We start from the raw sequence: 113,841 nt of genomic DNA, 5'->3' as shown, positions 1-113,841 counted from the left end.
TGTCGCTGTCGCGCCGGTTTCGCGTTCGCCGTCCCCGGACGACGGCAGCCTGCACGGTGGCGCCGGGAAGTCCGGGCAATACGCCCGGCGACCCGGTGGAATTCCAGGGGGATACCCAGTCAAAACAAAGGGATGGAAGGTTGGCACGGCGACTGCGTAGGTGTCAGGGCGCCCAACTGTGGTGCCTAGTGCAAACGTCGTGACAACCATTGAGAAGGAGAAGACCATGTCCAACAACGCGCTGATCCGCATGCCCTCCCTGGCCGCCCTGGTCGCCGCCGGCGCCCTGGTGGTCGCCGCCCCGATGGCGATCGCGAACGATTACGCCGAGCGGGCCGACGACCGCGATTCCAGCCAGCCGGTGACCGACACCTGGATCACCACCAAGGTGAAGTCCACCCTGCTGGCCGACGGCGACGTCGCCGGCACCGACATCAACGTCACCACCGTCGACGGCGTCGTGACCCTGGCCGGTGTGCTGAACAGCCAGGCGGCCGTCGAGAAGGCGATCGACCTGACGCGCGGCATCGAGGGCGTGGTCGCCGTCGATACGCGGGCGCTGACCGTCCGCTGAGCCTGACCCGCTCGATGAACGAATCCCGCGTGCGTCGCTGACGGCCACGCGGGAACACCAGGCGGGCGTTCCCGCCAGAACGAGATACGGAGCAAACCTATGAACGAGGATCGCATCAAGGGCAAGTGGAAGCAGCTCACCGGTACGGTGAAGGAGAAGTGGGGCAAGCTCACCGACGATGACCTGAAGGTGGTCGAGGGCAACTCCGAGTACCTGGCCGGCAAGATCCAGGAGCGCTACGGCGTCGCACGCGACGAAGCCGAGAAGCAGGTCCGCGAGTTCGAACGGAGCCTGTAGTCGCCAACGGACGGCGGCCGCCCGGTCGCCGTCATTGCCCGGGAGCGGGGCGCCAGGCGGCCAGCCTGGCGCCCCGCTTCATTTGGGGCTGGGGCGCTGTGTTATGCTGCCGGGGACCATGGACAAGGCACGCGGACACAGCGCATGAGCGAAGAGCGACAAGGCCGGGGCGGCGGTACGGGCGCCGGCGGCGATGGCGGCAAGATCCTCTACTGCTCGTTCTGCGGCAAGAGCCAGCACGAGGTCCGCAAGCTGATCGCCGGGCCGAGCGTGTTCATCTGCGATGAGTGCGTCGAGCTGTGCAACGACATCATCCGCGAGGAGCTGGAGGAGAAGACCGCCAGCACCCGCAGCAGCCTGCCGCGCCCCAAGGAGATCCTCGAGGTCCTGGACCAGTACGTGATCGGCCAGGCGCAGGCCAAGAAGGTCCTCGCGGTTGCGGTCTACAACCACTACAAGCGGCTGGAATCGCGCGGCCGCGGCGATGACGTCGAGCTCGCGAAATCCAACATCCTGCTGATCGGGCCGACCGGCTCCGGCAAGACCCTGCTCGCCGAGACGCTGGCCCGGCTTCTGAACGTGCCGTTCACGATCGCCGACGCCACGACGCTGACCGAGGCCGGTTACGTCGGCGAGGATGTCGAGAACATCATCCAGAAGCTCTTGCAGAAGTGCGACTACGACGTCGACAAGGCGCAGTCCGGCATCGTCTACATCGACGAGATCGACAAGATCTCCCGGAAGAGCGAGAACCCTTCGATCACCCGCGATGTCAGCGGCGAGGGTGTGCAGCAGGCGCTGCTCAAGCTCATCGAGGGAACGCTGGCCAGCGTGCCGCCGCAGGGCGGCAGGAAGCACCCGCAGCAGGAATTCCTGCAGGTCGACACGCGCAACATCCTGTTCATCTGCGGTGGTGCGTTCGCGGGCCTGGAGAAGGTCATCCAGCAGCGCTCGGACTCCACCGGCATCGGCTTCCAGGCCGAGGTCCGCAGCAAGCAGAAGGTGGCAAGCGTCGGCAAGGTTCTGCGCGACGTGGAACCCGAGGACCTCGTGCGGTTCGGCCTGATCCCCGAATTCGTAGGTCGGCTGCCGGTGGTCGCGACCCTGGAGGAACTCGACGAGGCGGCGCTGGTGCGCATCCTCACCGAGCCCAAGAACGCCGTCGTCAAGCAGTTCCGCAAGCTGTTCGACATGGAAGGCGTGGAGCTGGAGTTCCGCCCAGATGCCCTCTCGGCCATCGCTCGCAGGGCCCTGCAGCGGAAGACCGGCGCGCGCGGCCTGCGCACCATCCTCGAGGGCGTGCTGCTCGACACCATGTTCGAGTTGCCCACCCTGGAGGACGTCAGCAAGGTGGTGGTGGACGAGGCCGTAGTGAACGGCCAGGCTGAGCCCTACCTGATCTTCGAGGGTGGTGCGGCCCAGGCCAAGACCGCCTCCGAGAAGCTAAGCGGCTGATTCAATAGTCGTTTACAGGTCCCAGCCGATCGGCCGGGGCCGCTTGCATTCCATCCCGACGCCCCCAGTTCTTGGCCATCGGACGCCCGCACCGGGCGCACCGGCCCATTCCGCATTGCAGCGACCAGACATGAGCATCGACCTGACCCAGCACGCCGAGCTGCCCGTTCTGCCCCTCCGGGACGTGGTGGTCTATCCGCACATGGTGATTCCGCTGTTCGTCGGCCGGGAGAAGTCGGTGCGCGCGCTCGAGGCGGCCATGGAGGGCGACAAGCAGATCCTCCTGGTCGCCCAGACCAGTCCCGAGATCGACGACCCCGGTCCGGGCGAGTTGTTCGACATCGCGACGGTGGCCACGGTCCTGCAACTGCTCAAGCTGCCCGACGGCACCATCAAGGTGCTGGTCGAGGGTCTCTCGCGCTGCCGTGTCCTCGGCCTGCGCGACGACGAAGGTCAGCTGGTCGCCCATGCCGAGCCGATCGCCGACCTGCTGGTGCGCGAGGAACGCGAGCTGGAGGTGCTGGGACGGACGCTGCTCAACCAGTTCGAGCAGTTCGTGAAGCTCAACCGCAAGATTCCTCCCGAGCTGCTGACCACGCTGGCTGGTATCGACGATCCGAGCCGCCTGGCGGACACCATCGCTGCGCACCTCAACATCCGCCTTGTCGACAAGCAGAAGGTGCTGGAGACGGTCGACGTGGCGGCACGGCTGGAAATGCTGATCGGCCACGTGGACAGCGAGATCGACGTCCAGCAGATCGAGAAGCGCATCCGCGGTCGCGTCAAGTCGCAGATGGAGAAGAGCCAGCGGGAGTACTACCTCAACGAGCAGATGAAGGCGATCCAGAAGGAGCTCGGCGAACTCGACGAGGCGCCGAACGAACTGGAGGAGCTGGCGCGCCGCATCGACAAGGCCGGAATGCCCAAGCCCGTCGAGTCGAAGGCCAGGACCGAGCTCAACAAGCTCAAGCAGATGTCGCCGATGTCGGCCGAGGCGACCGTGGTCCGGAACTACCTGGACTGGCTGCTCGGCGTTCCCTGGGCGCAGCGCTCGCGCGTGCGCAAGGATCTCGACGCGGCCGAGCAGGTCCTCGACCACGACCACCACGGGCTGGAGAAGGTCAAGGAGCGCATCCTCGAATACCTCGCTGTGCAGCAGCGGGTGCGCAAGCTCAAGGGCCCGATCCTGTGCCTGGTCGGCCCGCCGGGCGTCGGCAAGACCTCGCTGGGCCAGTCGATCGCCAAGGCGACCAACCGCAAGTTCGTGCGGATTTCCCTGGGCGGCGTCCGGGACGAGGCCGAGATCCGCGGACACCGGCGCACCTACATCGGGTCGCTGCCCGGCCGCATCATCCAGAACCTCAACAAGGCGGGCAGCCGAAACCCGCTGATCATGCTGGACGAGATCGACAAGATGTCGATGGACTTCCGCGGCGATCCCTCGTCGGCGCTGCTCGAGGTGCTCGACCCCGAGCAGAACCACACCTTCAACGACCACTACCTGGAGGTCGACGTCGACCTGTCCGAGGTGATGTTCATCGCCACGGCGAATTCCCTGAACATTCCCGGGCCGCTGCTCGACCGCATGGAGGTGATCCGGATTCCCGGCTACACCGAGGACGAGAAGCTGGCGATCGCCGAACGCTACCTGGTTCCCAAGCAGCTGAAGGCGAACGGCCTGATTCCCGAGGAGCTGTCGATCTCGACGTCGGCGGTTCGCGACATCGTCCGCTACTACACCCGCGAATCGGGCGTGCGCGGACTGGAACGCGAAATTGCAAAGATCTGCCGGAAGGTGGTCAAGGAACTGATCCTCGCCGGTACCCGTGCCGCCAAGGGCAAGGGCAAGGCGGCGGACCGTGACGCAGGGCAGGCGGCAGCCGTCAGGAAGGCCGGGAAAGGCACTAAGACCAGGCGTGTGCGCGTCGACGCGCGGAATCTCGACGACTACCTGGGCGTCCGGCGCTTCGACTATGGGCGCGCCGAGGCCGAGGACGAGATCGGCGTGGTGACCGGTCTCGCCTGGACCAGCGTCGGCGGCGACCTGCTCTCGATCGAGGCCAGCATCGTGCCCGGCAAGGGCAAGCTGATCCACACCGGTCAGCTCGGAGGCGTCATGCAGGAGTCGATCCAGGCTGCGCTGTCGGTGGTCCGGGCGCGCACCGAGCGGCTCGGCATCGACAGCGACTTCCACCAGAAGCACGACATCCACATCCACGTGCCGGAAGGGGCGACGCCCAAGGACGGCCCGAGCGCGGGTATCGCCATGTGCACGGCGCTGGTCTCCGCGCTGACGCGCGTACCGATCCGGCGCGACGTGGCGATGACCGGCGAGATCACGCTGCGCGGCCGCGTGCTGCCGATCGGCGGCCTCAAGGAGAAGCTGCTGGCCGCCCATCGCGGTGGTCTCAAGACGGTCATCATCCCTGAAGAGAACCGCAAGGACCTGTCCGACATACCGCGCAACATCACCGGCTCCCTGGAGATCCACGCGGTCCGCTGGATCGACGAGGTGCTGGACATCGCGCTGGTCAGGCCGATCGTCCCGCAGGCACCGGCACCCCAGGATCCTGCGGTGGCGGGCGACGAAGCGGTAACGGCTTCGGAGGCCGTCGCAGAAGCCTCCGCGGGTCGCCAGCGGCCGCACTGAGGCCCTGCTCGGCGACCCGCTCCGGCGCTGGCGGAAATGGCTGAAACCCGCATGATTGCTTGTTGCGCGCCCTATGGGCCGCTGGTATAAAAGCGCCACGGCAACGGAGCGTTCACCCCTGTTGCCCTGAGAGCGCCGGAAGGCCGAACCGCCCCGAGGCTCGAATCTTCGCAAGCTCGACTACGATAAGAACGGGAGTCTTGAATGAACAAGCAGGATCTGATCGCGGCAATCGCTGACGCCGCCGAACTCACCAAGGCGGACGCCGGCCGCGCCATCGACGCGATGGTCGAGGTCGTCAAGAAGGCGCTCAAGAAGGGCGACACCGTGTCCCTGGTGGGCTTCGGCACCTTCAGCGTGCGCAAGCGCGCCGCCCGCACCGGTCGCAATCCGCGCACCGGCCAGACCATCAAGATCAAGGCGTCGAAGTCGCCGGCGTTCAAGGCTGGCAAGGCCCTGAAGGATGCCGTAAACTGAGCGACCTGTCGCAGACGGGTGCTTAGCTCAGCGGTAGAGCGTCGCCCTTACAAGGCGAGGGTCGGGGGTTCGAAACCCTCAGCACCCACCACCGCGGCACGGCCCCTTGCTTGACGCGACGATTGGGTTACAATGCGCCCCCCGCCAGCCCAGGCGGACAGTCTCAAGAATTCAGGAGTGGTAGTTCAGTCGGTTAGAATATCGGCCTGTCACGCCGAGGGTCGCGGGTTCGAGTCCCGTCCACTCCGCCAATCCAGGGGGCGCCGAAAGGCGCCCCCTTTTTCTTTGCGGGCCCCGAGCCCGCGCGACGCCGGGACGCCCGGGCGGACGCATCGCGGCGTCGCCGGTGGCGCGCGCTGTGGCTACAATGGCGGTTTACCGAACGGCCGGACTATCCGCATGCTGCAATCGATCCGCAACAGGGCCACCAGCTGGTTCGCCCTGGCCATCCTTTTCCTCGCGCTGTTCTCGCTGACCTTCTTCGGCATCGGTGACTACTTCACCCGGAGCGTGGACACCTACGTGGCCAAGGTCGGCGACGAGGAGATCAGCGCCAACGATTATCGGGAACGCTTCCAGCGCTGGCGCGAGAGCATGCGCCAGCAGTTCGGACAGGGGCTCGACGCGTCGCTGCTCGACAATCCCGCGATGCGCCGCCAGGTGCTCGACAGGATGATCGACGAGGCCGTGCTGCGGCAGGCCTCCGAGCGGATCGGCCTGGTCGTCCCGAACGCGCGCCTGCGGGCTGAGATCGCCGACATCCCGGCGTTCCAGGTGGATGGAAGGTTCGACGAGCCGACCTACCTCGGGCTGCTCGCTGGCCAGCGCATGACCGCCACGACCTTCGAGCGCAACCTGCGCAGGGATATCGAGGCCAGGCAGCTTCCGATGGCGGTGATGGAGAGTGCGCTCGTGACGGACGCGGAGGTCGACGCCCGGCTCCGCCTGAGCGAGCAGACGCGCAGCTTCGCCGCGGTGAGGGTGAACCAGCCCGAGCGGGAGATCGACCAGGAAGTGACCGACGAGGAGCTCTCAAGCTGGTACGACGCGAACACCGCGGAGTTCATGCGCCCGGAGACCGTGACTGTCGAGTACCTGATCGTCGACCGGACCGCGCTGCCGCTGGCCGTCGAGCCCTCCGAGCAGGACCTGCGCGATCGCTACGAGGCTGAGCGGGCGCGGTTCGGTTCGCCCGAGGCTCGCCTGGTCTCCCATGTCCTGGTCCGGGCCGACGGTCCCGACGCGGACGCCCAGCGGGACGCGCTGGCCAGGGCGGAGTCGATCGCCGCGGAGGCGCGTGCCGAAGGCGCGGACTTTGCCGCCCTCGCGCGCCGCGACTCGACCGACCTTGGCTCCCGCGAGCAGGGTGGCGACCTTGGCTGGATCGAGCAGGGACTGACCGATCCCGCGTTCGAGGAGGCCGCCTTCGCGCTCGAGTCCGGCCAGGTGTCCGATCCTGTCCGCACCGAGGACGGCTTCCACGTCATCATGGTGCGCGAGATCAGGGCGGCGACGCAGAGGCCGTTCGAAGAGGTGCGCGAAGAGCTGGCGGCGGAATACCTGGAGAGCGAGCGGGAACGTCTGTACAACGAGCGCAGCGGCGAGCTGATCGACCTCGTGTACCAGGACCCCGGCTCGCTTCAGCCTGCCTCGGAGGCCCTGGGTCTGGCGACCATGACAGCGGGTCCTTTCAGCCGGCAGGCGGGCGAGGGCTTGTTCGCCAATCCGCGGGTCCGGGATGTGGCGTTTTCCGACGAGGTCTTGCTGGAGGGCAATGTCAGCGACCCGTTCGAGGCGTCGCCGGGCCAGATGGTGGCGCTGCGCGTGGTCGAGCACCAGCGCAGCGAGCCCCGGCCGCTGGCGGAGGTTGCCGACCAGGCGCGCGCGCGCATCCTCGAGGCCCGTCGCAGCGACGCGGTCCGCGCCAGGGCCGAGGCGTTGTTCGCCGAGCTCGAAGCCGGGACCCCGCTCGCCGACGTGGCTGAGCGGGCAGGGCTGGACCTGGAACTGGCTGAGGCCGCTGGCCGCAACGCCCTGGTTCCCGAGCCGGCGCTGGTGGCCCAGGTGTTCAGGCTGCCCCGTCCGGAGGAAGGTCGTGTGGTCCAGCGCCTGTTGCCTCTGGGCGATGGCCATGCGCTTGTCGAGCTGACCGGCGTCGTGGACGGCGATCCGGGTTCCGTGGAGGAGAGTCGCCGCACCCAGGCACGGTCGGAACTCGAGCAGTCCCGCGCCAATGCGGAGGCGATGGCGCTGATCGCGGGCCTTCGCGAGCGGACCCGTATCGTGGTGGTCGAAGAGCGGATGCAATGACCGGCGGAAGCTGACCGCAGCGTCCGCTTCGACGGCCTGTCGTCAGGCTGACGAACGGCCTGGCGCGCAGGTCATCCCTACGGAAGACGGCTGTCCGAAACGTCCTGCAGGACAAGCCGGTTCAATCGTCGGTTTCGTGGTGCGGGCGGGCGCGACGACCCGTCAGCGCGCCCGCGTCGCCGGACATGGCGTCCGGCGGCACCGGCGATGCCGAACTATGGCGGGGCGGAGTTTTCCGGCGAGTACGACCTGGCCCGCCGGCTTGCTGGCGGTCGCTGCGGGCTCGCGCCGATCGGCGCGGGACCCGCCTGCGTGGACCGCACGACCGTCCGTGCGGGCGTCGGGATCAGCCGTCGAGGCCGGCCATGGCCACCGTGCTGTACCCGGCGTCGACGTAGGTGATCTCTCCGGTGATGCCGGCCGCCAGGTCCGAACACAGGAAGGCCGCCGCGTTGCCGACGTCTTCGATGGTGACGTTGCGGCGCAGCGGCGTCACCTGCTGGACGTGGTCGAGCATTTTCCGGAAATTGCCGACGCCGGACGCGGCCAGGGTCTTGATCGGGCCTGCCGAAATCGCGTTGACGCGCGTGCCCTCGGGGCCGAGGTTGTATGCCAGGAAGCGTACGCAGGCTTCCAGGCTGGCCTTTGCCAGGCCCATCACGTTGTAGCTGGCCATTGCCCGGACTGCGCCCAGGTAGGTCAGCGTGAGGATCGAGCCGTTGCGCCCGGCCATGAGCGGTCGGGCGGCCTTCGCGAGCGCTGCCAGGCTGTAGCTGGAGATGTCGTGGGCGATTGCGAAGTTCTCGCGCGTCAACCCGTCGAGGAAACCGCCCTGGAGCGCCTCGCGCGGTGCGAAGCCGACCGAGTGGACCAGGCAGTCCAGGCCATCCCAGCGGGCGCCGAGTTCGGCCATGAGACTGTCGATCTGGGCGTCCTCGGCGACATCGCAGGGCAGCACCAGGCTCGAGCCGAACTCCCGCGCGGCGTCTTCGACGCGATCGCGCAGGCGCTCGTTCTGGTAGGTGAAGGCCAGCTCGGCACCCTCGCGGTGCATGGCCTCGGCGATGCCCCAGGCGATCGAACGCTGGCTGGCGATACCCACGACGAGGGCGCGCTTGCCGGAGAGAAAACCCATGGTGTCAGGACTCCTGGAGGGTGGCGATGTCGGTTCCGCGACGTGCGGGGTCGGCAGACCTCAGGGCGGTTGCAGCAGCAGCCGCTGCCCCGGCCGGATGCGTGAATGCTCGAGGCGATTGTATCGAAGCAGGTCGGCGACGGTGAGTCCGTGCCGGCGCGCGATCGACCAGAGGCTGTCGCCGGCGCGCACGACATGTACCGGGTCGTCCGCCACGGCGACGCCGCCGTCGCGATCTGCCGCGGCGGTCGCCAGCCGTTCCGGACCGGGCAGCCACAGGGAGCGGCCCGACGCCTGCGACTTCCCGTCGGCCATGTCGTTCAGCCGGGTGAGGACCTCCCACGGGACGCCGGCCGGCGCGCCGAGCGACTCCAGCCGTTCGCCATCGGCAAGCCGGCGCCGATGCCATTGCATGCGCGCGCGGGCCGGAATGCGTGCCAGCAGGTCCGGGACGGATTCGGCGCGGTCCTGCCTGACCAGCAGGGTGAACGGCTCCGCCGGCGGCGTCCGGCCGCGCAACATCCCTGCATTGACCTGCTCGAAGCGTTCCCGCGGCAGGCCGGAAAGCGCGCGTGCAAGTCCGCTGCCAGCGACGCCATCCAGCTCGACGCCGACAAGCCGGCGCTCAGGTTCGAGGCTGGGCAGGTCAAGATCGAAGCGTTCCGGATCCCGGACCAGGCATGCCAGCGCCAGCAATCGGGCGATATAGTCCATGGAGGCCGAAGGCAGCTCCAGCGGGGCCAGATCCGAGAACGCCGGTCCGGGAGGCGGGCGCCCGGTCAGCGCCCTGCGCACCCTGTACTCCCCGGCGTTGTAGGCGATCAGCGCCAACCGCCAATCGCCCTCGAAGCGCTCCAGGTACCGGTCGAAGAGCACGATGGCGCCAGCCGTGCTTGCGGCCAGGTTGAGGCGTCCATCGAACCATGGATCGATCCGCACGCCGGCGCTCCTGGCCGTGTCGGCGATCATCTGCCAGATTCCCGCCGGCCGCGCCTGGGGCGCAGGGTGCGGCCGGAAGTGGCTCTCGACGATGGGCAGCAGGGCCAGTTCGGTGGGCAGCCCGGAATCGGCGAACCGGCGGGCGGTCCAGTCCAGGGCCGGCAGCATCTGGTCGAGGGTCTGCGCGAACCGTCGCGGATGTCCTGCGTAGCGACGGGTCCAGGTCGCCGTTGCGGGTGCGTAGTCGCATCCGGGCAGGACGAAGCCCGCACGCAGGACCTCCCAGGTCGACGGCGCTGGCGGAGGGTTGGCCGGTCGGGAGGGGCGCGGTCTGCTCCGAGCCTCGGCCGCAGCAGGGACGGGCGCCTCGACGGCGTCCGCCATCGGTGCCGGCCCGGGCCGGGACAAGGCCGGCTCGACGTGCGCAGGCGCCTCGTCGGCGATCGGGGCAGGCCGGGTCGGACCCGGGGACTGGCAGGCCGACACCGCCAATCCCGCGAGCAGTGCCAGCGCCAGTCGGCCGGCGCGCCGGGCCTTTGCAGCCTGCGCGCCGCGCTCAGCCACGGAAGACGTCCTTCCACTGCCGCAAGGCGGCGAACGCCCGGGTTCGGTCGGCGTCGGGCGGTACACCGCGCACGGCTTCCAGGGTCCTCCTCGCGGCGGGCTGGTCGACGCGAAGAAAAGGGTTCACCCGCCGTTCGTCGCCAAGGGCACTGGGCAGGGAAGGGTGCCCGCGCGACCTGAGCGCCGCAACCCGTGCGATACGCTGCCGGATATCGGCGTTGTCCGGCTCGACAGCCTGGGCGAATGCCAGATTGGCGAGCGTGTACTCGTGGGCGCAGCAGACCCGCGTGTCGTCCGGCAAGGAAGACAGACGGTCGAGTGACGCCAGCATCTGCGCCGGCGTGCCTTCGAACAGGCGACCGCAGCCGGCGCTGAACAGGGTATCGCCGCAGAACAGCATGCCCTGGCCCGCATAGGCGACGTGACTCAGGGTATGGCCTGGAACGTGCACGACGCGGAACCTGGCGCCGATCAGGGGCAGCTCAACGACATCGCCATCGGCGACGGCCAGGTCGATGCCGGGGATCCGTGCGTCGACAGGGCCAAGCACGCGGACCTCGGGAAATGCGCGACGCAGGGCTTCGATGCCGCCGATATGGTCGCCATGGTGGTGGGTGACCAGGATATGCGACAGGTTCGCATCGAGTTCCCGGAGCCGGGCGATGACGGGGTCTGCCTCGCCCGGGTCGATCGCCACCGCATTACCACCGGCCACCAGGAGCCAGACGTAGTTGTCGTCCAGGATCGGCACCGCGTGCAACTGCATGGACGAGCCGGCGATCGATGGCATCGTTTCCGTGGGCGTCTCGGATCGGGCTGGCAAGGATAGCCGGGCTTGCGGGAGAATGACCGCCTGATGGCCCTCGACCACGCGCCGATCCCCCGTGACATCCACCGCGCCTGGCGACGCCAGCTACGCGAGGAGGATGCCTGGCTGCTGCGCCAGATCGCCGGACTCAGGCCGGTCCTGTGGCTGAGGCCGCATGCCCTGGGGCCTGCGGCGCGGCAGGGAATCCTTGCCCTCAAGGTCGGCCAGGACGGCATGCTGCGTGGCGCGCTGCGCAGCCAGGCGGGCGCCTGGCCGTGGGCGGACGGAACGGTCCCCGCGATCGTCCTCCAGCACGTGAACGAGGGCGGTGGCCACGGCGCCGCCCTGCTGGCCGAGGCGGCGCGCGTGCTCGCTCCCGAAGGTCGGCTATACGTACTGCGGTTCGACCATTTCAGCCCCTGGTACTGGCGCTACGGACGGCATGTGGGCAAGCGTGCCGGGGCGCCGGCGCTCGGACTGCCCATCGATCTGCGGCCAGCCAGGGCGCGCGGGCTGGCGCTCGAATTCCGGCACCATCTGGGTGCCCGGGGGGTTGGCGTCGCGGCCGGCCGACCGCCGCGACCGGCACGCGCCGAAGAGCGCTGGCCGTTCGCGGGTGTCTTCCGCGCTGCGCGAATCTGGGTGCTGCGCAAGCGCCGGAGCGGCACGGCGTCGCTGCGACCCCTGCGAACCGCACCAGCCCATCGCCCGGGCTATCGGCTGGCGGTGGCCCGGCGTCTGGGCAGCGGCGCAGGTCGGGCATGAACGCGATCGTCGAGGCCTTCACCGACGGCGCCTGCCTGGGCAACCCGGGACCCGGAGGCTGGGGAGCGCTTCTGCGCTGGAACGGACGCGAACGTGAGATTGCGGGAGGCGAACCGGACACCACCAACAACCGCATGGAGCTGCTTGCCGCGATCAGTGCGCTGGAGGCCCTGCAGCGACCGTCCAGCGTCCGCCTGTGCACGGACTCCCGCTACGTCGAGCAGGGCATCCGGGAGTGGCTGCCGCGCTGGCAGGCGAACGGCTGGCGCACAGCGGACCGCAAGCCGGTCAAGAACCAGGACCTCTGGCAGCGGCTGCACGCGGCAGCGGCGCCCCACAAGGTGGACTGGGTATGGGTGCGCGGCCATGCCGGTCACGTCGAGAACGAGCGCGTCGACCAGCTTGCCCGGCAGGCCGCGATGCGCTTCGCCGGCTCGCCGGTTCCGGGGGGCAGGGCGTGAGCAGCCGCCAAGTGGTGCTGGACACTGAAACGACCGGCCTTGAGGTCGCAAAAGGACACCGGATCACCGAGATCGGCTGCATTGAGCTATGCGACCGCAGGGTGACAGGACGCCGGTTCCACCGTTACGTCAATCCCGGTCGCGAACTCGATGCCGGTGCCATCGAGGTGACCGGACTGACCGCCGAGTTTCTTGCCGACAAACCGCCGTTCGCCGCGGTTGCGGAGGAGTTCCTTGCCTTCGTCAGCGGCGCGGAGCTGATCATCCACAATGCGGCCTTCGACGTCGGCTTCCTCGATCAGGAGCTGGCGCTTTGCGGCGCGCCGGTCCGGCGGCTCGCCGACTGCGCGACGATCACCGATACGCTGGCCATGGCGCGTGAGCGCTTTCCCGGCAAGCGAAACTCCCTCGATGCACTGTGCAGTCGCCTGGACATCGACAATCGACATCGGACCTTGCACGGCGCCTTGCTCGATGCCGAGTTGCTGGCCGAGGTCTGGCTGGCGATGACCAGCGGCCAGGCCGACCTCGGCCTGGCGACGGAGCCGCCCGAACGGACCCTGCAGCAACGGTCGCCGTCGTTGCCGCAGGCGGCTGGTCGTCGCAGGCCGCTCGTCCTGCTCGCCAGCGCCGAGGAGCGCGCGGCACATGAGGCGATGCTGGCGCGCCAGGCCCGGATCAGCGGCGGCGTGCTCTGGACCGCGACCGCGGTCGCACCGTCCGATTGAAAGCGGCCGGAGCAGGGGCGATCGACACGACCAACTCTTCGGTCCGCGCGACCTGGCGCGGTGCGATCCGGTCTCAACAGCGCTTGAGCACCACCACCGTGATGTTGTCGGAGCCGCCCGCATGCAGTGCGGCGTGGATGAGATGGTCGGCGGTCTCCTGGGGCCCGTAGCCCCTCGCGAAGATCCGTGCGATGGCGCTGTCGTCCACCTCTTCCGTCAGGCCGTCGCTGCACAGCAACAGCTGTTCGTCGGGACTCCAGGACTGCTCGACCGTGGCGATCTCGAGGGCGTCGGACTCCGTGACGCCCAGCGCCTGGGTGACGACGTTGCGCTGCGGATGTCGCCGGGCCTCGCCGGGCGTCAGGCTGCCCTGCCGGACGAGGTCCTGGACGTAGGAGTGGTCACTGGAAATCTGCCTGAGGTTTCCGCCATCCCAAAGGTAGATGCGGCTGTCACCGACCCAGGCCGCCTCGAAATGCCTGTCGTCGGCCCGGATGGCGGCGATCGTCGTGCCCATGGGCAACTCCTGGCCGACGCCCTGCATGCGCTGGTCGGCGATCCGGGCCGCGGCGATGCGGATCGCGTCGACCAGGCCCTCGCCCGAGCCGATCCTTGCCCGGATCGCATCGCGGGCCAGGGCGCTGGCGACCTCCCCGTTCGCGTGGCCGCCCATGCCGTCCGCCACCAGCCACAGGCCCAGCCCGGCGTCGGCCAGGTAGGTGTCTTCATTGTGCTGGCGTCTGCGCCCGACATGGCTGCCGTGGCCGAACTGGATCATCGTGGCCCTCCGCGTGCAGCGCAGGATGCCCGCGCCGGGCCCGGCACGCAAGCGGCCGCGCTTGTCCGCAGCGCCTCGTGTCGATAGAATGCGCCACCCGTGCAACGGCTGTCGCCCATGCCGTCGCACGCCGGTCCCAGGGTCCGGCGAAGGGTCCCACCGGAGAGGTGGCAGAGTGGTCGAATGTACCTGACTCGAAATCAGGCGTACGTGTAAGCGTACCGTGGGTTCGAATCCCACCCTCTCCGCCAGTTTGCGTTGTTCCAGACGATCCCGGCCCCGCGCCGGGATCGTCGTTTCGCAGGCGTCGCGCCGGTCCGCCGGGTTCCCGGAAGCGCACGCGCCTGGCCCGGTGCGCCGTTCAGCCAGCGCCGCACGCAGCGTCAGGAACGGGCGCCAGCCGGCCCCCGCCTGGCCCCGACCCTGGCCGATCCGGGCTAGCATGGACGCCCGTTCCGTCCAGCAGCCAGAGGGGCCTCAGTGCGCCCGGATCGTCCCGACATTGCCGGCTACCGGATCCTGCGCCGTCTGGGCCACGGCGGCATGTCGGAGATCTGGCTGGCCGAACAGGTGGCCCTGGCCCGCCCTGTCGCGGTAAAAGTCGTCAATCCGGGCGACGAGGGCGAAGAGCGCCTGGCGAGGTTCCGCCAGGAGGCGGCCATCGTGGCGCGCTTCGATCACCCCAACGTCGTCGGCATCCTCGAATTCGGCCAGACGGCCGATGGCCGGCTGTTCTTCTCGATGCCCTATGTGCCGGGCGGCACCCTGGCGCAGGCTGCCCTGTGCGGCGACGGGCCGCGCACGCGGCAGGTGCTGGTGCAGCTTCTCGACGCACTGGAGTACATCCACGCTCACGGCGTGGTGCACCGCGACGTCAAGCCGGAGAACGTGCTCTTCGACAGCGTCGGGCGGGCGCGTCTGGCCGATTTCGGCGTGTCGCGCAGCGTCTCGGCGGCCAGTCGACACACGCGCGCGGGCGAGACGCTCGGATCGATCCACTACATGAGCCCGGAGCAGGCACGGGGGGAACTGCCCGACGGCCGCAGCGACCTCTACAGCCTGGGCGCGATCGCATTCGAACTGCTGACCGGCGCGCCGCCGTTCCAGGGACCGGACGACATCAGCGTGGTGGTTGGCCACCTGCAGTCGCCCTTGCCGGAGTTGCCGGAGCAGCTCGGGCAGTGGCAGCGCTGGCTGGCGCGGGCGCTGGCAAAGCGGCCCGCCGACCGATTCCCCGATGCCGCAGCGATGCGCGATGCCCTCAACCGGGTTCCCGGTACACCCCGTCCGCCCTTGCTGTCGCCCAGGGCGCGCGAAGCGGTCCTGCGCGCCGGTCTCCCGGCACTGGCGGTGCTCGTACTTGGCGTGGCCTCGGGTTGGCTCTGGCTCGGCCGCGGCGAGGAGGGCGCCGCAGAGGGGCAGGCCGCGAGTCCAGAGGCCGCCCTGGTGCAGGCGGCGTCTTCGGTCGCGGCGCCTGGGCCGGCGCAGGCGGATGCGGCCACGCCCGGCGGGTTGGCGGGCGATCCGGGTGCCGGCGGTGACGGGAGGCGCGGGGGCGAGCGGTCGGGCCCGGACGGGGAGCCGGTTGCCGATGTGGCGCCTGGACAGGGGTCAGAACCGGGGAGCGATGCACCTGGACCGGTGCCAACTCCGGAACGGGCCGTCCTCGACGCACCGATGCACGACCCGCAGGGCCCGTCGGCACGTCCGCGGTCCCAGGTTCAGACCGGGCCGTCCCGGATGCCGGGAGCGGACACCGGCAGCGCGCGTCGTGTCGATGCGGACGGATCAGGAGCGCCCGGGGGCAGGGTGGCCGCACCGCCTCCTGCGTTGCCGCAGATCGGCGGTTTCGATCAGGTTCCCCCGATACCCCTGCTCCTGCTGAGCGGCACCCGGGAACAGCAGATCAGCCGACTGGAGGCCTGGCTCGACCATGGACGCCAGGTCATGGACGCCGATCGCAGCGCCGTCGCGCTCGCCCGTCGGGCAAGCGGCGACCGCCAGGAACGCGCCCGCCTGCAGGCCGGCCTTGACCATCGGCGCGCCAACTACGAGGACTGGCGGCGCCAGGTGCTGGCGTTGCGGCGACAGGTGGAGCGGCGCGGCTGAGTCGCCTGGGCGGCGCAGGATCCCCCCCTGCCGTCCGCTCGCGGTCCTTGCGCCTGCCAGCCCTCGCCGCGTACGCGCGCGGGAGAGATTCGCCTGCCGCGGATCCGGGCCGGGACTGAATCAGCGCAGCAACAGCAGCGCGGTCAGCACACCGGCCGCGAACAGCGCGGTGCCGGCCAGCAACCAGGGCAGCAGTCCCCAGCCTCGTGTTGCTTCGCCCTTGCCAGGCGGCGGCGTGGGCTGGTCCATCTGGTCGATGGCCTGCACCAGGAAGCGGATGCTGTCCAGCACGATCTGGTCGCCATGCCGCAAGGCGACGTCGCGAACCCGTGCACCGTTGACGAAGCTGCCGTTCGCCGACCCCATGTCGCGCAGGAACAGGCCATCGGGCATGGTCTCGAGCACGGCATGACGACGCGACAGTCCCGGTTCGTCGAGCACCAGGTCGCAGTCACCGCCGCGTCCGATGACCAGCCGGCCGTAGATCGGGATCAGGCGTCCGAATTGCGAGCCGGTGACGCCACGAAGCACATAGCGCGGGGCCACCCGACGCACCCGGGTGGCACGCTCGTCGGGCTCGTCGGCGCCCCGCGGCGGCTGTCGGTCTCCCTGCACGCCCACCTCCAGCCGGTGCTCGGCGATCGAGATGAGGTCGCCGTCGTGCAGGAATGCAAGCGACTCGACCGACCGGCCGTTGAGCTCGACGGCCGTGCTGTCGCCCTGCAGGCGGAGCATGGCGCCGTCGTCGTCCAGGGTGACCCGGGCATGGACGGGAGCGATGCCGGTGCCTGTGAGGCGAAGGTCGCAGTCCTCGGCGCTGCCGATCCGCACTTCGCCGGCGCTGCGGATGGTCGTGGGTTCGCCCTTCGCGCCGGCCAGGGTCAAGATCACCGAGCGCATCCGTGAACTCCTTTGGCGGCGACGGCCCGGGCGCGATGGCACATGGCCAGGCTGGTCGGGGTCGCCGCTGGCGGTGTCGGACGCTCGGTCAGCATGCTTTGCCTCTTCCTTGGACGGGTCGGATGTTAGCCCGGTGAAAACCACGCGCAGACCCCGTCCCCAGCGCCCGCGCCGCAGATGGGCTCCATTGGGTGGCAGGCGTGCCGGGCACATGGTCGCAGGTCGCCTCGGGGTGGACGAGGGCGCAGGATAGCTTGCCGCAGCGTGAGCGTCAGCGCGACGCGTCGTTCCGGCGGCTCTGGCAGACTGGCGACGGCTGATACCATGACCATCCCAAGCCACCAGGAGGCCGCCATGCACAGGACCCGCAAGCGGAACCGTCGCCTGGTCGCCGGTCTGGCGATCGCCCTCCTCGGTGCCGGAGCGCCGATCATGGCGCGCGAGCCCTCGGTGGCCACGGGCGACTTGGTACCGGCCCGCTTCGAGGCACTGGCGCTGTTGCCGGGCGGGGAGGGCGCGGCGGTGGCGCTTGCGGTCGGTGCGGCCGGCGGCAGGACGCCGGAGCGACTGGTCGCCATCTTCATCGGGCCGGTCGAGGCGGCGGCGATAGGCCGCGCACGCGACGGCAACAGACCCGTGCGGCCGCAGACCCATGAGCTCTTGGTCGACCTGGTCGTGGCGGCGGGCCTGCAGGCCCGGCGACTGGTCATCGATGAGCTGCGCGGCAGCGTCTATCTGGCCACGGTGGAGTTCCAGACCGCGGAGGGCGAGGTGCTGTGGGTCGATGCGCGTCCCAGCGATGGGCTGGTGCTCGCGCTGCGGCTTGGACTGGCGATCCAGCTGGGTCCCTCGGTGCTGGCCTCGGCACCGGACTGGGATGACATCGAACCCGCGGCGGAGCCCCTGCCGCAGACGCCGGTCACGCTGTGAGCCACCCGGGTTCCGGCGTCACCGAAACGCTTGCTCCGGCATCCCGACGCCTGCAACATCCCGGCATGAACGACACTCGCGGTCCCGACCTGCATCCTCTTGCCCTGGTGGATCCGGACGCCCGGATCGCCGACGACGTCCGGGTCGGACCCTGGTCTGTGATCGGTCCTGACGTCGAGATCGGCGCCGGGACCGTGGTCGGCCCCCACGTCGTCATCCAGGGTCCGTGCCGGATCGGCGCAGGCAACGCGATTTTCCAGTTCGCCTCGATCGGCGCCGACTGCCAGGATCGAAAGTACCGCGGCGAGCCGACCCGACTGGAGATCGGGGACGGAAACGTCATTCGCGAGCACGTCACCCTCCATCGCGGCACCGTGCAGGACGAAGGCGTGACCCGCATCGGCAACCGCAATCTGCTGATGGTCGGGGTCCATGTCGCGCACGACTGCGTGATCGGCAACGACAATGTGCTGGCCAATGGCGTCGGACTGGCCGGACATGTGCGCCTGGGCGATGGCGTGGTCCTGGGCGGCATGACCGGTGTCCACCAGTTCTGCAGGATCGGCTCCCAGGCCATGACCGCAGGGATGACCCTGGTGCTGAAGGACGTCGCCGCCTACACGATGGTGGCCGGCAACCCGGCCCGCGCCCGGGGCCTCAACATCGAGGGCATGCGCCGGCGAGGCTGGAGCGCTGAGCGGCTGGCGACGATGCGACGGGCCTACCGCCTGGTGTTCCGGGAGGGGTTGACGCTCCAGGAGTCGATCGCGCGGCTGCAGGCGGGCGAGGTGGGCGAGGCGGGCCCGGAGCTGGACATACTGATCGCTTCCCTGGTGGACTCCGGACGGGGCATCACCCGCTGAACGCACGGGGTGTGCGCGCGGGTCCGGTGCGGCGGCCGCTGGCGGGTCGCGCTCTGGCCGATCAGTCCCCGGACAGCCTCGCAGCGAGGCCGTCGATCCGCCGGTTCAACTCGGCCAGTTCGGCTTCCAGCATCGCCACCCGCTCGGCGAGATCCTCCTCCGCGGCAGGAGCCTGCCTCACCGGCTGCGCCTCGGCGGCATCCTGGGCGGCGGCCGCGCCGCACAGAAGGTGCACGTGGCGTTCCTCGCGCTGGCCGGGCTGGCGGGGCAGCCGCAGGGTCAGCGGCTCCGGGCGGCCGGCCAGCCGGTCGAGCAGGGCCCGCACGCTCTCCAGACTGGCACCAGGGAGCATGCGACCCGCCCGGGTGGCCAGTTCGCCGGCGGTCTGGGGGCCGCGCAGTACCAGCAGGGCGAGCAGGCAGCGCTGTTCGGGGCTGATCGAGTAGACCTCGTCCATGCGATGGTCGTAGCGCTGGCTGCGTGCGCCATGGATCGATCGGACCAGCCAGCGCTGCTCTAGGCCGCGCAGGGCCCGCGCTACCGTGTCGGTGTCGAGCGCCATCAGCGGCTCCCTGGCCGTCTTCTGGTTGCAGGCAGCCTGAACCGCATTGGCGGTCAGCGGATACTGGTCAGGCGTCGTCGCCTCCTTCTCGACCAGGCAGGCCAGGACGCGCGCCTCGATCGGATCGAGCTCTGGAAAAGTGGGTGTACTCATTGATGATTCCGGTCGCCGTGCTGGTCGCGCTGCAGATGCTTGCAGTGTACGTGCGCCTCGCCTAGTGTGGCCACCCGCCCGTCCGCCCGCCACCCCTGATGGCGGAGCGTGGTGCTCTCCGCGACCTCGAGGTTCCCCCATGCAGATCGCCGACCGCTGCGTCGTGAACTTCCACTACATCCTCTCCGACGAGAACGGGGCCGTGCTGGACAGCTCCCGGGAAACCGAGCCGCTGGCCTATCTGCACGGCGCCGGCAACATCATTCCCGGGCTCGAGCAGGCGCTCGCCGGCAAGCGCGAAGGCGACCGCTTCGCGGTGACCGTCGCGCCTGAACAGGGCTACGGGCGCCACGATCTGGCGCTGGTGCAGACGGTGCCGCGTGCGGTCTTCCAGGGCGTCGATCGGATCGAACGCGGGATGCGGTTTCAGGCGCACGGTCCGCAGGGTCGGATGGACGTGGTCGTCACCGCGGTCGAAGGCGACCGGGTGACGGTCGACGGCAACCACCCGCTGGCCGACCGCACGCTGCATTTCGATGTCGAAGTGGTTTCGGTGCGGGCCGCCGAGGTCGAGGAACTCAAGGCGGGCCAGGCGAGCTGAGGGGCGGTTGGCCACGCCTTCCCTGCTATCGTTCCGCCCTACCGAGCGTATCGGCGCAGGAGAGCCCCGACATGGCTGCTGGCGATGTTCCAGACGAGCGTGCCGAGGTGACCCGTCTGCTGTCGGCCTGGCGTGCGGGCGACGAGGTCGCGCGCGACCAGGTGATCGAGGCGGTCTACGCGCAGGTTCGCCTCCTCGCCGCCCGCCACCTGCGGGGGCAGGTGGGAGCCGGTGCGGTCAGCCTGCAACCGACCGAGCTGGCCAACGAGCTGTTCATCCGCCTGCTCGGAAGCGACTGCACCTGGACCGACCGGCGGCACTTCTACAATGCCGCGGCACTGGCGATGCGCCGGATCCTTGTCGACGCCGCACGGGCCCGGAACAGCGCAAAGCGCGGTAGCGGGCGAGTGCACCTCACCCTGTCGGCAGCGGAACAGCAGCCCCTGCCCGCGACGGAGATCGACCAGCTCGATGGCGCCCTTGAAGCGCTCCGCCAGCTCGATCCGCGCAAGGCCGACGTGGTGGAAATGTGCTACCTGCTTGGCCTGGAAAGGGAGGCGATCGCTTCGGCGCTCGCCGTCTCGGTGGCAACGGTGGATCGCGACCTGCGTTTCGCCCGTGCCTGGCTGCAGCAGCGCCTGGGGAAGTGAGGGCCGCGCATGGGTCCGGTCCCCGGACACGTTGGCGTTGCCGACGCTTGCTTGGCTCATTCCGATCCTGAGCTGCGGCTTCCGCCTGCCCGCCGCCGTCCGGCTGAGGCGCCCGATGCCGGCACCCCTGGTGGCGACCATGGATGCTGAGCGTTGGCGGCGCCTGCAGGACCTGTTCGAGGGCGCGCTGGCTGTCGATGCCAGCGCGCGCGACGCCTGGCTGGCGGCGCAGGAAGGGGACCCCGAGCTGCGCGAACAGGTGCTCTCGCTGATCGCAGCCGATGCCGATGCGGACCATGTGCCGCGTGTTCTCCAACGTGCGGCTGCGGACACCACGGACTCGCCCAGGGCCGGCAGCCTGGTGGGGCCGTGGCGTCTCCTGCGGGAGCTCGGCGCCGGCGGCATGGGTACGGTGTTCATGGCCGAGCGCGCCGATGGCGCCTACCAGCGCACCGTGGCCATCAAGTTCCTGCGGGGGATCGCCACGCGTGATGCGGCGGAGCGGATGCGCCGTGAACGCCAGATCCTCGCCGACCTCGACCACCCGGGAATCGCCCGGCTGTTGGACGGCGGCAGCACGCCCGAAGGCCAGCCTTATCTCGTGATGGAGTACGTGGATGGCATCGACCTGGTCGCGGCGGGCCGCGAACTCGGGCTGGAGGCGAGGCTGCGTCTGCTGCAGAGCGTGGCGCACGCGGTGCACTACGCGCACCAGCGTCTGGTCGTCCATCGCGACCTGAAGCCGGCCAACATCCTGGTCCGTGACGACGGCCGCCCGGTCCTGCTGGACTTTGGAATCGCCAGGCTCGCCGATGCCGGGGAGGACGCCGGGCAGGCCCAGACCCGGGCCTGGTACACGCCCGGCTATGCGAGCCCCGAACAGCGCCTGGGCGGCACCGTGGGTACCGCGAGCGATGTCTATGCGTTGGGACAGATCCTGGCCGAACTGCTGTCCGGACGTTTCGTCCCGCCGGCGCCCGACGGCAGCGTGGCGACACCTACCGCGCGCGGCCTGCGGGGGCTGGCGCGCAGGCGCCTTCGCGAACTCGATGCCCTGGTCGAGCAGGCCTGCGCGCCCGTTGCCGACCAGCGCTACCCGTCGGCGGCGGCCCTTGCGGACGACATCGACCGCTGGTTCCAGCACAAACCGCTGCGTGCCGCGCCTGCGCGGCCCTGGTACCGGATCAGCACCCTGCTGCGGCGTCGTCGCCTGGCGGTCGCGGCGTCGGCGCTGGCGCTGCTGGCGCTGCTCGCTTTCACCTATTGGTTGTCCCGGGAACGCGACCGCGCGTTGGCCGCCGAGGCCCTGGCCCGGGAGGAATCGGCGACCGCCGAGGAGGTCGTGCAATTCCTGGTGTCGCTGTTCCGTGCGGCCGCACCGGACCAGGCAGGCAATCGCCCGATCCAGCCGGGCGAACTGGTCGACCGTGGCCTTGCGCAGATCCAAGCGCGCCTGGCCGAACGCCCGGTCCAGCAGGCCCGGCTTCTGGCTGCGCTTGGCGGAATCGACCTGGAACTGGGTCGCACGGAGCAGGCGCTCGCGACCCTGAGGCAGGCCCTGGCGCTGCATCGGGAACTCGGCCAGGCCGACCGGGAAGTCGCACTCCTGCTGGCCATAGGGTCCCTGGAAAACCAGGCGGAACGCGCGCTGCCCGCGAAGGAGGCGTTCGAGGAGGCACTTGGGCTGCTTGCCGAGCGTCCAGGCAGCAAGCCGGAGCAGGTCGACGCCCTCAGCGGTCTGGCCCAGGCGCAGCTCCGCCTCGGCTACGCCACGGCGGCGCGCGATTCGGCGGTGCACGCGGTAGCGCTGGCCGGGGGCACAGGGGTGCGGCGTGCGGACCTGGAGGCCATGGCCCTGCAGGCGTTGGCCGAGGTGGACAGTCGCAGCGGACGCTACGAGGAGGCGATCGTTGCCGCCAGCCGAGCCCTGGAACTGCTTCGGGAGGCATTGCCCGCCGACCACCCGGACTTGGCCACGGCGATCGGCTACCTGGCCAACACCTACGTCCAGGCGGACGACTACGCGCAGGCCGAGCGGCTGTTTGCGGAGATGCTGGAGCTCCGTCTGCGTACTCTGGATCGCGGCAGCGCATGGGTGATCACGGCACGGCACAACCTGGCGCACGCGATCTATGTCCAGGGCCGGCCACTGGAGGCATTGCCGCTGATGGAGGAGAACCTGGCCCTGCTCCGGGAGCAGGGCCAGGACGACACGCCCTCGTACCTGGTGGCCCTGAACAACGTTGCCTCCCTGCACGAAGCGACGGGAAATTTCCGGGCCTCCGTGGCGCTTTTCCGGGAGCTGGTCGGCAAGGCCGAAGCGGCGAAGTCGCAGGGCGATCCGCGCCTGTCCCAATACCGTCAGAACCTCGGGCGCAGCCTGCTGTTGGCCGGACTGCTCGACGAGGCCTGGACCTGGCTCGATCTGCCCATCGAGAGCGGAGCGGAGCCCGTGGCCACCGTGACCGAGCGGGGGCGCAGGCACCTGCATCGTGCCGAGTGGCTGCGTCGGCGGGGCAGGTTGTCGGAGGTCGAAGCGGAGCTCGGACAGGCGGAAGCCGTATTCTCCGGGCAATTCCAGGCCGGTCACCCGCGTCTGGCCGCGGTCGCACGCGTACGCGGCGAACTGGCCCTGGACTCCGGAGACCCGGCCGCCGCCATCGTCCACTTCGAGCGCGCCCTGGGGGACCTGCGCGCAGCGCTGGGGGAACAGGCGCCGGTGGTCATCGAGACCAGGGTCCAGTTGAGCCGCGCCCTGTTCGCGGCCGGACGCATGGAGGAGGCGCGTCGTGCCAGGGCTGCCGCGGACAGGCTCGCCACGGGGGTGTTCGTGCCGGAGGCACCGATCCACCGCGAGCTGGCTCGGCTAAGGGCGCTGCTGGGCGCCGCCCCGACCTGACCGGGTGGCCCATCGACTGCCGGTCAGTCCGGGCGTTTCGCGTCCGCGCCGGTATGCGCGGCGATGCGGGTGAAGATCTCGGCCGCCGCTGGCGTCCACACCGTCCAGGCATGACCGCCGGCGCGTTCGAGCATCTGCTCCGGGGGCAGGAGGGGTGCGATCACAGGCACGGCGCGGCGCAGGCGGTCGCGGTCGCCCCAGGCCAGCCAGACGCTGTCGCCGCGGCCGCTTACCGGCCAGGTCTGCAGGTGTCGCCAGAGCTCCCGCTGGAAGTTGCCGCGATCGACGGCCTGCGGCGACGGACCGGGCTGCCAGGCCGCGATGCCGCCCGCGCTCTCGATCTCGCGCAGCAGGCGCGCATTGCCGAGGAACGGCGCGAGCAGGACCAGGCCATCGGCGACGCCGGGGTAGGCCTGGTCGTAGAGAAGTACGCCCAGCCCCCCCATCGAGGCGCCGACCAGATAGAAGGGGCGGTCCCCGCCCGCCAATGCCGGCAGCACCACCTGCTCGTGGATGCGTCGCGCCAGACCACCATCCAGGTAGTAGTCCAGCGTGGCGCTGGTCAGCACGACCTCTGCCTGTGGCCAGGCTGCCTGGATGGCATCGGCCACGCCGCGGCCGGACAACACGGCGACGTTGTCTCGGCGCCCCGGCAGCACGATGACGAGCGGCGTTCTTGCGCTTGCCGCGACGGCGGGCTTGCTGAGCGTCGGAATCGGTTGCCGGCGATCACCCAGATTGCCGCAGGCGGACAGGGCGGGCAGCACTGCGCAGAGAACAAGGGCTCGGATCACGGAGAGGGCGCTCAACGGCGTTGGGGAACGCAGTTGAGCGCCGTGCTCGTGAAGCCCGGGAGAAGCGGTGCCAGCCGACCGTCGAGGGACGGCCGTCCAGGTCGTCCCTCAGGTGGCCCGTTCGGTGCCTGTCGGGACGAGCCACCGGCAGATCGACCGCCTGCGCGGTCGCTGCGGCCGCTGGGCCCGCAGCCGTCGGGCAGTTCGGGACAGGCTGCTGTCAGAAGGCGCGTTCGCCACGCCGGCCGACCGCCCGGGCGCCCTCCCTGCCGCCGTCATCGTCCTGCTCCTGGCGCTGCCTGGTCGGCGTGGCCGGTGTCTGCTGACGGATCGGCGACGACTCGGGACTGGTCTGCCGGGACGGCGTGGGCGCCTCCTGCCGGGGTGGGGCAGGAACCCGCGAGGCTGGCGGTGCGTCCATTCCCCGCGCCGGGGCGCGGCTCGGCGCGGATGGGCGCGCCTCGCTTTCCATGCCGCGAACGACGGGAGGTTCGACAGGGGGGCGTTGTCCACCGCTGTCCCGCCCCCGCAGCTGTTGCGGGCGCTCCTGAGGGGGCGTCGGTTGCTCCCTGATCCTCGGCGCGGCTACCGGCTCCTGGGGCATCTGCCGGACCGGCGCAGCAGACCGGTCGCGATCCGCAGGCGCGCCGGAGCGCGGCAGCGGGATCCCGCGCTCGGAAGGCACCGCCGGGGCGGAGGGCCGGGCGTCGTCCTGCCTGGGCGCCCTGATTGCCTCGCGCGCCCCGCCACCGCGGTCGCGGTCCGGCGCCGAGATCGGCGGTCGACTGGTCGGCAAATCGCCCCTGGCGTCGCGGCCGTCACGCCCCCTGTCGTCGACGGAGGGCGCGGCTGGCCGGCTCAGCTCGCCCCGTGCAGACTGCCCGCGGTCGGGTGCAACGCCGGGCTCGCCACCGGTCGGTGACTGGCGAGCGCCCTCGACCAGTCGGATGCGGTCGCGGGCGACGGTCTCGCCGCGGCCAAGGCGGTCGACCTGTTCGCGCGCCAGGGGCTCTCCACCATTGCGTGCGATGGCGCGTTCCCGCTGCTCGAACGGCACCATCGGCCGGGCCGGTTCGGTCCGGGCGATCACCTCGCGTTCGCCGATCCGGGCGCTGGGTGCCTGCCGGCTGGGCATCTCGCCACTCAGGCTGGCGCGGGTGGGCGCCGCCGGCGCGCGGCCAAGCAATTCGCCCTGCTCCAGCGCGCCCGGCCGGAGTCTCGCCATCGACTCGGCTGCGTTGCGGGCAGTCACGAAAGTGTCCCGGGGAACCACGGTGACGGCGTTGGCTGCGGTGCGGAAGGTGTAGTCGCGGCTGACCGGCCGGCCCTGCACGTAGTAGTCGTTGTAGATGTTGGTGACGTAGGTGTTGTTGATCACCACGGTGTTGTGGACGTTGATTCGCCCGAAATAGGGCCGGCTGACCCGGTACCAGGGCACGTAGACGTCGCGCGGGCCCAGTGGGAACCAGCCGATCGGCGGCCCACCGGTGCTTACGGCCAGGCTCCAGTTCGAGCCGCCGACGAAGGCGACCATGGCCGGCGCCCAGACCGGACGCACGTGGCGCGGACCCGGGACCCAGCCCCAGCCGTTGCTGACGTAAACCCAGCGTCCGTAGTGGGAGGGCGCGAAGCCCCAGGGCGCGTCGTCGATCCAGGTCCAGCCCCAGGGCTCGATCCAGGACCAGTGTCCGTAACGGTAGGGAGCCCAGCCGGCACGGACGTTGCGGGGGAACCACACGTGCCCGTAGTCGCGATGGCTGCGCCACGTACCCCACTCGTCGAGGTCGGCGTAGCCGATCAGGCCGGGTGCGACATACTGTCGGGACGCCGACCTCAGATAGCGGTCGTCGCGCACCTGGACCCAGCGGTCGAAGCTGTCCGGGCGCGGCATCGCCATCCGCTGGACGTCGCGCAGCCGCGTGTCGTGGAAGCGGGTGCTCGAGCCCGCCCGCAGGCGCAGGCTGCGGCCATCTGCGCCGTAGACCTCGGCACTGCCCTCGAATACGGTGACCTGGGTGGACCGGCCGTCCGGCGCGATGTCCAGCCGGTAGCTTCCCGGGGTGCCGGACACGAAGGCGAGGTTGGGGGTATTGATCTCGTAGCTTTCGTCCACGCCCCACTCGTCGATGCGCAGATTGACCACGCCCTCGGCGAGCTCGACCTGGAGCAGGTAGTCGTCGAGATTGAGCAGCTCGATGCCGGTATCGGCATCCAGGCGCAGCAGGCCGGTGCCCAGCTGGAGCTCGGCGCGGCCGTCGCGGCCGGTCCACAGGCGGTCGCCGGCTACCAGCGGTCGATTGACGCCGGCACGGTACCACTGCGACTCGCCCGCGGGGGCGAAGCTGGCGTCGCCGGACAGCCATGCCAGGCGCGCTACCCGCCCGGGTGGATCGGCCAGGACGGTTCCGGCGGCGACCAGCAGGCTGGCCGCGAGCAGCCAGAGCAGGGATCGCGGGCTTGCGAAGAATCGGCTCATGCTTTCCTCCAGGGCTGGGGCGATGACTGCGCCCCGGCAGGTCCGGGCCGGGCCCGGCGCGCCAATCTAAGCCCATCCGGGCTTAATCGCGTCTTTCTGGCGGCCGGCGGTCCGGCAGGCGTTGACCGGCATTCAGGCAACCGGCCCGCCTGGCTGGCGCGGCCACCGGGTGTCGGTCGACGTCCGGCGCCGTTCAGTTATAGTTGATCCGCTGGTTCTGCAGGGTCGCCAGGGGCGGGCGTCCGACACCGGGGGGGCAGTCCACCAGGTTCGCGTCATTCCGCAGGCGACCCGCCGTTCCGGCTGGCTGGCCGTCGGGCGACGGCCGCGTACCTTTCACCTGCTTCGGAGTGTGCTTCATGTCGGATCGTCAGATCGGAACCGTAAAGTGGTTCAATGACGCCAAGGGATTCGGCTTCATCAGCCGTGACAACGGCCCGGACGTTTTCGTCCATTTTCGTGCCATCCAGGGATCGGGATTCCGCAGCCTTCAGGAAGGACAGAAGGTCAGCTTCAAGTTGGTCCAGGGACAGAAGGGCCTGCAGGCCGACGAGGTGGCGCCCGCCTGAGCGTGGCGGCTGTGCAACTGGCCAAGGAAGGGCCCCGGTGATCCCGGGGCGCTTCCATTGTGCGGAGCGGCTATGGAAACGGGCAGCTTGTGCGGCGCAGTGATGCCTCAGCGTTGCCGGTGGAGAGCGGCTTCCCAGCCGCTGAGCGGTGGCGGCAGTCCTTCCAGCAGACTCTGCGGGTCGATCCCCACCACCTGCCTTCCCGCGGCAACCGCCACCACGGCGAGCTGCTGTTGCGGACATTCGGAGGGAGGCGACGCGCAGCTGGCCATGGATCGCGTGTGTGCGGCGATCAGGCGGTTCGGGTTGTCGGCCAGAGGAAAGGCCGTCACGTAGTACTCGCCGGCCGGCAAGGGCCCGATGCGGTAGTCGAACTGCCCGGTCAACGTCTCGATGCAGATGGGCTCGCCAGGGTTCCGCCTGGGTGCCGCGCAGACGCGCATGGCCGGGAGCGGCTCGACGCCGCGGAACGAAAGGGAGCCGCTGATGCTGCCGCTGGCCTGGCCGGGGACACCCCGAAGGGAGCAGCGCAGCTCGCCGACCCCGTCTTCGCGGTCACCGACCTCGGTTCCCGGCAGCAGACCGGGCTGCGCCGGAGCCCCTGCAACCGCCTGCCGTACACGCTCGGGATTGCTGCGGAACGCGACCGACAGCCACGCACCACCGTCGGCCTGATCGACCCGCTCGAACTCCTTGATCTCCAGCCCCAGCGCGCGGCCGCCGCGCGCGGGGCTGCATTGCAGCGTATTCCCCGCCAACGACTGCATCTCGCGGCAATGCCAGCCCGCTGCCTCGGCGAGCGAACGGGTGGCCTGGGAGGTCCCGACCTGGGCGCTGGCCGAGCAGCCAAGCAGGTCGGTCAGGGGGTCGTCGCCGGCCTGGGCGGCGGACGCCCAGGCCAGCGCGACGCTGCCGGCGATTCCGAGAATGGATGGCTTCATCGCGGATCTCCTATGCGGTCCGGGACGAGGCCGCTCAACGCAGCAGACGCGCGCTGTTGCCGCGCACCTCGACGCGCGAGCCCTGGCGGATGCCGCCAAGATCCCGCTGGCTCACGACGATCCGGCGGCCGTCGTCCATGCGCAGGAACAGGTCGAAGCGGGCACCGGAATTGACCTCGCGCTCGATCTGGTGGCCAGCGACGCCACCGGCAATGGCGCCGGCGGCGGTGGCCGCGCGACGGCCGCTGCCGCCTCCGACCTGGTTGCCCAGTACGCCACCGATGATGGCGCCGGCAACCGCGCCGCCGCCGCTCGCCTCGCGATCGCCGTAGTACTGCTCGATCCGCTCGACGACGCCGCACGACTGGCAGTAGGCGTAGCCGCCACCGCCGTGATAGCCGCGCTGTCCATACTGGGGACTGGACGCACAGGCAGTCAGGCCAAGTGCGAGAACCGAGATTGCAAGGGCACGATTGATCATGACGAACCTCCTTTCGAATACGGTGCAGGCGGCGCCTGCCTCCGAGTCCGATGGTTGCCCCGCCTACATGAACGCAACAGGAAATCAGCGGCGCCAGACTGAACCGTCGATGGACAGGGCCTCGCACGGGTGAAGGCTGCGTGAGAAATGCCGGCGCCAGGACCCGGCGGGCGATCGGCTCAGCGGAAATCGCGATGGCAGTCCTGGCAGGCCTTGCCAAGCGCCGCGAGAGCGGGGCCGACATCCCGGCAGCCCACGCTCGAATCCACCTGGGCGGCCGAGACGGAGGCGAACCGGCGCGCGCGACGCTCGAACCCGTCCTGACGGCTGGCGGCTGAAGCGAACGCAAAGTCGATTTCCCGGGCCATGGCCTGCAACTGGCCCAGGCGCGAAGCAACGACCTGGTCGTCGCAGTCGTCGGCGCCGTTGGCGGCACGCAGGGCGTCCATGTGCCTGGCCATGATCACCATCGTGGCCTTGGGATGCGCGCCGAATGCCGACATCGCGCGTGCCGCGATCAGGGCGACCGCGAAGCCGACGGCAAGGCCGAGGACGAGGGCGACGGCGGTGCGCATGAGCGATCTCCTTGCCGGCGAGGCCGGGCTCGAATATGGCCTGTCCGGCCTGCTTTCCGCCGGCCCCGAGGCACTTCGCCCGAGGCCGGGCGAGGGTCGGGCCGACCTGGACCGCGATCGCCCGTTGGGTGTCGCGAGCAACAGCTCCGAGCGGGCGCGGACGCCGCGTGCAACCGCGGTGCCCGCGCCGCACTGTCGTCCTCAGAGCGCCTCGAAGATACCCGCTGCGCCCATGCCCGTGCCGATGCACATGGTGACCATTCCGTACTTCTGCCGTCGCCTGCGCAGTCCATGGACCAGGGTAGCCGCGCGAACCGCGCCGGTCGCGCCCAGCGGGTGGCCCAGGGCGATTGCCCCGCCCAGGGGGTTCACACGGCCGGGATCCAGCCCGAGGTCGCGCATTACCGCAAGCGCCTGCGCGGCGAAGGCCTCGTTGAGCTCGATCCAATCGAGCTGGTCGCGCTGCAGGCCGGCCTGGCGCAGCGCCTTCGGGATCGCTTCCTTGGGCCCGATGCCCATGATCTCGGCGGGCACGCCGGCGACGCTGAAGGATACGAAGCGGGCCAGGGGCGTCAGGCCGTGGTCCTTGATTGCCTGTTCGCTGGCCAGCAGCACGGCGCCGGCACCGTCGGACATCTGCGATGCGTTGCCCGCGGTCACCGAGCCGCCGGCCCGGAATACCGGACGCAGCCGGGCCAGGCCCTCCATCGAGGTGTCCTTGCGCGGCCCCTCGTCGGTGTCGATCAAGCGGCCATCCGGCACCACCGACCTGGCCTGCAGGTCCGGATAGCGGTCGTCGAGCGCGAAGGGCGCGATCTCGTCGCGGAACTCGCCGGCGGCGATCGCAGCGAGGGCCCGGCGGTGGCTCTCTACGGCGAACGCGTCCTGGTCTTCGCGGGAGACCTTCCAGCGCTCGGCGACCTTCTCGGCGGTGATGCCCATGCCATAGGCGATGCCGATGTTCTCGTCCGAGAACACCGCGGGATTCATGGCCACCTTGTGGCCCATCATCGGCACCATCGACATGCTTTCGGTTCCGCCCGCCAGCATCAGGTCGGCGTCGCCGGTGCGGATGCGGTCGGCGGCCATCGCGATCGCCTGCACGCCGGACGAACAGAAGCGGTTGATGGTGACCGCCGCCACGGTGTCGGGGAGACCCGCGAGAAGCACGCCGATGCGCGCCACGTTCATGCCCTGCTCGGCTTCCGGCATCGCGCAGCCGATCACGGCGTCGTCGATGCGGTTGACGTCGATGCCGGGTGCCTGGGCGATGACCGCCTTGAGGACGTGCGCCAGGAGGTCGTCCGGGCGGGTGTTGCGGAACGCGCCGCGCGGCGCCTTGGCGACCGGCGTGCGGGTGGCTGCGACGATGTAGGCTTCCTGGATCTGCTTGCTCATGGTCTTCGTCCTCGTCGCTCAGTTGCGCAGCGGCTTGCCGGTGGTCAGGGTGTGGGCGATGCGGGCCTGGGTCTTGGGCATCTGCGCCAGTTCGACGAAGTGGCGGCGCTCGAGGTCGAGCAGCCAGCGCTCATCGACCAGGCTGCCGCGCTCGATGTTGCCGCCGCACAGGACCTCCGCGATCCGCGAGGCGATCTCGTAGTCGTGCTCGGATATGAAGCGGCCCTCCAGCATGTTGACCAGCATCATCTTCAGGCTGGCAGTGCCGACGTCGCCACAGGCGACGATGCCGGCGTCCGGCAAGGGTGGGCGCCAGGCGGACTCGGCCAGGCCGTCGGCGACGGTCCGGGCGACGTGCAGCAGTTCGTGGGCATGGCCGACCACCACGTCCGACTCGCGCAGCAGACCCATCGCCTTGGCTTCGAGCGCGCTGCCGGCGACCTTGGCCATCGCCACGGTCTCGAACCAGCCCTTGAGGACGGTGAACGGATCGGCCGAGTTGGCACGGCTGCAGCGCAGCGCGATCTCCTTGAGGCCGCCGCCTGCGGGCAGGAGGCCGACGCCCGCTTCGACCAGGCCGATGTAGCTTTCCAGCGCCGCCACGGTCCGGGCGCTGTGCATCTGGAACTCGCAGCCGCCGCCGAAGGCCATCCCGCGCACGGCCGCAACCACCGGCACCAGGGCATGCTTGACGCGCATCGAGGTGGCCTGGAAGTTGGCGACCATCGCCTCGAACTCCGTGATCCGTCCGGCCTGGATCAGGCCGGCGGCACCCTTGAGGTCGGCACCGGCCGAGAACGGCTCGCCCTGCTGCCAGATCACCAGCGCCTTCAGGCTGTTCTCGGCCCGACCGATCGCCTCCTGAAGCCCGTCCAGCACGGCGTCGTTCACCGTGTTCATCTTGGTCTTGAACGTGGCGATGCCGATGTCGTCGCCCAGCGTCCACAGCCGGATGCCGTCGTTCTCCCACACGGTGCTGCCCCGGTCGAAGCGCTCGCCCAGCACCGGATCCGGGAAGATCTGCCGTTGGTAGACCGGGTGGGAAGAGCGGGGCAGGGCGGCGCCAGCGGCGGGCGCGAAGGAACCCTCCGGGCCGTGCACGCCATCGCGGCCGTCGGAGACCCAGGCAGGCAGCGGTGCGTCGCACATCGCCTTGCCGGCGGCGATATCCTCGGCGATCCAGCCTGCGATCTGGCGCCAGCCGGCGGCCTGCCAGGTCTCGAACGGGCCGAGCTTCCAGCCGTAGCCCCAGCGGATCGCCAGGTCGACATCGCGTGCGGTGCTGGCGATGTCGGCGAGGTGGAAGGCCGCGTAGTGGAACAGGTCCCGGAACAGGGCCCAGAGGAACCGCGCATGGGTGTCGGCGCTGTCACGAAGTTGCCGGAAGCGCTCCGCGGGGTCCTTTACGGCGAGGATGGCGGACACTGCCTCGGAGGGCGCTCCGGCGGCCGTGCGGTAGTCGCCTGCGGCAAGGTCGAGCACCTGGATCTCCTTGCCTTGCTTGCGGAAGAAGCCCGCGCCGGTCTTCTGGCCGAGCGCGCCCTTGTCGATCAGGGCCGCCAGCCAGGATGGCGACTGGAAGTAGCTGTGCCACGGATCGTCGGGGAGGGTGTCGTGCATGGTGCGGATGACGTGCGCCATGGTGTCCAGGCCGACCACGTCGGCGGTCCGGTAGTTGGCGCTCTTCGGCCGGCCGATCGCCGGGCCGGTCAGGGCATCCACCACGTCGAAACCCAGACCAGACTGTTGCGTGTGGTGCATGGTGGCCAGGATGGAGAACACGCCGATCCGGTTGCCGATGAAATTCGGGGTGTCCTTGGCGTGGACGACGCCCTTGCCCAGAGTGGTGGTCAGGAAGGCCTCCAGGCCGTCGAGGACGGCGGGGTCGGTGCCTTCGCAGCCGATCAGCTCGACCAGGTGCATGTAGCGCGGCGGGTTGAAGAAGTGCACGCCGCAGAAGCGCGCGCGCAGATGCGGCGGGACCGCTTCGGCAAGGCCGTTGATGGACAGGCCCGAGGTGTTGCTGGCCAGTACCGCATGGTCCGCGACGTATGGGGCGATGCGCGCGTACAGGTCGCGCTTCCAGTCCATCCGCTCGGCGATCGCTTCGATGACCAGGTCGCACCCGGCCAGCAGGGGCAGATGCTGGTCGTAGTTCGCGGCGGCGATCGCGGAGAGGCGTCCGCGCTCGGCCAGCGGCGCGGGCGACAGCCGAGCCAGGTTCTGCAGGGCCTTTTCGACGACGGCATTGCCGGCGCCGTCCCGGGGGGGCAGGTCGAAAAGCACGACTTCGACGCCGGCATTGGCCAGATGCGCCGCGATCTGGGCGCCCATGACGCCGGCACCCAGGACGGCGGCCCTGCGGACTAGGAGGCGATTGGTGTTCATGGTGTGCATCGTCCTTTCATGTCAAAGGGTTGCGTCAGGAATTTGATGCTAGCTCGATCACTGGAGCCTGGCCCAGGGGGCGGGTCCGTCCGCGCCGGATCCTGGACAAGCCAACCGGCCCAGCAACATACCATGGCGTATGGAGCCGTGCGTTCAGCAGCGGCGCATTGCCGTTCCGGACGGTCGTCACAGTGTCACCCGGATTGCCGACACTGTTGCACCGGGCGAACGTGTCCGGTTTTTCCGGCGCCATCAGCTATCGCCCCTAAGCCTGTGATACCGCTGTGATACGGGCCGAAAACCTGCTACCTTTTCGAGCCCGGGCGCAGACCCGGAGTCCACCCAACAACACGGAGTTTCCATGGCGCTGGAACGCACCCTTTCCATTATCAAGCCCGACGCCGTCGCCAAGAACGTGATCGGCCGGATCTACACGCGGTTCGAGGATGCAGGGCTGCGCATCGTCGCTGCGCGGATGAAGCATCTTTCGCGGGCCGATGCCGAGGCGTTCTACGCGGTGCATCGCGAACGGCCGTTCTTCGCGGCGCTGGTCGAGTTCATGAGCTCCGGCCCGGTGATGATCCAGGTGCTCGAGGGCGAGGACGCGATCGCGCGCAACCGCGAGTTGATGGGCGCCACCAACCCCAAGGACGCTGCGCCAGGGACGATCCGCGCCGATTTCGCGGACTCCATCGACGCCAATGCCGTGCACGGCTCGGACGGCCCGGACACCGCCGCCGCCGAAATCGCGCACTTCTTCTCCGACGCCGAGTTGCACGCGCGCTGAGCGCACCATGATCGAAGCCGGCGACAGCGCTCAGAGCAAGGTCAACCTCCTCGGTCTGGACCGGACCGGGATGGAGGCGTTCTTCGTCGAGCGTCTCGGCGAGAAGCGCTTCCGCGCCCATCAGGTCATGAAGTGGATCTATCACCGGTTCGCGGACGACTTCGAGTCGATGACCGACCTGGGCAAGTCGCTGCGGACCAAGCTCGCCTGCGCCGCCGAGGTCAGGGTGCCGACCGCGCTGGTCGACCAGCAGTCGGCAGATGGCACCCGGAAGTGGCTGCTGTCCCTGGACGGCGGCAACGGCATCGAAACGGTGTACATCCCGGAGCCGACCCGGGGCACGCTGTGCGTGTCCTCGCAGGTCGGCTGCGGACTGAATTGCCGTTTCTGCGCGACCGCCAAGCAGGGCTTCAACCGCAACCTGTCCACTGCCGAGGTGATCGGCCAGGTCTGGCATGCGGCGCGCGAGCTCGGCCACCTGACCCACCAGGTGCGGCGCATCACCAACGTGGTGATGATGGGCATGGGCGAACCCCTGCTGAATTTCGAAAACGTCGTGCCGGCCATGAACCTGATGCGCGACGATTTCGGCTTCGGCCTGGCGAGCAAGCGGGTCACCCTGTCGACAGCCGGCCTGGTGCCGATGATCGACCGCCTCTCGGAGGCGGCCGACGTCAGCCTGGCGGTGTCGCTGCATGCGCCCGACGACGCCCTGCGCGACCATCTGGTGCCGCTCAACCGCAAGTACCCGATCGCCGACCTGATCGCCGCCTGCCAGCGCTACCAGGCCAAGCGGCCGCGCTCCTCGATCACGTTCGAGTACACCCTGATGAAGGGCGTCAACGACAGCGAGGCCCAGGCCAGGGCGCTGGTGAAGCTGCTCCGCAAGGTCCCCTCCAAGCTCAACCTGATTCCCTTCAATCCGTTCCCCGGAACCGAATTCGAGCGCTCCGACGCCGATGTGATCGCACGGTTCCAGCAGATCGTGTTCGATGCCGGCATCATCACGACCCTGCGGCGTACCCGCGGCGACGACATCGATGCCGCCTGCGGGCAGCTTGCCGGCAAGGTCCAGGATCGAACCCGTCGCTCCGCCGACTTCCGTCGCGAAGTCGAAGCGAGGTCCCGCGATGCGGCGTGAGCGGCCAGTTGCCCCGGCTGTGGTCCCGGCGCTGCTGGCGCTCGCCGGCGCCGTGCTGCTGTCCGGCTGCGTGTCCACGGGGCCCGGCCTGACCGGCGATCGGGCGAGCGCATCGGCCGAGCGGCGAACCCAGGTGCAGCGCAGCAATACACGACCGATGCAGGAGGATGCCGCGACGCGCCGGGGCAATTCGGACGTTCTGGTCGAGCTCGGCCAGCGCTACTACGCTCGCGGCGAGTATCAGATCGCACTCGAGAAGCTGCAGAGCGCGTTGAACATCGATCCCCGTTCGGCCAACGCGCACACCGTGATCGCCATCCTCTACGAGACCATCGGCGATGACGGAAAGGCCGCCGACCACTACCGCAGGTCGGCCCAGCTGGCTCCGCGCAATGGCGATGTTCTCAACAACTTCGGCAGCTGGCTTTGCCGGCAGGGGCGGTTCGACGATGCCGACGCGCACTTCCGGCGCGCGCTGGCGGACCCCTTCTACCGGACGCCGGAATCGGCGCTTGCCAATGCCGGGACCTGCGCCCTGGCGGCAGGCCGCCACCAGGCGGGCGGCGACTACCTGCGCCAGGTGCTGGCGCGCCGGCCGGATGACACGCAGGCCCTGGTCGGGCTTGCCGAGGTCGCCTACAGGGAAGGCGATCTGATGCGGGCAAGGGCTTTCCTGCAGCGTGCCGAGGCACAGGTCGAGCTGGGGCGGACGGCGCTGGAACTGGCCGTTCGCGTCGAGGAAGGATTGGGCGACAGCCGCGCGGCTGCAGCCTACCGCTCCCGCCTGGGAGGGTCGGGAGAGTGAAAAGGCCGGCGCCGGGTTGTAGGCGCCGGGGCGACATCAACGAACAAGACCAGGTCACGGGTCGATGAACAGCATTGGACTTTCCGGGGGACAGGACATGGAACTGGCGGACCGGTTGCGTCAGGCGCGCGAGCGCATGGGCTGGTCGGTGGAAGAGGTCGGCGCGCAACTGCGCCTGCCGGCGCGGGTGATCGAGCGGGTCGAGGCCGGCGATTTCGACGGCCTGGGTGCGCCCATCTACCGTCGCGGCTATCTGCGCAGCTTCGCGCGCCTGGTCGGCGTCGCCGAGGACGAGGTCGCAACGGCGCTGGCCCAGGACGCCGGCAGGGAGCCGGAGCTGGTCGCCACCGGCGTGCAGCCCCGCGGGCAGTACATGCTGGACCGCGTCGTCCGCCCGGCCAGCTACATCGCACTCACTGCCCTGATCGCGTTGCCGGTCGTGTGGTGGGCGGCATCCGGCCGGCTCGGCCAGGAGCTCACCGCGGCGCGCAGTTTCGACCTGCAGATCAGCGCAGCCGAGTTGGCCGCCGACGAGCCGACCGAGAAACCCTCGGAGGCGCCGGGAACCGCCGAACTGCCGCAGGGGACCGAAATGATGCGGGCCTCTCTGGTCGCGCTGCCACTCGAGGGGCCGCCGCCTGCGCCCGTGGCAACGTTGCCGCAGCTGGCCGCACCGGCCGACCTGGTCGCCGGCGCGGGGCCGCACGAGGCGGTTCTGGAGTTGGGCGGCGACAGCTGGGTGGAGGTGACCGATGGCCGCGGGCGCCGGGTGCACCAGGCCCTGATGCGCCCCGGGCAGTGGCGCTTCCGCAGCGACGGTCCGCTTGCCTTCACGATCGGCAACAGTCGGACCGCCCGCCTGATCGCCAATGGCGAGGCCCTGGAACTCGCCGAGCACCGCAGCACCAACGATGTGGTGCGTATCGAGGTGTTCAGCAACGATTGAAGCAGGGGCCGGGCGCCCGCCGCAATCCGGCAGGCACCCGAGGATGCGGGGAGACGACGAGGCGGCGACATGGGGAACCTGGCCAGAAGGCCGCTTCGGAGGCCCGCCTGGCACGCTGGCGGCCCGGATGAGAGGCCAGGGCACCTGCGCGGGCGTCGCCGATGCCGGCTCGGGCCCGGCGGCGCGGGACCGGGGCGCGGGATCGCAAGGGCGTCGGGGGGCCGTGCGGGCTTGGGCGATGCCGTCCGCTACTGGTAAGCTGCGGGGCTTGTCGACGGGTCAGGAATGGGCCCGCCGAGCTCCGCACCAGCCAACGGAACCGCAATGGACATTTACGACCAGCACGAGCAGAGCGAGCGCGTCCGCTCGTGGTTGAAGGACAACGCATCGGCCATTCTCGGGGGCATCGTGATCGGCCTGGGCGCGATCGTCGGCTACCACCAGTGGCAGAACCACACGGCCCGCAAGGCGCATACCGCCGCCGCACTGTTCGAGCAGGCGCGCACGGTCGACAACAGCGCCGATGCGCCGGCCCTTGTCCAGCTGCGCAGCGACTTCACCCGAAACGGGTTCGCCGTGCTGGCGGCATTCGAGCAGGCGCAAAGACACCTGGAGGCCGGCAACCAGGCGGCTGCGACGGAGGCGCTCGCCTGGGCGCGCGACAATGCCCGCGACGAGTCGCTCAAGACACTCGCCTTGCTGCGCCTGGCGCGCCTGCAATGGGCGGCTGGCCAGGCCGAGTTGGCGCTGGCAAGTCTGGAGGGCGCCCGGGCGGCAGGATTCACGGCCGAGCGTGAGGAGCTTCGAGGCGACCTGCTGGCGGCCCTGGGCCGTCATGAGGAGGCGCGCGCCGCCTACGTCGCCGCCCGAGAGGCGGGCGCGCTCGACGCTGGCGGCCTGGCCATCAAGCTGGCCGAATACGGCGAAGTCGGAGACGAGGCATGACGTTGCGCCTGCTGGCCACCCTGGCCGTCCTGCTGCTCACCGTCGCCTGCTCGACGTCCAAGCGCGAGAACATCCGCCCGCCCCGCGAACTTGAGAAGTTCGACGCGACGGTTCCGGTCAGCCGGCTGTGGAGTCGGAGCCTGGGCGACGTCGGTGCCAAGCCGGGTCTGCGGCTGGCACCGGTCCTGGTGGACGGACGCATCTACGCCGTCAATACGCGCGGAGACGTGTTCATCCTCGACGCCGCCTCGGGCGCGGAAGTGGCGCGTCACCGTACCGGCCTGCCCATCGCCAGCCCGCCGGGCATCGGCGAGGGCGTGATCGCCGTCGGGACCCTGGACGGCAGGATCGTGGTGCTCGACGCGCAGTCCGGTGCGGAGCGATTCTCCGCCCGCCTGCTTGCCGAGGTGGTGGCTGCCCCGGCGGTGGCCGACGGCCGGGTGTTCGTGCGCAGCCATGATGGCCGCATCCAGGCCTTCGATCTGGTCGACGGACGCCGCGCCTGGCTGCAGGAATTCGAGGTCCCGGCGCTCAGCCTGCGCGGCAATGCCGCGCTGGTCCATGATCGCGGCTACCTGCTGGTCGGCTTCGATGACGGCCGGGTGCTCGCCTTGCGGACCGAGGACGGCGCGACCGTCTGGCAGGTCCAGGTCGGCAATGCCGACGGCCGCAGCGACCTGGAGCGGCTCGCCGATGTCGATGGCCGGCTGCAGGTCGTCGACGGCCTCCTCTACACGGTCGGCTATCGCGGTCAGGTCATGGCGATCGATGTCGCCACCGGGCAGCCGCGTTGGGCCCGCGACCTGTCCTCGGCAGGCGGCGTGGCGCTCGGCGAACACCTGTTCGTCAGCGATGCCGACGGTCGTGTCCAGGCCGTCGACGAGGTCGGTGGCGGGATGATCTGGAGCCAGGATGCCCTGGAGTATCGCTGGCTGAGCAGCCCGGCCGTCGTTGGTGGCAAGGTCGTGGTGGCGGATTTCGATGGCTGGCTGCACTGGCTGGACCCGATGGACGGGCGCCTGGTGGCGCGCGAGCGCATCGCCCGCGCCCCGGTCACCGTGGCGCCAATTGCCTCGGGCGACGTCGTTTGGGTGCTGGCCAGCAACGGAACGCTCGCCGCCTATCGCGTGGGCGGATGAGCCTGTGGCCGCGGCCATCCCGGGTACCTTGCCGGTAGTCGCCCTCGTCGGACGCCCGAACGTCGGAAAATCGACGCTTTTCAACGCACTGACGCGCACTCGTGATGCCATCGTCCATGATCGGCCGGGTGTCACACGCGATCGCCACCACGGGGTCTGCCGGACCTTCGCCCGGCCTTTCCTGCTGGTCGACACCGGTGGCCTGAGCGAGTTCGAGCACGAGTTGCCCCGCCTCGCCGCGCGCCAGGCGGAGGCCGCGATCGTCGAGGCCGACCTGGTGGTCTTCGTGGTCGACGCGCGCGAGGGCTTGGCCGCCTACGACCGGGAGATCGCGGCGGCACTGCGCCGCTCCGGCAAGCGGATGCTGCTGGCGGTCAACAAGACCGACGGTCTCGACGAGGCCATCGCCGGCGCCGAATTCGCGGAACTGGGCCTGGGCGAGCCGCTGCTGCTTTCCGCAGCGCACAACAGGGGCGTTGCGGGTCTGGGCGAAACGATCGTCGGGGCGCTGCCTCGGGCAATGGAGCCTGCCGCCGCAGACGAGGATGCCGACCGCATCCGGATCGCCGTGGTCGGCCGGCCCAATGTCGGCAAGTCGACCCTTGTCAACCGGCTGCTCGGCGAGGAGCGCGTGGTCGCAAGCCCCGAACCCGGCACCACCCGGGATGCCATCGCGCTGCCCTTCGAGCGCGATGGCCGGCGCTATCTGCTGATCGACACCGCGGGCATCCGGCGCAAGGGCAGAGTCGAGGACGCGGTAGAGAAGTTCAGCGTAATCAAGACCCTGCAGTCGCTCGAGAACGCCCAGTTGGCGCTGGTCCTGATCGACGCGAGCGAGGGCGTCACCGACCAGGATGCCACCGTCCTGGGCCATGCGCTCGACGCTGGCCGCGCCCTGGTGGTGGTGGTCAACAAGTGGGATGGCCTGGACGCCGACCAGCGCGCATCGGTCCAGTACAACCTGACGCGCAAGCTGCAGTTCGTCGACTGGGCGGAAACTGTCTTCATCTCCGCCCGGCATGGATCCGGACTGCGCGAACTGATGGCGGCGATCGGTCGGGCGTGGACCTCGGCGACGCGGGAGTTCGCGACGCACGAGCTGACCGAGAGCCTTGCGCTCGCGTTCCAGGGACATCAGCCGCCCCTGGTGCAGGGCCGCACGGCGAAACTGCGTTACGCCCACCAGGGAGGGCGCCTGCCGCCCCGTCTGGTCCTGCATGGCAACCGGCTTTCGACCCTCCCGGACAGCTACAAGCGTTATCTCGAGAACTTCGTACGCCAGCATTACCGACTCGTCGGCACGCCGATCCGGCTCGACTTCCGCGAGGGCGACAATCCCTTCGCCGGGCGCAAGAACGTCCTGAGCGAGCGGCAGAAGCGCAGCCGCCAGCGCCTCATGCGCCACGTCCGTCGTCGCTGAGGCAGCCGCGTGACCGGCAATCCGCTGGAGATCGAACCCCGCGACGCCTGGCCCCGGATCCTCGAGGGCGACCTCCTGGTGGACCTCCGGGAGCCCTCCGAATGGCCCGCGGGCCGACCGGGCCGCAGCAGGGCGTTGCCCGCCAGCGGCCTGGTCGTCGAGGCGGCCGATCTGCGGCCGCCACCGGGACGCACCGTGCTGCTGATCTGCGCCAGTGGGGTGCGATCGCTGCATTGGGCACAACGCCTTCAGGCGGCGGGATTGACCGCCCTGTCGGTCCGTGGGGGGGTCTCGGCATGGGCCAGGGCCGGGCTGCCGATCGCCGACGGACATGGCCTGGATGCCGATGCGCTGGAACGCTACGACCGGCACCTGCGCCTGCCCGGCATCGGCGCCGCGGGCCAGGCCCGCCTGCTTTCCAGCCGCGTACTGCTGGTCGGGGCCGGTGGCCTGGGTTCGCCGGCCGCCCTGTACCTGGCGGCGGCAGGGGTCGGCAGGCTCACGGTGGTCGATGACGACCGCGTCGAGCGCAGCAACCTGCAGCGGCAGATCCTGCATTCCGATGCCGCGGTAGGGACCGCCAAGGTCGCTTCGGCCAGGCAGCGCCTGCTGGCGTTGAATCCCGGCATCACCGTCGATGCGATCGCCGAGCGACTGGTCCAGGGCAACGCCCGGGAGCTGTTTGCCGGCCATGACCTGGTGATCGACGGCGCCGACAACTTTCCCACCCGGTTCCTGGTGAACGCCACTGCGCTGGCGACCGGTACGCCCTGGATCTACGGTGCGGTGCAACGTTTCCAGGGCCAGGTCAGCCTTTTCGTTCCCGGCAGGGGACCCTGTTACCGGTGCCTGTTCCCGGAACCGCCCCCGGCCGGCGCGGCGCCGGACTGTTCGGAGGCCGGCGTGTTCGGCGTGCTGCCCGGTGCCGTCGGCGTCCTGCAGGCCACCGAGGCGCTCAAGTGGCTGCTTGGCCTGGGCGAGCCGCTGCTTGGCCGCCTGCTGGTCTACGACGCGCTGGCGATGCGGATGCACGAGCTGCGGCTGGACCGCGATCCTGCCTGCCCTGGCTGCCGGAGCGGGTGATCCGTCGACCGGTGGGTGCAGGGGCCGCCGCGGCGGCGGATAATTCGCGACATCCCCCGGACAAGCGCGATCAGACATGCCTGCACATATCCTCGACGGCCGCGGTCTGGCCGAGCAACACCTGGTGCGAATCCGGGCGGAGGTCGAGGCTCGACGACAGCGCGGCCGGCGTGCGCCCGCGCTGGCCGTGATCCTTGTCGGCAACGATCCGGCGTCGGCCGTCTACGTGCGCAACAAGCGCAATGCCGCCGAGCGGGCCGGCATCCGTGCGCTGGACTTCGACCTTCCGGCGGATGTCGCTGCGGCCGACCTGCTCGCACTGGTCGACCGGCTCAACGCCGACCGCGATATCGACGGTATCCTGGTGCAGCTGCCGATGCCGCCCCACATCGACCCTGCCGAGCTGATCCAGCGCATCGATCCGGCCAAGGACGTCGACGGCTTCCACGCCCAGAACATGGGTCTGCTGGTGCTTCGCCAGCCCGGTCTGCGCCCCTGCACGCCCAAGGGGGTCATCCACCTGCTTCGTCATGCCGGTGCGCCCTTTTACGGACAGCATGCCGTCGTCGTAGGGGCGTCCAACCATGTCGGCCGGCCCATGGTGCTGGAACTCCTGCTTGCCGGCGCCACGGTGACCTGCTGCCACCGATTCACCCAGGATCTCAGGCGCCATGTCGGCGAGGCCGACCTGCTGGTGGTGGCGGTGGGCCGTCCCGGCATCGTCCGGGGCGAATGGATCAGGCCGGGTGCGATCGTCATCGACGTCGGTATCAATCGGCTGGCGGACGGCACCCTTGCTGGGGATGTCGACTACGAGGTCGCCGCCCAGCGGGCTGCATGGATCACCCCCGTGCCGGGCGGGGTGGGGCCGATGACCGTTGCCATGCTCATGCAGAACACTCTGGAGGCGGCAAACGCCACCGCGAATTGTCACGCAGTGCAAACAACTGCAAACAACTGTTAAAGCGTGATCTGGTTGGCATTTCCGTGGCTCCCCGCTGCTAGCCTGCGTCCATCCCGTGGAGGAGGTGGCGCAGCATGGATACCAGCGACGGTTACGGTGGCCTCGAGTTCGTCCTGTTCGAGCCGGGCGAGGTCATGGACACGCGCCAGGAGGATGCCGCTGCTGAGGAGCGGCGTGGTCTGCTGCCCGATCCACCGGCGCTGGTCGCCGCGCTGGCCGAGTTCGGCAAGTCGGCGGATGGCCAGGCCAGTGCCGCCTGCATGATCCGGATCCAGTGGCCGGCCGGTCTGTCCGAGGCCACCACCACCGTGGTCCGGAACCGTGTCGCCGAGCGTATGCGCAGGGCAGTCCGCAGTCCGGACTTCTGCGTGGAGATGTCGCCGGACGAGTTCGCGCTTTGCTTCGCAGGTTGCGACGCGGCGCAGGCCCGGGGCCGGGTCGTCCTGTTGCTCCGCCTGGTCGAGCTCGAGCCCGCCCTGGCCGGAAAGAGCGCCTCCGCGTGGGCCGGCATCGCCCGGCCCGATCGCGACGATGGGCGCCTGTCGATGCGGACCGTGCGACTGGCTTGCGAGTTGGCCAGCCTGCAGGACAGCGGTCACATCGAAGTGGTCGACCTCTGATTCACCCTCCCGGCAGGCGGCTCTTCCGGCCGTCGGCCACGGACACGTGACGGGTGCCGGGTTGCCAGGCTCTTGGGGTTCTCGGCAGCCGGACCGGATGCGCGCCTCTCCACCCGAGGGGCAGCGGGCCAGGTCGAGGCGATGGCCTGCCTGGTCCTGAAGTCCGAATGGATGCACGCGCGCGCAAGGATGCGCCTTTCCCTGGCGAATGCGCGTCCCTCAGGTCTCACGCGCCGGGTCCCGATGAGGCCTTCGAACGCTCCCTGGCGTGACGGCGCAGGCCGGCCGTTCCTGGAGACGCGGCCTTCCCGGACTGCGCAAGGCCGGGACTTGCGCCAGTCCCCTGCCGGATACCTGCGCACGCCGCCACAGTGGCCGCCGATCGCGGTGCCGCGGTTGCGACCGCACCCGTTGGATCCTTCGGCGGGGTGTCGACGACGCCGTCTCTGCCTAGTGGTTCGCCGCACGCACGACGAGGCTGTCCAGCCGACCTGGCTACGCCTCCTCATGAACCCTCCAGGCCGGGAAACCGGACCCCCCGACACGATGTGACCGGCCTCCGTTTGCCGTCGGGCTGTTACGCCTCGGTGCCCTACATGCCGCAGAGCCAACCGGGTCGACGCTGCCTTTCCGGTGCCCGGTTGGGCCACCCCTGGCCCTTCGAAGCGCCCTGACCAGACACGGCGAGGGTGCGGAAGCCGAGACCTTGTTCGATCGGACCGTGAGCCACCGCCCTCGGCGGGGCGGGGCCTGAACGAGCACGAAGACCCGATCGCAGTCCTCCCGCGCGTCGGCCGGAAGGGAGATCCTGCGCGGTATCAGCTGGGCTGTGCGGTGAGATCGCGGTAGCGGTCCAGCTCCTCGTTCTGCCGTTCATGCAGCTCGAAGCGCCTGACCCGCAGCGCTTCGAGGGCGCGTTGCTCGGACTCAAGCTGACTGCGCAGGGAGTCCAGCAGGGAATCGGCGCGGCCCGAGCCATCCGGTGTCGCCTGCGAGAGGGCCTGGCGCTGGGCGATTTCGGCCTGCAGACGCTCGATATTGGTGCGGGTCGAAGCCAGCGAGGCGTCCAGGCCGGCGCGGACCTCGTCGTGGGCGCGGAGCAGATCGATCTCGTCGGGATAGTTCGCGAGCAGGGCCGCGTCGCGCAGGGCGATCCGGCGGGCCTGTGCCTGCAGCCGGGCCTCCTCGGCGTTGCGGGGCAGGGCGCTGTGGCGCGTGTCGACCGCGATGCCGTGGGAATTGATGCGCTGTACGCCGGCAGCGGGCGGCGTGGACTCTACCCGGTCGCTGTAGTGGACGTTGCCCTGGTCGTCCACCCACTTGTACAGCCGCTGGCCCTGGGCGTGGGAGGCGCCCGCGCAGACCAGCAGGGTAAAGGCGAGGGCCAGCAGGGGGAGGGCTGTCCGGGCCATGGCGACCATTCCAGGAACCCCGCGGGGAGGCGGACCAGCGATCCGCTCGACCCGGCAAGCGGGCTACCCGGATCGATGTGGATAATCTAGCCATCCCCCCGTTCCGCTGCCGTGACCGCTCTCACATGTGTGTCGCCAGTTGCGCGATGGTGCGCACACAAGTGCGTGCGACCCGGGTGAAAGCGGGAGAGCAGGGGTGCGGCAGGTCAGCGCTCAGGCCGCCTTGTTGCCCATCCGCATCACACGCTGCTTCTCGCGCTGCCAGTCGCGTTCCTTTTCGGTTTCGCGCTTGTCGTGGGCCTGCTTGCCGCGTGCCAGGCCGAGCTCGACCTTGGCGCGGCCCGCTTTCCAGTACATCGCCGTCGGCACCAGGGTGTAGCCCTTGCGTTCGATGGCCCCGATCAGGGCATCGATCTGGTTGCGGTGCAGCAGCAGTTTGCGGGTCCGCATCGGTTCGGCCAGGACGTGTGTCGACACGGTGCTCAATGGCGTGATCTGCGCGCCGAACAGGAACAGTTCGCCGTTCCGTACCAGGGCATAGCTGTCGCCGAAATTGATCCGTCCGGCGCGCAGGCTCTTCACCTCCCAGCCTTGCAGGGCGATGCCGGCTTCATAGCGTTCTTCGATGAAGTATTCGTGCCGGGCGCGCTTGTTCAGCGCGATGGTCGCGCCGCCGCCCTGGTCCTTGCCCTTTGCCGCCTTGCTGACCATGTGCTCCGCCGGCCGATACAATCCGGCCCCATGAGTAAGCCGCTGATGGTACCCGCAAATCGCCAGGCGACGCTGCCCCGGAGTCGGGCGTGGTGACTGTCGTGCGGCGCGAGGCACTGGTGGCCAGGCCGCCCGAGCGCCTGTTCGCCCTGGTCGACGACGTCGAGAGCTATCCGGAACGCTTCGACTGGTGCCGGTCGGTGGATGTCCTGGAGCGGGCCGCCTCGGTCACGTCGGCGCGCCTGCACGTGCGCGCCGCCGGGGTCGAGTTCGCCTTCGCCACCCGCAACCAGCTGGAGCCGCCCTCGCGGATGCGCCTGACCATGCTCGAGGGGCCGCTCAAGCGACTCGATGGCGACTGGCACTTCGAGCCCTACGGCGAGGGGGGGTGCCGGGTCCGCCTGGAACTGCGCTTCGAGCCCAGGAGCCGTCTGCTCGGTATCGCCACGACGCTGGCCTTCCAGCGCCTGGCGGACCGGCTGGTCGGCGATTTCTCCGCGGCCGCGATGGCCACGCCCTGATGTCCGCACCGGCACTCCGGGTCAGCGTGGTCTGCGCATGGCCGGACCGGGTCTGGCGCAGCGAACTGGCGCTGTCGCCGGGTTCCACGGTCGACGACGCCCTGCAGGCCAGCCATTGGCGGACGGAACTGGCGGAGATCGCCGACCAGCTCGCGGTCGCCGTGCATGGGCAACCGGTCAGGCCGGACCGGCCCCTGGTCGACGGCGACCGGATCGAACTGTGCCGGCCGCTGCGTGTCGACCCGCGCGAAGCGCGCCGACGTCAGGTGGCCTCGACGGCCCGACGACCGGGCTAGCCGGATCCTTTCCGAGGCGACGCTGCGCGTCGCCGCGAGGCATCCGGGCGGGGAGGGCGCCGCTCTGGCGACGGGCCCGTAGGGCGACGGTCGGTTCCTCGGGGCTGCTGGACGATGGACCGTGACGCCGCTGCCGCGACCGGCCCCTGGGGCCGACCGCCGCTGCACGGGGCCGGGGCGTTCCTGCCGCCCCGGTCCCGTGCAGGGCTCAGTTCCTCGCGGGGTCGTCGAGCAGGCCGCGCCGTACCAGCAGGGGCTGGAGATCGGGCTCGGCGCCCGTGAAGTCCCGGTACAGGTCCATTGCCGGGCGGCTGCCGCCGCGCGACAGCAGGGTCTCCCGGAAATGGCGCCCGTTCTCGCGGGTCAGCCCGCCGTTGTCCTTGAACCACTGGACGCTGGCGGCGTCCAGTACCTCGCTCCAGATGTAGGAGTAATAGCCCGCCGAGTAGCCGCCGGCGAAGGTGTGGCTGAAGTAGGTGGTCCGGTAGCGCGGCGGCACCGGCGGGAAGTCGACGCCGGCGTCCGCCAGGGCCTGCTTCTCGAAGGCGATCACGTCGGTCGGCACGCGGTCCGGGCCGATCTGGTGGAAGGCCTGGTCGAGCAGGGTGGCCGCCAGGTACTCGGTGGTGGCGAAGCCCTGGTTGAAGGTCTCGCTTGCCAGCACCTTGTCCAGCAGTTCCTGCGGCAGCGGCTCACCGGTCTCGTGGTGGCGCGCGTAGTTGGCCAGCACGGAGGGCCAGGTCGCCCACATCTCGTTGACCTGGGACGGGAACTCGACGAAGTCGCGGGGTACCGAGGTACCCGAGAAGCGCGGGTAGGTGACCTTCGAGAACATGCCGTGCAGGGCATGGCCGAACTCGTGGAACATCGTGGTGACCTCGTCGAAGGTCATCAGGGTCGGCTCGCCCTGGGGCGGCTTGGGAATGTTCTGGTGGTTGCCGACCACCGGCAGGGTGCCGAGCAGGTCGTTCTGCTGCACGTAGGCGTTCATCCATGCGCCGCCGCGCTTGCTGGGGCGGGCGTAGAAATCGCCGATGAAGATCGCCAGCTGCGAACCGTCGGCGTCGAAGACATCCCACACCCTGACGTCGGGGTGGTAGACGGGCAGGTCGGTGCGCTCCTTGAAGGAGATGCCGAACAGCTCGGTGGCGGCGTGGAAGACGCCGTCCACCAGGACCCGGTTCAGCTCGAAGTAGGGCTTGAGCTGGTTGGCGTCGAGGTCGTAGCGCTGCTGGCGCACCTTTTCCGCATAGTGCGCCCAGTCCCACGCGGCGACTTGGAACCCGCCCTGCTCGGCATCGATCAGCGCCTGGATGTCGGCGGCTTCGCGGCGCGCGTTGGCGACCGCCGCGGGGGCGAGCCGGGCCATCATCGCGTTCACCGCGTCGGTGCTGCCGGCGGTGGCGTCCTCGAGCACGTAGGCGGCGTGGTTGGGGTAGCCGAGCAGCACGGCGCGCTCGGCACGCAGCCTGACGATCCGGGCGACGATCTCGCGGTTGTCGAACTCGCCGCCACGGCTGCCGCGGTCGACCGAGGCCTCGTGGAGGCGCTGCCGGGCGGCGCGGTCGGTCATGTCGGTGAGCGGCGGCTGGCCGGTCGTGTTCTGCAGGGCGATCTGGAACTTGCCCTCGTGGCCGGCCGCCGCGGCGGCGGCCGCGGCCGCCTCGATGGCCGCATCGGACAGGCCGGCGAGCTGCTCGCGGCTGTCGAACAGCACCGCCGAGGCATTGGTCTCGCGCAGAACGTTCTGGGTGAACCGGGTCTGCAGGCTGGCCAGCTCGGCGTTCAAGGCCTTGAGCTGCTCCTTCTGGGCGGCGTCCAGGCGGGCGCCGGCCCGCACGAAGTCGGTGTGATAGCGCTCCAGCAGGTGCAGCTGCTCGGCGTCCAGACCCAGGTCGGCGCGCCGCCCGTACAGGTCGGCGACCCGTCCGAACAGGGCCTCGTCGAGGAGGATGGCGTCCATGTGCGCGGCCAGCTTCGGCGCCAGGTCCGCCTGGGTGGCCTGCAGCACGTCGTTGGTATGCGCGCCGGCGAGGTTCTGGAAGATCCGCAGGCTGCGGTTGAGAAGATCACCGCTGCGTTCCATCGCGACGATGGTGTTCTCGAAGCTGGCGGGCTCGGTGTTGCCGGCGATGGCGCCGACCTCCTCGCGCTGCCTCGCCATGCCCTGCTCGATGGCGGGGCCGTAGTGCTGGTCGGCGATCGCGTCGAACGGCGGATAGCCCAGCGGCAGCGGACTGGCCTGCAGCAAAGGATTGCCGTCGATCGCCGCCTCCGTCGCGGTCGTGGCGGCCTGCCCGTCGCCTGTGGTGCCGGCGTCGCCGGTGGCGCCGCGCGGCCCGCAGGCGGCCAGCGGCAGGGACAGGGCGACGGCCAGCGCGAGCGCCAGGGGCTTCATCTGCATGAACGCGATCTCCGGGTAGGGTTCAAACCCCGGAGCTTACCGCAACCCCCCGGCCACAGCGGTCGGCCCGACCCGGCGGGGCGCCGCAACGGCCCGCCGGAAACCGCGCCGGCAGCGGTTCAGCGGCTGTCGTCGACCTGCGGACCGAAACGCTGGTACTCGCGGATGTCGTCCAGCAGTTCCTCCTCGACCGTGCGTTCGGGCATCATGCCGCCCTCGATGCGGGCCAGGGCCTCGCCATCGAAGTGCAGGGTCAGGTTGCGCACCTCCGCCTTGCGACCCCGCCGGCTGAGGCTGTAGACGTAGTCCCATCGCGACTGGTGGAAGGGCGAGGTCACCGCCGGCGTGCCCAGCAGCAGCGACACCTGCCGCTTGCTCATGCCGACCTGGAGGTCGGCGATCGCCCGCTGGTCCAGCAGGTTGCCCTGCGGGACATCCACTTTGTAGAGCAGGCCGCATCCGGAGAGGGCCGCGGCAACGATCAGGCAGGTCAGCAGGCGCATGGTTTAGGGGCAGGACTGGGCAGGCGCCGATGATACACTAGGCCGCCCGCTCGACAGAGCCTTCAGAAGGCGAGGCGCCCACGTGTCAACGGAATCCCAGGAGCTGCGCAAGGCCGGCCTGAAGGTCACCCACCCGCGCCTGCGGATTCTGGAGACCCTTGAGAACGCCGAGGGCCGGCATCTGAGCGCCGAGGACATCTACCGGTCGCTGATCGAGTCCTCGGAGGACATCGGCCTGGCCACGGTCTATCGCGTGCTGACCCAGTTCGAGGCCGCGGGGCTGGTGATCAAGCACCACTTCGAGGGGGGGCAGGCGGTCTACGAGATGGATCGCGGCGAGCACCACGACCACATGGTCTGCGTGGACAGCGGCAAGGTGATCGAGTTCTACAGCCCGGAGATCGAGCGGCTGCAGCGCGAGGTCGCCGAGCAGCACGGCTACGTCATCGAGGACCACAGCCTGGTCCTGTACGTGCGGCCGAAGAAGAAGGGGCGCTGACCGCGTCGCGCAGCTGGCGGCGTCAGGGCGCCGCCGAAGCCAGCATCTGGCGGGCGTGGGCCAGGGTTTCTGGCGTGATCCGCACACCGCCCAGCATGCGGGCCAGCTCGTCGATGCGGTGATCGGCGGCCAAGGGCAACACCTGGGTGCGGGTCTGGCCGTCGCTGGCCAGCTTGCGCACGCTCAGGTGGTGTTGGCCCTGCGCGGCGACCTGCGGCAGGTGGGTGACGCACAGGACCTGGGCATGGCCGCCCAGGCGCCGCAGCTTCCGGCCAAGGATTTCGGCGACCGCACCGCCGACACCGCTGTCGACTTCGTCGAACACCATGGTAGGGACCGGATCCTCGCCCAGGGTGGCCACCTGGATCGCCAGGGCGATCCTCGACAGTTCGCCGCCGGAGGCGACCTTGCGCAGGGGGCGGGGCGCCTGCCCGGGGTTGGCGCAGACCATGAATTCGCAGCGCTCCAGACCGGCCGCCTCCGGGGATTGCGCAGCGGCGGGCTCGAGGGCGACCTCGAAGCGGCCGCCGGCCATGCCCAGTTCGGCCATGAGCGCAGTCACCTCCGTGCCAAGACGCTCGGCAGCGGCGGCGCGGGCGGCGCTGAGCCGGGTCGCCAGGGCGAGCCATTCGCCTCGGGTCCGGGACAGCTCACCGGCGAGTTCCGACAATTGCTGGTCGGCGCCGAGCGCGTCCTCCAGCTCCGCGGCCAGTCGATCGCGCTGTCCGGTCAGGTCCGCGGGCGCCACGCGATGCTTGCGCGCCAGATCGTGGAGCCGGGACAGCTGGGCCTCGACCCGGGCCAGACGGGCCGGGTCGGTCTCTGCGCCGTCGAGGTGGGCGTCGAGGCTGCGCACCGCCTCGCCCAGCTCGAGCTGTGCCGTGGCCAGGGATTGCAGGACGCCCACCAGGGCCGGATCGCCCGCCTGGGCCCGGTCGAGGAGCTGCCTGGCCCGGGCCAGGCCGGCGAGCAGGCTGCCCTCGTCGTCGCCGTCGAGCAGATCGCGGGCGCCCGCACAGGCGGCCAGGGTTTCGCCCTGATGGCTGAGTCGGTGGTGCTCCTGCTCCAGCGCCGCCAGCGCCTCCCGGGTCAGGGCATGGGCCTTGAGTTCGTCCAGGTGGTGCCGGAGCAGGTCGAGCCGCTCCGGGTCGGCGCCGCCGCGCTGTTCCAGCGCCCGGCACCGGCGCGCAAGTGCCTGCCAGCGCGCGGCCGCGTCGGCCACCTGCGCGCGCAGGCTGCCGTGGCCGCCGTGCCGGTCCAGCAGGTCGAGCTGGCTGCTCCGCGCGAGCAGCGACTGATGCTCGTGCTGGCCGTGGATGCCGACCAGCCGGGCAGCCAGGTCGCCAAGGGTCTGCAAGGTCACCTGCCGACCGTTGATCCAGGCGCGCGAGGCACCGGCGACGCGCACCACCCGGCGCAACAGGCAGTCCTCGCCGTCGTCCAGGTCGTTTTCCGCCAGCCAGTCGCGCACGTCCGGCAAGGCGGACAGATCGAAGCCTGCGCTGAGCTCGGCGCGCTCGGCCCCCGACCGGACGACGGTGCTGTCCGCCCGGCCACCGGACAGCAGCAGCAGGGCATCGACGAGCAGGGACTTGCCGGCGCCGGTCTCGCCCGTGACCACGGTCAGCCCCGCGGCGAGACCGAGCTCCACGGACTCGACGATGGCGAAATCGCGGACGCTGAGGTGGGTCAACATGGCCGCGCACGTTAGCATGGCGTCGGCCGGCCGGGCAGGCTGGGCGACTTGGAAACCGCGCCGCGCTGCGCCATATTCGGCGCATACAGGACGCCTTTCCCGCCATGCCCGTATCGCCCCCCGATGACCTGCTCGACGCCCGCGCCAGGCGGCTGCTTCGCACCCTGATCGCGCAGTACATCCGGGACGGCCAGCCGGTCGGATCGCGCACCCTGGCCCGGCAGTCCGGCCTGGATGTCAGCGCCGCGACCATCCGCAACGTCATGGCCGATCTCGAGGAGATCGGCCTGGTCGCGGCGCCGCACACCTCGGCCGGCCGCGTGCCGACCACCCAGGGGTACCGGGTGTTCGTCGACAGCCTGCTGGAGGTCAAGCCGCTGGCCGAGTCCGAGCTGGCCCGCCTGCGTGGCGAGCTGAGCCCCGGTGGCGGTACCCAGGACCTGGTGAATTCGGTGTCCGGCCTGCTGTCCGCGGCCACCCAGTTCGTGGGGCTGGTGACGGTGCCGCGACGTGGCGCGTTCGCCTTCCGCCACATCGATTTCGTGCCGCTGGACGGACGCCGGGTGCTGGTGATCCTGGTGTTCACCGACAACGACGTGCAGAACCGGGTGATCGACCTGCCCAGGCCCTATTCGGCCGCGGAGCTCGAGCAGGCCGCCAACTTCCTCAACCAGCAGTACGCAGGATTGAGCCTCGAGCAGATCCGCGCCCGCCTGGTCGGCGACATGGAGGAGGCGCGTCGGGCGATGAACGCCACCATGGAGGCGACCATCGAGATGGCCGGCACCGCGCTGGCCATCGACTCGGGCGACGACGTCGTGGTCAGCGGCCAGACCAACCTGATGGGGCAGCCTGAGCTGGCCAGCATCGAGCGGCTGCGCGAGCTGTTCGAGGCGTTCAGCCGGAAGCGCGAGCTGCTGCAGCTCATGGAGCGCTGCATCCATGCCCGCGGCGTGCGCCTGTTCATCGGCGAGGAGTCCGGGCTCAGTCCGCTCGACCAGTGCTCTGTGGTGACCGCTCCTTATGGCGCCGGCGGACGGGTGCTGGGGGTCCTCGGCGTCATCGGCCCGACCCGGATGGCCTACGAGCGGGTCATTCCGATGGTCGAGGCCACCGCCCGGTTGCTGTCCAGCGCCTTGAATCGCGACGGCGCGGCCCAATGAAGCTGGCCATCGTGCCCGGGCGGCGGCGGAACCCCGCCGCCCGGTGCCGCCTGCCTTCCGCACTGGAGCCGACATGAGCACAGCCCACCGAGCCGACGACGAACCCTTCCGCCCCGACCAGGACCCGCAGGACGGCGCCGAGCAGAGCCTGGACGCCGCCGAGCGCGAGCTCGGCCTGATCGAGCGGCAACTGGCCGGCGCCCAGGAGGAGCTGCTGCGGACGCGCGCCGAGATGGACAACCTGCGCAAGCGGGTGGTCCGCGAGGTCGAGAACGCCCGTCGCTATGCCGGCGAGCGCGTGCTGTCCGACCTGCTGCCGGTGGCCGACAGCCTGGAACAGGGGCTGGCGGCGATCGCCGGAGACGACCCAGCCCGGGAAGGCATGGAGCTGACCCGTCGCCAGCTGCTGGCAGCCCTGGAGCGGCATGGCGTGGTCCAGGTCGATCCGGCCGGCCAGGCCTTCGATCCCGCCCTGCACGAGGCGATCTCGACCCAGCCTGCGGCCGGCGGCCAGGCGGACGGCACCGTCCTGAACGTGCTGCAGAAGGGCTATCGGTTGCACGACCGCACGCTCCGCCCGGCCCTGGTGGTCGTGGCGCGCGCCGGCGACGCTTGAATCCGGGCGGGACCGCCCCAGATAGCGGTTCATCAGAACCTTCGACGCGGCAGACCCCGGCCGCCCGAGCAGACTCCGGAGCACACGACTTATGGGCAAGATCATCGGCATCGACCTGGGCACCACGAACTCCTGCGTCGCCATCATGGAGGGCGGCAAGTCCCGGGTCATCGAGAACTCCGAGGGCGATCGCACCACGCCCTCGGTGGTCGCCTTTGGCAAGGACGGCGAGGTGCTGGTCGGCCAGCCGGCCAAGCGCCAGGCGGTCACCAACCCCAAGAACACCTTTTTTGCGGTCAAGCGCCTGATCGGCCGCAAGTTCACCGACGCCGAGGTCCGAAAGGACATCGAGCTGGTGCCCTACGGCATCGTCGAGCACGACAACGGCGACGCCTGGGTGGCCAAGGCCGACGGCACCCGCATGGCGCCGCAGCAGATCTCCGCCCACGTGCTGATGAAGATGAAGAAGACCGCCGAGGACTTCCTCGGCGAGTCGGTCACCGAGGCGGTCATCACGGTGCCCGCCTATTTCAACGACTCCCAGCGCCAGGCCACCAAGGAAGCCGGCAAGATCGCCGGTCTCGAGGTGAAGCGCATCATCAACGAGCCGACCGCGGCGGCGCTCGCCTACGGCCTGGACAAGACCCTGGGCAAGGATCGCAAGATCGCCGTGTACGACCTCGGCGGCGGCACCTTCGACGTCTCGATCATCGAGATCGCCGAGATCGACGGCGAGAAGCAGTTCGAGGTGCTCGCCACCAATGGCGACACCTTCCTGGGCGGCGAGGACTTCGACAAGCGGCTGATCGACTACCTGGTTGACGAGTTCCGCAAGGAGCAGGGCATCGACCTGCGCACCGATCCGCTGGCCCTCCAGCGCCTCAAGGATGCGGCGGAGCGCGCCAAGATCGAGCTGTCCAGCGCCCAGCAGACCGACGTCAACCTGCCCTACATCACCGCCGATGCCAGCGGACCCAAGCACCTGAACATCCGGGTCACCCGTGCCAAGCTGGAGTCGCTGGTCGACGAGCTGATCCAGAAGACCCTGGGTCCGTGCCGGACCGCCATCAACGATGCCGGCCTGAAGGTTTCCGACATCGAGGAGGTGATCCTGGTCGGTGGCCAGACCCGCATGCCCAAGGTGCAGGCGGCGGTGGCGCAGTTCTTCGGCAAGGAGCCGCGCAAGGACGTCAATCCCGACGAGGCCGTGGCGGTGGGCGCGGCGATCCAGGGCGGCGTGCTGACCGGCGAGGTCAAGGACGTGCTGCTGCTCGACGTCACGCCGCTGTCCCTGGGCATCGAGACCCTGGGCGGCGTGTTCACCAAGCTGATCGAGAAGAACACCACCATCCCGACCAAGAGCACCCAGGTGTTCTCCACCGCGGAGGACAACCAGTCGGCGGTCACCGTCCATGTCCTGCAGGGCGAGCGCGAGCAGGCCCGCTTCAACAAGTCGCTGGCCAAGTTCGACCTGGCCGGCATCGAGCCTGCGCCGCGCGGCATGCCGCAGGTCGAGGTCACCTTCGACATCGACGCAAACGGCATCCTGCACGTCCATGCCAAGGACAAGAAGACCGGCAAGGAGCAGAAGATCGAGATCAAGGCCGGTTCGGGTCTGTCCGAGGCCGAGATCGAGCAGATGATCAAGGATGCCGAGGCGCACCGCGACGAGGACCAGCGCTTCCACGAGCTGGTCGCCACCCGCAACAAGGCCGACACCCTTGTGCATGCCACCCGGGGTGCGGTCAAGGAGCACGGCGACAAGGTGCCGCCCGAGCAGATGGCCGCCATCGAGTCGGCGCTGGCCGACCTCGAGACGGCAATGAAGGGCGACGACAAGGCGCAGATCGAAGCGCGCATCGGCACGCTGGAGACCGCGGCCCAGTCGCTTTATGCGGCGGCTGCGGCCGGCTTCCAGGAGGCCGGCGCCGGCGAGCAGGCGGCCGCTGCCGACGATGTCGTGGATGCCGAGTTCACCGAGGTCAAGGACGGCGAGTCCGGCAAGTCCTGAGCAGGCATCCACCCGGGCGCGCCGACGGGCGCGTCCCGGGCGGCGCCACCGCGCGGCCTGCCATGACCGCCGCCGGGCGCCGCCCTCCTTTCACGCATCCGGTCGACGCAGTCCATGAGCAAGCGCTGCCACTATGAAGTCCTCGGCGTCAGCCGCTCCGCCAGCCAGGCTGATCTGAAGGCGTCGTTCCGGCGCCTGGCCATGAAACTGCATCCCGACCGCAATCCCGACGATCCGAAGGCGGAGGAGCAGTTCAAGGAGGCCAAGGAGGCCTTCGAGACGCTCTCGGATCCCGGCCGTCGCCAGCGCTACGACCAGTTCGGGCACGCGGCCGCGGGGCAGGGCGGTGGCGGGCCGGGCAATGGTGCGGGCTACGGCGACCTGGGCGACATCTTCGGCGATATCTTCGGCGATATCTTCGGCGGTGCAAGGGGGCGCGGTCCGCGCCGCGGCGCCGACCTGCGCTACGTGGTGGAACTCGACCTCGAAGAGGCTGCGTTCGGCGTCGAAAAGGAGATCAGCTTCCCGAGCCAGGTGGTCTGCCGGCGCTGCGACGGCAGCGGCTCGGACGACGGCAAGACCGAAACCTGCGGCACCTGCCAGGGCCACGGCCAGGTCCGGATGCAGCGCGGCATCTTTTCGATGCAGCAGGCCTGTCCGCACTGCGGCGGCAAGGGCAAGGTGGTCGCCAATCCCTGCCGGACCTGCGATGGCCAGGGTTATGTCGAGGACGAGAAGCGGCTGCGCGTGAAGCTGCCCGCCGGCGTCGACAGCGGCGACCGCGTGCGCCTGGCCGGTGAGGGCGAGGCGATGGCCGGCGGGGCGCCTGGCGACCTGTTCGTCGAGGTGGCGGTGCGCGAGCACGCGATCTTCCAGCGCCAGGGGGCCGATCTGTACTGCGAGGTTCCGATCCGCTTCTCGCAGGCCGCCCTCGGCTGCGAGCTGGTCGTGCCGACCCTGGATGGCGAGGCGATGGTCAAGGTGCCCGCCGAGACGCAGACGCATCGGCTGTTCCGGCTGCGCGGCAAGGGCATCCGGCCGGTCCGTGGCGGCCCGCCGGGCGACCTGGTCTGTCGCGTCGTGGTCGAGACGCCGGTCAACCTCAACGCCGAGCAGCGCCGCCTGCTGGGTGAATTCGAGGCCACCTTCGAGGGCAATCCCTCGCGGCACTCGCCCAGGGAGAGCACCTGGATGGATGCCGCCCGGACGTTCTGGAACCGGCTCAAGGCCAGCGCCTCCTGAGGCGACCGCAGGCAGGCGGTCGGGTCGATGGAGAACCGGCCGCTCAGGTCGCGCCGATCGGCCACTCCGCATGGACTTCGATCACCAGCTGGGTCTGACCGCCGACCCAGACGATGGCACCGTCGATACGGATCTCGATGCGCGCATCGTGGCCGATCTCCCGTCCCTGGCTGACCACGTAGCCCCGACCCAGCGGGCCGTCCGGCTCGAACCGGGCGATATAGGCGGCGATCAGGCCGTTGGCGGCCCCGGAGGCCGGGTCCTCGACGATTCCGACGCCGGCAGGAAAGGCCCGGACCACCAGGTCGTGGTCGCCGCCCTGGCAGCGCGCGAACACGCACAGGCCCAGGCTGTCGCTGGCATGGGCCAGGGCGGCGATCGCCGCGTGGTTCGGGTGCCAGCCACGGACCTCGTCGGCGCTGGCCAGCTCGGCCAGCCACCAGCGCCGACCGCCCTCCACGAAGGCGGGCGGCAGGGTGCCAAGACGGCGATCGCCCAGCAGGGCGGCCAGTTGCGGGTCGCCGTCCAGGCCCTGGCCCAGCACCTGGGCCGCGGGCGCCTGCACGAACAGGCGTTGCGCACCACCGTCGCCCTCGACCTGGATGGGCAGCAGGCCTGCGCCGCACTCCTGCACCAGCCGTCCGCCTCGCGCGCGGACGCGGCCGCTGGCGAGGGCCGCATGGGCGCTGCCGATGGTGGGGTGTCCGGCGAACGCGATCTCGCGGGTCGGCGTGAAGATGCGCAGCCGGTAATCGGCCTCCGCCGCGCTGGCCGGCAGCAGGAAGGTGGTCTCCACGAGGTTGGTCCAGGCGGCGAAACGCTGCATCGCGGCGGTCGGCCAGTCGTCGGCATCGAGCACCACGCCGAGTGGATTGCCACCGCCCGGTCGGGCGGCGAAGACATCGAGTTGCAGGTAGCGGACCTTGGCCATGGCGCACGATAGCAAGCCGCACCGGCCGCCGGCTCACACCGCGCTCAGTCACGGCTTGCTACGTTGGCGTCCGGTTCACACATCGAAGAGGAGACAGGAGCATGGACGGATGGCTGGCCTCGCTGCGCGGCTTCGACTGGCAGGGACTTCTGGTGCTGGGCGGCATGCGCCTCGGCGGCGCGCTGCTGATCCTGCTGACCGGCATCTGGCTGGCCAGGCGCCTGGCCCTGGGTTCGCAGAAGGCGCTGGATCGCGCCGGGCTCGATCCGATGCTGACCGGCTTCCTGCGCAATGTCGCCTACGGCGCCCTGGTCCTGGTGGTGCTCATCGCGGCGATCGGCACCCTGGGCGTGCAGACCACGTCGCTCCTGGCCGTTCTGGGCGCAGCCGGGCTGGCCGTCGGTCTCGCCCTTCAGGGCTCGCTGTCGAACATCGCGGCCGGCATGATGCTGATCACCTTGCGCCCGTTCCGTGCCGGGGACTACGTCAAGATCGCCGGGGAGGAGGGTTCGGTGGAGCAGGTCATGGTGTTCCAGACGCAGCTGCGGACCCCGGACAACCGGCTGGTGACCCTGCCCAACAACCAGATCACCGCCGCGCCGATCGTCAACTTCACCTCCAATACCCGGCGCCGGGCGGACATCGCGGTCGGCATCGGCTATGGCGAGGAGATCGCCCGGGCGCGGCAGGTGCTGCTGGGGCTCGCAGGCAGCCACGATGGCGTGCTGGCCGAACCGGCGCCGGTGGTGCTGGCCAAGGGCCTGGCCGACAGCAGCGTCGACCTCGAACTGCGCGTGTGGATCGCCACCGGCGACTTCATCCGGATCCGCAGCGAGCTGGTCGAGGCCATCCACCGCGGCCTTGGCGAGGCCGGCATAGGCATTCCGTTTCCTCAGCGCGATGTGCATCTGCACTTGCCTGAGGCCACCGGCAAGGCGCTGGCGCGTTTGGACCGGCGCGCGTCCGGCAACCCCGAACGGTCCGCCGGGGCGTTGCAGTCGGGGTGATCCTCGAAGCGACCCTGCCGACATCGTTCGCCCCCGCGGCCCCCGCCGGCTCGGCGGGGCCCTCACGCTGCTACCCTCGCGCCATGGCGGCCGACGGCGACCACAGCGACGAACAGCTCGCGCTCGACTGGGCGCGTGGCGACCAGGCCGCGTTCCGGTGCCTGTATGCGCGCCACAAGGGGCGCCTGTACGCCTTCCTGCTCCGTTGTCTGGGCCGCCGCGACGCCGCCGACGACTGTTTCCAGGAAACCTGGGCCCGGGCCATCGGCGCGATCGGCCGCTGGCGGCCGCAGGCCCGGTTCTCGACCTGGTTGCTGCAGATCGCCCACAACCTTGCGGTCGACCGGATGCGCCGGCAGCGGCCGCTGGTGTCGATCGACGATGACGAGGGCCCTTTGCCTGGATCGCTCCTGCTCGACGGCGGGCCGCATGCGGATCCGGCCGCCGCCCTGGAGGCCCTGCAGGAAGGGCGGCGCCTGCGCAGGGCGATCGCCGCGCTGCCGCCCGAGCAGCGAACTGCCGTGCTGCTGCGCCTGGACGCCGAACTGCCGCTGGAAGAGATCGCGCAGATAACCGGAGCCGGCAGGGAAACGGTCAAGTCGCGGTTGCGCTATGCGATGGACAAGCTGCGGGAGGCGCTGGCATGAACAGCGGACGGGGCCTGGATCCGGAAGAGGCACGCCTGGCTGCAGCCCTGCGCCGGCACTGGCCGAGCGGTGGCCCGAGCGCCGGGCTCGACCGCGCCATCATGGAGCGGTCGGCATCGGCCGGTCGGCCAGCCGGTCGCGGGCGCACCCGCCTGCCCTGGCTTCTGGCGACTGCGGCGACCGCCGTGCTGGCGGTGGGTACCGTGCTGAGACTGACCGCTCCGGTGCCTGAGTCCGAGCCTGCGACACGCCATGCGCCGGCAGACATCGGCCAGCCGGCCGGGCCAGACCATCCTGCCGCCGCCCCGCCCCCCGCCGCGCGTCCGGCCGAGCCGTCGCCCCTGCCGGACCGGGCATCCGGTGCAGCGTCGCCGTCCGCACCCTCGGCCCCACCTGCGCCCCCGATCCCGGCTGCGCCGCCGGTCCCAGCCTCACCGCCGGCGCCGACCAGGCCGCCGCCCGAGCCGCCGGACAGGGCGGCGAACCTGCGCATGGAGGAGCCCGCAGCGGCTGTGCGGGCGGCCGATGCGCCACCGCTGCCCGCAGCGGTTTCGCCAGCTCCACCTCTGGCTTCGGAGGTCCAGCGCCGCCGCGGCACGAGCGAGCAGGCCTCTGCGCTGACGGCATCCGAAGCCGCGTCGGTCCCGGACGCGGCCGATGCCGATGCGGAACTCCTGGCGGCCCTGGCCCTGCTTGATGCCGGCCAGCCTGCGGAGGCGGCAGCCGCTGCGCTGGAGTGGCAGCGGCGCTGGCCCGGGCTGACGCTGCCCGACCGTCTGCAGGCCCTCCTGCCTGCCGACTGAGCACGGCCCGGTAGACGGCTGCCGAGCGTCGACTCCGGCGTGGGTGGCCGCCTGTTGGCTGAGCCGGTCCGTGAGGCAGCGGGACGCATGCCTGGCCGCCGCGCCCGGTCCGTGGTGGCGGGCAGGTCGCTGCGGTCGCCGGCTTCGGAAGCGGAACCGGGAAATCGCGCTTGCGCGACCCGCCCGAGGTGATTAGAATGGCGATTCGCTGATGCGGGGTGGAGCAGTCTGGCAGCTCGTCGGGCTCATAACCCGAAGGTCGCAGGTTCAAATCCTGCCCCCGCTACCAGGTTCGAAAGAAGCCTCCTCAGCGAGGCTTTTTTCTTGGCCGCCGGCAGGCATCGCCGGAGCCGGGCTCAGGATGGCCGCTTGCGGCCATTCTGCGTTTCCGGGCCATGGAAAAATCGGCGTGGCGGAATCCACCCTTTGGAGAAGAATGGACAAGGCGCAGAACATCGCCCAACTGGTGGCCGGGGCCGTCGAGGACCTCGGGCTGCTGCTTTGGGGCGTGGAGTACGCGCCGCGGGCCCGCAGCAGCCTGGTGCGCCTGTACATCGATCACGCCGACCGGGAAGTGACGATCGAGGATTGCGAGGCGGTCAGCCGCGAGGTCAGCGCGCTGTTCGAGGTCGAGGACCCGATCCGCGGCCAGTACACGCTCGAGGTGTCCTCGCCCGGCCTGGACCGTCCGTTCTTCCGGTCCGAACAGCTCGCGCGCTTCGTCGGCGAGACGCTCGAGGTTTCCCTGCACGCGCCGATCGACGGCCGACGCCGCCTGCAGGGCCGGTTGCTGGACGCGGAGGGCGAGCGTGTGGCGCTCGACCTGGACGGCGTTCGTTTCGAGTTCGATTTCGGCCAGGCAGCGAAGATCCGCATCCGGCCGGACTACGAGAAGATCCTGGGACAGACGGGACGCGACCGCGCGGGCGGCGCCATCCCTGGAGAGCATCAATGAGCAAGGAACTGCTGCTGGTCGCCGAGGCGGTCGCCAACGAGAAGGGCGTCGAACGTGACGTCATCTTCGATGCCCTCGAGGCCGCGCTGGCCTCCGCCGCCAAGAAGCGCTACGAGGAAGACGTCGCCATGCGCGTCAGCATCGACCGCAATACCGGCGACTATGAGACCTTCCGGACCTGGGAGGTCGTCGCGGACGACGTCGTCATGGAGTCGCCGGACCGTCAGGTGCGCCTGATGGATGCGGTCGACGAGAAGCCCGACGCCCAGGTCGGCGACTTCCTGGAGGAGCAGGTCGAGAACGTCGGCTTCGGCCGAATCGCCGCCCAGGCCGCCAAGCAGGTGATCCTGCAGAAGGTCCGCGAGGCCGAGCGTGCGCTGGTGGTGGAGGCCTTCAAGGATCGCATCGGGGAACTGCTGACCGGAACCGTCAAGCGGGTCGAGCGCGGCAACATCGTGATCGACCTCGGCGGCAACGCCGAAGGCTTCATTCCGCGGGAGAAGGCGATCCAGCGCGAAAACCTGCGCGTCGGCGACCGGGTCCGCGGATTCCTCTTCGAGGTCCGCTCCGAGCCTCGCGGCCCGCAGCTGTTCATCTCGAGGACCGCCCCGGAATTCATGATGGAGCTGTTCCGGCTGGAGGTTCCCGAGATCAGCCAGGGCCTGGTCGAGATCATGGGTTGCGCACGCGACCCGGGCGACCGCGCCAAGATCGCCGTGCGCGCCCACGACAACCGCACCGACCCGATCGGCGCCTGCATCGGCATGCGCGGCTCGCGCGTCCAGGCGGTGTCCAACGAGCTCAACGGCGAGCGTGTCGACATCATCCTGTGGAGCGACAACCCGGCCCAGTTCGTCATCAACGCGATGGCGCCGGCGGAGGTCCTATCGATCATCGTCGACGAGGAAAAGAACAGCATGGACATCGCGGTCGCCGAGGACAAGCTGTCCCAGGCGATCGGCCGCGGCGGCCAGAACGTCCGCCTGGCCAGCCGGTTGGCCGGCTGGCACCTCAACGTGATGACCGAGAAGCAGGTCCGCGAGAAGTCCGAGGCCGAGCAGGAGGCCGCGCGCCTGCTGTTCGTGGACCGCCTGGAGGTCGACGCCGAGATCGCCGGCATCCTGGTCCAGGAGGGCTTCTCGACCATCGAGGAGATCGCCTACGTGCCCGAGGGCGAGCTGCTGGCCGTGGAGGAGTTCGATGCCGACATCGTCGCCGAACTCCGCTCCCGTGCCCGCGACGCCCTGCTCACGCAGATGATCGCCGCCGAGGAGGAACTCGAGGCGCACCGCCCGGCCGACGACCTGCTCGAGCTGGACGGCATGGACGAGTCCGTGGCCTATGCGCTGGCGGCGCGCGGCATCGTCAGCCGTGAGGACCTGGCTGAAGCGGCGGTCGACGAGATCGCGGATATTGAGGACGTTGGCGAGGAACGCGCCGGCGAGCTGATCATGGCCGCACGGGCGCATTGGTTCGAGGACGGGGTCTGATCCCCGCTCGCCACCTGATGCCGCCCAGCCAACCGTTCCGGGAGTAAACAAAGCATGTCCGAAACCATCCGACAGCTCGCCGCGCTCGTGGGCACGCCGGTCGACACTCTCGTCGAGCAGCTCGCCGCGGCCGGAATGGCCTACAGCGATGCCGACCAGCCGGTCAAGCCGAGCGACAAGCGCAAGCTGCTCGAGTTCCTGCGCGCCCAGCACGGCAAGCGCAGCGAGCCCCTGCCCGATCCGGACAAGACCCCGGCGAAGATCACCCTGCGCCGGAAGACGGTGACCGAACTGACCGTCGCTGGCCCGCAGGGCCGCGGCCGCACCACGGTCAATGTCGAGGTGCGCCAGAAGCGCACCTATGTGAAGCGCACCGAGCTGACCGGCCAGCCGGGCGGCGAGCTCGAGGACGAGCGCGAGGAGGCGCGCCGCAAGCTGGAGGAATCCAGGGCGCAGAATGCCGCCGAGGTCGCCGCGCTGGCCGAGGCCGACCGTCGCCGCCGCGAGGAAGAGACGCGCCGGAAGGAAGAAGAGGAGGGTCGCCGCAAGGCCGAGGAGCAGGCCGCGCTGGCCGCCGCCGAGGAGGCCGCCCGGGCGGTTGCGCCGGAGGCCGACGCCACCAAGCGCAAGGCCGCCGACCAGGCCCCGGCCCGCAAGGACGGCCCGGCCAAGACCCCGGAGAAGGCCCGCGAGGAGCCACGCCGGCACAAGCCGGGGCGCGGTTCGCACCGCATGGCCGAAACCGACGTCTCCGAGGACGTCAAGGCGCCGCCCTACATCCGCGGCGAGCTGCACCTGAGCAACGAACGCCGGGTCGCGCCGGGCAAGAAGCGCATGAAGGCCCGGCCGGCCGAGTTCGGCCGTTCCGGTGGCGACCGCCACGGTTTCTCGCGTCCGACCGCGCCGATGGTCCGCGAAATCGAGGTCGGCGAATCGATCACCGTGGGCGACCTGGCTCAGAAGCTGGCGGTCAAGGCTGGCGAGCTGATCAAGGCGCTCATGAAGATGGGTGTCATGGCCACCATCAACCAGGTGCTCGACCACGATACGGCGGTCCTGGTGGTGGAGGAGCTGGGCCACCGTGCGCGCCGCGCCGAGGAGCGCGACGTCGAGATGGAGCTGATCGCCCACAGTGAGCTGCAGGGCGACCAGGCGACGCGTCCCCCGGTCGTCACCATCATGGGCCATGTCGACCATGGCAAGACCTCGCTGCTCGACCACATCCGCCGCGCCAAGGTGGCGGCGGGCGAGGCCGGCGGCATCACACAGCACATCGGCGCCTACCATGTCGAGACGCCGAAGGGCGTCATCACCTTCCTGGACACGCCGGGCCATGCCGCGTTCACCTCGATGCGCGCCCGCGGCGCGCGACTGACCGACATCGTCATCCTGGTGGTTGCCGGCGACGACGGTGTCATGCCGCAGACCGTCGAGGCGGTGCAGCATGCCCGGGCCGCCGGCACGCCGCTGATCGTCGCGGTGAACAAGATGGACAAGCCCGACTCCAATGCCGACCAGGTCAAGCAGGAGCTGCTCCAGCATGAGGTCGTGGCCGAGGAGTTCGGCGGCGAGGTCGCCTTCGTTCCGGTGTCCGCGAAGACCGGCATGGGCATCGACGACCTGCTCGACGCGATCCTGGTCCAGGCCGAGGTGATGGAGCTGAGCGCCGTCCCCGAGGGCGCCGCTTCCGGCATCGTCATCGAATCCCGCCTCGACAAGGGTCGGGGTGCGGTCGCCACCGTGCTGGTCCAGCAGGGGCTCCTGGAGAAGGGCGACTACGTGGTCTGCGGCGTCGAATACGGGCGCGTTCGCGCCATGTTCGATGAGAACGGCAAGCCGGCGCAGTCGGCGGGCCCCTCGATTCCGGTCGAGATCCTCGGCCTGTCCGGCAGCCCGGATGCCGGCGACGAACTGGTCGCCGTGGCCAACGAGCGCATGGCCAAGGAGGTCGCCCAGACCCGCCAGGCCAAGCGTCGCGAGGCGCGCCTGGCCAAGAGCCAGATGGCCAAGCTGGAGGACATCGTCGCGCAGATGGGCCAGACCAGCGAGCAGCAGACGCTGAACATCCTGATCAAGGCCGATGTCCAGGGTTCGGTGGAGGCGCTGCGGGAGTCGCTCACCCAGCTCACCAACGAGCGGGTCCGCGTCAACGTGATCGGCGCCGGCGTCGGCGGCATCACCGAGTCGGATGCCACGCTGGCGGCCGCCTCCAAGGCGCTGGTGATCGGCTTCAACGTCCGCACCGACGCCTCGGCCCGAAAGGTCGTCGGCGACGCCGGCATCGACGTCCGCTACTTCTCGATCATCTACGACGTCATCGACCAGGTGAAGCAGGCGGTGACCGGCCTGCTCGGCACCGAGATCCGCGAGGACATCCTGGGCATCGCCGAGGTCAGGGACGTGTTCCGCTCCTCAAAGTTCGGCCAGATCGCCGGCTGCATGGTGGTCGAGGGCACGGTCAAGCGCAGCAAGCCGATCCGGGTCCTGCGCGACAACGTGGTCGTGTTCGAGGGCGAGCTGGAGTCGCTGCGGCGCTTCAAGGAGGCGGTCGAGGAAGTCCGCAACGGCACCGAATGCGGCATCGGCGTCAAGGGCTACGACGTCAAGGTCGGCGACCAGATCGAGTGCTTCGAGCGCGTCGAGGTCAAGCGCACGCTGTGAGCCACGGGCCGGGCGGCATTCCGTCCGGCCCGCTGCATGCCGAAGCGGATCGTGCCGGCCGCCGGCCCACGGTCCGGGCCGCAGTGTCGGCCGGCGGCACGCACCCCGGCGGGACGGACGCCGCGCCCGCCCCACCTGACAGGAGTCCAGCCATGGCACGCACCCCCTTCAAGCGTACCGACCGCGTCGCCGCCGAGCTGCGCCGCGAGGTCGGCCTGCTCGTGCACCAGGCGGTGCGCGATTCCGTGCTGCCCGAGCTGAGCGTCTCCGACGTCGAGGTCACCCGCGACTTCAGCCACGCGACCGTGTACTTCACGGTGCTCGACAACGACAGTGCCGGCCCGGCGCTGGCCATGCTCAAGGAGCTGGGCCGCGAGTTCCGGATGCAGCTGGCCCGTCGGCTCCGCCTGCGCACGACCCCGGAGCTGCACTTCCGCTACGACACCTCGGTGGAGCAGGGCGAGCGCATCGACCGCCTGCTGCGCCAGGCCGGCGTGGCGTCGGCCGACGGAAACCCGGAATCCGGTGCGGACGACGAACCGGGCGAGAGCCCGGGCGACGCTGGCACGGCGCCGGACTGAGGGCGTGAGAGCGCATCCAGACGCACGTCGGCCGGCGTGCCGCCCGCCTGGAGGCGTTGCGTACACCGTCCGCGTACCCGGCCCGTGACCGCCGGCGCAACCCGACCCCCGGCCGGCACGGCCGCCGGCGGCATCGTGCTGCTCGACAAGCCGCCCGGGATGAGTTCCAACACGGCGCTCCAGAAGGTCAGGCGCGCCCTGGGTGCGGCCAAGGCCGGCCATGCCGGCACCCTCGACCCCCTGGCCACCGGCATGCTGCCGGTCCTGCTCGGCGAGGCGACCAAGATCGCCGGGCACCTGCTGGGCAGGGACAAGGCCTACCGGGTCGAGGCCAGGCTCGGCGTAACCACCGACAGTTACGATGCCGACGGCAACGTGACCGGCGGCGGGCCGGTGCCGGTGCTCACCGACGCCGACCTGCGACCGGTGCTGGCCGCATTGACCGGTGCCATCCGGCAACGGCCGCCGGCCTATTCCGCGCTCAAGCAGGGCGGCGTCCCCCTGTACCGCCGTGCCCGACGCGGCGAGGTCGTCGACGTGCCGGAGCGGGTGGTGCAGGTGCACGACATCGCTGTGCTCGCACTGGACGGTGATCACCTGGCGCTGGACGTGGTCTGCGGCTCAGGCACCTACATCCGCTCCCTGGTCCACGACATCGGCCAGACGCTCGGTTGCGGCGCCCACGTGACCGCGCTGCGCCGGCTCTGGGTGGACCCGTTCCGCGAGCAGCCGATGGTGCAGTTCGATGCGGTCCTGGCCGGCACTGCCCCCCTGCTGCCGGTGCTTGCCGGACTGGCCGGCTGGCCGACCCTGATCGCCGGTCCGGAACAGGTGCTGGCGATCCGCCAGGGGCGTACGGTCGCATTTCCCGGGGCCGGGAGCGGACGCCTGGCGGTTCTGGCCGGAGCGGACCAGCTGCTGGCCCTGATGGAAGTCGGCGGGGACGGCACGGCGCGCTCCCTGCGGGTGTTCAACCCGGGCCCCTGAAGGCGCGGACGCCGAGGTTTCAGGCTTGTTGCACCCGGCGCGGACCCGCTAGAATGCGGGCTGCCTTCGCCTCGACCCAAACCATTGATCGCGAATCCACAGGGCGGCCCGTCACCGGGTCGCGGGGGTTCGCTTCGTACATCAGGACCACGGAAATGACACTCAGCGTCGAAGATACCGCCCGCATCGTCAACGAGCACAAGCGTGCCGCCAACGATACCGGCTCCCCGGAAGTGCAGGTCGCCCTGCTGTCCGCGCGCATCGAATACCTCACCAAGCACTTCGCGGACCACAAGAAGGACCACCACAGCCGTCGCGGTCTGCTCAAGCTGGTCAACCAGCGCCGCCGCCTGCTCGACTACCTCAAGCGCAAGGACGACGAGCGCTACAGGGCGCTGATCGCCAAGCTCGGCCTGCGCCGCTGATCGACCGGACGGAAAGGATCCAGGAAGTGACCAAGCACACCAAACAGTTCCAGTACGGCAGCCACCTCGTCACCCTGGAGACCGGCGAAATCGCCCGGCAGGCCGGCGGTGCGGTGATGGTCGACATCGGCGGCACCGTGGTCCTGGCGACCGTGGTCGGCAATCGCAACGTCCGGGAAGGAATGGACTTCTTCCCGCTCACCGTCGACTACCAGGAGAAGTTCTATGCCGGCGGACGCATCCCCGGCGGCTTCTTCAAGCGCGAGGGGCGCCCGACCGAGCGCGAGACGCTGACCTCGCGCCTGATCGACCGTCCGATCCGTCCGCTGTTCCCCGAGCACTTCCGCCACGAGGTCCAGGTCATCGCCACCGTGATGTCGCTGAACCCCGAGGTTCCGGGCGACATCGCCGCGATGATCGGCACCTCGGCCGCGCTGGCACTGTCCGGCATCCCGTTCGCCGGCCCGATCGGCGCGGCGCGCGTGGGTTACGCCAACGGCCAGTACCTGCTGAACCCGACCGTCACCGAGCTGGCCGGCTCCCAGCTCGACCTGGTGGTCGCCGGCACCGCCAAGGCGGTGCTGATGGTCGAGTCCGAAGCCAAGGTCCTGAGCGAGGACGTCATGCTCGGCGCCGTGATGTTCGGTCACCAGCAGATGCAGGTCGCCATCCAGGCGATCAACGAGCTGGCCGCCGAAGCGGGCGTCAAGACCTGGGACTGGCAGGCGCCTGCCGCCAACACCAGCCTGTCCGACGCCGTGCGCGGCGCCACCGGCGACCGCCTGGCCGCGGCCTTCCAGGTCCGCGACAAGCTGGCGCGCCGCGACGCGATCTCCGCGCTCAAGCGCGAGGTCGTCGAGTCGCTGGCCGCGCAGGCCGAGGCCAACGGCTGGAGCACCGGGGACCTGGGCAAGGAGTTCGCCGAGCTCGAGTACCAGACCATGCGCAACGCCGTGCTCGACACCGGCCTGCGCATCGATGGCCGCGACCTCAAGACCGTGCGTCCGATCACCGTGCGCACCGGCGTGCTGCCGCGTACCCACGGGTCGGCGCTGTTCACCCGCGGCGAAACCCAGGCGATCGTCGTGATCACCCTGGGCACCGGTCGCGATGGCCAGATCATCGACGCCATCGAGGGCGAGTCGCGCGAGAACTTCCTGTTCCACTACAACTTCCCCCCGTACAGCGTCGGCGAGGCCGGCCGCATGATGGGGCCGAAGCGCCGCGAGATCGGCCATGGCCGCCTCGCCAAGCGCGGCGTCGCGGCGATCATGCCGGCCGATGCCGACTTCCCCTACGTGATCCGCGTGGTTTCGGAGATCACCGAGTCGAACGGCTCCTCGTCGATGGCCTCGGTGTGCGGTTCCTCGCTGGCCCTGATGGACGCCGGCGTGCCGGTGAAGGCGCCGGTGGCGGGCATCGCCATGGGCCTGATCAAGGAAGGCGACCGCTACGCCGTGCTGTCCGACATCCTCGGCGACGAGGACCACCTGGGCGACATGGACTTCAAGGTCGCCGGCACCGCCGAGGGCATCTCCGCCCTGCAGATGGACATCAAGATCGACGGCATCACCGAAGAGATCATGCGTACGGCGCTGGCCCAGGCCCGTGACGGCCGCCTGCACATCCTCGGCGAGATGGCCAAGGCGATCAGCGCGCCGCGCAGCGAGATGAGCGAGTATGCGCCGCGCCTGCTGACCTTCAAGATCCACCCGGACAAGATCCGCGAAGTGATCGGCAAGGGCGGCAGCGTGATCCGCGCGATCACCGAGGAGACCGGCACCACCATCGACATCCAGGACGACGGCACCATCGTCATCGCCTCGGTCAACCGTGCCGCCGCCGAGTCGGCCCGCAAGCGCATCGAGCAGATCACCGCCGACGTCGAGCCGGGCCAGATCTACGAGGGCAAGGTCGCCAAGCTGATGGATTTCGGCGCCTTCGTGACCATCCTGCCGGGCCGCGACGGCCTGGTGCACGTCTCGCAGATCTCCTCCGAGCGCGTCGACAAGGTGTCCGACAAGCTCAAGGAAGGCGACGTGGTCAAGGTCAAGGTGCTGGAAGTCGACAAGCAGGGCCGCATCCGCCTGTCGATCAAGGCGGTCACCGAGGACGCAGTCGCCTGAGTCCAACCGTGCCGGGCGACCGGCAGCGGCGGAACATGCAGAAAGGGCCCCGCAAGGGGCCCTTCGCATTTCTGGAGACTGGCGGAGAGGGTGGGATTCGAACCCACGGTGACATCGCTGCCACGGCGGTTTTCAAGACCGCTGCCTTAAACCGCTCGGCCACCTCTCCGGAAGCGGGGATGATACCCCGCGGGCCGGGGCTCAGGGTGCGGGGCGCAGGTCGACCTCGTCGAGCCAGAGGGTCCCGGCGCCCTGCAGCAGCAGGCCGACCTCGACGCGAGAGACGCCAGCGGGAACGTCGAAGTCCATCTCGACCCGTTGCCAGTCGAAATCGGCGCCGAAGCCGAGGTGGTCCATCTCGACGGGATCGGTCATCGGGCCGTCCCGGAAAGTGGCCATCAGGTGGATGCCGCCAGGCATGGCCCGGCCGCGCGCCATCGCCGAGAGGCGAAGCCGGATGGCATCCGAGTTTCCTCGCGACACCATCTGGACGATGCCCCCCCAGGGCTCGGTGCCATCCCCGGTGATCCTCATGGCGGCGTTTCCTGCGAAGGCCCCGCTGCGGTCCAGCTCGAAGGTGTAGGCATCGGGCGTGGCGTGCACGATCTTCGTCCAGGGCTCGTGGTCGGCAGCCTCGAAGCCGCCGTTGACGATCAGACCAGCCGGCCTGGAGGCTTCGGGCCCAGGACCGTTGGCGGTCGTTGCCGTACGCGGATCCCTGGCACCGCACGCGGCAAGGGCAAAGGCCAGGGATGCAAGCAGGAGGATCGTTGGTGTTGCGTGTTTCATGGTTGCCGTGGTCCTTTGGGTGGGGCCTGTCCGACCCGTCCCGGGGTCGAACAGGCACGCCCGCTTCCAGTGCATGTCCGGAGGCGGTGGCGCGGAATGGGCGCTTGCGCGACCCATGCCGCGAGCGAGCCGTCCATGGCCCGCAGGGAAGACTTGCCGGGCCAGGTACTGGCCGGAATTCAGGCAGCGACGAGCCGGATCAGCCCCTCCTGGGCGGTGGAGGCCACCAGGACGCCATCGTGCCGGTAGATGCTGCCGCGCGCCAGTCCGCGCGCGCCCTGGGCGCTGGGGCTGTCGCACGAATACAGCAGCCACTGATCGGCCCGGAACGGCCGATGGAACCACAGGGCATGGTCCAGGCTGGCCATCTGCACGTTCGGGTGCAGGTAGGAGATGCCATGGGGCAGGGTGGCGGTACCGATCAGGTGGAAGTCCGAGGCATAGGCCAGCAGGCTGCGATGCAGCACCGGATCGTCGTCGACCTGGCCGGCAAGCCGGAACCAGACGTGCTGCAGCGGCGGCCGCTTGGGCGGGTCGACCTCGTCGCGCGGCCAGACATGCCGGAACTCGAAGGGGCCCGCCCGCATCAGCCAGCGGCGCAGCTTCGCGGGCACCTGCTCAAGCGCCTCGGCCGGGTAGGGCGGCTGCGGGGAAAGGTCGTCGGGACCGGGCACCTCCGGCATGCGCTGTTGGTGCTCGGCGCCGTCCTCGACCACCTGGAACGACGCGGTGCACACGAAGATCGGCTTGCCGTGCTGGATCGCCACCACCCGGCGCGCCGAGAAGCTGCCGCCGTCGCGGGTGTTCTCCACCTCGTAGACGATTGGCTTCTCGTTGTCGCCGGCACGCAGGAAATAGGCATGCATGGAGTGCACCACGCGTGCCGTGTCGACGGTCTGCTGTGCGGCCGACAGGGCTTGCCCGAGCACCTGGCCTCCGAACACGTAGCGGGTGCCGATGTCGCGGCTGGCGCCCCGGAAGAGGTTGTCCTCGATGCGTTCCAGGCGCAGCAGCTCGATCAGTTCCGCGGTGACGTCATCGCTCATGGCGGGAAGCAGGGTGGTCAGGGTTGGGGGAGTGGGAAAGGCGCACCAGGCCGCAGCCGGCGATGACCCGCGGCCAGGGGAAGAGCGGTCCGGGATCGATCTTGCGGCGGACCCTGACCTCGGAATCGTCGCTGGCGGCGACTTCCCCGGTGTCGAGCTCCTCGTGCCCGATCAGCCCGTCCAGCGCGGGCAGGATCCGCGGCAACCAGCGCAGCAGCCCGATCAGGGCGTCGATCTGCGCTCCGGCGTACGGCTCCACGGGGCGCTGCCGCCGCGAATGGTACCAGTCGGGCCAGCGTCCGTCGTTGACGAGTTCGATGCCGAGGCTGTCGGCATTGTGGTTGCGGACGTGGTGGGCGACGCGATCGGGCGGCACCCAGCATTCGATGGCGCCATCGCGGTCGATATAGTAGTGGCCGCTGTTGCCCGTACCGCTGGGATGGACGATGCGCTCGCCCCAGTCCCTGGCCATCGCCAGGTCCGGCAGTTCGGTGCAATGCAGGACGATGCGGCGCACCCGGGAGAGCGGGCGCCCGGCCAGACGGTCGACATAGGCCAGGGGTCGCTGGGCGATGGTCGGACCGGAGAGCGGTGGCATCGGGGCATCCTAGCAGGCGCCCCGGCGCGCACCCGGCCGGCCTGGATGCCGGATGGCCGCCGGGGCAGGCGTGCTGCGGAATCGTCGCAAGGACAGCCGAAATGCGTCCGCTGCTGTTCCCGGGTGAAATTCCGGCTGGGCCGATCTCCATGGGCCGCCAGGCGGTGTGCAACCCGCTCGGTGTGCAGCGCCGTCGAAGTCGCGCCCGGGCGCTGCTTTGCCCGGACGTTTCAGCAGGGCGCCTGGCGACGGTGTCGATACCGCACAGGCGCCTGACAGGCGTTCAGAGGATCCCCCCGGAAGCACCATCTTCAACAGGCGGCTGGGTGCGCCATTGCCGACCCACTACACTGCAACGCGATCGCCGCCGCCGGCCCGGGCGGGGATCGCCATGACCGTCGCTGCAGCGACCGGAAACAGCCGCAGCCGGCCAGGAGTCCATCGATGAAGGGGCACGTCCTGCTTTCCCACGGACTGGAGTCCGGTCCCCACGCCACCAAGGTCACCGCAATGGCTGCGCAGGCCGAGCGCCTTGGCTGGCGCAGCACGCGGCCGGACTTCCGGGACCTGGATGCCAGCGGCGATCCGGCGCGCATCGCCGACCGCGTCGATCGCCTGCTGTCGCACGTGCGTGCCGGGGAGCCGCTGGTGCTGGCGGGCTCCAGCATGGGCGCCTTCGGCTCGGCCCTGGCATCCCGCCGTGCCGCCTGCCGGGGTTTGTTCCTGGTCGCGCCGCCACTGGCGATTCCCGGCTTTGCCGGGGACTTCGACCCGGCGGACGTACCGACCGAGCTGGTCCATGGCTGGCACGACGAGTTGATCCCTGCCGAACGGGTGATCGCATTCGCCGCCGGGCGTTCGCTGCCCTTGCACCTTCTGGACGACAGTCACAGGCTCGCCGGCCATGTGGAGCGGGTCGCTGCACTGTTCGGCCTGTTCCTGGAAGGGCTGGATTGAGCACCATCCGCTACTTCGCCACCTGCCCCCGGGGCCTCGAACTGCTGCTGGCGGACGAGTTGCGGTCGCTGGGGGCCGAGCAGGCCCGCGAGGGCCTGGCCGGGGTGCATGTCGAGGCCGCGGACGACTTCGGCCTGCGCGCCTGCCTGTGGTCGCGACTGGCCAGCCGCGTCCTGCTGCCGCTGGCGCAGTTCCAGGCCGCCGACGCGGATGCGCTGTATCGGGGCGTGCAGTCGATCGACTGGGACGCCCACCTGGCCGCCGAGGGCAGCCTGGCGGTGGACGCCGTGGCACGGGCCTCGGCGATCCACCAGGGCATGTTCGCCGGTCAGCGCGTCAAGGACGCCATCGTCGACCAGTTGCGGGCCCGCCATGGCGTGCGTCCGAGCGTCGATACCGAACAGCCTGACGTCCGCATCAACCTGCGCCTGGTCCGCGACCAGGCGGTGGTTTCCCTCGACCTGTCCGGGTCGCCCTTGCACCAGCGGGGCTGGCGCCAGGGCCAGGGTGAGGCCCCCTTGAAGGAGAACCTGGCGGCAGCCCTGCTGCTGCGCGCCGGCTGGCCGTCCCTGGCGGCGCAGGGCGGCGTGCTGTTCGACCCGTTCTGCGGCGTCGGCACGGTTGTCATCGAGGCCGCCTGGATGGCGGCCGACATTGCCCCGGGCCTGCTGCGACCGTTGCCCGGTTGTGCCCGTTGGCGGGGCTTCGAGGCGGCGCGCTGGCAGGCCCTGCGCGACGACGCGCTGCAGCGTCGCGACACAGGCCTGGCCGCCTGCCGGGCGCGACTGTCGGGCTCCGATCGCGATCCGGCCGTCGTGGCCCTGGCCCGGGACCATGCGCGAACGGCAGGGGTGGAGCGCCTGGTGGACTTCGAGACCGCCGATGCCCTGACGCGCGAACCGCCGCGGCCGGCACCGACCCTGATCGCCAGCAATCTCCCCTATGGCGCCAGGCTCGGCGACGCCGCCACGACCGCCGCGCTGTACCGCGGACTGGGCCAGCGCCTGCGCGAGTCCTACCCCGATAGCGCGGCGGCGTTTCTGACCCTGGCCGACGGCCGCGGCAAGGCATTGGGTCTGCGCGCCCGCAAGCGCTACGCCCTGCGCAACGGCGCCCTGGAGTGCCAGTTGCTGCTGATCGATCCCCCGGCGGCGGCCACTGGACAGGGCGTGTCGAAGGGGGAGGAGACCGCGCTGACAGCGGGGGCGCAGATGGTCGCCAACCGACTCGCCAAGAACCTGCGCCATCTACGCCGGCGCCTGGAGCGCGAAGGCATCTCCTGCTACCGCCTCTACGATGCCGACCTGCCCGAGTATGCGGCGGCGATCGACATCTACGAAGGCCATGCGGTGATCCAGGAGTATCAGGCGCCCGCGGAGGTTCCCGAGGCGACCGCCCGGACCCGGCTCGGGGAACTGGTGCGAGCGACCCGCCACGTCCTGGCACTGTCGCGCGATCGCGTGGTGGTCAAGACGCGCCGTCGCCAGTCCCGCGACGACCAGTACCGTGCCTTGGCGGGGGAGGGGGACGCGCTGGTGGTGCAGGAGGGGGGGCTGCGATTCGAGGTGCGGCTGCGCGACTATCTGGACACCGGCCTGTACCTGGACCACCGGCTGGTGCGGCGTTGGCTGGGCGCGAACGCCCGCGGCACCGATTTCCTGAACCTGTTCTGCTACACCGGCGCGGCGACGGTGCACGCCGCCGCAGGCGGAGCGCGCAGCACGACCAGTGTCGACCTGTCGGCCACCTACCTGGACTGGGCCCGGCGCAACCTCGAGCTGAACGGCTTCACAGGTCGCGGGCACCGGCTGGTGCAGGCCGACGTGATGCGCTGGCTGGCCGCCCGGCCAGGGCGTTTCGACCTGATCTATGTCGACCCGCCGACCTTCTCCAACTCGAAGCGGGCCGAGGACTTCGACGTTCAGCGCCAGCACGTCGCCCTGCTCGATGCCTGCCGCGGCCTCCTGGCCCCCGGCGGACGCATTCTGTTTTCAAACCATTTTCGAAGGTTCCGGCTCGAGGAGGCGTCACTGGCGCCGAAGTTCCAGATTCTCGACATGGGTGCGGAAATGCTGCCCTTCGACTTCGCACGCGATCCGCGCATCCATCAGGTCTATCTTCTGCGACCCCGCGACCCCGAGCCCGAACGTGGCTGATCCAGGGGCGGGGCGGATCGGCGAGGCTGTGCGCGGAACGTGATGCCGTCGTGGTCCGTGCGGTTCCGCCAGGCGGCGTCCTGGCGTCCCGTCGCTGCCCACCGTCCTCCTGGCGCGAGCGCGGCGGTGCCGGCGCCAGCGGTCAGGACGGATTCAGTCAGGTTGCGCGAATCTATGTGCGTCGCGACGGGCAATCCGTCGCGGCAGGTGGTCGGGATCCCTCCCTCTCCGGCCACCAACCCCGGCCCCGCACCGTCCCTCCCCGGCGCGGGGCTTTTTCATTTCTGCCGGTCCGGATCGCCCCCGGACGATTTCCAGGATCCCCGACCAATGGCAGGTCGCCGCCGGGGCGGCCAGTGGCTATGATCGACGCCACGCCAAGGAGGTGGACGTGGAGCCCTCGATCAAGCCAGCCCCCCGGAGCAGCCGGGACGAGGTCTGGACGTTCTTCCGGCAATGGCTGCGCAGGCCCCTGTCGACCGCCGCGGTCTCGCCAAGCAGCCGGTTCCTCGCCAGGCGCATGGTTGCGGCCCTTCCCTCCGGAGCGCACCGCATCATCGAACTGGGTGCTGGCACCGGTACTTTCACGCGGGCCCTGCTCGAGCAGGGCATTGCGCCCTCCGACCTGCTGGCGGTGGAGTTCAATCCCGCGCTGCACGAGTACCTGACCGGCCGCTTTCCCGGCGTCCAGGTGGTGCAGGCCGATGCCAGGCGCCTGGGCGAGTCCGAGCCGGTCCAGGCGTTCGCCCGCAGCGGTCCGGTGCAGGCGGTGATCAGCGGCCTGGGCCTGCTGGCCATGCCGAAAGCCAGCCAGCGCGACATCCTGGCAGCGGCGCTGGCGCTGATGGACAGCGACGGAGTGTTCGTGCAGTTCACTTACGGGCCGGTCGCGCCGGTCCATCCTGAGGTCCTGCGCGAGCTGAACCTGCATGCGGTCAGGCGCGGCTTCACCCTGCTCAACGTGCCACCTGCTTCGGTGTACACCTTCACGCGCCGGCGGGCAGTGGCAGTCCCGACGATCAGCGTCTGAACGACGCCAGCCTGGATGTCTCCTGAAGACGTGTAGCGAGACCGTCGGGATCGCTTCGTGGTGCGGGCAGCGGACCGTTGGACATTGAAGGCGGAGGCGGCACTGCGTTGGACTGGCCGACGCGTTCAGTCCGGGCCGCGGCGCGAATATCGGCGGCCGCAGCAGCGGCCTCATGAAGTATCCGGGCCAGGGCACCTCGCGGCTTGTTGATAAACGACCGTCGTGGTCGTGCTTCAAGTCGCCCGTCCGGTGCAGGTCCGGATGCGCTCCCCTCGAATCAACTGCTTACGCAGAGGCTTCGACGAGCGGCCACCCGTGGCCGCGGCCAGCAGGCTGTTTTGCAACAGTCTGCTGACCGGGTGCCGCCGCGGTCAGCCGATCGCGGCGATCGCCGCGCGCAGGCGCTCCGCCATCGGCTCGCGGTCCCGCGCCTCGACACCGGCCACCAGCGACAGCCAGCGTTGCAGCAGCGATTCCAGGTCGCCGTCGCCGTCGTTGCGCTCGCCGCGCAGGTGTCGTTGCAGCCGCTCGAGTTGCCAGTGCCGCCGTGCTTCGCGGTCGGCAGGCGGCGGTTCGATCCCGGCCAGCGACTCGATCTCGAAGACCACGCCCAGGGCGGCGTCGGCATCGCCGCCCGATCCGGACACCGGCAGGGCCTGCAGACTGTCCAGCAGCCGTTGCTGCCTGCGCGCGCGCTCGACGTCCTGGATGGCCAGCCGAACCGCGGCCACTGCCTGTTCCATGCGGCGGCCCAGATCGCCGTCGCGGCAGTCCAGGGACTGCCACTGGCCCTGGAGGTCGCGCAGCCGTGACGCCGTTCGCGCCGACGGGTCGACATCGTCGGCGGCCAGCGCCTCGGCCTCCTCAACCACGGCGAGCGCCTGCTGACGCAGCCCCTCGCGCTGCGACTGCTCGCGCGAGCGTGCCGACTCGAGTTCCGCAAAGGCCTCGTCCAGGGCCGCCCTGAACTCCCGCCACTGCTTCTGGTCGCGTCCCGGCCGGCCCTTGCCCAGCGCCTTCCAGGACTGCATGAGACGTCTCGATTCGGCACCGCGATTGACGTCCGCGCCCGCGCCCACCAGGCGCCGGGCCGCGTCCACCAGCCTGGCGCGTGCCTGCTCGCTCTCCGCGAAGGCGGCTTCCACACCGGGCCGCAGGGTGTCCAGTAGGCCGGTCAGCCGGCGGGCGATGCGCTGCCGCAGCGCGGCGGGCAGGTCGGCGAGCGAGCGCAGCCTGGCGCTGGCTTCGGATTGCAGACGCAGCAACTCGGCGATGTCGGCGGAGGCGATGCGGTCGTTGGCCTCGGTCAGGAAGTCCTCGATCGCCTGCTCGCGCTCCTTGCGCAGGGCATCGCGCTTCTCGAAGAAGCCACGTGCGGGCTTCAGCACGCGGGCGCAGATCGCTCGGAAACGTCGGTCCAGGCCGCTGGGTTCGGCGCCCTCGGCGCGCCCCTCGAGGGCATCGAGCCGCTTCCATTCGGTCTGGACCTCGCGCACCCGGGTCGCCAGGGCGTCGGGATGCAGGCCACTGCCGGCGAGCGTCTCCAGGTCGTCGCACAGGCGGGCGCGGACCTTGTTGTTGGCCCAATGCTCCCAGTCGCGCAACTTGCGCAGCTCAGGATCCAGCGCCTGCCGCTGGCGCCGCAGGGACGCGTCGAAAAGGTTGGAATCGAGCTGCGCCTCCGCCTCGCGCGCCCGGCCCAGGTCGCCGGCGGCAAGTGCCTCGGCCAGGGCTTCCAGATGCTGTGCCTGCCGGGCGCGCTGGACGGCACGTTCCGCCTCGCGCTCCTGCAGTCGCTGCCGCTCCAGTTCCCGAGCCTGGGCGAGAGCCGCCAGTTCCGCCTGCAGACGCACCTGTGCGGCCAGCTCCTCCGGCGAGGGTGGCGGCGCACTCGCGACGTCCGCGCCGTCCTCGGCCTGCCCGGCCTGCGCCGAAGAGGTGGCCACCGGTTCGGGCTCGACGTCTGCCGGCGGCGGCGCGAGCTGCGCGCGCAGCGTCTGGCACAGGCCCCGGAACCGGATGGCGAGGCGATCGGGCAGGGCGTCGGACGCCAGCGCAGCCCAGTCGCGCTCGGCGAGCGCCAGGGCGGATTCGCGCTCGGACACCGGACTGCCGCCGCGCAGCCAGGCGTCGAGATCGGCGCAGATCGCCTCCGCTCGTGCCAGCACGGCGGCAGGGTCTCCGCTGGACAGGCGCAGGCGCTGGGCGCGTTCGCGGGCGGCGCGCGAGACCTGCTTGTCGCCGCGCCGGGCCTTGTCCGCCAGGCGGTCGAGCGCCTCGGCGGAGTCCAGTCGATCGACCAGTGCCAGGCGCAGGCCGGCATCGGCGTCCTGGACGGCGCGTTCGGCAAGGAAGGCGGGACGGCGGCACAGGGCCAGGGCCTGGCTGCGCGTCGCTGTCGCTGTCGAGCGGCTCGCCAGGTGTTCAAGCTCGGCTGGCTGCAGGGTCTGCAGGGCCGCCTCCTCGAGCGGGCAATGTCCGGCCACCACGGCGGACAGCCAGGCTTCGCGGGCCCACTTGCGAAGCCCGGTATCGGCGTCGGCCGACATGGCCCGGGCGAGCAGCACCGGATCGTCGAGTCGCCGCAGGGCATTCCTGCGCACGCCGGGGTCCGGATCGTCGACGGCCAGCCCGGGCAGGGCCTGGAGCAGGGCAGGGTCGGTCTCCGACGCAACGGCCTGGGCCCGGCGGCCGGCGTCCTTGGACTGCCAGCCGGGTTTGCGGAAGGAATCGAGCAGGCTCATGCGCTGAACAGGGCCTTGATCATCCGGGCGCCGGCCAGGTAGACGCCCAGCACGGTCCCGAGGTTGGTGAGGAAGAAGTTGAGCAGGATGCGGGCGACGCCGTTTCGCCACCAGCCCTTCCAGGACACGAGGTCGGTGCGAAGCGCCGCGAAGTCGGCGACCCGCGGCTTGCGCAACCACAGCTCGACGGCCGCGCTCACGGTACCCGAACTCAGTACCGGATGCAGCGGCGTGAGCGGCGAGGCCAGCGCCGCGGCGGCGATGCTGGCCGGGTGGCCACCGGCCAGCGCGCAACCCAGCGCGCCCAGTCCGGCCGTTGCCAGCACCCAGGCGACGACCAGTTCCATGCCGACCGCACCGCCCTTGCTGAATCCCCAGGCGAAGCCGCCGACGATCAGCAGCAACAGGGTCCAGCCGAGCACCTTCGGCCAGCGTGCCGGCGGCGGCGGCTGTGACAGCCGGGCCGCGACCAGCGCAGGCGCCTCCTGCTGGCTGCCGAGCTCGTCGGCGAGGCCACGCAGGTGGCCGGCGCCGATCACCACCAGCACCTGCGCGACGCCCTCGGCGCGGCCGGCCTGCTCGCGCAGGCGCGCGGCCATGAACTGGTCGCGCTCGCCGATCAGTGCCTGGTAGAGCGAGTGCGACTGCGTCGCGAACTCCCGGAAGGCGCTGTCCAGCATGTCGCCTTCCTTGAGCTTCTCGATTTCCGACTCGTCGATCCGCTCGCGGCTGAGCAGGCTGCCGAGCAGGCCGCCGACCAGACCCATGCGATGCCAGAAGCCCACCGCCCGGTAGGCGCGGCCCACGGTGAGCCCGACCTCCCGGTCGACCAGCCAGACCGGCAGATCGCGGGCCTGGGCGCCGGCCATGGCCGCCTTCATCTCGGCCCCGGGTTCGATGCCCAGCTGCTCGGCCAGGCGGGCCTGGTAGCCGGCCAGCAGGAGCTGGGCGGCGACCATGCCGGCCTTGCCGTTGCGCAGCACCGCGATCAGGTCCATCTGCTGCAGGCGTTCCGGTGCGGCCAGCGCCTGGAAGCGGCTGTCGCACAGTTCCACCGCCACCGCATCGAAGCGCTCCCGTGCCAGCAGGGCCTCGACCGCAGCGACGCTGGCATGCGAGACATGGGCGGTGCCGAGCAGTGTGTAGCGCACACCGTCGCGCTCGATGCGCTGGATCGGCTGTCCGGCAAGGGCATCGGCCGGCACAGCCGGAGACAGCTCAGCCATCGCGGTAGCGCTTGAGAAGGTCGCCATAGGCGTCGATGCGCCGATCGCGCAGGAACGGCCAGATGCGCCGCACCGCGTCGGTGCGGGCGCGGTCGACACGGGCCATCAGCAGTTCCGGGTCGTCGGTTCCCGCCTGGGCGACGAACTCGCCTTGCGGACCGCTGACGAAGCTGCTGCCCCAGAACCAGGCGCCGCGGCCGACGCCGTCGGGATCGGCCTCGAAGCCGACCCGGTTGCAGGACAGCACCGGCAGGCCGTTGGCGACGGCATGGCCGCGCTGCACGGTGATCCAGGCATCGCGCTGGCGCGCCTGTTCGGTTTCGTCGTCGCCGGGATCCCAGCCGATCGCAGTGGGGTAGATCAGCAGTTCGGCGCCGGCCAACGCCATCAGGCGCGCGGCTTCCGGATACCACTGGTCCCAGCAGACCAGCACACCCAGGCGCCCGACCGAGGTGTCGACGGGCTCGAAGCCGAGGTCGCCGGGAGTGAAATAGAACTTCTCGTAGTAGCCCGGATCGTCCGGTATGTGCATCTTCCGGTAGCGGCCGAGCAGCCGGCCATCGCGCTCGAAGACGACGGCGGTGTTGTGGTACAGGCCGGGCGCGCGGCGCTCGAACAGCGAGCCGACCAGCACCACCCGGCACGCCGCGGCGAGCTCGCCCAGGCGCTGCGTGCTTGGGCCGGGAATGGGCTCGGCCAGGTCGAACTCGTCGACGTTCTCGCGCTGGCAGAAATACGGGCCGTTGTGCAGTTCCTGGAGCACCACCAGCCCGGCGCCCGCGGCTGCGGCCTGTCGCACGCGCTCCTCGATCACCGCAAGGTTGGCGTCCGCATCGCCGTGGTTGCGTTCCTGCACCAGGGCGACCACCAGCTCAGTCATTGGCAAGCACTCCGTGGGGCAATTGCATGGTGACACAGTGCAGTGAGCCGTTCTGTTCGATCAGCGGCCGGCACGGCACGATCTCGATGGCGCGGTCCGGGAACGCCTGGGCCAGGACCCGTGCGGCCGCGGCATCCGCCGGATCGCCATAACCGGGCATAAGCACGGCGCCATTGACGATCAGGAAATTCGCGTAGGAGGTGGCCAGACGCCGGCCATCGGCGGCATGGACCGGCTGCGCCCAGGGCAGGGCGAAGCGCCGGTACGGGCGGCCGTCGCGGTCGCGCAGTGCGGCGATCTCGCCGGCCATCGCGGCCAGCCTCGCGTGGTGCGGATCGCCGGGATCGTCGCAGCCCTGGTAGACGATCGCATCGGGCGCGGCGAAGCGGGCCAGCGTGTCGATGTGGGCGTCGGTGTCGTCGCCCTCCAGCGCGCCGTGTTCGAGCCACAGGAAGCGGTCGACGGCGAGGGTCCGGGCCAGCACCGCCTCGACCTCGGCGCGCGACCTGCACGGGTGCCGGGCGGCCAGGCAGTGCCATGTGGAGAGCAGGGTACCGGCACCATCGGTCTCGACGGCGCCGCCTTCAAGGGCGAAGTCGATCGGAATGCGACGCGCCGTTGGCACGAACAGGCCGCGCTCGAACAGGCCCTCGACCAGGCGGTCGTCGCGCCCGGCCTCGAACTTGCCGCCCCAGCCAGTGAACCGGAAATCCAGCAGGATCGGCCCGTCGGCGCCGAGCAGGGTGATCGGCCCGCTGTCGCGCAGCCAGGTGTCGTCGTACTCGATCAGGACGGTCCTGACCCGACCAGGCAGCGCGGTCGTCTGCGCCAGCAGTGCCCGCATGCGCTGGCCCACCGCGACATCGGGCACGCAGACGACGGCCGGCTGGTGGCGGCTGATCGCCGCGACCAGGGCCGCGTAGGTGAGTTCGACATCGGCCAGGTTGCCGGCCCAGTCGGTGCCGGCATGAGGCCAGGCCAGCAGGATGCCGTCCTGGAGCGCCCATTCAGCCGGCCAGAACGGCGATCTGCTCATGGCGTGGCGGTTCGCGCTAGCGCGACTGCCCGGTGGCAGCGGTGTCGAGCACCGTGCTGATCACACGCTGGTGCTCGAAGTAGACCGTGTAGCCGGCGTAGCGCCAGCGCGTGATCGGCGGGTGGGCAGGCTTGTTGCCGGCCACGGGTGCCAGCTTCTCCAGGGGCGCGCCGAAACGACGCTCGACCTGGGCCATGGTCTGGCCATTGGCGGGCATGCCGGCGCGCTGCGCCTGTTCGGCGCGCTCGATCAGCAGGACATCGGCGGCGGCGGGCAGGGCAAGGCCCAGTCCGAGCAGGCCGGCGAGGAGCATGGAACGGTTGCGCATGGAAGCCACCCCTGTGTTCGTGGTCCGCCAGTTGTAGCAGAAGCGCCCGGTGCCCGTCATGATGGCCGGCACGGTCGCCGAGGGTGCGGCCCGGCGTGGCATGGCACGGGTGCCGCAATGCACGAGGCCGGCATGCGCCGGCCTCGTGGTCCGCGGATACGGGCTGCCCCGATCAGCGCTGGCGCGCCTTGAAGCGGGGGTTGCTCTTGCAGATCACGAACACCTTGCCGCGGCGACGGACGATCTTGCAGTCGCGGTGCCGGGACTTGGCGGACTTCAGGGAAGACAGGACTTTCATGACACGAACCTCGGAACCGGACGACGTGAAGCGCGCGAGTATAGCGGGAGTTGAAGGGGAGGGGAAGGTGTTGTTCGGACTGGGGACTGGGGACCGGGGACCGGGGACCGGATGCCGGATGCCGGGACTTGGGACTCGGGCTTCGGACTCGCAACGTGGATTGCTTTTTCGCGCAGCGCAGCCTGGGCTTGGAACGCGGGGGTCGTGGGCGGATCCGGGGGATCGGTGGCGTCCGTGATCGGAAGCAGGGGGCAGAGGCGGTGACCGGGCGATACGGCCGTGCGGCGGGCGGCGAGGCGTGATCCGGGCGGATGAGGCACTCGGCGACTGCCCGCTCTGCCAGGGGCCGGCATGGCCGTTTGCGCGGGTAGGGGCGCAGGCGTACGGACGCTGCGGGCGGTGCGAGCTCACCTGGCTGGCGCCTGGGCAGCGGCCCGCGCAGGGTAGGGAACGGGCCGAGTACCTGCTTCACTGCAACGATGCCGATGACCCCGGCTACCGCAGGTTCCTGGGGCGTCTGGCCGCGCCGCTGCTGGACCGGCTGGCCGGACGAAGCCAGGTCCTGGACTTCGGCTGCGGTCCGGGGCCGGCGCTGGCCGCGATCCTGCGCGAGGCCGGTCACGAGGTGGCCGTCCACGACCCCTGGTTCGCGCCCTACCAGGCCGTACTGGCACGCCGCTACGACGCGGTCACCTGCACCGAGGTGGTCGAGCACCTGCACGAACCGGCCAAGGCGATGGCCAGCGTGCGCAGCCTGCTGCGCCCCGGCGGCATCCTGGCGGTGATGACCTCGATGCTGGATGACGGCATCGATTTCCAGCGCTGGCACTACCGGCGCGACTGCACCCACGTGGCGTTCTGGCGCCCACGCTCCTTCGAGTGGCTGGCGCGTGGCTGGGGCTGGCGCTGCGAGCCGGTGGCGCCGGGCGTGGTGTTCCTGCATGCACCCGCGGATACGACCGCCAGACGGTAGCCGGGGCAGGGTGGCCGTGCTAGAAACCGCTGCCCTGTGCAGCCCGGATCACTGACGTGGCAGCGTCCCTTCGCATTTCCCACCTGGCCACTGGCCTGACCGCGGTCCTGGTGGGCTACGCGGGGACCGTCGCCATCGTGTTCCAGGCCGCCGCTGCGGTCGGTGCCAGCCAGGCGCAACTGGCCTCCTGGCTCTGGGCGCTGGGCATCGGCACCGGCCTGAGCACGCTTGCCCTGTCCCTGGCGCACCGGGCGCCGGTGCTGACTGCCTGGTCGACGCCGGGTGCAGCCCTGCTGGCGACCTCGCTGCCGGGGCTGTCCATGGCCGAGGCGGTCGCCGCCTTCCTGTTCTGCTCCTTCCTGTTGACCTGCGTCGGCCTGTTCGGCTGGTTCGACGCCATCGTCCGCAACCTGCCGCGCAGTCTGGCCGCGGCCATGCTGGCCGGGGTCCTGCTGCGGTTCGGGCTGGACGCCTTCGCCGTGTTGCCCACGGAACCCGTGCTGGTGCTGGCCATGCTTGCCGCCTGGCTGGCCGGCTGGGTGTGGGCGCCGCGCCTGGCGGTGCCATTGCTGCTCGGCGTGGGTCTATTGACCGCCGTGCTGCTGGGCCAGGTCGATACCGCCCTGATCGAGCTGCGCCTGGCGATGCCAGTGTGGACTACGCCGGTGCCCTCGGTTGCGGCGCTGCTGGGTGTCGGATTGCCGTTGTGCCTGGTCACTCTGGCCGCGCAGAACCTGCCTGGCATCGCTGTGCTGCGTGGCAACGGTTATGAACTGCGTGCCAGCCCGTTGATCGGCTGGACGGGCTTCACCGGCCTGGCGCTGGGTCCGTTCGGCGGCTATGCCTTCAACCTGGCGGCGATCACCGCGGCGATCTGTGCCGGGCCGCAGTCCGACCCCGATCCGAATCGGCGCTGGCTGTCCTCGATGAGCGCGGGCGGCTTCTACCTGGTGGCAGGCCTGATGGGCGCGTCGGTCGCCAGCGTGCTTGCCGCCTTGCCGATCGCCCTGGTCGCGCTGCTGGCCGGTCTGGCCTTGCTGTCGACGCTGGCCGGCAGTCTCGCGTCAGCGCTGGAGGATGCCGGGCAACGTGAGGCTGCAATCGTGACCTTTCTCGTCACGGGTTCCGGCATGGCCTGGTTCGGGCTGGGTAGCGGGTTCTGGGGGCTGGTGTTCGGTCTGGGGGTGCACTGGGCGGGCCGATGGCGCGTTCGAGGTGCGCAGGACGGGCGTTAGGCCGACCCTGCCCGATCCCGACGTAACTGCGCATAAGGTATATTATGTAAAGCTAGGTATCGGGGTCCTGCACGGGCACCCGTGCCCTGCCGCTACCCGTCGGGCGAACGGCGGCAGTCCGGCCTCAATCCGATGCGTATCGTCCGTCACGCTGGATCAGGGCAATCGCCGCAGTTCGGCCTCGGCGGCGATGTAGCCGAAAGCGTTCCAGCCGGCCCCGGCGAGCACCCGCTCGAACATCGCCCGGGCACTCGGGACATCGCCACTCACCAGGCGGTGATGGCCGATGCCGAAGCCCTGGGTGGCGACGGCCACGGGGTCGTCGCTGTTGGCAGCGAGCAGGTCCTCGGCATGCAGGCGGCCCTGGTACATGAGCAGACGCCGGTGGTAGCTGTGGTTCTCCAGGATCTCCATGTCGGGACCGATCCGCTGCAGCAGGATGGCGGCCTCGTCGCGACGGCCCAGGCGCATCAGGGTCATCCAGGTCCAGTCGGTGGCGGCGACCAGGGCGTCGTCGTTGCCGGCCAGCTCCAGGGTGTGCCGCCAGGAAGCGAGCGCAACCTCGAAGTCGCCCTGCAGGAACTGCGCCAGGGCCAGGTGGTACCAGATGTTGTAGGCAAGCGTGGTGCGCGGGATGCCGGCCGGGTTCGGCGCACCGTCCGGCTCGATCGGATCGGGGCGTCCCTCGACCAGGTCGGTGGCGCGCTGCAGGTCCGCCTGCGCATTGGCGAACTCGCGAACCGTGATGTACCTGTGGCCGCGATGGCGCAGCAGCCGCGCGTCGCCTGGCCAGCGTTCGATGCCGCGCCCGAACACCTCGATGGCCTCGCGGTAGCGCCACAGGTAGCCGAGCCGCCGGCCCAGCCAGATCAGCGCCTCGGGATCGTCGGGGCGTGCCTGGACATCGGCGCGCGCCTGCGCCAGGTCGGCCTCGAGCCGGGCCTGGTCGGGCACGGTCGCGGGCGGCAGCAAGGCCTGGCCGGCCAGGGACAGCACCGGGCCGTGCGGCGCGCCAGGAACGGCCGCGGCCGGGTCGTCGGATCGTGGCGCCGCACCGCAGCCGGCCGCCAGGGCCATGCCGAGCAGCCCCGGCCAAAGGTTCGATCGCATTAGGGATGGCCTCCGCTGGTCAGGCAGGTAGGGTACGCGCGGTGCTGGCGCCCTGCCCGGCCGGCCAGGCTCAGGACACCGGATGCGGTTCGACGAGGCCCGGCGGCAGCGGATCCGATCGCCAGCGCTCGAGCAGAACCTTGGCGACCAGGCCGGCAAGCACCCGGTAGCCCGCATCACCGGGATGGAAACCGTCGCCGCTGAACAGCTCCGGCCCGACCGCGGGCCCGATCGGCACGTGCAGCAATCGCCTCTCGCCGGCGGCCAGCTCGGCCAGGCCGGCGTCGAAGGCCCGGGCGCGGCCGCCCAGCACCCGTGCCAGGGCCGGCGGCAGCAGGGGAAACCGGTCCAGCGGCGGCAGGCCGACCAGGGCGATCAGGGCGTCCGGCGAATGCCGGCGCAGGGCGACGGCGAGCGTCGCCAGGTCGCGCTGCCAGCGCCGTCCCAGGTTCAGGCCGATGACGTCATTGACGCCGACTGAGACCACCATCAGGTCCGCGGACGGACCCGCATCGCCGGCCAGCACCTGGCGATGCACCGCCCGGGCATCGGCCCCCGATCGCGCCAGCGTCCGCCAGGCCACCGGGTGCGCGAGCGAGTGCGCCAGCGCCCGGGCCAGCGAAGCGACCAGGGCCGAACCGCTGTCGGTGGCCCCGACACCGGCAATGATGGAGTCGCCGACGCCCAGCAACTGCAGGAGCCGCACATCGGCCAGCGACGTCCCGACCGGCACCTGGCCGCAGCTCGGCCCCGGTGCGGCGGGGAGCCGCGGCGCCCGGGCGCGCACCGCCATCGCCTGCGGCAGGCACAGTGCCATGCGTCCCCAGAAGGCCAGCCCGCGCATCGGACGCCGTTCCCTCCCCTGCCAGATCAACTCGACCGATTCGCCACGTGCGTCCCCTGGCCTGGACACCTGATGAGACGCCCGAAGCGGCCTCATTAAGTGTCCGGCCCGGGACGAGGCGCCGCCACAACGGCACGGCGTGCGCCTGCCCGGAAGGTGGCGCCGTGCCAGCCACGCCGTCAAGCCGGCGGGTCGCGCACGCCGCGTTCCGGCGGATGGGCCGGGCCTGCGGTCCGGGTCAGCCTGGAGACGAAGCCCATGCGCTTGCCTGGCCCGCCCGATCCGCTGCCGGCAGGTGGCCGCGGCCCGGCGGTGCGTCCAGGTCCAGCACCGGTCCCAGCGGCACGATGCCGTTGGGGTTGATGGTGTCGTGGCTGCGGTAGTAGTGCTGCTTGATGTGGCCGAAATCCACGGTCTCGCGCACGCCCGGCCACTGGTACAGCTCGCGCAGGAAACCGGACAGGTTCGGGTAGTCGGCGATGCGGCGCAGGTTGCACTTGAAGTGGCCGTGGTAGACCGCATCGAAGCGCAGCAGGGTGGTGAACAGGCGCCAGTCGGCCTCGGTGATGCGCGGGCCGGTCAGGTAGCGCTGGCCGGACAGGCGCTTTTCCAGCACGTCGAGCGCCTCGAACAGCGCGGCGACCTCGCGCTCGTACACGGCCTGGTCGGTGGCGAAGCCGGCCTTGTAGACGCCGTTGTTGACCTTCTCGTAGACGAAGCCGTTGATCTCGTCGATCGCCGGCAGCAGGTCGCCGGGCGCCAGGTCGAGCGGCCGGGCGCCGAGGCCGTCGAAGGCGCTGCCCAGCATGCGGATGATCTCGGACGACTCGTTGCTGACGATGCTGTCGCGCTCCAGGTCCCAGAGCACCGGCACGGTGACCCGGCCGCTGTAATCGGGACGGGCGCGGGTGTAGACCGCGTGCAGCCGGATCGCGCCGGCGACGGGGTCGGCGACCACGCCCGGTCCGGGCTCGAAGGTCCAGCCCTCCGACGCCATCAGCGGATTCACCACCGACACGCCGATCAGCGCGTCGAGTCCCTTCAGACGGCGCACGATCAGGGTACGGTGCGCCCAGGGGCAGGCCAGGGAGACGTAGAGGTGGTAGCGGCCGGCGCGTGCCGGGAAGCCGCCCTCCCCGCTTGGACCGGGCGCGCCGTCCGGCGTGATCCAGTTGCGGAACTGCGCGTCGGTGCGGACGAACTCGCCGCCGGTCGCGTCGGTGTCGTACCAGACGTCGTGCCAGACGCCCTTGATCAGCATGCCCATGGCAGGCTCCTCTTCATCGATGGTCGGCCCGCACCTTGGCACATGGCCTGCCCACGGGACGTGACCGGCGTTGCAAGGACTTCAGAAGCGACGGGTCAGTTCGATGCCCAGTTGCCAGTGCCGGCCAGGGGCAGGCTCGAAGTAGCGGGCGTTCGCCTCGTTGACGATCACCGATCCGACCACGTCGCGGTCGCCGAGGTTGGCCAGGCGCAGCCAGCTGCGCCAGGCCAGGGTGGCGGTGCCGCCGCGATGCTGGATGGCGAAGTCGACGGTGGTCGCCGACGGGGCGAACGCGCTGTTGGCGTCGTTGACGGCGACCCTTCCGGTCCGGCGTGCCTCGAGCAGCGCTTCCAGGCCGGTCACCGGCCGCCAGGACAGCTCCAGCCCGGTGTCGTGGCCGGCCAGGCCGGGAATGCGTCGGCCGGCCGCGATCAGCGGCGAAGGACACGGCGGCTCGTCGCAGGCCGGCGCATCGCGGCGGTGGCGGGCGTCCATCAGCGTCCAGCTTCCCGCCAGCGACCACTGCCCGGAAAGTTCGGCTGAGAAGGCCAGTTCGGCGCCCTGCCGTCGCGACAGCCCGGCATTGGTGAACACCGTGCGGCCGCCCTGACTGGTCAGCACCACCAGCTCGTCCCGGGTATCGCTGCGGAACAGCGCCGCCGAGGCCTGCACGCGCGCGCTGCGCCACCTTGCACCCAGCTCGCCGTGCCGGCTGCGCGCCGGGCGCAGCGCGGTGTTGAGGCCACTGCTGCCGTCGCCGCGGTAGGCCAGTTCGGCCAGGGTCGGCGTCTCGAAGCCGCCGCCCAGGTTGCCATACAGGCTCAGCGAATCGCTGGCGCGGTACAGCAGGCCGGCGACCGGGGTCAGGCGGCGATAGTCCTGGCCGCCGCTGTCGTCCGGATTGGCGGCGGTGACGTAGCGGTCGCGGGAATCGAAGTCGATCGCGCTGTGCCGTGCGCCCACGGCCAGGCGCCAGCGCGGTGCCAGCCAGAGATCGGCCTGGGCGTAGGCATCTCGGCCGCGCACCCGGTTGTCCTCGTCGCGGCGCAGGGCACCGACCACGCCCAGCGTCTCGCCGCGGAAGTTCTCGAAGCCAAGCCGCCGTTCCTCAGCCTGCTCATGCTGGACACCCACCGTCAGGCTGGCGTCCCGGCCCAGCCATAGACCCTGGCGACGCCAGCGCAGGTCGAGCCCGTGGTAGTCCCGATCGAGGTCGATCACACCGCCGCCGCTGAGTGGATTGGCCTGCGCAGCAACCGGCACCGAGAGCACCTGGAAGGTCTGCCGGCGGCCGGCCCAGGCGGTGACGGTCAGGGTGCCGGCCTCGCCGAGCGGCTGGCCCAGGCGCGCTCCGGCCTGGTCCTGGCGCACGGTCTTGCGCGTGTCGAACAGGCCGGCGCCGGGACTGGCGGCGCGGCGGTCGCCGTCCAGCTCGGCGCGGGTCAGTCCCTGCGGATCGAGCGCCGAGAGATCCATGTGGTTGGCCAGCACGGTCCATTCGCCCTGCCCGCCCAGGCCGCCGCGAACCAGCACCTGGGCCTGGTCGCGCCGGCTGCGGCTGTGCCGGCGGAAGCCATCGCTGCGGATCTGGCCGAGATCGACCAGGGCATCGCCCTGCCCCGTCGCGCCCCACTGGCTGCGCCAGCCGGCCGTGGCGTGGCGCAGGCCGAAGTCACCCAGCGCCAGTCCGCCCGATGCCTCGGCCGGGTCAGGTGCGGTCGCGGTGGTGACATCGATCACGCCACCGGCGGCATTGCCGTACAGCGCCGAGAACGGTCCGCGCAGCACCTCGATGCGGCCCGCGGCCGGCAGCACCAGGTGCGAGACCTGGCCCTGGCCGTCGGGCATGGTCGCCGGGATGCCATCGCTGTAGATGCGCACGCCGCGCACCCCGAAACTGGCGCGGGCGCCGAATCCGCGGATCGAGATCTGCTGGTCCTGGGCCTGGTTCTGGCGGTCGCGCGCGACCACTCCGGGCAGTTGCTGCAGCGCCTCGGACAGGTTGGCGCGCGGCCGCGCCCTGCCGATGTCCTCGTCGGTCAGCAGGTCGACGGCGGCCGGCACGGTCAACGGGTCCTCGGCCTGGCGGGTGGCGGTGACCACCACCGGCGGCAGGGGTTGCCGGGGTTCGGTGGCCGCGGCGTCCGGCAGGGACAACAGGAGCAACGCGGTGGCAGGGAGCAGCGTCATCGCCAACGAAAGCAGGAAGGGTCAGGCAGTGTGCCGTACCCGCCGGCAGCTCTGCGACCTGCGCGCCTGGATGCGTTCAGGCAATGTGGCGAGCGCCTTGGTCAGGACGTGTCGGATCGGCGCAAGCGACCGCGACACGCGTGCCCTTGTGAAGCAAGAACCGTTGCGGCGCGGGCCTGGCGACTTTAGGACGGCCCTGCACACGGTTTGGAGCAAAGGGAGCCCCTACAGCCAGCGACGCACCCGCGCGCGGTAGGCCTGCCAGTCGGCACCGAAGCGCTGCGCCAGGGCGCGCTCCTCGGCGGGAATCTGCGCCCGGTCCAGCCACAGCACGAACCCGGCCAGCGCCAGCAGGCCCAGGGGCTGGCCCAGCCAGACCAGCCAGGCGCACAGCAGCAGGGCGTCGCCCAGATAGATGGGATTGCGGCTGAGCGCGAATGCGCCGACAGCGATCAGGGTCGAGGCGCGTTCCGGATGCAGGGGGTTCAAGGTCGTGCGTGCGGCCAGCAGGGACAGGGCGGCGGCCAGCATCAGGCTGGATCCGGCCACGGCCAGCGCGAGGGCGACGCCCTGCTGCCCCGGCAGGACCACCTGCCAGGCCGGAAACGCGCGCGCGAGCAGCCAGGCCAGCAGGCCGGCAAGGAAAAGGGCAGCCGGCGGCGGCAGCAGGCGATGCATGGCGACGGCTCGGCCTCAGTGCGCCATCAGCACCGGCATCCGGGCATGGCTGAGCACGTGCCGGGTGGCGCCGCCCAGGATCCATTCGCGCAGCCGGGTATGGCCCCACGCGCCCATCACCAGCAGGTCGCAGCCGGCGGCCTGGCTGGCCAGCAACAGCGCCTCGCCTTCCTCGCCGGTACGCGCCTGCAGGGGTTGGGATTCCGCGAGGATGCCGCGCTCGGCCAGCCAGGCAGCCAGGTCGAGCACCGGACGATCCGGGGTGAGCGCGCTGTAGCGGCGCGACTGGCCGGTCAGCAGCACCACCCGTTCGGCCCGGCCCAGCAGCGGCAGCGCGCCGGCCACAGCGCGCAGGGCTTCGATCGAGCCGTTCCATGCGATCGCGATGCGGGTCGGCGGCCGTCCGGGTTCGGCGCAGGCATCGGGGACCACCAGGCAGGGGCGCTGGCACTGCAGCACCACTTCGCTGATGAAGCCCGGCGCCAGCGCCTGGTCGTCCTGGCCGGCCGGCAGCACCAGCAGGTCGTGGCAGGCGGCCAGGTAGTTCAGCACGATCTCTGGATTGCCCTCGAGCACCCGCCAGCTCGCCTGCACCTGACCGTGGCCGGCGACGAACGCGGCGAAACCTTCGCCCGCCTGGGTGGCGGCCAGCAAGGCCTTTTCCGCATCGCGGCGCAGCGACTCGGCGAGATCGGGGAGGCCGGCGGCGCCGACGGCAAGCACCGGCCAGCGCACGTGCAGGCCGGTCAGCCGGATGTCCTGGCGCTGCGCCAGGGCGGACGCCATCGCCAGGTGCGGACCAAAGCGCACGAATTCGGGACAGAGAACCAGCAGGTCGTGATAGTTCCTCATGGGCGGATCCTCGGCAGGGACCCCACCAGCCTACTCCTGGCGCTTCGCCGCCGGCTTGACCCGGGTCAAGCCGGCGGCCGCTGCCTGATTCACGGCACCGGGCAGCGCGGCGTGTGCAGCATCGGCGGTCCGCCCGGGTCCGGATGGATGACCACGGTGTTGACGTTGCCGTTGGCCTGCGCGAAATCCTGCTCGAGCCGGGGCGCCTGCCAGTCGATCGCCGCGGTGCCGGCATCGGCGTGCGCGGTAAGGCTCACCTGGATGCTGGCCGGCGGTCCGCTGACCGGTCCCGTCGACAGCACCAGACGGCGGGTGGCGACGTCGACGCTGGCCTGGATCGGCACGCCACCGTCGATGCTGGCCTGCGCATGGAAGGGTTGCGCCAGATCGACGCCGGTCGGAATCTGGACCACCACCCGGGTGTCCAGGCGCGGTCCGTAGGTGTCCGGCAACAGGGCAGTGATGGCGCCGCCTGCGACCACCGAGAACGCCTGTCCGGCGCGCACCGGGGCGGCATCGATCTCGAAGTCCAGCCGGATGTTGGCGCGGGTGACGAAGGTGCCAAGGATCGACACATAGTCGTAGCTGGTGCCCTGGCGGATGCCCGCGCAGGCGGGCTGGCCGACGACCACCAGGCTGCTGGTCGCCGAGCCCGACACCGTCTGGGTGCCATCGCTTGCCGACCAGTGCGCGGTGAATGCGGCGTCAACTGCGGCGGACTGCGACGCCGAGACCGTGTACAGCTCATGGTTGGCCAGGGGCTGGCCAGGGTCGACCACCGGCGCCAGCCCGGAGTCGATGAGCTGGTGGCCGTTGAGGATGCTGGCGCCCATCGTGCTGACGCTTTCGTTGCGGGCCCGGAAGCAGTGGTGCACCGGGGTGCCGGGTGCCACCGTGAGCCGCGTGTGGCCGCTGGCCAGCGGCGCAGGGAAGAACGGCAGCACGCCTGGCGGACAGCGCGCCGGGTCGGTCTCCACGAACCGGTAGAGGGCCAGGGCCGGGGCGACGTTGACCTTGAGCGCGCGGTTCTCCTCGCCGACCAGACCGCCGCCGGCGGTGCGCCAGCGGGTGAACAGCCAGGTGCTGCGCTCGAACGTCCGGGGGCCACCTGCGTCGGCGACGACCAGGGTCTGGCCGGGCGGGATCGGCTGGTTGCCCTGGTGCACGAGGCCGAACACGCCGTCGACCAGTTCATGGTTGTCGAGCACGACGCTGCTGCGGTTCTCGAGCCCGTAGCACAGCAGTACGGGCGTGCCGGGGCGAACGTTCAGGGTGGTCGGGCCGCTGGCCGGGCAGCTGGCCTGTTCGGTGGCGAAGGGGCGCAGCAGGATGTCCTGGAAGGGCCGCAGGATGGCCTGCTGGAAGCCGTTGGCGAAGATCGGGTCGGGCAGGCCCGTCGGCGCCGCCTGGCCGGCGGTTGTACTGGCCAGTAGCGTCATGCCGGCGATGCGCCAGCGGCGGTAGCGGCAGGTGGCAGGGGGCGTCGGGCAGGACCAGGGCTTGGACGACATGGCGGGCTCCGGGGATCGGCTGGGGTGGTCGGCGGCAGGGTCGACGTGGAGTGCAGGCGCGCAAAGCGTCGCAACCGGCTCAGGTGGGCTGCCCATGCCACCGGTCGTCCGATCGGCCGGGCCACAGACCGTCCTGCACAGTGCCCGCGGGTGCTGGTAGATTGCGGGCATGCCGCGGCGCCCGGCGCCCGGAGGGGGCGCCGGTCCCGGTACAGCGGAGGAGTTCCAATGAGCGATGCAGCACGTCCCGACCAGGCCAGGCCAGCGGCAGGCGGTGCCACCGTGGTTCGTGCGGCGCCGCCCAAGCTGGCGCTGCGCGGCGTGACCGGCGCCTATTTCGGCAAGGTCATTCCGCTTGCCGGGCGGATCACCATCGGGCGCGATCCGGCAAGCGACCTGGTCATCGACGAGGCCGAGGTTTCCCGCCACCATGCCGTGATCGATGCCACGCCGGCCGGCATGTTCCTGCGCGACCAGGGCTCGGCCAATGGCACGTTCATCAACGGCAGCTGGGTGAAGGATGCCGAGCTCAAGGTCGGCGACCAGATCGGCTTCGACCGCAACCGTTTTCTGGTTGAGTCGTTGAGCGACGCCCGGGCCCGGGTGGCCTCAGCACCGCCGGCATCGGCCGCGCCGGCCGCGGCCGGCGGCGGCGCTGGTCTGCGCTGGGCGATGCTGGCCGTGCTGGCCATCGCCGCGGCTGCGGTCGCCTGGTTCGTTCTGACGCGCTAGAGACCTGGCGCACGCGGCCCGGTGCCGCAGGGAGTTTGCCATGAAGCAGCGATTGGGCCACTACGAGATCGTCGCCGAGCTTGGGCGCGGCGGCATGGGTGTCGTCTACAAGGCGGTCGATCCGGCGCTCGACAGGATCGTCGCCATCAAGGAACTCGCGCCGGCCCTGGCGGACGACCGCACCCTGGTCGAACGTTTCCTGCGCGAGGCGCGGGCCATGGCGGCGCTCAGCGATCCGCACGTGGTGAACATCCACTTCATCGGGCAGAGCGAGGATCAGCCGTTCTTCGTGATGGAGTACATCGAAGGCGAGTCGATCTCGGCCCTGCTCAAGCGCCTGGGCCGGATCGAGGTCGGAGATGCCTTGAAGCTGGTGCAGCAGGCCGCGCTGGGGCTGGCCAGCGCCCATCGCCGCGGACTCGTTCATCGCGACGTCAAACCGGCCAACCTGCTGGTGGACACCGCCGGCCGCGTGCGCGTCGCCGATTTCGGAATCGCCCTGCCGACCCGCGATGCAGCCAGCAAGCTGACCGGCACCGGCGAGTTCGTCGGCACCCCGGGCTACGTCTCGCCGGAGATCTGCAACGGCCAGCCGGTGGACGCCCGCTCCGACGTGTTCTCGCTGGGCGTCGTGCTTTTCGAGATGCTCACCGGGCGGTTGCCGTTCGCCGACACCAGTCCGCTGCGACTGATGCTGGAGGTCGTCAACGCCCAGATTCCCGATGTCCAGGAACTCAACGGCGCGGTCGATGCCGAGGCCGCTGCGATCCTCGCGAAGATGGTCGCCAAGGATCCGGCGGACCGCTTCCAGCACGCCGGTGAAGTCGCCGAGGCGCTGGCGCGGCACCCCCTGGTCGCCTCGGGCGTCCCGCTGCGCCTGGTGGTGCGGCCGCCGGACCCCGATACCATGGCCGCGAATGCCCTGCAGGCGGCGCGCGTACCGACGCCGCCGCCGGTGCTGACACCCGCCTCGGCGGCGACGCCGATCCGCCCGGGTGTGGCGGCACAGCCTCAGGCCGGCGGCACGGTGGTGCGTGGCCAAGCCGGCGCGAGCGCCTCGCAGGTGCATCGCGATCGCCGTCTGGCCGTCGCCGCCCTGGTGCTGCTGCTCCTGGCCGGCACCGGCTATGCGTTCCGCGACTACTTCCGCGGCTTCGCGAACGGCTTCCGGGACGGCTTCGTGGCCGGTTCGGTCAGCAACCCGGTGCCTGCAGGGCAGGCCGCAACCGGGGCATTTCCCGCCACAGCCGCGGCCGATCCCGCTGCGGCGTCGACAGGCGCGGGCCCCGCGTTGGACGACGGTCGCGGCGCCGATCCGGTTGCCGGCGAGGCGGGCCTGGCAGCCACTGCGCCGGCCACCGGCGAGCCGACGCCTGCGATGGCGGTCGCCGCCTCGTCGCCGTCCCCGGAGAGCCCCTCCGGCATTGACTCCCCGACGCTGATCGCGGGGGGCGAAGCCGCGCCGTCGGCGACGGCCGACCAGCCTGCATCGACACCGTCCGCTGTCGATGGCGCTGCCCCCGCCGCCATCGCCACCAGCAGCGCGGCGCCTGCGCAGGCCGCCGCTGCGGCGCCTGCACAAGCGCCCCGCGTTCCCGCGCAGGCGGCGCGTGCGCCTGCGCCGCCCAGACTGGCACCGGCTCGCATCGTGGTGGTTGCGCAGGGCGACCGCCTGCTCGCCCTGCCCGCCAGGCAGGCGGTGGAGCAGTACCTCGCCGACTCGGGCCACGACCTGGCCGATGCCGAGGCGCTGGCCATCGACGAAGGCGTGGGAGTCGCGGGACTGCTCCGGCAGGCTGCCCGCCACGCTCGTGTCCTGGTGCTGGTGCGTGCCGAGCCGGCGGGCAGCCGCGAGCTGTCCTTCCACGGCCAGCGCGACGTGGCCTATACGGCGGCCCTGAGCGTGCGCGCCTACGACACCGCGACCGGCCAGCCCTTGGGTGTCGGTCTCAGCGAGCAGGTGGAATTCGCCAACCTCAACGCCCGCGCTCGCGCCCAGGAGGCGGTCGCACCCGCCCTGCCCGGCCTGGCCCGAACCGTCGCCCCGGTCCTGGCGCGACGCGGCTGAGCCCTGCCCACCTGGGCCGTCGACGGCCCAGGTTTCCGCAATGATGGGCGGCGGTTCAGGCTGCGCTGCAGGTCACCGATCCGACGCCGGTTCAGCGCCGGCCCGGGTGCATCGCCGTGCGGTCCTGGATTGCTGCAACCCGCCCGGGGGTTCTCGACAGCCCGCCCGGCGCACGATCAGCTCAGCCGTTCCAGACCATGGACATGCAGGTCGAATCCGCCCCGGGTCCAGCGCGTCGGCGGGTGCAGGCTGACATAGAGCCGGCTACGGGCCCCGGTGCCCGGCAGAGTCTCGGGGTCGGCACGGAACCAGACCGCTTCGGTGGCCTCGCCGGCGCCGGACAGGTTGAGGCGACGATGGCTGCCGTCGCCCAGGGGGCGGCTGCCGGTGACCTGGCAGTCCAGCGCCAGGACCGGCGCATCGAAGCCACGGCCGAACGGTTGCAAGCCATCGAGTGCCGTCAGATGCGTGGCGGACAGCGGCTCCGGGGGCGCTGTGTCGAACCAGCGCCGCGGCGGTTGCGGCGGGCGTTGTGCCCGCACGGCCGCTTGCCAGGCCGTGCGCAGCGTGGCCAGCTGCGCCGCCTCGACGCTGAGCCCTCCAGCCGCGGCGTGGCCGCCCCAGGTCAGCAGCAGACCGGGATGGCGGGCATCGACATCGGCCAGGGCGGCGTGGATGTCGACAAGGGCGCCGCCCCACTGGTCGGCGACGGTGCGCAGCGAGCCGGTCAGCAGGTCCGGCTGGCCGGCCCGTGGCGACAGGCACAGCGCCGGCCAGCCGCTGTGCTCGACCAGACGCGACGCGACGATGCCATGGACCCCTGCATTGCCTTCGTCGAAGGCCACGCACACCGCGGCATCCTCCGGCCGTGCGGTGGTCTGCCAGGTCGCCAGAGCCTGCCGCGTCAGGTCCTGCTCGACGGCGCGCCGCGCCGCGTTGGCGGCGACCAGGCGCTCCACCTCGGCGCTGGCCTGGCCAAGGTCCGTGGCGGTCAGCGCGCGCACACCGGGCATCACGTCGGCCACCCGGCTGCCGGCATTGATCAGCGGGCCCAGCCCGAACGCCAGGTCGGTGGCCTGCCAGGGGCCGGGGCGTACCTGCGCGAATGCCTGCCAGGCTGGCCGGGACAGCTGGTTCATGCGCTGCAGGCCGGCTTGGACCACGGCCCGGTTGCTGGCGCTGCTGCCCAGAGACACGGCATCGGCCACCGTGCCCAGGGCGACGAAATCGAGCAGGTCGCCGAGTCGCGGCGCGGCCTCCGGCAGCCGACCCAGGGCGATCAGGTGCCGTCGCAGCGCGCACATCAGCAGCCAGGCCACCATGCAGCCGGCGATCGCCCGGTCCGGGTAGCGACTGTCCGCCCGCTGCGGATTCACGCAGGCGACGGCGGCGGCCGGCCCCCTGCCCGCCACCTGATGGTGGTCGGTGACCACGGTGTCGATGCCCTGCCCGGCAAGCTCGGCGATCCGCTCGCCATCGCAGCTGCCCTGGTCGGCCGTCAGCACCAGGCCGACCGGTACCGGCAGCGCGCGGATCCGCGCGCTGAGTGCCGAGCTGAGGCCGTAGCCCTCGCGGACCCGGTGGCTGATCACCGTGTGCAGCCGTGCCGGCGGATGTCCGAAGTGCCGAACCAGGGCGCTCCAGAGCACCGCATGGCTGGTGACGCCGTCGACGTCGTGGTCGGTTGCCAGGACGATGTGCTCCCGGTCGGCCAGGGCGCGTGCCAGGCGATCGCAGGCCGGGTCCACGTCGGGCAACAGCGCCGGTGGCGGAATATCGGCCAGGCGACCGGCCAGGCCCGACAGGCCGCCGTCGCTGCTGCGGATACGCCCGGCCAGGATGCCGGCGAGAAAAGGCGAGTGGCCGTCGGACAGTGCGAGGTCGAAGACCTCCGCGTCCTGTTCGCGTGGTTGCCAGATCGGCCGTGGGCGGGGTGCCGCGCTCAGATCTGGCATGCGTGGCTCGGTGGCATGGGAATCCGGGGCATCCTGGGCGGTGGCAGCCGGATTGTGCCGCAGCCCGGCGGTGCGCGGCCAACGAAAACGGCCCGGGCTGGAAGGCCCGGGCCGCTATCGAAGAGCTTTCAACTCAAGGGCTTGCAGGGGTTTCCTCAGAAGAGACCTGCAAAAATTGGCGTCCCCAAGGGGATTCGAACCCCTGTATCCACCGTGAAAGGGTGGTGTCCTGGGCCTCTAGACGATGGGGACGCAAGCGAAATATTCGCTAACGAGGAGCTAAGACCTTGAAATGTAACGTGGTGGAGCCAGACGGGATCGAACCGTCGACCTCTACAATGCCATTGTAGCGCTCTCCCAGCTGAGCTATGGCCCCACGAGGGACGCGCAGCATAGCCGCGCCCGGAACAGGCCGTCAACACGAATTTTCGTTGGGCCGACGACCAGGCTGCGTCTTGCACACACGGACTAGTTCTGTCAAATCATTCAGATACACCATTAATCTCAAGTATTTACCTCTCTGAGCGACGGCACTGATTGCGTTGGGGCTTCAGGAGGGGCGGCCGGGCACGATGCCGGCCCGGCCCGCCCGGTGCTGGATGGCCGCCACCAGGATCGGCACCCCCGCACGTGCGGGCAGAATCACCCCGGACACTTCATGAGGACGCGTAGCGAGGCCGTCGAGATCGCGCCGTGGTGCGGGCAGCGGACCGTTGGACGGCGAAGGCGCAGCCGACGCTACGTCGACCTGGCCAACGGGAGCAGACCGTGCCACGGCGCGAAGACCGGCGGCCGCAGTGGCGGTCTCATGAAATGTCCAGGCCAGAGCAAGGCGAAAGAGACTGTCCACAGGCATCTCGGCACAGGGCGCCGCACCCTCTCCGGATACCCTTTGGGCGCGCAGGCGCCGTCGCCTGCCCTCAGGCGCGATCGGCCAGGGTCAGGGTGTGCCAGCTGTGACCGTGCTCGCCCAGGTAGTCGAGCCAGCGACTGAGGAAGGAGTTCATGCGCAGTCGGTGGTCGACAACCGCCCCCGGCGCTGGAAACGGCCCCAGCACGTCGATCATCTGCCGGCCCGGCAGGCAGTGGGTGGCTTCCGCCAGGCGCGCGTCCTCGTAGATGCGCAGCACCGCCGACGGCGTTGCCAGACCGGTCGCGGGATCCAGCAGGTCGTAGCTCAGTCGCAGGTCGGTGGTGTGCCGGTGCCGCTGCAGCAGATCGAGCTGAAGATCCATGCCATCGCCGACGCTGGACAGGTAGCGGTCGGGGACCAGCCGCGACACCTGGAACAGCCGCTCCAGCCGGGCGTGGTTGTCCTCGTACAGTTCCATCAGCCAGGCCAGGCGGCGAGGCTTGAGGGCGGCAGCGGTCAGGGGCGGTCGCATGGCACGAGCATAGCCTGTTCCGGGCTTCGTCCCGCGGATCCTCGGGGGTCGGGGCGGTGCGGCGGCGGCCGTCACCAGACCAGGTCGTCGGGCACCTGGAAGCGGCGATAGTGATCGTCCACCTCGGGCTCGTCCGCGCTGGCATCCGCCTGGCCGTGGTCGACCACGAGCAGCCCCGCATCGCGCTCGCGCACCCGGTCGGCTGCCGCGCGCGGAAGCAGGGCATGGCCATCGCCGTCGCGGACGATCACCAGGGCGCCGCGGGCGAGCTGTCCGCGCTGCGCGGTGTCCACCGTCAGGGAACGGATCACGCCGCCGTCGGCGAAATGGTAGGCGCTGTCACCATTGCCGGCGACCCGGTTCGTGGCGACGATCTGGCCGGCCTGCGCGCGCAGCTCGGCCTGTCGCGCCTGGGCGTTGCGCTCGGCAGCCAGGGCGCGGTCGCGCTCGGCCTTTTCGGCCTGCAGTCGGCGGGCGGCGACCTGGGCCGGGTCCGGAGCGGAGGGCGCCTTGCCCTGCCTTCGCCGGGCCTGCTCGCGCTCGACCTGGGCGACCTGGCCCTTCTTGACCAGGCCGGCCTTGAGCAACTGCTCCTGCAGGGGATTGCGCATCGTGCGAACTGTCCTGGGGGCGCGATCGGCCCCGGTATTCGGGATTCTACGCACGCTGGCGGGGACCGGACGAGCAGGTGTCCGCGGCGGCGCGACCTGCGCCTGCGGCGACCGTCCTGTCCGGTGGCGGTCAGAACATGTGACGGTCGATGCCCAGCGTGTTCAGGATCTTGCTGGCGATCTCCTCGATCGAGGAATGCGTGGTGCTGACCACCGGCAGCCGCTCGGCGCGCAGCAGTTTCTCGGCGGCGGCGACCTCCCAGCGGCACTGCTCCAGGCGCGCGTACTGGCTGCCGGGCCGGCGCGTCTCGCGGACCTGGGCCAGGCGCGCCGGATCGATGGTCAGGCCGAACAGACGCTTGCGGTGGGGCAGCAGCCGGCGCGGCAATTCCTGGCGCTCCAGATCCTCCTGGATCAGCGGATAGTTGGCGGCCTTGATGCCGTAGTGCAGGGCCAGATACAGGCAGGTCGGCGTCTTGCCCGAGCGCGACACTCCGACCAGGATCACGTCGGCATCGTCGTAGGTGAGGTCGATGCCGTCGTCGTGGCTGAGCGCGTAGTTGGTGGCGTTGATCCGCGCCTCGTACTGGTCGTAGTCGACCAGGCCGTGGGCCTGGCCCACCCGCGGCGAGCGCTGCGTTCCCAACTCTACCTCCAGCGGCGCGATGAACGGCGCGAACACGTCGAGCACGAAGGCGTCGGCGCCGGCCAGCACCTCCCGGACCTGCGCATCGACCACCGAGCTGACCACCACCGGCCGGCCGGCACCGCTGGCGCCGCGGTCGGCGATCCGCGCCACCGCCTTATGGGCCTGCTCGACGGTGTCGACGAACGGCAGCCGGAAAGTGTCGAACTCGACGTTCGAGAACTGCGTGAGGATGGCGTTGCCGATGGTCTCGGCGGTGATGCCGGTGCCATCGGAAACGAAGAATACCCTGCGCTTCATGAGCTCTCCCGTGGCTGCGCGGCGGGACCGGCTTCCTTGCCCGCGGGCCGGCCGGGCCTCATCATACGCGGCTGCGCCCCCGCGCCCGCCCTGCCCCACCGCCTTCCCGAGGAGAACCCGCCTTGTCCGAGCTGATTCTGTGGCTGGATCGACTGCGCCTGTCCGACCTGCCGCAGGTGGGCGGCAAGAACGCCTCCCTGGGCGAGATGATCGGTCACCTGGCGCAGGCCGGCGTGGCGGTGCCCGGCGGGTTCGCCACCACCGCCCATGCCTTCCAGCGCTTCCTGGCCGATTCCCGCCTGGAGCAGCGGATCGCCGATCTGCTGGCGCCGCTGGATGTCGACGACGTCGACGCCCTGATGCGGGTGGGCCGGGAGATCCGCGAGTTCGTGGTGGCCTCGCCCCTGCCCGCCGAGCTCGACACCGCGATCAGGGAGGGTTACCGGCGCATGTGCGCCGAGGCCGGCACCGAGGTCGCCGTGGCGGTGCGCTCTTCGGCGACCGCCGAGGACCTGCCGGACGCTTCCTTCGCCGGCCAGCAGGAGACCTTCCTGAACGTGGTCGGCGAGGACGCCGTCGTGACCCGGGTCAAGGAGGTGTTCGCCTCCCTGTACAACGACCGCGCGATCGCCTATCGCGTCCACCACGGCTTCCGGCACGAGGACGTGTTCCTGTCCGCCGGCATCCAGCAGATGGTCCGCTCCGACCTGGCCTGCTCCGGCGTCCTGTTCACCCTGGACACCGAATCGGGCTTCCGCGACGTGGTGTTCATCACCGGCAGCTGGGGGCTGGGCGAGCTGGTCGTGCAGGGCGCGGTCAACCCCGACGAGTTCTTCGTGCACAAGCCGACCCTCGCCGCCGGCCGCCCGGCGATCCTGCGCCGCACCCTGGGCAGCAAGCAGCAGCGCATGGTGCATGCGCCGGCCGGCGCCGCGGCGCGGGTCGCGGTGGAGCCGGTCCCGGAGGCGGACCGCAACCGCTATTGCCTGGACAACGCCGAGATCGAGGCGCTGGCGCGCATGGCGATGACCATCGAGGCCCACTACGACCGGCCGATGGACGTCGAATGGGCCAAGGACGGCGTGACCGGCCAGCTGTTCATCGTCCAGGCGCGGCCCGAGACCGTGAAGTCGCGCGCCCGCGCCACCACCATCGAACGCTACCACCTCGACGGCGCCGGCGAGCGGGTCTGCGAGGGCCGCGCGATCGGCCAGCGGATCGGCCAGGGCGTGGCGCGCGTGGTCAAGTCGATCGCCGAGATGAACCGCGTGCAGGCCGGCGACGTGCTGGTCACCGACATGACCGATCCCGACTGGGAGCCGATCATGAAGCGCGCCGCCGCGATCGTCACCAACCGCGGCGGCCGCACCTGCCATGCCGCGATCATCGCCCGCGAGCTGGGCATTCCCGCCGTGGTCGGCTGCGGCGACGCGACCCGCGCGATCGCCGATGGCAGCGAGGTCACGGTCTCCTGCGCGGAAGGCGACACCGGCGTCATCTACGCCGGCATCGTGCCCTTCCAGCGCACCGAGGCCGAGGTCGGCTCGATGCCGGAGCCGCCGCTCAAGATCATGATGAACGTCGGCAATCCCGAGCGCGCCTTCGATTTCGCGATGCTTCCGCACCGCGGCATCGGACTGGCGCGTCTGGAATTCATCATCGAGCGGCAGATCGGCGTGCACCCCCGGGCCCTGCTGGAGTTCGACCAGCAGACGCCGGAGACGCGCGCGCGCATCGTCGAGCGCATGGCCGGCTACGACGACCCCGTCGAGTTCTACGTCGACCGCCTGAAGGAGGGCATCGCCACGCTGACCGCGGCGTTCGCGCCGCATCCGGTGATCGTCCGCCTGTCCGACTTCAAGTCCAACGAGTACGCCGGCCTGGTCGGCGGCGACCGCTACGAGCCGCACGAGGAGAACCCGATGATCGGGTTCCGCGGCGCCAGCCGCTACGTGGACGACAGCTTCCGCGCCTGCTTCGCCCTGGAATGCCAGGCGATGCGCCGGGTCCGCGACGAGATGGGCCTGACCAACGCCTGGGTGATGATTCCCTTCGTACGCACCGTCGCCGAGGCCGAGGCGGTGATCGAAGTGATGGCGGCGAACGGCCTGCGCCGGGGCGAGAACGGCCTGAAGCTGATCATGATGTGCGAGGTGCCCAGCAACGCCCTGCTCGCCGACCGCTTCCTCGACCTGTTCGACGGCTTCTCGATCGGCTCCAACGACCTGACCCAGCTCACCCTCGGCCTGGACCGCGATTCCGGCCTGATCGCCCACCTGTTCGACGAACGCGACGAGGCGGTCAAGGCCCTGCTGTCGATGGCGATCAAGGCCTGCAAGGCGCGCGGCAAGTACATAGGCATCTGCGGCCAGGGCCCGTCCGACCACCCCGATCTCGCCGACTGGCTGATGGACCAGGGCATCGAATCGGTGTCGCTGAATCCCGACACCGTGGTCGACACCTGGCTGCGCCTGGCCCGCCGCGCGAACTGAGCGCGTGCGGGCCCTTGCGCGCCGGGGCCGGTCATGACCGGCATCGACCGACGGGGCTCGGGATCGCCGGACCGGGCTTGCCGGTGGTGGCGGGCACCCCTCCCCATGGCCGGGGTCCTTGCGGCGCGCGGATCACCCGCGGACCCGGAGTGTCCACGGCTCAGGGCTGTGCCAGGGCCGCCATGTGCCTGCGGTAGTGGCGCAGCTCCGCGACCGAATCGCGGATGTCGGCAAGCGCGGTGTGCGCCGACTCCTTGCGCGCCGACTCGGCGACCTCCGGTGCCCACCGACGCGCCAGTTCCTTCACCGTGGACACGTCCAGGTTGCGGTAGTGCAGCCAGCGCTCCAGCGCCGGCATGTGCCTGGCCAGGAAGCGCCGGTCGTGGCCGATGCTGTTGCCGCACAGCGGCGACTTTCCGGGCACCGTCCACTGCGCCAGGAAGGCCAGGGTGTCGGCCTCGGCGCGCGCCATGTCCGACTGCGATTCAACGACCCGCTGCCACAGGCCGGAGCGCTGGTGCTGGTTGCGGTTCCAGTCGTCCATCAGCTCCAGGCGCCGCGGGCTCTGGCGGATCGCGTGCACCGGGCCTTCGGCCAGCACCTGCAGATCCTTGTCGGTGACCAGGGTGGCGATCTCCAGGATGGTGTCGCGCTCCGGCTCCAGCCCGGTCATTTCCAGGTCCAGCCAGACCAGGTTGTCGCTATGCTTCATCGGGTCGCCGCAGCCAACGCAGGAAGGGAGCGCAATGATAGCCCGCAGTCCATCGCACCGAGCGTCCGGTGTTCGGCGCTGATCCGGGCGGCCACTACGGCATCCTGCTGGCGATGCTGGCGCCCGCCCTGTTCATGACCGCCAGCGCCTCGTTGCTGCAGTCGGCCAACAACCGGCTTGCGCGGGTGGTCGACCGCCTGCGCACGCTGATGGCCGACCAAGGCGCCGCCGACCTGCCGGCCGCCCGCGTTGCGCTGCAGCGACGGCGCTGCAGCTTGATCCTGCGCGCCTGCCGTCTGCTTTATCTGGCGCTGGCCGCCTTCGTAGGCACAAGCCTGGCGGTTGCCGCCGACACCGTGCTCGACCATCGCCTGGTGCACTTGCCGACGGTGCTGGCCGTGTGCGGCGTCCTGCTGGTCCTGTCGGCATGCCTGTACCTGTCCCGTGAGGCCGGGCTGGCGGTGCGCGCGCTCAATCAGGAAATCGAGGCCAGCGCCGGCAGCGCGAGAGCGCCTGATCCGGCAACGTGATGGCTTCGGCAAGGCCGCGTGAAGCGCGCGTGGAGAGGCCACCCATGCAAGTGCCCTTCAGCCTGGCGGTGGCAGCCTGAACCTCCCGATGCACGTTTCTGGAGGCTGCCATGGGCAACAACGAGAACAACAGACGCTGGTCGTGGTTCAAGGACGGCGACTCGTCGTTCGGGATGTTCTATCCCAAGCACTACACCCTGGCCGGGTTTGCCGGCATGGACGCTGCCGACGCCGCTGCGCGTGAACTCGTTGCAGCGGGTTTCGAGGCCAGCGATGTGCGCTCCGTCTCCGGCACGTTCCTGGTCGAGGAACTGGAAGCCCAGGAAGACGCGGGTCTGTTCGACCGCATCAAGGCTTCGATCGCGGAGTTCATCGGCACCGAGACCTATTTCATCGACCAGGACCTCGAGCTGGCCCGCAAGGGCGGTGCCTTCGTGTTCGTTTACACGCCCGAGGAGAGCGATGGCCAGCGCGCCGAGGCGGTGCTGCGCCGGCAGCCCACCGTGCATGCCCGCCGTTATCTCGCGATGGCCATCGAGCGTGTCATCGAGCCGCGCGTCCACGACGCGCCGCCGCGCGAGGTCTGAGGCCCCTGCCCCGCCGTTGCCGCGCGGATTCCCCAGGCGAGATCTCAGCGCCGGGCGCGAAAGAAGCGTCTGAGCAGCTCGCCGCACTCGTCGGCAAGCACGCCGCCGCGCACCTCGACGACATGGTTGTGCAACGGGCTGACCAGGGTGTCGAAAACGCTTCCGGCGGCGCCCGTCTTCGGATCCGCAGCGCCGAACACCACCCGGGCGATCCGGGCATGGATGATGGCGCCGGCGCACATGACGCAGGGTTCCAGCGTCACGAAGAGCGTCGCCCCCGGCAGCCGGTAGTTGCCGGCGGCAGAGCCTGCGGCGCGCAGGGCGCCGATCTCGGCATGGGCGGTGGCGTCGTGGCTGGCGATAGGACGGTTCCAGGCCTCGCCGAGCACCGTGCCGTCGGCGGCAACCACCAGCGCGCCCACCGGCACTTCGCCCTCCGCCTCGGCGCGGGACGCCAGTGCCAGCGCGCGGCGCATCCGGTCGGCGTCGCCGGGCGGGACGGGTTGGGTCTGCTCAGGCATCGGGGCGTGGTCCTGGGCGCCGTCGGTTCGCACTTCTTCGAACGGATTCGATCAGACCGTGCACCGACCGGGGTCATGGCGGGTGGCGGCGGGCCGAGCGTCCGCGACCGGCCACCGCCTTTGATTCTACCGGACGATGACGGTCGACCCTGTCGGCAGCGCGCCCCCGGCGGGTCGATGACGCCGGACGCCTCAGGCAGGACCCCGTCTCGCGCCGGATCGCGCGGCGATCACGGGCAGTGCGCGTAGGGTGGCGGACCCTGGCTGATCGCTCGGTTCTGCAGCTGCGCCCGGTAGTAGGCCAGGTAGTAGCTGGTGCCGCTGTGGTCCGAATCTGTGGTGCCCGGGAACATGTACAGCGAGCCGTTGGTATCGGTGAGAGTGGCCGAGGCGTCGCCCTGGATGCCCTTCCAGACGGCCCGGGTCACCGGCGTGTCGAACAGGGACGGATCGATCACCAGGCGGCGCGCGAACAGCAGCCAGTGGCGCACGCACAGGGTCGGCGCCACGTGCCACCCCCAGTACACCTCGCAGTTGGGGCTGTTCCGGGTCGGGGTGCGCAGCGCGCCATGGATCCAGATCTTTCTGGAAACATGGCCCAGCGCCAGCATCAAGCGACGCATCTCGTGGGCGCGCGCCCAGCAACCATCTTCCGGATACAGGAACGGTATGCAGGGCGCCGGCACGGTCAGGGGTGGGCAACTGGTCGCCTTCATGGCGTCGAAGAGCTGCTGCGCGCGGGCCGGTGTCACGCAGCGCCACCACCAGCACCACCACCAGGGCCACCAGCGCCAGTACCACAGCCGCGCCAGCAGGTCGCGGAGGCTGCGCAGCGGGTGGCGCCAGTCGAACCTGGTGGGCACCGGCAACCCGGGGAGGGGCAGGTCCGGCCCGTCCGGCGAAGGGCGGAAGGCGCGCACGTCGACCAGGACGCCGTCGTCGTCCCGGGTGACGGCGACGAGTTCGCCGCTGCGCTGCGCGCTACGCAGCGCCCGGGTGAGTTCCTCGCGGTCAGGGTGGCCGGCGGCCAGCCGATGGCGGGCGTGGGAGGGATGCAGCCCGATCTCGAGGGCGCCATCGGCCCCAGGCCGCAGGTCGACGACCCGGACCAGCAGGGGAATCAGCACGCGGGTGACCAGGCCCTGCCCGGGGTCGATCTCCAGGTACACCGGAATGCCGCGCTCGCCCAGGTCCAGGAGCAGGCCAAGGCGCGGTCCCGAGCGCGGATCGGCGGGATCCAGCCGCACGCGGCGGCCGTCCGCCAGCGCGATCTCGAAGGGCGGCTGTCCCTCGGCCGCCCCGGCAGGCGCGCGCCGGTCGACCGGAAACGGCAGGACATGGGTGACGACGGCGTTCGGGTTGGCCATGTGTGCAAGCCCCTGGTCGGGCGTGCCTCGCCATGGAGGCACCGTTATCAAGGGTGTACGGGCTTCCTGGTCGGCGCCGGACAAGTTTCCGTGATGACGAGCCGGCAGGTCCGGATCGCACGGGAGGAACGTACGGGAGGGTCCGGCTTTTGCGGGCCCGGCGCGGCCGGGGTCAGGAGAGTGGGATCGCGCGGATGGCGGGTGCGATCAGTCCCTGGCGAGCCTTGGGGAGCGTCGGCGAGCGCGGACGCGCAGTGGCCAGTGCCCTGGACCGACCGGCTCCCTCACTCCCACTCTATTATAAATAGAAGAAAAAAGTCATTTAAATTCAATACTATAAAATCGATCATACCAAGGGTGCCATGACAAATACCATGAACGACAGCCACCTTTGGCTACATCGGAATCTACTGCCTTCACCTCTGATTTTGTTAGACTGCCCGCAGGCAGAGGTATGCCCACGCAAAAGATTACCCGCCTTACGACTGCTGAATCTCCGTATCCGGCACTCCTTGATCGGAAACGGTGCTGTCTGGCGATGAACGCTTCTGACCTCGCCAAACATGCGGTGGTACAGGCATGCGATAGTGGCGGCAGGCCATAAGAAAAATTGGAGTCAGGTGATTTCGGACAGCGCTTATCCGCTCATCCAGCGGATACTCCTTCATCACACGGTTCAGTAGGCTAAAAACGGCCTCTAGCGAGTCATTGAGTGGCAGACCTGGTACCGACACCCCGTGATCTCGATCCCCATCCCAGAAAACTTCATCCGTTCGTGCGTCGGGAATCCAGATTTGGTGGGTCATGTGCGGAGCATACTCTAACAGCGTGCTGCGCAACTGCTCTGCTCGCTCCTGATCCCCTATCATCGCAAGCCAAGCGAGCACGAAGGTGTAAAGAATCCCCGCGCGTGTATGTTCTTCGAAGTATGCATCGCTGCGGTCCCTGGGATGTGAGAGGACATCACGATATTCTGTCGTCGGCGTCGGATAATGCCGCCGAGCCCTCAGTCCGTAGCAGAGATGGTCGGACATGCTGCGGATGTAGTCAGCGACATTAGATAGGCGTCCGCGCACAGCTGCGAGACGCATAAACAGAGCCAATTCAATCGTGAAATCGTCACGAACGGGAACGGCAAGCGCCGGATTCGCATTCAGCATCCCAATCGCTATGTTAAGCACCTTGTCCGCCCTTTCACCCATTGCCTGCGCGAATGACTCGTCCTCCCCAGCACTCATAGCATCCAGCCATAGCCCGTGGAGAGACAACCTTCCCAGAATCTCGAATAGCGCGATGTTAATGTCTACCGCGTTGCGTGAATTTACGGCCATTGAAAGCGCATAGCGTTTGTCAGCGAACGGGCCAATCTTCTCGACAAGTAGAAGGTGAGCGATGATGAAGTGCAGTTGCAAGACTTGATCGAAATGAGCTAACCGCTCATGTTGCGTCGCTCCCTTGCGCAGATGGGTACTATCGCAGTGGGGCCAACTGCGTAGCAGCACCAACTCGGATGCTCGATACGCGGCCTCAAGGTTACCGGCATCGCGAGCCCAAACAAAGAGTATCCAAAGGCACAGGTAGGCCTTGCGTAACTGGCGCGTGCGCTCTGTCTGGTTCTTCGGCTTAATAAAGATGGCATTGAGCAAGTGACGGAAATGCCGATAAGCAACGTCGGGCTGATCAAGCATCGCTAGCGCTTTCTGAAACAGCCCCCTGTTTTCACTCTCTATTAACTCAGCACGCAACATGCCACTCAGAATTAAATCTGAAAGGCGATCCCCGTTCCATTCGGCAAAGTGGATGTCGGCTTTCTCGTTCGCCCGACAGTAACCGCTCCACTGTGCCCGAACATCCTCACGCATCTCACCGCCCATACAAACGCATATAACGACGGGCAGACCCGAAAAATGGGGCGGAATACGGTTCGGAATATAGTCATCCAAAACCTCATTTAGCGACGGACGCACGGCCTGCTGGCCGGTATCCCAATGCTCTCGTGTCAAATCACCGGACTTGATCGTGAATAGGAACAGACTTCGAGTGCCATCACGATCCGGGTTGGGGCCGACTGCCGCTACGTCAACACCAGCTTGCCGTGTGCCACGACGAGGACGAGTTAGAACTTCGAAACCACTCTCAGCCAAAAGATCAGGCAGAATAGCGTCGAGTTCGTCACGCTCGCGTAGCGAGCGCAGATAGTGCATCACGACAAGTTTCATCTCTGTTCTCGCTGCTCAAGCTTGAAGTGGAGAAGCATCTGATCGAGTCCAACTGGGTCAACGATGTCGAGGATGGGCAACTCGGACGAGATCGAGAACGAATGCATCGGAGTCTCGGTGAGATGTGTGGTGCCCTCTCCAGTGTGGATCGGCGTCAACGACGTTCGGCCATACAGGATGTATTGTTTGGCGAAGAGATCCTCAAAAATAGATCTCCGGCGCCCCTGCTCCATGCCCCGCTCCATCTGTCCGTGCCATTGGACATGTGCCGCCTCGCGCTGCATTTCACTTGGGTGCAGCTCAACTAAACGCTCAATACCTTCCATCGCATCCTGAAGTGCTGCCTTTCGTGTGAGCAATTCAGCAAGGTCCGGAATACTCTCGACGTAACGCTCAAGATAGTCCTTCAACTTGCCCCCATAGCTCACGAGTAAGGGGTGATAGATCAGATCGAGGACATCATTTTTGATATCTGAAGACCCATCGCGAAGTACCGCTAACGGAATGACAACTGCGACCACTGGATCAATGAAGAACCACCCGACGGCCTTGTGGCAAAGATATAGTTGATCCGATGGCTCCAATGGAAGAGATGACGTGGGAACGGAGAAAGGAGGATCGTCATTTCCGACACCGCAAACTTCGCTAGCCAGGCATTTGTGGGTATGCGTACTCCCGTTCAGCAGCCAGTACACAACTGCGCTACCCAGCACCTCTGAGCCGGAATTTTGCAACGCGTGGTAGGCACTCTGGAACGCGTCTAGCGTAATCTGACCCTTTGAGCGATCAAATAACTCACTAAGCAGACAAATTACTTTTTCAGCATGCCCGGCACCCACGAGCTGATATGCTGCATGGTCGAGATGTGAAATCGTTCCTGCACTCTCAGGGTCAACATCCGCAGCGGCATCAAGGCACAGGTTCATAGCGTTTTCTGTGAGACCGACCCAGTGACGCCACAGCAGGTCCACTGCCAAGTGGATCGAGAAGGGACTCCTCGTCTGAAAGACCCGATCAAGTTGTTCGTCAAAGCCGGCTGGTGCAAGTGTTTTTCGCTGTGCAGCAGCTCGATAGCCCGCTTCGAGGGACCGGAGTGCGATGTCTTCGTCATTGCTGGACGCTCCTTGGAGCAGGATGTCGAGTACCTCACCGTAGCGTTCACCCAGTTCCATAGCCCCCAAAGCTGAGAGGGCAGCGAGCTTCGCCTCCCTCTCATGAGCCTGCGCGAAAATGAGGCCTTCTTCGATATCGGCGTTCATTACGAGAACCGTGAATAGTTGACGCAGAGCCAGGTTATCGCCGGCGCGTGCGGCACCGTAGACCTTGGAAGCTCTGGCTGGGTTCTTCTTCGTCCATTCTCCAAAAGCAGTACTAGGGGTGCCTGCAGCCAAGTCGTTGCCGCCCGCATCAAGCAGGCGCGTGATGAAGGCAAGAAGGACATCCTGATCTACGTTCAGAAGGGGTATCAGATCGCATAGAACATGCTGAACAAAGAAGAAGCGTGGCCCCTCCAACTCCGCCAGCGCTTCTTCGATATGAAGATCAATCGGTGGCGCATCAGTAGCGTTCAATATTGTTGCAAGAGTCTCAAGCAATGCAGAATGGCTGTCATCCAAGCGACGATACCCACGATCCGCAACCGTACGAACCAAACCGCATGTGCGAAGCTGCGCAGCCAATTCCGTCTCGTCTACCGATGTCTCCTCCGCTCTCATTACTTTACCCATTGGATCCGTAGAGTGAGGACTGCGCGCTCTGCCGGTGCTTGCGCTCTTGGTCGGCGATCTCGCCCGGCTGCAATGCCAGCTCGGCATCGCTCATACGCTCTAGCACGTCACGCAGACGCCCCGTGCAGGCAATGGGCGGTGGCTCGAAAGCGTAGCCGGCGGCGATCATCTCGGCCTCAACCTCTTCGGTGAGAAAGAATGGATCGTTTTCGTCATGTTGTTTCATACTTTCTCCCTAGCAGCCTTCTGGGTCAGAACGGAATGCTGTCATCCCACACACTGACTGCTCTTGTAGCCGCCGCCTTGGCCTTGATCTTGGCCTCCAGCGATTTGATAAACCGGATCGAGGCTGCGACATGATTAAAGATCAACAGGCTTTCCTCGTAATTGAGGATCGGATTGTCATGCGCGAGGCTTTTGTTGTTGCGCACATCATTGAACGCCTCTAGCACTGAAATTGAAGATTTCAAAATGCGCTCGGTCATGGCCGATTCGAGGTAACCACCGTCGCGCAGGGCGCGCACGTACTCGCCGAACACGCTGTGCAGCGGCTTGTCGCGGTTGACCTCGATGCCATGAGGCTCACAGGCGATGCGCACGAACTTGATGACGAAGGTATGCAGCCGATCCAGCGCACCTTCCGGCTGGTTCTTCTCGATGGCTTCGCGGACATGCTCTGCCACCACCTCGAAGTCGCGCTCGTCGGCGGTCGCTGCCAGCGCGTCCAACTCGGCTACGGGCTGGTCGCTGAGCAAGCGTTGTGCGATCTTCCGGCAGTCCTCGATCAACACCGGATTGCTATCGCCGAAGCAGCTCTCGTCGGCGGCGTAGTCGATTAGGCCACCGATGACGCGACCGACAACATGGTTTGCGTCCAGCTCCCAATGTGTGCGCATGCGATTGGCTTTGGATGTTCCCCGGGCACGGTAGCGCTCGGCGTCAATCTCCACCCGATACTCGTCAAAGAAATCGCCGAAGGTGCGGTCGGAGAAGTTGAGGACGTACCCGCCGCCCATGCCAAGCAGCTTTTCCAACTTCCGACGTTCACTTCCGCTGAGGTCTGACATCCGCTTGCCTCACACCGTCGCCAGCCCAGCGCCGGTAATCTCCTGCGCGTCACTCGCATCTCTAGCCTTTGGGCCAACAACCTGCCGGACTGCCTCCAGATCAACCTTGATTTCGTCGAATCCCAGGTCATCAGCGGCTCGCGCAATCAAGGTCTGCGCCGCTCCAATCACGAAGCGGTCGCCCGCCGAGATACGAAGTCCAGCGGCTTGTAGCCGCTCGGCCAGCATATCAACGACCCGGCAAACATCTTGAAGGGCGGGCGACTGATGCAGAGCAAACGCTTTCTTGCGACACACTAGGATCGCATCAAGGCTGATCGGGTCTTTGGCCGCCGTCTTGGGACTCGCTGCGCGCAACTCAGCATGGACTGGATGCGCGGCGACCACGGCCAGACCTGACTTATTGATCGCTTCGTAGATGGCCGCCCAACCCTCTGCACGCGAGTGGTGGAAGCTGAACGCCAACACCCCATCATCTTTGAGCACACGGCATGCCTCGGTAAAAACCGATGCAAGCTGCCGGGTGAACACGCGCGGATCTTTGTGTTGCACCTCGCCCTGGTCAGACGAGTCCTCGCGGGCCATCCAGGGATAACGCCGCCGCAGCGCAGGGGAAAGCCACGCAAAGAAGAAATCACTCAACTCCGAGTAATGTACGAAGTCGAAGTAAGGCGGATCAGTCACGACGGCATCTACTGAACCAGCAGGAAGCGGGAGCTTGGAACTGTCACCATTAAGGATCATGAGACCATGATCTGAGGTCACCAATTCCTGCCAAGTTTCGACGCGACGGGCACGGATTGGATGGCTAGCCACCGTCTTGCGCGAGCCTACACGGTTACCGTCCTGGTCGTGGTTCAACGCGATCTCGAACGGTTCATCGAGGTAGCGCTTCGCCCGCAACAAGCGAGATTCGAAGAGCGTGCTGAAGGTTCCACTGCTCTTGCCGGTCCCCCACACGGAGTTCTCCAGCGGAGTACGCTCCGGCTTAAGGATGTGGTTCGAGAACATGTGCCGCACAGCACCTGTTCCCTCCCCCTTGAAGCTGCAAAACAGGTTATTGAACTCCAAGGTGCTGGAAAACAAGCACAGCATCTGCTCTTGGATGGCCAGGTCGTCGATGGTCAGAATTTCCCGCAGCAGCAGGCCGAGACACAACAGTTGACGCGCATTGAAGAACTCGCGCCATTGGGTGTAGTTGTAGCCCCGTGCCTGGTCGGTGTTGTGACCTGGCCGAACAGAGGTTTCCGGCAGTGGCAGCGCCTCGGCTGCAAGGCGTTCCTGGGCTTCTTCGTAGAGGGCCAAGTCCTCATCCCGCACTGGCAAATAAACTTTTGACCCGTCGGCCCGCAAGGCCATCATCGCGTACATGCGATGAGCGGGTGGCGTGCCATCTTTGGGCAGCAGCTCCTTAATGCGATAACGGTGGCCGTTCTTGGCAGTGATGTACTGGCCTGCGGCCGGGCCATCCTGCGGATTGAATTCGTGGCCGCAGTGCTGGCAACGCGTGGCGGTCGCATCATAGCGATCCTCCAGTACGCTCCAGCAGCCAGGGCACACAATCTGCGCTCGCGGCTTTTTCTTCGGGTAGGCGTCCTGCGAAAACACATAGCGCGACAGCAAGGGTACGACCTCTCCCTCAGGCGTCGTCACCGTCTTCACCCAGAAGTAGTACAGAACTTGGATCAGCTCGCCCGTCAGGGGATCACGCGTCTGATAGTAGCGTCTAATCTCCGGCGCCACATCGCGCTCCAGTCGCTCGAAAGCGGCGCGCAGTTCGGCCTCAGACACCGGCGTAAACGCCTGGCGCACGAGAAAGGTACTGACCGGATTGATGTCACAGCCGACAGCCTTGGCGCCTAGCTTGACGGCCTCGCCGAGCGTCGTGCCACTGCCCATGAAGGGGTCGAGCACCACCTTACCTGCCAGGTCGTGCGTCTTGTAGAACTGCGCCCATGTGTCTGTGCCAGGCTGGCTCAATGCACCAAGGACGATGCCACGAAACACCGATCCGAGCCGGGTCGCCCACCACTTATGAATGTGGTAAATCGGCCGATTGATCTCCTTTCGCCAGCTTTCTTGCTCGGCGATCTGGCTGATCTCGACCAGCGGGAAGTCGCACTCCAGCGCCGTTGCTGCGGCCGGACGATCGAGCCCAATCTTGTCGGTAATGATGGTCATTCGCACCCGTCTTCAGGCTGGTAGTTCTCGTCGGGCTGTACCTGCGTGCCCGTCATGGAGACAGGCTTGCTCGTTTGATCTTTGAGCCGATAGGCCACGAAGCGGTGCTGAGTTCCCTTGTTGGGATTGGGCACACGCTCTGCCTTCAGCTCATTCGTGCGCAAATCGAAGTTGTAACCAACCACCAGTGTTTCGGCTTCGACGCGCGTGAGGTTGCCGACGACTT

The 113,841-nt window shown here is 69.6% G+C and carries 101 protein-coding genes and 7 tRNA genes (1 of these 108 only partly in view); 57 read left to right on the top strand and 51 right to left on the bottom strand.

From position 1 onward, the window contains the following. The first annotated feature begins 226 nt into the window (after positions 1–226). The 8 genes from KF823_02180 to KF823_02145 all read left to right on the top strand — a co-directional run bounded on the left by KF823_02180 (position 227) and on the right by KF823_02145 (position 7,763). Positions 227–574, top strand: a complete 348-nt coding sequence (locus tag KF823_02180) for a BON domain-containing protein (protein MBX3724706.1) — start codon at positions 227–229, stop codon at positions 572–574. A 99-nt stretch (positions 575–673) separates the two neighbouring features. Further along, positions 674–871, top strand: a complete 198-nt coding sequence (locus KF823_02175; protein MBX3724705.1) for a CsbD family protein — start codon at positions 674–676, stop codon at positions 869–871. Between the two features lie 144 nt (positions 872–1,015). Then, positions 1,016–2,326: an ATP-dependent Clp protease ATP-binding subunit ClpX gene (clpX, locus tag KF823_02170; GenBank protein MBX3724704.1), complete on the top strand. Its 1,311-nt coding sequence runs from the start codon at positions 1,016–1,018 to the stop codon at positions 2,324–2,326. 130 nt (positions 2,327–2,456) lie between these two features. Beyond that, on the top strand, positions 2,457–4,976 hold the full coding sequence (lon, locus tag KF823_02165; protein MBX3724703.1) for an endopeptidase La: 2,520 nt from the start codon (positions 2,457–2,459) through the stop codon (positions 4,974–4,976). Between the two features lie 204 nt (positions 4,977–5,180). Beyond that, on the top strand, positions 5,181–5,453 hold the full coding sequence (locus KF823_02160) for an HU family DNA-binding protein (protein ID MBX3724702.1): 273 nt from the start codon (positions 5,181–5,183) through the stop codon (positions 5,451–5,453). 16 nt (positions 5,454–5,469) lie between these two features. Then, positions 5,470–5,544: transfer RNA gene (locus KF823_02155), tRNA-Val, on the top strand. 83 nt (positions 5,545–5,627) lie between these two features. Further along, positions 5,628–5,704, top strand: a tRNA-Asp gene (locus tag KF823_02150). Positions 5,705–5,852: 148 nt separating this feature from the next. Continuing rightward, positions 5,853–7,763 (top strand): SurA N-terminal domain-containing protein, encoded by a 1,911-nt coding sequence (locus KF823_02145; GenBank protein ID MBX3724701.1) that lies wholly within the window; start codon positions 5,853–5,855, stop codon positions 7,761–7,763. A 346-nt stretch (positions 7,764–8,109) separates the two neighbouring features. Here KF823_02145 and KF823_02140 read toward each other — a convergent pair whose 3' ends face one another. Genes KF823_02140 through gloB form a run of 3 tightly spaced genes read right to left on the bottom strand, consistent with a single transcriptional unit; the run spans position 8,110 to position 11,167 of the window. Beyond that, complete coding sequence (locus KF823_02140) at positions 8,110–8,898, bottom strand: enoyl-ACP reductase (GenBank protein ID MBX3724700.1); 789 nt, start codon at positions 8,896–8,898, stop codon at positions 8,110–8,112. A gap of 60 nt (positions 8,899–8,958) precedes the next feature. Then, positions 8,959–10,401 (bottom strand): transglycosylase SLT domain-containing protein, encoded by a 1,443-nt coding sequence (locus tag KF823_02135; GenBank protein MBX3724699.1) that lies wholly within the window; start codon positions 10,399–10,401, stop codon positions 8,959–8,961. Then, positions 10,394–11,167, bottom strand: coding sequence for a hydroxyacylglutathione hydrolase (gene gloB / locus KF823_02130; protein MBX3724698.1), 774 nt, complete (start codon positions 11,165–11,167; stop codon positions 10,394–10,396). Before gloB ends, KF823_02135 begins: the two co-directional genes overlap by 8 nt. A 90-nt stretch (positions 11,168–11,257) precedes the next feature. Here gloB and KF823_02125 point away from each other — a divergent pair, with 90 nt between their 5' ends. The 3 genes from KF823_02125 to dnaQ are packed head-to-tail and all read left to right on the top strand — an operon-like array spanning position 11,258 to position 13,163. Further along, positions 11,258–11,974 carry a hypothetical protein gene (locus KF823_02125; GenBank protein MBX3724697.1) on the top strand — a complete coding sequence of 239 codons (717 nt, stop codon included), beginning with the start codon at positions 11,258–11,260 and terminating at the stop codon, positions 11,972–11,974. Continuing rightward, positions 11,971–12,435, top strand: a complete 465-nt coding sequence (gene rnhA, locus KF823_02120) for a ribonuclease HI (GenBank protein ID MBX3724696.1) — start codon at positions 11,971–11,973, stop codon at positions 12,433–12,435. The genes KF823_02125 and rnhA overlap by 4 nt, the downstream gene beginning before the upstream one ends. Then, on the top strand, positions 12,327–13,163 hold the full coding sequence (dnaQ, locus tag KF823_02115; protein MBX3724695.1) for a DNA polymerase III subunit epsilon: 837 nt from the start codon (positions 12,327–12,329) through the stop codon (positions 13,161–13,163). The genes rnhA and dnaQ overlap by 109 nt, the downstream gene beginning before the upstream one ends. Positions 13,164–13,236: 73 nt before the next feature. On the opposite strand, the gene KF823_02110 is transcribed toward dnaQ, so the two are convergent. After that, positions 13,237–13,941, bottom strand: a complete 705-nt coding sequence (locus KF823_02110) for a serine/threonine-protein phosphatase (GenBank protein MBX3724694.1) — start codon at positions 13,939–13,941, stop codon at positions 13,237–13,239. Between the two features lie 161 nt (positions 13,942–14,102). Between KF823_02110 and KF823_02105 the strand changes: the two genes are divergently transcribed. Together KF823_02105 and KF823_02100 are read left to right on the top strand one after the other, a co-directional pair. Next, positions 14,103–14,192 (top strand) — tRNA-Ser (locus KF823_02105). Between the two features lie 229 nt (positions 14,193–14,421). Further along, positions 14,422–16,050 carry a protein kinase gene (locus KF823_02100; protein MBX3724693.1) on the top strand — a complete coding sequence of 543 codons (1,629 nt, stop codon included), beginning with the start codon at positions 14,422–14,424 and terminating at the stop codon, positions 16,048–16,050. Positions 16,051–16,170: 120 nt separating this feature from the next. On the opposite strand, the gene KF823_02095 is transcribed toward KF823_02100, so the two are convergent. After that, the gene (locus tag KF823_02095; protein MBX3724692.1) at positions 16,171–16,950 is read right to left on the bottom strand and encodes an FHA domain-containing protein; all 780 of its coding nucleotides are present in this window, start codon (positions 16,948–16,950) and stop codon (positions 16,171–16,173) included. A gap of 324 nt (positions 16,951–17,274) precedes the next feature. Between KF823_02095 and KF823_02090 the strand changes: the two genes are divergently transcribed. Beyond that, on the top strand, positions 17,275–17,880 hold the full coding sequence (locus KF823_02090; protein ID MBX3724691.1) for a bifunctional nuclease family protein: 606 nt from the start codon (positions 17,275–17,277) through the stop codon (positions 17,878–17,880). A gap of 65 nt (positions 17,881–17,945) precedes the next feature. Beyond that, positions 17,946–18,743, top strand: coding sequence for an acyl-ACP--UDP-N-acetylglucosamine O-acyltransferase (gene lpxA, locus KF823_02085; GenBank protein MBX3724690.1), 798 nt, complete (start codon positions 17,946–17,948; stop codon positions 18,741–18,743). 61 nt (positions 18,744–18,804) lie between these two features. On the opposite strand, the gene KF823_02080 is transcribed toward lpxA, so the two are convergent. Continuing rightward, positions 18,805–19,458, bottom strand: a complete 654-nt coding sequence (locus KF823_02080; GenBank protein ID MBX3724689.1) for a YceH family protein — start codon at positions 19,456–19,458, stop codon at positions 18,805–18,807. 139 nt (positions 19,459–19,597) lie between these two features. Here KF823_02080 and KF823_02075 point away from each other — a divergent pair, with 139 nt between their 5' ends. From KF823_02075 to KF823_02065, 3 genes are all read left to right on the top strand, one after another. After that, complete coding sequence (locus KF823_02075; GenBank protein MBX3724688.1) at positions 19,598–20,059, top strand: peptidylprolyl isomerase; 462 nt, start codon at positions 19,598–19,600, stop codon at positions 20,057–20,059. Between the two features lie 71 nt (positions 20,060–20,130). Further along, a complete protein-coding gene (locus tag KF823_02070) occupies positions 20,131–20,709 on the top strand; it encodes a sigma-70 family RNA polymerase sigma factor (protein ID MBX3724687.1) in 579 nt (192 codons plus the stop codon). 115 nt (positions 20,710–20,824) lie between these two features. Then, positions 20,825–23,608, top strand: coding sequence for a tetratricopeptide repeat protein (locus tag KF823_02065; GenBank protein ID MBX3724686.1), 2,784 nt, complete (start codon positions 20,825–20,827; stop codon positions 23,606–23,608). 23 nt (positions 23,609–23,631) lie between these two features. On the opposite strand, the gene KF823_02060 is transcribed toward KF823_02065, so the two are convergent. Next, a complete protein-coding gene (locus KF823_02060) occupies positions 23,632–24,402 on the bottom strand; it encodes an alpha/beta hydrolase (GenBank protein ID MBX3724685.1) in 771 nt (256 codons plus the stop codon). Positions 24,403–24,622: 220 nt separating this feature from the next. Next, the gene (locus KF823_02055; GenBank protein ID MBX3724684.1) at positions 24,623–26,878 is read right to left on the bottom strand and encodes a hypothetical protein; all 2,256 of its coding nucleotides are present in this window, start codon (positions 26,876–26,878) and stop codon (positions 24,623–24,625) included. A 359-nt stretch (positions 26,879–27,237) separates the two neighbouring features. Between KF823_02055 and KF823_02050 the strand changes: the two genes are divergently transcribed. After that, entirely contained in the window at positions 27,238–27,447 is a 210-nt protein-coding gene (locus KF823_02050) for a cold-shock protein (GenBank protein MBX3724683.1), read from the top strand. A 107-nt stretch (positions 27,448–27,554) separates the two neighbouring features. On the opposite strand, the gene KF823_02045 is transcribed toward KF823_02050, so the two are convergent. From KF823_02045 to KF823_02025, 5 genes are all read right to left on the bottom strand, one after another. After that, positions 27,555–28,388, bottom strand: a complete 834-nt coding sequence (locus tag KF823_02045; protein ID MBX3724682.1) for a hypothetical protein — start codon at positions 28,386–28,388, stop codon at positions 27,555–27,557. A 34-nt stretch (positions 28,389–28,422) separates the two neighbouring features. Then, the gene (locus tag KF823_02040; GenBank protein ID MBX3724681.1) at positions 28,423–28,869 is read right to left on the bottom strand and encodes a glycine zipper 2TM domain-containing protein; all 447 of its coding nucleotides are present in this window, start codon (positions 28,867–28,869) and stop codon (positions 28,423–28,425) included. 179 nt (positions 28,870–29,048) lie between these two features. Continuing rightward, complete coding sequence (locus KF823_02035; protein ID MBX3724680.1) at positions 29,049–29,444, bottom strand: cytochrome c; 396 nt, start codon at positions 29,442–29,444, stop codon at positions 29,049–29,051. A 201-nt stretch (positions 29,445–29,645) separates the two neighbouring features. Beyond that, complete coding sequence (locus KF823_02030; protein MBX3724679.1) at positions 29,646–30,842, bottom strand: acetyl-CoA C-acyltransferase; 1,197 nt, start codon at positions 30,840–30,842, stop codon at positions 29,646–29,648. Positions 30,843–30,860: 18 nt separating this feature from the next. Further along, entirely contained in the window at positions 30,861–33,239 is a 2,379-nt protein-coding gene (locus KF823_02025) for a 3-hydroxyacyl-CoA dehydrogenase/enoyl-CoA hydratase family protein (protein ID MBX3724678.1), read from the bottom strand. Positions 33,240–33,591: 352 nt separating this feature from the next. Between KF823_02025 and ndk the strand changes: the two genes are divergently transcribed. The 10 genes from ndk to KF823_01975 all read left to right on the top strand — a co-directional run bounded on the left by ndk (position 33,592) and on the right by KF823_01975 (position 43,080). Continuing rightward, on the top strand, positions 33,592–34,017 hold the full coding sequence (ndk, locus tag KF823_02020; GenBank protein ID MBX3724677.1) for a nucleoside-diphosphate kinase: 426 nt from the start codon (positions 33,592–33,594) through the stop codon (positions 34,015–34,017). 7 nt (positions 34,018–34,024) lie between these two features. Then, a complete protein-coding gene (rlmN, locus tag KF823_02015; protein ID MBX3724676.1) occupies positions 34,025–35,158 on the top strand; it encodes a 23S rRNA (adenine(2503)-C(2))-methyltransferase RlmN in 1,134 nt (377 codons plus the stop codon). Continuing rightward, the gene (gene pilW, locus KF823_02010; protein ID MBX3724675.1) at positions 35,148–35,963 is read left to right on the top strand and encodes a type IV pilus biogenesis/stability protein PilW; all 816 of its coding nucleotides are present in this window, start codon (positions 35,148–35,150) and stop codon (positions 35,961–35,963) included. Before rlmN ends, pilW begins: the two co-directional genes overlap by 11 nt. A gap of 64 nt (positions 35,964–36,027) precedes the next feature. Beyond that, the gene (locus KF823_02005; protein ID MBX3724674.1) at positions 36,028–36,909 is read left to right on the top strand and encodes a helix-turn-helix domain-containing protein; all 882 of its coding nucleotides are present in this window, start codon (positions 36,028–36,030) and stop codon (positions 36,907–36,909) included. Between the two features lie 324 nt (positions 36,910–37,233). Next, positions 37,234–37,854 carry a tetratricopeptide repeat protein gene (locus tag KF823_02000; protein ID MBX3724673.1) on the top strand — a complete coding sequence of 207 codons (621 nt, stop codon included), beginning with the start codon at positions 37,234–37,236 and terminating at the stop codon, positions 37,852–37,854. Continuing rightward, positions 37,851–38,993 (top strand): outer membrane protein assembly factor BamB, encoded by a 1,143-nt coding sequence (gene bamB / locus KF823_01995; GenBank protein ID MBX3724672.1) that lies wholly within the window; start codon positions 37,851–37,853, stop codon positions 38,991–38,993. The genes KF823_02000 and bamB overlap by 4 nt, the downstream gene beginning before the upstream one ends. A gap of 28 nt (positions 38,994–39,021) precedes the next feature. Further along, positions 39,022–40,413, top strand: coding sequence for a ribosome biogenesis GTPase Der (gene der / locus KF823_01990; GenBank protein MBX3724671.1), 1,392 nt, complete (start codon positions 39,022–39,024; stop codon positions 40,411–40,413). Between the two features lie 30 nt (positions 40,414–40,443). After that, complete coding sequence (gene moeB, locus KF823_01985) at positions 40,444–41,496, top strand: molybdopterin-synthase adenylyltransferase MoeB (GenBank protein MBX3724670.1); 1,053 nt, start codon at positions 40,444–40,446, stop codon at positions 41,494–41,496. A 76-nt stretch (positions 41,497–41,572) separates the two neighbouring features. Continuing rightward, a complete protein-coding gene (gene folD / locus KF823_01980; protein ID MBX3724669.1) occupies positions 41,573–42,460 on the top strand; it encodes a bifunctional methylenetetrahydrofolate dehydrogenase/methenyltetrahydrofolate cyclohydrolase FolD in 888 nt (295 codons plus the stop codon). Positions 42,461–42,534: 74 nt separating this feature from the next. Continuing rightward, positions 42,535–43,080, top strand: coding sequence for a hypothetical protein (locus tag KF823_01975; GenBank protein ID MBX3724668.1), 546 nt, complete (start codon positions 42,535–42,537; stop codon positions 43,078–43,080). Between the two features lie 818 nt (positions 43,081–43,898). Here KF823_01975 and KF823_01970 read toward each other — a convergent pair. Further along, positions 43,899–44,492: a DUF4124 domain-containing protein gene (locus KF823_01970; protein MBX3724667.1), complete on the bottom strand. Its 594-nt coding sequence runs from the start codon at positions 44,490–44,492 to the stop codon at positions 43,899–43,901. Between the two features lie 213 nt (positions 44,493–44,705). Beyond that, on the bottom strand, positions 44,706–45,203 hold the full coding sequence (gene smpB, locus KF823_01965; protein MBX3724666.1) for an SsrA-binding protein SmpB: 498 nt from the start codon (positions 45,201–45,203) through the stop codon (positions 44,706–44,708). 89 nt (positions 45,204–45,292) lie between these two features. Between smpB and KF823_01960 the strand changes: the two genes are divergently transcribed. Together KF823_01960 and KF823_01955 are read left to right on the top strand one after the other, a co-directional pair. After that, on the top strand, positions 45,293–45,724 hold the full coding sequence (locus tag KF823_01960) for a type II toxin-antitoxin system RatA family toxin (GenBank protein ID MBX3724665.1): 432 nt from the start codon (positions 45,293–45,295) through the stop codon (positions 45,722–45,724). After that, positions 45,724–46,020: an RnfH family protein gene (locus KF823_01955; protein MBX3724664.1), complete on the top strand. Its 297-nt coding sequence runs from the start codon at positions 45,724–45,726 to the stop codon at positions 46,018–46,020. Before KF823_01960 ends, KF823_01955 begins: the two co-directional genes overlap by 1 nt. A gap of 208 nt (positions 46,021–46,228) precedes the next feature. Here the strand turns inward: KF823_01955 and KF823_01950 are convergent, their stop codons facing one another. Continuing rightward, complete coding sequence (locus KF823_01950; protein MBX3724663.1) at positions 46,229–48,418, bottom strand: M3 family metallopeptidase; 2,190 nt, start codon at positions 48,416–48,418, stop codon at positions 46,229–46,231. 125 nt (positions 48,419–48,543) lie between these two features. Beyond that, positions 48,544–48,927: an outer membrane protein assembly factor BamE gene (locus KF823_01945; protein MBX3724662.1), complete on the bottom strand. Its 384-nt coding sequence runs from the start codon at positions 48,925–48,927 to the stop codon at positions 48,544–48,546. An 82-nt stretch (positions 48,928–49,009) separates the two neighbouring features. Between KF823_01945 and fur the strand changes: the two genes are divergently transcribed. Beyond that, the gene (fur, locus tag KF823_01940; GenBank protein ID MBX3724661.1) at positions 49,010–49,426 is read left to right on the top strand and encodes a ferric iron uptake transcriptional regulator; all 417 of its coding nucleotides are present in this window, start codon (positions 49,010–49,012) and stop codon (positions 49,424–49,426) included. A gap of 22 nt (positions 49,427–49,448) precedes the next feature. Here the strand turns inward: fur and recN are convergent, their stop codons facing one another. Further along, positions 49,449–51,122 (bottom strand): DNA repair protein RecN, encoded by a 1,674-nt coding sequence (recN, locus tag KF823_01935; GenBank protein ID MBX3724660.1) that lies wholly within the window; start codon positions 51,120–51,122, stop codon positions 49,449–49,451. Positions 51,123–51,226: 104 nt separating this feature from the next. Here recN and hrcA point away from each other — a divergent pair, with 104 nt between their 5' ends. The 4 genes from hrcA (at position 51,227) to dnaJ (ending at position 56,154) form a co-directional block, all read left to right on the top strand. Next, positions 51,227–52,285, top strand: coding sequence for a heat-inducible transcriptional repressor HrcA (gene hrcA, locus KF823_01930; GenBank protein MBX3724659.1), 1,059 nt, complete (start codon positions 51,227–51,229; stop codon positions 52,283–52,285). 73 nt (positions 52,286–52,358) lie between these two features. Further along, the gene (locus tag KF823_01925; protein ID MBX3724658.1) at positions 52,359–52,901 is read left to right on the top strand and encodes a nucleotide exchange factor GrpE; all 543 of its coding nucleotides are present in this window, start codon (positions 52,359–52,361) and stop codon (positions 52,899–52,901) included. A gap of 91 nt (positions 52,902–52,992) precedes the next feature. Continuing rightward, positions 52,993–54,912 carry a molecular chaperone DnaK gene (gene dnaK, locus KF823_01920; GenBank protein ID MBX3724657.1) on the top strand — a complete coding sequence of 640 codons (1,920 nt, stop codon included), beginning with the start codon at positions 52,993–52,995 and terminating at the stop codon, positions 54,910–54,912. 114 nt (positions 54,913–55,026) lie between these two features. After that, a complete protein-coding gene (dnaJ, locus tag KF823_01915; protein ID MBX3724656.1) occupies positions 55,027–56,154 on the top strand; it encodes a molecular chaperone DnaJ in 1,128 nt (375 codons plus the stop codon). Positions 56,155–56,197: 43 nt separating this feature from the next. Here the strand turns inward: dnaJ and KF823_01910 are convergent, their stop codons facing one another. Then, positions 56,198–57,085 (bottom strand): PhzF family phenazine biosynthesis protein, encoded by an 888-nt coding sequence (locus KF823_01910; protein MBX3724655.1) that lies wholly within the window; start codon positions 57,083–57,085, stop codon positions 56,198–56,200. 101 nt (positions 57,086–57,186) lie between these two features. Between KF823_01910 and KF823_01905 the strand changes: the two genes are divergently transcribed. The 11 genes from KF823_01905 to pnp all read left to right on the top strand — a co-directional run bounded on the left by KF823_01905 (position 57,187) and on the right by pnp (position 68,767). After that, positions 57,187–58,092, top strand: a complete 906-nt coding sequence (locus KF823_01905) for a mechanosensitive ion channel (GenBank protein ID MBX3724654.1) — start codon at positions 57,187–57,189, stop codon at positions 58,090–58,092. Between the two features lie 83 nt (positions 58,093–58,175). Next, positions 58,176–58,739: an RNA polymerase sigma factor gene (locus KF823_01900; protein ID MBX3724653.1), complete on the top strand. Its 564-nt coding sequence runs from the start codon at positions 58,176–58,178 to the stop codon at positions 58,737–58,739. Positions 58,740–59,251: 512 nt separating this feature from the next. Continuing rightward, positions 59,252–59,542 carry a hypothetical protein gene (locus KF823_01895; GenBank protein MBX3724652.1) on the top strand — a complete coding sequence of 97 codons (291 nt, stop codon included), beginning with the start codon at positions 59,252–59,254 and terminating at the stop codon, positions 59,540–59,542. Positions 59,543–59,754: 212 nt separating this feature from the next. Continuing rightward, positions 59,755–59,831, top strand: a tRNA-Met gene (locus KF823_01890). A gap of 147 nt (positions 59,832–59,978) precedes the next feature. Beyond that, the gene (locus KF823_01885) at positions 59,979–60,497 is read left to right on the top strand and encodes a ribosome maturation factor RimP (protein MBX3724651.1); all 519 of its coding nucleotides are present in this window, start codon (positions 59,979–59,981) and stop codon (positions 60,495–60,497) included. Then, complete coding sequence (gene nusA, locus KF823_01880; protein ID MBX3724650.1) at positions 60,494–61,987, top strand: transcription termination/antitermination protein NusA; 1,494 nt, start codon at positions 60,494–60,496, stop codon at positions 61,985–61,987. The genes KF823_01885 and nusA overlap by 4 nt, the downstream gene beginning before the upstream one ends. A 54-nt stretch (positions 61,988–62,041) precedes the next feature. Then, positions 62,042–64,648, top strand: a complete 2,607-nt coding sequence (gene infB, locus KF823_01875) for a translation initiation factor IF-2 (protein ID MBX3724649.1) — start codon at positions 62,042–62,044, stop codon at positions 64,646–64,648. Positions 64,649–64,800: 152 nt separating this feature from the next. After that, on the top strand, positions 64,801–65,229 hold the full coding sequence (gene rbfA / locus KF823_01870; GenBank protein ID MBX3724648.1) for a 30S ribosome-binding factor RbfA: 429 nt from the start codon (positions 64,801–64,803) through the stop codon (positions 65,227–65,229). A 159-nt stretch (positions 65,230–65,388) separates the two neighbouring features. Next, on the top strand, positions 65,389–66,216 hold the full coding sequence (gene truB, locus KF823_01865) for a tRNA pseudouridine(55) synthase TruB (GenBank protein ID MBX3724647.1): 828 nt from the start codon (positions 65,389–65,391) through the stop codon (positions 66,214–66,216). Positions 66,217–66,371: 155 nt separating this feature from the next. Beyond that, a complete protein-coding gene (gene rpsO / locus KF823_01860) occupies positions 66,372–66,641 on the top strand; it encodes a 30S ribosomal protein S15 (GenBank protein MBX3724646.1) in 270 nt (89 codons plus the stop codon). A 26-nt stretch (positions 66,642–66,667) separates the two neighbouring features. After that, positions 66,668–68,767: a polyribonucleotide nucleotidyltransferase gene (pnp, locus tag KF823_01855; GenBank protein ID MBX3724645.1), complete on the top strand. Its 2,100-nt coding sequence runs from the start codon at positions 66,668–66,670 to the stop codon at positions 68,765–68,767. 79 nt (positions 68,768–68,846) lie between these two features. On the opposite strand, the gene KF823_01850 is transcribed toward pnp, so the two are convergent. The 4 genes from KF823_01850 to KF823_01835 form a co-directional block, all read right to left on the bottom strand. Next, a tRNA-Ser gene (locus KF823_01850) sits at positions 68,847–68,936 on the bottom strand. 32 nt (positions 68,937–68,968) lie between these two features. Then, complete coding sequence (locus KF823_01845) at positions 68,969–69,556, bottom strand: hypothetical protein (protein ID MBX3724644.1); 588 nt, start codon at positions 69,554–69,556, stop codon at positions 68,969–68,971. 179 nt (positions 69,557–69,735) lie between these two features. Continuing rightward, on the bottom strand, positions 69,736–70,602 hold the full coding sequence (gene tesB, locus KF823_01840; GenBank protein MBX3724643.1) for an acyl-CoA thioesterase II: 867 nt from the start codon (positions 70,600–70,602) through the stop codon (positions 69,736–69,738). Further along, positions 70,592–71,200 carry an N-acetylmuramoyl-L-alanine amidase gene (locus tag KF823_01835; protein MBX3724642.1) on the bottom strand — a complete coding sequence of 203 codons (609 nt, stop codon included), beginning with the start codon at positions 71,198–71,200 and terminating at the stop codon, positions 70,592–70,594. The genes tesB and KF823_01835 overlap by 11 nt, the downstream gene beginning before the upstream one ends. Before the next feature lie 444 nt (positions 71,201–71,644). Between KF823_01835 and KF823_01830 the strand changes: the two genes are divergently transcribed. From KF823_01830 to KF823_01820, 3 genes are all read left to right on the top strand, one after another. After that, the gene (locus KF823_01830; protein ID MBX3724641.1) at positions 71,645–72,157 is read left to right on the top strand and encodes an alpha/beta hydrolase; all 513 of its coding nucleotides are present in this window, start codon (positions 71,645–71,647) and stop codon (positions 72,155–72,157) included. A gap of 5 nt (positions 72,158–72,162) precedes the next feature. Then, positions 72,163–74,313 carry a bifunctional 23S rRNA (guanine(2069)-N(7))-methyltransferase RlmK/23S rRNA (guanine(2445)-N(2))-methyltransferase RlmL gene (gene rlmKL, locus KF823_01825; protein MBX3724640.1) on the top strand — a complete coding sequence of 717 codons (2,151 nt, stop codon included), beginning with the start codon at positions 72,163–72,165 and terminating at the stop codon, positions 74,311–74,313. Positions 74,314–74,704: 391 nt separating this feature from the next. After that, positions 74,705–75,343: a methyltransferase domain-containing protein gene (locus KF823_01820; protein MBX3724639.1), complete on the top strand. Its 639-nt coding sequence runs from the start codon at positions 74,705–74,707 to the stop codon at positions 75,341–75,343. 371 nt (positions 75,344–75,714) lie between these two features. On the opposite strand, the gene KF823_01815 is transcribed toward KF823_01820, so the two are convergent. From KF823_01815 to ykgO, 6 genes are all read right to left on the bottom strand, one after another. After that, positions 75,715–78,087: a DUF349 domain-containing protein gene (locus KF823_01815; protein ID MBX3724638.1), complete on the bottom strand. Its 2,373-nt coding sequence runs from the start codon at positions 78,085–78,087 to the stop codon at positions 75,715–75,717. Next, positions 78,084–79,340 carry a TraB/GumN family protein gene (locus KF823_01810; GenBank protein ID MBX3724637.1) on the bottom strand — a complete coding sequence of 419 codons (1,257 nt, stop codon included), beginning with the start codon at positions 79,338–79,340 and terminating at the stop codon, positions 78,084–78,086. Before KF823_01810 ends, KF823_01815 begins: the two co-directional genes overlap by 4 nt. Beyond that, a complete protein-coding gene (locus tag KF823_01805; protein ID MBX3724636.1) occupies positions 79,306–80,193 on the bottom strand; it encodes a carbon-nitrogen hydrolase in 888 nt (295 codons plus the stop codon). Before KF823_01805 ends, KF823_01810 begins: the two co-directional genes overlap by 35 nt. Then, complete coding sequence (locus KF823_01800) at positions 80,186–81,229, bottom strand: agmatine deiminase family protein (protein MBX3724635.1); 1,044 nt, start codon at positions 81,227–81,229, stop codon at positions 80,186–80,188. Before KF823_01800 ends, KF823_01805 begins: the two co-directional genes overlap by 8 nt. Positions 81,230–81,245: 16 nt before the next feature. Beyond that, positions 81,246–81,557 (bottom strand): hypothetical protein, encoded by a 312-nt coding sequence (locus tag KF823_01795; GenBank protein MBX3724634.1) that lies wholly within the window; start codon positions 81,555–81,557, stop codon positions 81,246–81,248. A gap of 172 nt (positions 81,558–81,729) precedes the next feature. Then, complete coding sequence (gene ykgO / locus KF823_01790) at positions 81,730–81,855, bottom strand: type B 50S ribosomal protein L36 (protein MBX3724633.1); 126 nt, start codon at positions 81,853–81,855, stop codon at positions 81,730–81,732. Between the two features lie 298 nt (positions 81,856–82,153). On the opposite strand from ykgO, the gene KF823_01785 reads away from it, so the two are divergent. Further along, positions 82,154–82,828, top strand: a complete 675-nt coding sequence (locus KF823_01785; protein MBX3724632.1) for a class I SAM-dependent methyltransferase — start codon at positions 82,154–82,156, stop codon at positions 82,826–82,828. Positions 82,829–82,875: 47 nt separating this feature from the next. Then, positions 82,876–84,063: a benzoate/H(+) symporter BenE family transporter gene (locus tag KF823_01780; protein MBX3724631.1), complete on the top strand. Its 1,188-nt coding sequence runs from the start codon at positions 82,876–82,878 to the stop codon at positions 84,061–84,063. Between the two features lie 156 nt (positions 84,064–84,219). Here KF823_01780 and KF823_01775 read toward each other — a convergent pair whose 3' ends face one another. The 7 genes from KF823_01775 to KF823_01745 all read right to left on the bottom strand — a co-directional run bounded on the left by KF823_01775 (position 84,220) and on the right by KF823_01745 (position 92,515). Further along, the gene (locus tag KF823_01775) at positions 84,220–85,173 is read right to left on the bottom strand and encodes a hypothetical protein (protein ID MBX3724630.1); all 954 of its coding nucleotides are present in this window, start codon (positions 85,171–85,173) and stop codon (positions 84,220–84,222) included. A gap of 70 nt (positions 85,174–85,243) precedes the next feature. Further along, on the bottom strand, positions 85,244–86,017 hold the full coding sequence (locus KF823_01770; protein ID MBX3724629.1) for an SGNH/GDSL hydrolase family protein: 774 nt from the start codon (positions 86,015–86,017) through the stop codon (positions 85,244–85,246). A 238-nt stretch (positions 86,018–86,255) separates the two neighbouring features. After that, positions 86,256–87,284 carry a glutathione S-transferase family protein gene (locus KF823_01765; GenBank protein ID MBX3724628.1) on the bottom strand — a complete coding sequence of 343 codons (1,029 nt, stop codon included), beginning with the start codon at positions 87,282–87,284 and terminating at the stop codon, positions 86,256–86,258. A gap of 81 nt (positions 87,285–87,365) precedes the next feature. After that, a complete protein-coding gene (locus KF823_01760; protein ID MBX3724627.1) occupies positions 87,366–89,474 on the bottom strand; it encodes a TonB-dependent receptor in 2,109 nt (702 codons plus the stop codon). Between the two features lie 225 nt (positions 89,475–89,699). Beyond that, positions 89,700–90,152 (bottom strand): isoprenylcysteine carboxylmethyltransferase family protein, encoded by a 453-nt coding sequence (locus KF823_01755; protein ID MBX3724626.1) that lies wholly within the window; start codon positions 90,150–90,152, stop codon positions 89,700–89,702. A 15-nt stretch (positions 90,153–90,167) separates the two neighbouring features. Next, positions 90,168–91,004 (bottom strand): universal stress protein, encoded by an 837-nt coding sequence (locus KF823_01750; protein MBX3724625.1) that lies wholly within the window; start codon positions 91,002–91,004, stop codon positions 90,168–90,170. A gap of 89 nt (positions 91,005–91,093) precedes the next feature. Beyond that, positions 91,094–92,515 (bottom strand): hypothetical protein, encoded by a 1,422-nt coding sequence (locus KF823_01745; protein ID MBX3724624.1) that lies wholly within the window; start codon positions 92,513–92,515, stop codon positions 91,094–91,096. 228 nt (positions 92,516–92,743) lie between these two features. On the opposite strand from KF823_01745, the gene KF823_01740 reads away from it, so the two are divergent. Both KF823_01740 and KF823_01735 read left to right on the top strand, forming a co-directional pair. Then, positions 92,744–93,247 (top strand): FHA domain-containing protein, encoded by a 504-nt coding sequence (locus tag KF823_01740; protein MBX3724623.1) that lies wholly within the window; start codon positions 92,744–92,746, stop codon positions 93,245–93,247. A gap of 40 nt (positions 93,248–93,287) precedes the next feature. Further along, the gene (locus tag KF823_01735) at positions 93,288–95,315 is read left to right on the top strand and encodes a serine/threonine protein kinase (GenBank protein MBX3724622.1); all 2,028 of its coding nucleotides are present in this window, start codon (positions 93,288–93,290) and stop codon (positions 95,313–95,315) included. A gap of 176 nt (positions 95,316–95,491) precedes the next feature. On the opposite strand, the gene KF823_01730 is transcribed toward KF823_01735, so the two are convergent. From KF823_01730 to KF823_01705, 6 genes are all read right to left on the bottom strand, one after another. Then, positions 95,492–97,270: a hypothetical protein gene (locus KF823_01730; GenBank protein MBX3724621.1), complete on the bottom strand. Its 1,779-nt coding sequence runs from the start codon at positions 97,268–97,270 to the stop codon at positions 95,492–95,494. A 176-nt stretch (positions 97,271–97,446) separates the two neighbouring features. Then, positions 97,447–97,522: transfer RNA gene (locus tag KF823_01725), tRNA-Glu, on the bottom strand. Positions 97,523–97,570: 48 nt separating this feature from the next. After that, positions 97,571–97,646: transfer RNA gene (locus tag KF823_01720), tRNA-Ala, on the bottom strand. 544 nt (positions 97,647–98,190) lie between these two features. Next, on the bottom strand, positions 98,191–98,655 hold the full coding sequence (locus KF823_01715) for a DUF1249 domain-containing protein (GenBank protein MBX3724620.1): 465 nt from the start codon (positions 98,653–98,655) through the stop codon (positions 98,191–98,193). A gap of 71 nt (positions 98,656–98,726) precedes the next feature. Continuing rightward, positions 98,727–99,266, bottom strand: a complete 540-nt coding sequence (locus KF823_01710) for a DUF2058 domain-containing protein (GenBank protein MBX3724619.1) — start codon at positions 99,264–99,266, stop codon at positions 98,727–98,729. A 130-nt stretch (positions 99,267–99,396) separates the two neighbouring features. Continuing rightward, positions 99,397–100,212 (bottom strand): kinase/pyrophosphorylase, encoded by an 816-nt coding sequence (locus tag KF823_01705; protein MBX3724618.1) that lies wholly within the window; start codon positions 100,210–100,212, stop codon positions 99,397–99,399. Between the two features lie 122 nt (positions 100,213–100,334). On the opposite strand from KF823_01705, the gene ppsA reads away from it, so the two are divergent. Then, complete coding sequence (ppsA, locus tag KF823_01700) at positions 100,335–102,704, top strand: phosphoenolpyruvate synthase (GenBank protein MBX3724617.1); 2,370 nt, start codon at positions 100,335–100,337, stop codon at positions 102,702–102,704. 160 nt (positions 102,705–102,864) lie between these two features. Here ppsA and orn read toward each other — a convergent pair whose 3' ends face one another. Then, positions 102,865–103,416 (bottom strand): oligoribonuclease, encoded by a 552-nt coding sequence (gene orn / locus KF823_01695; GenBank protein MBX3724616.1) that lies wholly within the window; start codon positions 103,414–103,416, stop codon positions 102,865–102,867. A 113-nt stretch (positions 103,417–103,529) separates the two neighbouring features. On the opposite strand from orn, the gene KF823_01690 reads away from it, so the two are divergent. Next, positions 103,530–103,946: a DUF2721 domain-containing protein gene (locus KF823_01690; GenBank protein MBX3724615.1), complete on the top strand. Its 417-nt coding sequence runs from the start codon at positions 103,530–103,532 to the stop codon at positions 103,944–103,946. 110 nt (positions 103,947–104,056) lie between these two features. Next, positions 104,057–104,533, top strand: a complete 477-nt coding sequence (locus KF823_01685) for a hypothetical protein (protein MBX3724614.1) — start codon at positions 104,057–104,059, stop codon at positions 104,531–104,533. Between the two features lie 44 nt (positions 104,534–104,577). On the opposite strand, the gene tadA is transcribed toward KF823_01685, so the two are convergent. The 8 genes from tadA to KF823_01645 form a co-directional block, all read right to left on the bottom strand. After that, entirely contained in the window at positions 104,578–105,054 is a 477-nt protein-coding gene (gene tadA, locus KF823_01680) for a tRNA adenosine(34) deaminase TadA (protein ID MBX3724613.1), read from the bottom strand. A gap of 230 nt (positions 105,055–105,284) precedes the next feature. After that, entirely contained in the window at positions 105,285–106,421 is a 1,137-nt protein-coding gene (locus KF823_01675; GenBank protein ID MBX3724612.1) for a hypothetical protein, read from the bottom strand. Between the two features lie 479 nt (positions 106,422–106,900). Then, the gene (locus KF823_01670) at positions 106,901–108,640 is read right to left on the bottom strand and encodes a hypothetical protein (GenBank protein ID MBX3724611.1); all 1,740 of its coding nucleotides are present in this window, start codon (positions 108,638–108,640) and stop codon (positions 106,901–106,903) included. Beyond that, positions 108,637–110,256, bottom strand: a complete 1,620-nt coding sequence (locus KF823_01665; protein ID MBX3724610.1) for a hypothetical protein — start codon at positions 110,254–110,256, stop codon at positions 108,637–108,639. Before KF823_01665 ends, KF823_01670 begins: the two co-directional genes overlap by 4 nt. Before the next feature lie 103 nt (positions 110,257–110,359). Further along, on the bottom strand, positions 110,360–110,593 hold the full coding sequence (locus tag KF823_01660; GenBank protein ID MBX3724609.1) for a hypothetical protein: 234 nt from the start codon (positions 110,591–110,593) through the stop codon (positions 110,360–110,362). Between the two features lie 25 nt (positions 110,594–110,618). Further along, positions 110,619–111,434 (bottom strand): abortive infection family protein, encoded by an 816-nt coding sequence (locus KF823_01655; GenBank protein MBX3724608.1) that lies wholly within the window; start codon positions 111,432–111,434, stop codon positions 110,619–110,621. A 9-nt stretch (positions 111,435–111,443) separates the two neighbouring features. Further along, positions 111,444–113,615: a hypothetical protein gene (locus KF823_01650; protein MBX3724607.1), complete on the bottom strand. Its 2,172-nt coding sequence runs from the start codon at positions 113,613–113,615 to the stop codon at positions 111,444–111,446. Further along, positions 113,612–113,841, bottom strand: partial view of a hypothetical protein gene (locus tag KF823_01645; GenBank protein MBX3724606.1) — the 3' end only. 595 nt of this gene lie beyond the right edge of the window; the window shows 230 of its 825 coding nt (coding positions 596–825); its start codon lies off the right edge, out of view; it ends in the stop codon at positions 113,612–113,614. Before KF823_01645 ends, KF823_01650 begins: the two co-directional genes overlap by 4 nt.

This window comes from Lysobacterales bacterium, from assembly GCA_019634735.1.
In the GTDB taxonomy this organism is placed as follows: Bacteria; Pseudomonadota; Gammaproteobacteria; order Xanthomonadales; family UBA2363; genus Pseudofulvimonas.
Note: the sequence above shows the minus strand (reverse complement) of the source record. Positions and strands in the feature narration are given on the sequence as shown.

Bases quoted from the DNA above. Each gene is read 5' to 3' on its own strand.
- KF823_01845 (MBX3724644.1), bottom strand. From the start codon at position 69,556: ATGAAACACGCAACACCAACGATCCTCCTGCTTGCATCCCTGGCCTTT.
- KF823_02075 (MBX3724688.1), top strand. From the start codon at position 19,598: ATGCAGATCGCCGACCGCTGCGTCGTGAACTTCCACTACATCCTCTCC.
- KF823_01745 (MBX3724624.1), bottom strand. From the start codon at position 92,515: ATGTCGTCCAAGCCCTGGTCCTGCCCGACGCCCCCTGCCACCTGCCGC.
- dnaK (MBX3724657.1), top strand. From the start codon at position 52,993: ATGGGCAAGATCATCGGCATCGACCTGGGCACCACGAACTCCTGCGTC.
- KF823_01955 (MBX3724664.1), top strand. From the start codon at position 45,724: ATGTCCGCACCGGCACTCCGGGTCAGCGTGGTCTGCGCATGGCCGGAC.
- lpxA (MBX3724690.1), top strand. From the start codon at position 17,946: ATGAACGACACTCGCGGTCCCGACCTGCATCCTCTTGCCCTGGTGGAT.
- KF823_02125 (MBX3724697.1), top strand. From the start codon at position 11,258: ATGGCCCTCGACCACGCGCCGATCCCCCGTGACATCCACCGCGCCTGG.
- KF823_02175 (MBX3724705.1), top strand. From the start codon at position 674: ATGAACGAGGATCGCATCAAGGGCAAGTGGAAGCAGCTCACCGGTACG.
- KF823_01670 (MBX3724611.1), bottom strand. From the start codon at position 108,640: ATGAAACTTGTCGTGATGCACTATCTGCGCTCGCTACGCGAGCGTGAC.
- tadA (MBX3724613.1), bottom strand. From the start codon at position 105,054: ATGCCTGAGCAGACCCAACCCGTCCCGCCCGGCGACGCCGACCGGATG.
- KF823_02045 (MBX3724682.1), bottom strand. From the start codon at position 28,388: ATGAAGCCATCCATTCTCGGAATCGCCGGCAGCGTCGCGCTGGCCTGG.
- KF823_01810 (MBX3724637.1), bottom strand. From the start codon at position 79,340: ATGGCGACCTTCTCAAGCGCTACCGCGATGGCTGAGCTGTCTCCGGCT.
- KF823_02005 (MBX3724674.1), top strand. From the start codon at position 36,028: ATGAACAGCATTGGACTTTCCGGGGGACAGGACATGGAACTGGCGGAC.
- KF823_01650 (MBX3724607.1), bottom strand. From the start codon at position 113,615: ATGACCATCATTACCGACAAGATTGGGCTCGATCGTCCGGCCGCAGCA.
- KF823_01925 (MBX3724658.1), top strand. From the start codon at position 52,359: ATGAGCACAGCCCACCGAGCCGACGACGAACCCTTCCGCCCCGACCAG.
- KF823_02030 (MBX3724679.1), bottom strand. From the start codon at position 30,842: ATGAGCAAGCAGATCCAGGAAGCCTACATCGTCGCAGCCACCCGCACG.
- KF823_01950 (MBX3724663.1), bottom strand. From the start codon at position 48,418: ATGAAGCCCCTGGCGCTCGCGCTGGCCGTCGCCCTGTCCCTGCCGCTG.
- KF823_01750 (MBX3724625.1), bottom strand. From the start codon at position 91,004: ATGAGGAACTATCACGACCTGCTGGTTCTCTGTCCCGAATTCGTGCGC.
- KF823_01765 (MBX3724628.1), bottom strand. From the start codon at position 87,284: ATGGGCATGCTGATCAAGGGCGTCTGGCACGACGTCTGGTACGACACC.
- KF823_01885 (MBX3724651.1), top strand. From the start codon at position 59,979: ATGGACAAGGCGCAGAACATCGCCCAACTGGTGGCCGGGGCCGTCGAG.
- nusA (MBX3724650.1), top strand. From the start codon at position 60,494: ATGAGCAAGGAACTGCTGCTGGTCGCCGAGGCGGTCGCCAACGAGAAG.
- ndk (MBX3724677.1), top strand. From the start codon at position 33,592: ATGGCGCTGGAACGCACCCTTTCCATTATCAAGCCCGACGCCGTCGCC.
- KF823_01705 (MBX3724618.1), bottom strand. From the start codon at position 100,212: ATGAAGCGCAGGGTATTCTTCGTTTCCGATGGCACCGGCATCACCGCC.
- KF823_02040 (MBX3724681.1), bottom strand. From the start codon at position 28,869: ATGATCAATCGTGCCCTTGCAATCTCGGTTCTCGCACTTGGCCTGACT.
- KF823_01975 (MBX3724668.1), top strand. From the start codon at position 42,535: ATGGATACCAGCGACGGTTACGGTGGCCTCGAGTTCGTCCTGTTCGAG.
- KF823_01760 (MBX3724627.1), bottom strand. From the start codon at position 89,474: ATGACGCTGCTCCCTGCCACCGCGTTGCTCCTGTTGTCCCTGCCGGAC.
- truB (MBX3724647.1), top strand. From the start codon at position 65,389: ATGAGTTCCAACACGGCGCTCCAGAAGGTCAGGCGCGCCCTGGGTGCG.
- KF823_02080 (MBX3724689.1), bottom strand. From the start codon at position 19,458: ATGAGTACACCCACTTTTCCAGAGCTCGATCCGATCGAGGCGCGCGTC.
- folD (MBX3724669.1), top strand. From the start codon at position 41,573: ATGCCTGCACATATCCTCGACGGCCGCGGTCTGGCCGAGCAACACCTG.
- KF823_01905 (MBX3724654.1), top strand. From the start codon at position 57,187: ATGGACGGATGGCTGGCCTCGCTGCGCGGCTTCGACTGGCAGGGACTT.
- KF823_02090 (MBX3724691.1), top strand. From the start codon at position 17,275: ATGACCATCCCAAGCCACCAGGAGGCCGCCATGCACAGGACCCGCAAG.
- gloB (MBX3724698.1), bottom strand. From the start codon at position 11,167: ATGCAGTTGCACGCGGTGCCGATCCTGGACGACAACTACGTCTGGCTC.
- clpX (MBX3724704.1), top strand. From the start codon at position 1,016: ATGAGCGAAGAGCGACAAGGCCGGGGCGGCGGTACGGGCGCCGGCGGC.
- recN (MBX3724660.1), bottom strand. From the start codon at position 51,122: ATGTTGACCCACCTCAGCGTCCGCGATTTCGCCATCGTCGAGTCCGTG.
- pilW (MBX3724675.1), top strand. From the start codon at position 35,148: ATGCGGCGTGAGCGGCCAGTTGCCCCGGCTGTGGTCCCGGCGCTGCTG.
- KF823_01835 (MBX3724642.1), bottom strand. From the start codon at position 71,200: ATGCCACCGCTCTCCGGTCCGACCATCGCCCAGCGACCCCTGGCCTAT.
- rpsO (MBX3724646.1), top strand. From the start codon at position 66,372: ATGACACTCAGCGTCGAAGATACCGCCCGCATCGTCAACGAGCACAAG.
- KF823_02110 (MBX3724694.1), bottom strand. From the start codon at position 13,941: ATGATCCAGTTCGGCCACGGCAGCCATGTCGGGCGCAGACGCCAGCAC.
- KF823_01795 (MBX3724634.1), bottom strand. From the start codon at position 81,557: ATGCGCAACCGTTCCATGCTCCTCGCCGGCCTGCTCGGACTGGGCCTT.
- KF823_02035 (MBX3724680.1), bottom strand. From the start codon at position 29,444: ATGCGCACCGCCGTCGCCCTCGTCCTCGGCCTTGCCGTCGGCTTCGCG.
- KF823_01690 (MBX3724615.1), top strand. From the start codon at position 103,530: ATGCTGGCGCCCGCCCTGTTCATGACCGCCAGCGCCTCGTTGCTGCAG.
- KF823_01710 (MBX3724619.1), bottom strand. From the start codon at position 99,266: ATGCGCAATCCCCTGCAGGAGCAGTTGCTCAAGGCCGGCCTGGTCAAG.
- KF823_01730 (MBX3724621.1), bottom strand. From the start codon at position 97,270: ATGCCAGATCTGAGCGCGGCACCCCGCCCACGGCCGATCTGGCAACCA.
- KF823_02050 (MBX3724683.1), top strand. From the start codon at position 27,238: ATGTCGGATCGTCAGATCGGAACCGTAAAGTGGTTCAATGACGCCAAG.
- KF823_02055 (MBX3724684.1), bottom strand. From the start codon at position 26,878: ATGAGCCGATTCTTCGCAAGCCCGCGATCCCTGCTCTGGCTGCTCGCG.
- dnaJ (MBX3724656.1), top strand. From the start codon at position 55,027: ATGAGCAAGCGCTGCCACTATGAAGTCCTCGGCGTCAGCCGCTCCGCC.
- KF823_02180 (MBX3724706.1), top strand. From the start codon at position 227: ATGTCCAACAACGCGCTGATCCGCATGCCCTCCCTGGCCGCCCTGGTC.
- bamB (MBX3724672.1), top strand. From the start codon at position 37,851: ATGACGTTGCGCCTGCTGGCCACCCTGGCCGTCCTGCTGCTCACCGTC.
- KF823_01910 (MBX3724655.1), bottom strand. From the start codon at position 57,085: ATGGCCAAGGTCCGCTACCTGCAACTCGATGTCTTCGCCGCCCGACCG.
- rlmN (MBX3724676.1), top strand. From the start codon at position 34,025: ATGATCGAAGCCGGCGACAGCGCTCAGAGCAAGGTCAACCTCCTCGGT.
- lon (MBX3724703.1), top strand. From the start codon at position 2,457: ATGAGCATCGACCTGACCCAGCACGCCGAGCTGCCCGTTCTGCCCCTC.
- KF823_01685 (MBX3724614.1), top strand. From the start codon at position 104,057: ATGGGCAACAACGAGAACAACAGACGCTGGTCGTGGTTCAAGGACGGC.
- KF823_02145 (MBX3724701.1), top strand. From the start codon at position 5,853: ATGCTGCAATCGATCCGCAACAGGGCCACCAGCTGGTTCGCCCTGGCC.
- hrcA (MBX3724659.1), top strand. From the start codon at position 51,227: ATGCCCGTATCGCCCCCCGATGACCTGCTCGACGCCCGCGCCAGGCGG.
- KF823_01735 (MBX3724622.1), top strand. From the start codon at position 93,288: ATGAAGCAGCGATTGGGCCACTACGAGATCGTCGCCGAGCTTGGGCGC.
- smpB (MBX3724666.1), bottom strand. From the start codon at position 45,203: ATGGTCAGCAAGGCGGCAAAGGGCAAGGACCAGGGCGGCGGCGCGACC.
- KF823_02025 (MBX3724678.1), bottom strand. From the start codon at position 33,239: ATGCACACCATGAACACCAATCGCCTCCTAGTCCGCAGGGCCGCCGTC.
- KF823_01815 (MBX3724638.1), bottom strand. From the start codon at position 78,087: ATGAGCCTGCTCGATTCCTTCCGCAAACCCGGCTGGCAGTCCAAGGAC.
- rbfA (MBX3724648.1), top strand. From the start codon at position 64,801: ATGGCACGCACCCCCTTCAAGCGTACCGACCGCGTCGCCGCCGAGCTG.
- KF823_01740 (MBX3724623.1), top strand. From the start codon at position 92,744: ATGAGCGATGCAGCACGTCCCGACCAGGCCAGGCCAGCGGCAGGCGGT.
- KF823_01800 (MBX3724635.1), bottom strand. From the start codon at position 81,229: ATGAGCAGATCGCCGTTCTGGCCGGCTGAATGGGCGCTCCAGGACGGC.
- KF823_01755 (MBX3724626.1), bottom strand. From the start codon at position 90,152: ATGCATCGCCTGCTGCCGCCGCCGGCTGCCCTTTTCCTTGCCGGCCTG.
- KF823_02160 (MBX3724702.1), top strand. From the start codon at position 5,181: ATGAACAAGCAGGATCTGATCGCGGCAATCGCTGACGCCGCCGAACTC.
- KF823_02095 (MBX3724692.1), bottom strand. From the start codon at position 16,950: ATGCGCTCGGTGATCTTGACCCTGGCCGGCGCGAAGGGCGAACCCACG.
- KF823_01900 (MBX3724653.1), top strand. From the start codon at position 58,176: ATGGCGGCCGACGGCGACCACAGCGACGAACAGCTCGCGCTCGACTGG.
- KF823_01675 (MBX3724612.1), bottom strand. From the start codon at position 106,421: ATGGCCAACCCGAACGCCGTCGTCACCCATGTCCTGCCGTTTCCGGTC.
- infB (MBX3724649.1), top strand. From the start codon at position 62,042: ATGTCCGAAACCATCCGACAGCTCGCCGCGCTCGTGGGCACGCCGGTC.
- dnaQ (MBX3724695.1), top strand. From the start codon at position 12,327: ATGGGTGCGCGGCCATGCCGGTCACGTCGAGAACGAGCGCGTCGACCA.
- KF823_01660 (MBX3724609.1), bottom strand. From the start codon at position 110,593: ATGAAACAACATGACGAAAACGATCCATTCTTTCTCACCGAAGAGGTT.
- KF823_02140 (MBX3724700.1), bottom strand. From the start codon at position 8,898: ATGGGTTTTCTCTCCGGCAAGCGCGCCCTCGTCGTGGGTATCGCCAGC.
- KF823_01970 (MBX3724667.1), bottom strand. From the start codon at position 44,492: ATGGCCCGGACAGCCCTCCCCCTGCTGGCCCTCGCCTTTACCCTGCTG.
- orn (MBX3724616.1), bottom strand. From the start codon at position 103,416: ATGAAGCATAGCGACAACCTGGTCTGGCTGGACCTGGAAATGACCGGG.
- KF823_02070 (MBX3724687.1), top strand. From the start codon at position 20,131: ATGGCTGCTGGCGATGTTCCAGACGAGCGTGCCGAGGTGACCCGTCTG.
- KF823_01830 (MBX3724641.1), top strand. From the start codon at position 71,645: ATGAAGGGGCACGTCCTGCTTTCCCACGGACTGGAGTCCGGTCCCCAC.
- KF823_01775 (MBX3724630.1), bottom strand. From the start codon at position 85,173: ATGCGATCGAACCTTTGGCCGGGGCTGCTCGGCATGGCCCTGGCGGCC.
- KF823_01945 (MBX3724662.1), bottom strand. From the start codon at position 48,927: ATGCGCCTGCTGACCTGCCTGATCGTTGCCGCGGCCCTCTCCGGATGC.
- KF823_01715 (MBX3724620.1), bottom strand. From the start codon at position 98,655: ATGCGACCGCCCCTGACCGCTGCCGCCCTCAAGCCTCGCCGCCTGGCC.
- ykgO (MBX3724633.1), bottom strand. From the start codon at position 81,855: ATGAAAGTCCTGTCTTCCCTGAAGTCCGCCAAGTCCCGGCACCGCGAC.
- KF823_01805 (MBX3724636.1), bottom strand. From the start codon at position 80,193: ATGACTGAGCTGGTGGTCGCCCTGGTGCAGGAACGCAACCACGGCGAT.
- rnhA (MBX3724696.1), top strand. From the start codon at position 11,971: ATGAACGCGATCGTCGAGGCCTTCACCGACGGCGCCTGCCTGGGCAAC.
- tesB (MBX3724643.1), bottom strand. From the start codon at position 70,602: ATGAGCGATGACGTCACCGCGGAACTGATCGAGCTGCTGCGCCTGGAA.
- KF823_01655 (MBX3724608.1), bottom strand. From the start codon at position 111,434: ATGTCAGACCTCAGCGGAAGTGAACGTCGGAAGTTGGAAAAGCTGCTT.
- KF823_02000 (MBX3724673.1), top strand. From the start codon at position 37,234: ATGGACATTTACGACCAGCACGAGCAGAGCGAGCGCGTCCGCTCGTGG.
- KF823_01770 (MBX3724629.1), bottom strand. From the start codon at position 86,017: ATGCGCGGGCTGGCCTTCTGGGGACGCATGGCACTGTGCCTGCCGCAG.
- KF823_02065 (MBX3724686.1), top strand. From the start codon at position 20,825: ATGCCGGCACCCCTGGTGGCGACCATGGATGCTGAGCGTTGGCGGCGC.